Below are 93,768 nucleotides of genomic sequence, written 5' to 3' on the forward strand. Positions count from 1 at the left end.
GAGAATGTCGTTAACAAGCTGGTGGTCACCCCGACCCAATAATATCCTCACCTGCATCCAAGGAGAACATCATGGAAGTGTACAAGGCATATAGAGAAAAAATGAACGCGCAGCTCAAGGAGTGGAGCAGCCAGATCAATCTGCTGGAAGCCAAAATGGAAAACATCACCGCTGATATGAGAGTCAAGCGGGCGGAAGAGATCCAGTCCTTGCGCGTCAAGCAATGCGCCGCCACCGAAAAGATGGAAGAACTCGGCAGGGCGAGCGGTGAATCCTGGGAGCAGATCAAGATCACCGCCGACAAGATGTGGGGCGATCTGAAGGCCGGTTTGGCCGACGCCCAGTCGAAATTCAAGTGAGTACACAAACTTGCGCCTTTGGGCGTCGGGTTCAGAAAGATGTCGCGTTCCAAGGCGCAGGTTCCTGCTAACACGAGAACTTGTGCCTTGCTACTTGGCTACCGCCCCTTGTGGCGGAGATAGGTAACGCTGTCTTGCCTGCGATGTGCTCCACTTTTTATGGGAACAGGGGCCAACCCTGCTCACCTTATTTCAGCTGTATCTGCCCCTTGTGTTGGGCGAGCCACTCATCGACGCTCTGCCGCGCAGAAGTCAGTTCCCGACTGGGGCAAGGTTGCGGCAGCCACAGACAACGTCATCAAGGCAGGCCCGCGTTGACAAACACCGACACACTGGACCACAGAGGCGTTGGCAATAGCAACGATGAGAGGGATGCTCTTTTATGGTTCGGGTGATCCCGTGTCTTTGTTACCCAGCGTCAGTTCCGATCGGGCGGCAGCGGCCAGTGCCTGGTACTTCACCTTGAACGCGTCCAGGTTCTCCTCTTCCAGCTCCTCGAGATCGAGGAGCGCGTTGTGCGCGCCTTGGGTTGCCCGAATGAGTTCATCCAACTTGATCTGGATGGCTTCGGTGTCGCGGTTCTGGGTATTCTGGATGAGGAAGACCATCAGGAAGGTGATGATCGTCGTACCGGTGTTGATCACGAGTTGCCAGGTGTCACTGAAGCCGAACAACGGGCCGGTGACCACCCACACCAGGATGACCCCCACCGCGAGTGAAAACACTCTGGGTCTGCCGCAAAAATGCGCGGCGGCTTTCGCAAAACGGGAGTACCAGACTGCATTGCGCATGGGGGCTTCCTTCTTGGCGGCTAAGGTTTGACATCAGGAGCTGCGCCCGGCTGGGTGACCTCCTCTCGCTGGAGAGGATCGGCGCCTGCTGCGCCCAGCGCCCCTGCTATTTGCTGGTGCTCATAGGACGTTATTTCGAACGGATTTCCGTCGGGATCGCTGAAGTAGAGTGACCAGGCGAGATGGTGATCGACGGCCTTAACGTCATGGCCGAGGATGGCAGACAGATGAGCACGCCAGGCAAGAAACGCCGCGGCCGTGGTGCGAAGGGCGACGACGGAATGGCACTTTTCGACGGGACGCTCGAACAGCGCGAGGTGGACGGTAGCTGTCGCATTGCCCAGGGTCAGCGGGCCCTGCGCCGACAGCCAGGGTTCACACTCTGGCAGACGCTGCAACCCCAGCACCCGTGCGTACCAGGCTTCCGACTGCGCACGATTGGCGACATGAATGTGGACGTGGTCAAGACTGTCGAGCGTGGGTGCCATCACCGCTCCTCAAGAGGTGAATGTGCTCCAAAGCGTTCGCGATGGGGCGCCATGCCAGTGCTCATCCCTGTGCGTCGGGGAATAGGTCATCGCCAGGTGTGACGCGAGCCGCGTGCCGAACCGCCATTCAGAACCTCATCCCTGCACATTGTCCGGATTCCGGATAAAAAGCTCGGATGCCCCTACACGCGTCTGATGATACGCACGATCAGGAGCAGCACGACGGCCCCTATCGTCGCCACCAGGATGCTGCCGAACAGACCACCGCCCATGGCAACACCAAAGGTGCTAAACAGCCAGCCGCCAACAAATGCACCGAGCACACCCACGACGAGATCGCCAATCAGTCCGAAGCCGCCCCCTTTGACCAGTACTCCCGCCAGCCAACCGGCCACCAACCCCACGATGAGAAACCACAGCATGTTTTCACTCATATCATTCTCCTTGTTCTTCGGTGGTCTGATCGCGGCGAGTTGTTTCGCCAGCGCATTCTGTTGTTGGTGGAGATGGGCAAACGACGGGGCCGCGTTGCCCGCAGGAGTGGCTGCGAGCCGTGGTGCGAGCCTGTATCGAGAAGACGGATTATCCCATTCCTGTGAAACTGATGCCGTTAATCCCATCCCGGCGAACAATGACCTACTTTGTTCGGCAGCGTACAGACGGGATAGGCAAGCAAGGGTAGTTTAGGTGTGTTACCAGTATAGATAGGGTCGGGGGTCAATAGTTGACCCAATGTTCCTCATATATCAATCACTGCCTATTGGGAGTGCCACTGCATAGACAGAATGCTGTCCTTGTTATCTTGTTGATTGGCACCCTACCGTCAAGTTGGAGTCATGCTTATCATGAAAAACCTAAACAGTATTGCCAGAAACTTTGCAGCAATAGCATTGCTATCAGCCGCGGCGGTTGGTTGTGCGTCAACGGCCAATAAAGAAGGAACCGGGGAGTATATTGATGACTCCGTAGTCACCACCAAGGTCATGTCTGCTATTTTTGCCGATCCAGACCTCAAGTCAGCTGAAATCAGTGTAGAAACCTTCAAAGGCGTAGTGCAGCTCAGTGGTTTCGTCAGTAAAGAGGCCAATATTTCAAAAGCCGGTGTCGTAGCTAGTGGTGTCGAAGGTGTGACGTCAGTGAAGAACAATCTGCATCTTAAATAATAGAGATGGTTTATGTTATCTACAGCAGTAAAACACAGCGTCCAGTCGATGTGTTTTACTGCTGTGTATTATCTGTGGTGCCATGATTCCTTATTAACAGTCGAAAATAAATTGATATATATGAACATGTTTTAACTTTGTTTTATGCTTTTTCTTGGGTTGTGCCAAAAACGGTTCTTGGAGCGCTATAGGATTAAAAAAATATCCAGGCCACCAGAAATCCGAGCAACACTGCCAACATCACATAACTCATGGGATTGTTCTTGATTTGAGTTCGTACTTTTTTGAAATACGAGTCCTTTGCTTCTTGTAAGTCCTTATTTTTGTCGTTGAAGGTGGTCGTTGCCGAGTTTACCGCATCGGCGAGCTTGTCGACTACCTTATGGGTACTTTGGGTCATCTGCTCGACAGCCGGGTGTGTCCCGTTAGCAGGGGGGGGGATTTCTGGCTGAGGGGCGCCTTTCGTGCCAGCGGTACTTCTACTCTTGTCAGATGTGATCATGATCGTTCTCCATATTCAATATGATATATCTGTGGTATCAGGCTACGTATATTCGGCGTTGGCCAATACCAAACGGATACGGGTGGTTTAAAGGGGTGTGCCTGCTACCCACAATGCGATTAAGTGATATAAGAACAACTTGTCCGGTCCCGCGATGATATTTGGCATCATATTATCTTAGCCTGGGGTCAGGGCTCCTCTTGTCACATCATATAATTCACGGCTCATGCCATTGCATCTGCGGTGAATATCCCTCGAGTCTGATGTATCGACGTTGTGATGTCGGTTCGTTGTAGCACATAGGCACGAGTATTTTTGCCCTGCAAACAGAAGGTCAACGCAGATAACCGATATCAAAGAGACTTCATTGGCACCACTGTGGTTGGTTTTTATCCACCCCGTAGATTTTTGTATATCCTTGTTGGGTGAAAAAATAACATAGGAAAAGGTATGTCAGCACATCACCCACTGCAGAATCACTTACTGGCGGCCTTGCCTGCAGAGGTCTTTCAGCGTTTGTTGCCGCATCTTGAATATAGCGAGTTGCCACTGGGTAAGGTGTTGTACGAATCTGGTGATACCTTGCGTTATGTCTACTTTCCCATTGATTGCATCGTCTCATTACTGTACGTGATGCAAGATGGCGCCTCGGCGGAGATCTCCGTGGTCGGCAATGAAGGACTCATCGGGGTGGCGTTGTTTATGGGGGGTGAGAGCACGACGAGCCGGGCCCTGGTGCAGAGCGCAGGCCATGCCTACCGTCTCAAGGGGAACTTGCTGAAAACCGAGTTCAACCTGCATGGGGACATGTTGCATCTGGTGTTGCGTTACACCCAGGCGCTGCTGACTCAAATGGCCCAGACGGCGGTATGCAATCGTCACCATACCATCGATCAGCAGCTCTGCCGTTGGTTGCTGTTGTCACTGGACAGGCTGTCCGGCGATCAGCTCTCAATGACCCAGGAGCTGATTTCCAACATGTTGGGGGTTCGCCGGGAAGGGGTGACGGATGCGGCAGGCAAGCTGCAGAAGCTGGGTGTCATCGAGTACAGCCGTGGTCATATTACCGTGCTGGACAGACCCAAGCTTGAGCAGCTCTGCTGCGAATGTTATGCCGTGGTGAAGGCGGAGACAGACCGCCTGTTACCCTATCTACCCAAAAAACCCAGGCCTTGACGCCATCCCGATTGCAGCAAGTCGACGCGAGACACGCATATGGCATGCTCCCCCCTGTGATGCGAATTACAACTCCACAGCCTCGCACGCAGGGGCATGGCATCCCATCGTGATGTGAAGCTGATGGTGGCCACCATCCAGTGGTACTCGTAAGGGGCGATCACTTGGGGGGAGCGCGACCCCATCCAGTCGAATGGTGCCGGTTTGTCTCTCCGACGGCTCCCCAATGTCTACCTCTATGCTGTAGCGGGTGGTCTCCATCGTTATCTCGGCGTGAAATCCTGGCCAATGTCTGGGCAAGTGAGGGTCGATGCGTAAAAAATGCCCCTCACGATGTATCCCCAATATGCCCTCAATGCCTGCCTGATACATCCAGCCTGCAGCCCCCGTGTACCAGGTCCAGCCACCGCGACCAATGTGCGGCGCGACAGAGTAGATATCTGCCGCCATGACATAGGGTTCCACCTTGTAGCGCTCAACGTCAGCGGCATTCTTGGCATGATTGATAGGGTTGAGCAGTGCGAACAGGTTATGAGCCTTGTTGCACTCCCCGAGCCTTGAAAAGGCAAGGATGGCCCAGGTCGCGGCATGGGTGTATTGGCCACCATTTTCACGCAATCCAGGCGGGTAGCCGCGAATATAGCCCGGGTTTTGAGTCAGCTTATCGAAGGGAGGGCTAAAGAGCAGCACTAGCGCCTCATCGTAGCGGATCAGGTATTTCTCCAGGGATTGCATCGCCGTCATGGCACGGGTGGGATCGGCAACACCGGACAGGATGGCCCAGGACTGTGCGATAGAGTCTATCTGGCACTCAGAGCTGTCTTTTGAGCCCAGCCAGGTGCCGTCATCGAAGGTCGCACGACGATACCAGGCGCCATCCCAGGCTTTACGTTCCAACGCGACCCCCACCCGCTGGGCGTGGGCCTCCCAGCGCTCGGCGCGCGGGTCCTGACGGGAGCGGGCCAAGGGGGCGAACAGCATGATGGTGCGCAGCAGCAACCAGCCCAGCCAGACGCTCTCTCCCTTGCCTTCGCTGCCGACCAGATTCATGCCATCGTTCCAGTCCCCCGAGCCGATGGGGGGCAGACCATTGCTGCCCGTCAGCTCTATGGCTTGATCCAGTCCGCGAGCGCAATGTTCAAACAGGGAGGCCGATTCGTCGGAAATGGCTGGCAGGAAGAAGGCATCCTGTTCGTTCAGGCCCAGTTGCGGACCTTCAATAAACGGAATGATCTCATCGAGAATGGCGTCATCGGCCGTGTCTAGAATGTAGGTGCCCGTCGCGAAGGCCAACCAAATCCTGTCATCAGAGATCCGGGTGCGCACCCCTTGTCCGGAATGAGGAAGCCACCAGTGCTGGACATCACCTTCAATAAACTGGCGCGCCGCGGCGCGCAGCAAATGTTGTCTGGTGGCCTGGGGCTGGGCAAAGCTGAGTGCCATTCCATCTTGCAGTTGATCGCGAAAACCATAGGCTCCCCCGGCCTGATAAAACGCCGAGCGCGCCCAGACTCGGCAAGCGAGTGTCTGATACAACAGCCAGCCATTGAGCATGATATCCATGGCTCTGTCAGGGGTCTTGACCTGGATGGCCCCAAGCAGTGCCTGCCATTGGCTGGCCACCTCGTCTTGCACAACATCGAGATCCTGACGATAGCGGGTGACAAGGGCACTGGCCTGTTCGGCCGAGCGCCCTTCGCCGAGCAGGATGACAAGCTCCAGGCGCTGACCTGGCGCAAGCAGGATCTCGGTCTGCAAGGCGGCGCAGGGATCCATTCCCGCACCCGTTCGGCAGGATAGCCGGTGGCGCCTTGTCAGCGCGGCGGGTGCAGACAGCTGTCCGTGGTTGCCGAGAAACTCCCTGCGATCGGCGGTCCAGCTGGTTTGCTGGCCGCCGAGATCGAAGAATGCGACCTGGTTGGGGAAAGCGGTACTCCAGGGATTGTGTGCCAGCATGGCACCGGTCTGGGCATCCATCCTAGTGGTGATATAGGGGGCGGTCAGGGGGCGGGATGCGCCTAGAATCCATTCCACATAACCGGTGACCATTAGCCGACGTGGGGTTCGGGTGAGGTTGTGCAACGTCAGGCGAGAAATCTTGACGGGATCCGCGACGGGGACATATTGCAGCAGTTCGCTGTGGATCCCATGGGCCTGATGTTCGAAGCGGCAATAACCAAACCCATGACGGGCGATATAGCTGCCACTATCGCGAATGGGCTGGGCGGTGACGCTCCATAGCTCAAGCGTATCTTCATCGCGCAGGTAAATGACTTCACCGCCGGGATCCGTCACGGGATCATTGGACCAGGCCGTCAGTTGGTTCTCTTTGCTGTTGTCGCTCCAGGTGTAACCACTGCCTTCGGCGGAGGCCTGGAAACCAAAGTGGGGATTGGCCACCACATTGATCCAGGGCGCCGGGGTCATCTGCTCATCGGTGAGCAGGGTGACATACTCGCGACCCTCTTTGGCAAAGCCGCCCAGCCCATTGAAAAACTCCAGCTCTGGATGATGTGGATGCTTGAATGGCGCGGCGTGCCGTGGCCTGACGACAGGCCCGGGGGGCGGGAACGGCGGAGAGTCGGGCAGGCGGGCCAGCTGTTGTTGCAGCGATCCCCGGCGTGCCGTCAGCACGACACGCGCCGCCGCGAACAACAGATCGCGCACCTCGGGACTCATCAGATCGGTTCGCACCGTGTACACAGATCCTTGCGCCAGTTCCGCATGGAAGCGCGGTCGAGACTGGCTGCTGCGCACGGCCGTCTCGATGCTGTTTTGCAGATCCTGCACATAGGTGGAGGCGTGCTCATTGATGATCACCAGATCGACGGCCAGCCGCTTCATGCGCAGATATTCATGGGCGAGCAGCAGCTCGCGTACCTGAGCCAGGTCCTCGATATCGTCGATACGCAGCAGCAGTATGGGCAAATCCCCCGAGATGGACTGTTGCCAGAGCACGGACTGCGGTGCCAGCCCCTGCAGGATGGCGCTGGAGGCGGCGCGAAAACGGGGATCGGCGTAGAGCAAAGGGGCGGCCAGCCGTTGGAAATTGGCGGCATCGGACGCCTGAATATTCAGGTGGTTCAGTTGTACCTGTGCCTGGGTCCAGGCCAGCGTCTTGGCGCGTTCAAAGGCATAGCGATTGTGGTGCTGATCGATGAGGTCGAGCAGCGCCGATCGCGATGAGGCAACCAGGGTCCAGAAGGCCACATGGGTACTGCCGCCCGGCAGGACCTGCACCAGCTGGCGCAGCGAGAAGATGGGGTCGAGCACAGTGCCCGTGGTATCTGACAGCAGGGCCCCCCGCTGCAAGGCTTGCGCCGAGGCAAGGGTCCGGCCGCGACCGATGAATCGGGCGCGATCGGATTCGTATTGGAGAGCCCCCACGGATTGGCCCTCGACGATGATGAAATGTGCCGCCCACACCTCGGTCTCCTCAGGGGATCTGGGGCGCCGGGTAGCGATCAGCGCCCTTGTTTCCGGCAGGTATTCGGTGACCACAAAGAGCTTGGCAAAGGCGGGATGGGCCCGATCGGCTTCCGGTGTGGTCAGCACTATTTCGGCATAGGAGGTGAGCTCGATATCGCGGCGATGGCGGCCACGGTTGGTCAGCGAGACACGCCGTACCTCGCCATCTCCCTCACCCGACACCAGCACCTCCATGGTGGTGGTCAGACGGCCGTTCTGATGAAGGAAATGGGCGCGATCCTCGGCAAACACGACCTCCTCCTCGTTGGTGGTGCGTCCCAGAGGCTGCGAGCAAGGAGACCAGGTCTCGCCACTTTGGGCATCGTGCAGGAACAGGAAGTAGCCCAGGTGGTCACGGGTGCTGTCCGCCTGCCAACGGGTGATGGCGATGTCGCGCCAACGGCTGTAGCCGGATCCCGCACTGGTGAGCATGACAGAGTAACGGCCATTGGAGAGCAGGTGAGTCACCGGGGCGCCATGGACCGAGGACAACAACCGCCGTACCGCGCTGACGTCCTGGCGGCTCTGGGTCTGGGATGCTTTTATCTCTGCGCCACGCGTCCGGATGATGGTCATGTCCTGCGGTATCCGCTCCTGTAACAGCAGCTCACAGGCTTGAATGATGGGTTCTTGATGAAAGCGGGTGCGCATTCGTCCCTCTTGCAGCGCGTTGGCAATGGCCACGACCGTCATCCCCTGATGATGGGCCATGAAGTTCTGCACGATGGCGACCTGCTGGTTGTCGGGCAACCGCGCCCGGGTGAAGTCCAGCGCCTCGTAAAAGCCGTAACGTCCAGCCCCTCCCAGCATGGCCAGCCGCTCGAAATTCTTCAGTGCTGCGCCGGGGTTGACCATGGCCGCCAGCGCGGTGGCGTAGGGGGCGATCACGCGATCTTCCGCCAGCCCACGCTTGAGGGCCAAGCGAGGAATGCCAAAGTTGGAGTATTGATAGGTGAACTCCAGGTCCCTGGCGTTGTAAGCCGACTCGGAAATGCCCCATGGAATGCCAAGCGCACGGCCATAGCGGATCTGCAGCGCGACGATCAGGCGGTTGGTTTGCTCCAGTTGTGAGCCGATGGGGGTCCGCATGACCAGCGAGGGCATCAGGTATTCGAACATGGAACCGGACCAGGAGATCAGCACGGTGGCCTGCCCCACCGGGGTGACAGCTCGGCCCAGACGAAACCAGTGACGGGTGACGACATCGCCCTTGGCGATGGCAAACAGGCTGGCGAGCCTGGCCTCGGAGGCGAGCAGATCGTAGCAACTGGCATCGAGCCGGTTATCGGTCAGGGAGTAACCGATGGAGAGCAGCTTGCGTTGTGAATTGAGCAAGAAGGCGAAGTCCATCCCCATGGCCAGCGCGCGTGCCGCGTTGGCGATGGCCTGCAACCGCAGTCGCAATGATGGCGGAAGTTGGGGGAACGACCGCTGATCCTCCGCATGCTCAGTCACCGCCAGCCTCAACGCATCCAGCCAGAAGGTGAGTTCAGCGCCAGCGTGTTGATCTCCGCTGCGGCAAAAATGGTGCGCCATGCTGGCGGTTTGCGCCGTCAGCTTGGCGAGTATGGGCAGCAGCTGCGCCATCGGCTGCTGGCCGAATAGCTGGTGGTGGATCTCGCTTAGATAGGCGGTGATCGCTTGCTGTGGCATGTTGGACTGTATGGTGTAGGGCTGGGCGAGATAGGCGTGCAGGGCCTGCTCGGCCAGCAGGCAGGTATCCTGCAAGCCGCTTCGGGCGGCGCCGGAGCCGGGTTGTTGTTGCCAGTGTTCGCAGGCGGTTGCGACGACCAGCAGATGGCCTGCCAGGTTGCCACTGTCAACCGAAGAGACATAGGCGGGCTCCAGGGTCAGCAGGCTTCGGGTGTCATACCAGTTGAAAAAGTGGCCCTTGAAGCGAGGCAAGCGCTGCATCACTGCCAGGGTGGTTTCCAGTCGCTTGAGGGTGGCACCGAGCCCGGCCCAGCCGAAGTCGTTGGCCGCCAGGGTGGCGAGCAAATAGAGCCCCATGTTGGTGGGAGAGGTGCGATGGGCAATGACCTGTTCGGGGCTTTCCTGCACGTTGTCCGGTGGCAGCTGGTTGTCAAGGTCAGTGACGAAGGTCTCGAAATAGCGCCAGGTCTGGCGTGCTATCAGCCGCAGTGCCACGGCCTCCTTCGCACTGCAAGTGAGCGTCTTGGCCTGACAGGAGGGCCGACTCGTCCAGTACGCGGCCAGCGGTGCCAGCAGCCAGAGTCCCCCAAAGGGAAGCACCAGGGGCCAGGCGGTGGGGGTACTGAGCAGGGTCATGGCGCTCGCCCCCATCCCCAGCACCACAGCCGCCGCCATCAGCCGATAAAACCCCACGCAGGCGAGGCGTGGTGATCCGGCAGTTTGCGCCGCCGTGGTCCACTCCAACAGGTGACGATGGGAGAAAGACAACCGGAACAGGGTGCGGACTATGGCATCCAGCATGCGCCAGGCCTGATCGACCAGAAAGACCAGGCTGAGCAGCAACTGCATGGCGGCACGTTGCAGGTTGTTGCCTATCTTGGCCAGGTGATGGCGCCATAAAATGTCTCGCCTGCGGGGAAGCAGATCGAAGAGCAGCGGCAAGAAGATCGGCAGCGCCAGCCCGGCAAGGAGCAGCAGCGTCGCCCTGATGCCGGTATCCAGTGGCAGTTGCCAGGCCGCGAGCAGCGCCAAGAAGGTGCTGGGGGGCAACAGCGAACGACAGAGGTTATCAAACAGCTTCCAGCGTCCGACGAGGGGCAGGGCATCCGACCCGCGTCGGATATGGCAGATCCAGCTCAGCAGTTGCCAGTCGCCTCTTGTCCAGCGGTGCTGGCGCTTGATACTGACGTCATAGCGGGAGGGGAACTCCTCGACGACCTCGATATCGGTTGCCAGGCCCGCCCGTGCGAAGATCCCCTCGAACAGATCATGGCTCAGGTGGCTGTTCTCCGGCACGCGCGCCTCCAGGGCGGCACCGAAGGCATCGACGTCGTAGATGCCTTTCCCGGTGAAAGAACCTTCGCCAAACAGGTCTTGATAGATGTCCGAGGAGGCGGCGGCGTAAGGGTCCATGCCACCGGGCCCTGAGTAGATCCACTGGTAATAGGAGCCATCCTGTTCCATTGGCAGCGAGGGGGTGACCCGTGGCTGGAGAATACCGTAGCCCTGGGTGACGCGTTGGTGATCCGCATCCAGGCAAGCCTGGTTGAGTGGGTGAGCCATCTTGGCAATCAGTCGGCTGGCGGTATCCCGAGGCAGGCGGGTGTCCGCATCCAGGGTGATCACATAGCGCACCGAACCCGGGACTGTGGGCGGTTGCCCATCGAGCGCCATGAAGCTGGTATCGGTGGCGCCGCGCAGCAAGCGGTTCAGTTCATGGAGCTTGCCCCGCTTGCGCTCCCACCCCATCCAGCAGCTTTCGCCGGGGTTGAAGCGGCGATGGCGATGGAGCAACAGGAAACGATCGCCAGCAGGCCCGGGGCCATATTTGTGGTTCAACTCGGCAATGACCTGACGGACGTCGGCCAGCAGGGCGTCGTCATCGGGCATGATCTCCTGGCTGGCATCCATGCCATCACTGAGCAGCGCAAAAGTGAGGTCGCCACCGATCCCTGACAGATGATGCACCTCCAGTTGGGCGACCTGAGCCCTCAGGTCGGCATGAGAAGTTAACAGGGTGGGAATGACCACCAGGGTACGCAACGAGGAGGGCACGCCGTGGTGGAGATCCATGGCGGGTAAGGGCTTTGGCACCAGATAACTGCCGAGGAAGCTGTTGATCAAGGCGATGGCCGCTCCCTGTGCGGGCAGGCATGCGAACAGGATGAAGGGGATGAGCCAGAGGGCGTCGCGCTCTGGCCCAGTGAGGAGGCCATAGGTGAGTGCCAGCAAGGCGATCGTCAGCAGGGCGATGATGCCGATATAGCCCACAATGCCGAGTCTGGCGTGGATGCGGTGCAGGCGAAGCCCTGCTGGCGGGCGAAAATCCAGCGCTTTTTCCAGTGCGGGCCGGCCTTCGGCAATCAGGTGATAACCGGGATCCTGTGCTCTTCGCTGGATGTCGTCCGGGGTAGCCTGCGCAGTGGCGGCCAAGACGCTGGCCGTGACGGCCAACTCGTCATGGGGGGAAAACCGGGCCAATTGCTCAATGGCACAGCGATAGAGATTGCGGGTGGCGAAATCCATGCTGGCAAAGTCACTGTTCGCCCGTAGCTGCTGGTCAACCAGGCTCATCTCTTCAAACAGATCGCTCCAGTCGATGTCCGAGATAAGGCGCATGCTGGTGATGATATTGCGGATCGTGACGTTAGAGGCTCCCTGTCGTTGTTGTGCATGTCTCACCACCTTTTCCACCGAGGATCCTTGCGCAGTGAGTCGCTCTTCGAGCCAGCCGAGGGCGGGGGTGGTCAGTGGATCCTGATCCCGCAATTGTTTGGCCAGCTGGGCGGCGAAGAGCTCGGAGAGGGGGCCGTCGGCACGCATGGCAATCTCTTCATTGAGTGCGGACAAGGCAGAGCCAGAGACAAGGAGCCGTGAACAGAGCGCGTCCGCATCGGCCCTGATGCGCCGCGCGAGCGTGATCTGCTCGGCCAGACGGCGCAGGTTCTCGATAAGGACGATTCTGAGGGTGATGGAGACGGCCCACAGCTCGCCGATGGTCAGGGGTTGCACCCGCTGATAAGCCAGGATGAAACGGCTCAGGAGCTCGGGATCGAAATGACTGTCGTTGTGTGCAACGAAAGCCCAGGCAATCCCGAAGACCCTGGGGTAGCCGGCCAGCGGCCCCTCTGCCAGCTTTGGCAGTTGGCGGTAATAAGCGGGGGGAAGACTGCTGCGGATCTCCTGGATCTGGGTTTCGACCAGATGGTAATTATCGAGGAACCACTCAGCCGCATGAGTCAGTTCGCGCCCCTGCTCCAGCTCGGCCGCGCTGGCCTGGTAGGCGGTGAGCAAGACCGCTTCATTCTCTTTCAGACGACGATGTAGTGGTTGCACCGCAATGGGTTGGGTCGTGACAGCTTGCGCAGCTGCCAACGTCATGGCATGGAGCTCCAACCGCTCGATACCGAACAGCTCTTCCCGGATGGGCACGTCATTTTGCCAGGGCGCTTGATGCCCAAACAGCCTGGCATGCCAGCGACTCATCGGGCTGCCTTCGATGATTGGCCATCATCAGGTATCAATTCACGGCGTACCCGGTTTGGCATTCGCATGCTTGCTCCATTGTTGCGGCTGATTGAAGAGGCATGAAGGCTCATGATTGACCTGCCAAGGCATCATGAATTGGTCAGGGACGAGCTCTCTTGCAATCGAGGTTTCTGCAAATACGGAGACTATGAAGGGCAGACAGACGGCTGTCGGTTCGCTAAGGCACACAAGATAAAAAAAGGCCACTTCTTGCGAAGTGGCCTTTTCCAAACGTTTGGGCTGGGGGAGTCTGAATTGGCGATGTAAGTTATTGATTAGTTATAGTTTTATTTGGTGTTTACTCTGGCCGGTGTTGCTGTTGGTGTTACCAGTGGACAAGTCACCCCCCCGAATTCGCGGTATTGAAATAGCAGATCTGTAACCACCGAAGAAGGGAAGGCAGGATGCCGGTTCAAATCCCTTTGCTGTGAATTTCTTGGGCGTCTTATGGGTCGACGGCACCCTTGAAACAAATAGCGGGTGTTTTACTTGGGGTGGCACACTGAGCAAGTAGTCACATTTTCCGCCCGTCAGCCTGAAAACGCGACATATGCAAAACCCCAGTATCGAAGCGATATCACTGGCTCGGTATAGTCAGCTTGGTCATATCAAAGGAGATATTCGATGCGCAACCAATTCGGCTGTTTGCATCGCGCTAGCAACTTCCAAACCGGCGAGTGGGTTGATTGGTGTGGGGAGAATCTCAGTAACATGGGTGCTTCCAACACCACCCTTTGCTGAACTTAGACACGGTAACCACTCAAATATCACAGCAAGAGCACACCACCAGCCTTGCTTGAAGGCAAGTGATGGCTTTTGCAGCAAACGGTCGGTGCATCAGCCTCTGATGTGATATCAGGCATGGTTGCAACGGGGCCAAGTGGGTAAACTCGTCGGCAATTTCTGGCGCCGTAACCGGCAAGGTTGTGAATCTCTGCCTCTTTTCGTTTTCCATGCGCCTTTGGCGCAAACTGACTCTTATCGGAATACCTGACTCATGGCTATCAAGAAGAACGAACTCTACTCCTCCCTCTGGGCTGGCTGCGATGAGCTGCGCGGCGGGATGGATGCCTCCCAGTACAAGGACTATGTGCTGACCCTGCTGTTTGTGAAATACGTCTCCGACAAGGCCAAGGGCAACCCGTACGCCATGATCGAGGTACCAGCTGGGGCGAGTTTTGACGACATGGTGGCGCTCAAGGGCAGCAAGGAGATAGGCGAGAGGATCAACACCATCATCAGTGCGCTGGCGACCGCCAACGATCTGCAAGGGGTGATCACCATTGCCGACTTCAACGACGAAGACAAACTCGGCAAGGGCAAGGAGATGATCGACCGCCTCTCCAAGCTGGTGGCTATCTTCGAGGGGTTGGATCTGTCGGCCAACCGCACCGAAGGGGATGACCTGCTGGGTGATGCTTATGAATACCTGATGCGTCACTTCGCCACCGAGTCGGGCAAGTCCAAGGGACAGTTCTACACCCCGGCCGAGGTGTCGCGCATTCTGGCCAAGGTGATTGGCATCAGCCGTCAGACCCCGCAAGATGCCACCGTCTACGACCCCACCTGTGGTTCTGGCTCCTTGCTGCTCAAGGCGAGCGACGAGGCCGGCCCCAAGGGGCTGACTATTTATGGGCAGGAGATGGACAACGCCACCAGTGCGCTGGCGCGGATGAACATGATCCTGCACGACAATCCCACCGCAGCAATCTGGAAGGGTAACACCCTGGCCGCGCCCCAATGGAAGGAGGGCAACAACCAGCTCAAGACCTTCGACTTCGCAGTGGCCAACCCGCCCTTCTCCAACAAGAACTGGACCAGTGGCCTCGATGCCGAACACGACGAGTTCGGCCGCTTTGTCTGGGGCGTGCCGCCCGAAAAAAATGGCGATTACGCCTTCTTGCTGCACATCATCAAGAGCCTGAAGAGCACCGGAAAGGGTGCCGTGATCCTGCCCCACGGCGTGCTGTTTCGCGGCAATGCCGAGGCGCGTATTCGCGAGAACCTGCTGAAACAAGGCTATATCAAGGGGATCATCGGTCTGCCCGCCAACCTCTTCTACGGCACCGGTATTCCCGCCTGCATCATCGTCATCGACAAAGAGAGCGCCCACACCCGCGCCTTCAATGTATTGGCTGACCATGAGCAAGGGCTGTTTATGATCGATGCCAGCAAAGGCTTTATCAAAGATGGCAACAAGAACCGGCTGCGCGAGCAGGACATCCACAAGATTGTCGACACCTTCACCCGTGGCCTGACCCTGGAGGGTTACAGCCGCTGGGTACCGCTTGGCGAGATCGCCCGCAACGACTACAACCTCAATATCCCGCGCTATATCGATGGCAGCGAAGGGGAAGATCTGCACGATCTGGCCGGTCACCTGCAAGGGGGCATCCCCGAGCGCGATATCGCTGCACTCGGCCCCTACTGGCGGGTATTCCCGACCCTCAAGGCGACCCTGTTTGCACCGCTGCGACCCGGCTACAGTGAGGCGCGGGTAGCCGCCGCCAAGGTCAAAGGCACCATACTGGCCTGTGAGGAGTTTGCCCGCTTCAAACAGGCGGCATTGGCGCCGTTTGCCCAGTGGTTTAGCGAGTGCCAGTTCGGCGAGTTTGCCAAGGGTGACTCGCCCAAGGCGCTGATCGACGAGGTGAGCGACGCGCTGCTTGAGCGCTACCGGGCCGCCGCCGAGACGACCGGCGAGCTGCTCGACCCCTACGCCATCTATCAACTGCTGATGGACTACTGGCAGAGTCAGCTGCAAGACGATCTCTATGTGCTCTCCCAGGATGGCTGGCCAGCGGGTCGAGTGCTGCGCGAGCTGATTGCCGACAAGGGCGAGAAGATCAAAGAGAGCCCGGATCTGGTGATTGGCAAGGCCAAGTACAAGGCCGAGCTTATCCCGCCCGCCTTGCTGGTGGTCCGCTTCTTTGCCAATGAACAAAAAGAGCTCGATACCCTGCAAGCCGCGCTTGATGAGGCCAGCCAGGCATTGGAGAGTTTTATCGAGGAGCAGAGCGGGGAAGAGGGCGGACTGGTCGATGCCATGAACGATAAGGAGAAGGTGACCGCTGCCAGCGTCAAGGCCCGCATCAAGGTCGCCACCGACAAGGAGGAGCTGGCTGTGCTCAAGCAGGTGCAGCAGTTGTTCGACGCCGAGACCCGCGCCAAGAAGGCCCACAAGGAGGCCAGCGACACCCTCGATAAAGCGGTCTTTGCTCACTACCCCAAGCTGCAGGATAACGAGATTCAAACCCTGCTGGTGGAAGATAAGTGGCAGGCAAGCCTGCGTACGGCGCTGGAAGCCGAGATTGAGCGGGTCACCCAGCAACTGGCTACCCGAGTCAAGGAGCTGGAGGAGCGCTATAGCAGTTCCCTGCCACAACTCACCAAAAACCTCAGCGAGCTGGAGGCCAAGGTGGCTGCTCATCTCAAAGCCATGGGGCTGGAGTGGGCATAATGGCGGAGCAGATGATGCAGGGTAAAGCGAGCGAGATAGTGGCCAAGCAGATCATTCCAGCGGGCTATAAGCAGACCGAGGTGGGGGTAATTCCCAAGGATTGGGAAGTTATGCTTGTGGGCGATTCATTTACTGTTTGTAACAATCTAAGATTGCCAATTAGTTCTAAAGTTCGTGATGGCATGAGTGGTTCTTATCCATACTATGGTCCAACGAAGATACAAGGCTATATTAATGAATATCGAGTTGAGGGTGAATTCGCTCTGATTGGTGAGGATGGGGACCATTTCTTAAAGTTTGACTCAGTTAATCAGACCCAACTGGTTAGTGGGAAGTTCAACGTTAACAATCATGCACACCTGATTAAGGGGAATGTTGGTTCTGCAAAGTGGTTTTACTGGTTTTTCAGAAATCTAGATATTTCTATTTATCTAACTCGTCAGGGAGCTGGGCGATTTAAATTAAATAAAGCCTCTCTTGAAAGAATACAATGCGCAATTCCTCCAACGGAAGAGCAATTAGCAATTACGACAGTACTCTCCGATAGTGATGCTCTGATTGTTAGCTTGGAGCAGTTGATCGCCAAGAAGCAGGCCATCAAGACCGCCAGCATGCAGCAACTGCTGACCGGTCGTACCCGCCTGCCGCAGTTCGCCCGGGGCCCCGATGGGGCACCCAAAAGTTATAAATCCAGCGAGCTGGGACAAATTCCGGAGGATTGGGACGTGGTGTGTGCTGGCGATTTGGGCAAATTTCGAGGCGGTAATGGTTTTCCAGTTATAGAACAAGGGAAATTAAACGGGGAGTATCCATTTTATAAAGTTTCTGACATGAATAATGAAGGTAATGATGTTTACATGTCGGCAAGTAACAATTGGATTTCTAAAGAGGATCAATCTAGGATCGGTAGCTTTGTTTTTCCCTCGGGGTGTATTGTTTTTGCCAAGGTGGGGGCTGCTGTTTTTTTAGAACGAAAGAAAATATTATCAATGCCAAGTTGCATTGATAACAACATGGCTGCATTAGAGCTAAATATAGCGAAATGCGATGTGAACTTTGTTTATCATTTTTTACAGAGCATTCGATTTGGTGACTTTGTTAGTACAACTGCTTTGCCATCATTAAATGCCTCTGTTCTATCAAAGATTAAAATCATAATGCCTTTGATAAAAGAACAAACCGCCATCGCCACTATTTTATCCGATATGGATAACGAGCTGCAGGCATTGACCCAGAAGCTGGAGAAGGCCCGCGCCCTGAAACAGGGGATGATGCAGCAGTTGTTGACCGGCCATATCCGCCTGCTGCTACCGAAGGAGGCATGATGGAGTGCATCAATAATCAGGTGCAGTCGGTACGCCAGTTGCTGGCCATTCCCCAACTGGCCATCCCAAGCTATCAGCGACCTTATCGCTGGGGTGCCAAGAATATCTCGGATCTCTTCACCGATCTGGCGAACCATCAGGACAAGAGCGCATACCGGCTGGGTTCGGTGGTGTTTCATCAGCACACCGATAGCAAGCTGGGCGAGATGCTTGATATCGTCGATGGCCAGCAACGTACCCTGACCCTGATGTTGACCGTCAAGGCGCTGATCGAGGTGCTGGATGGCGAAACTCGCAGCGGCAAAGAGAAGAGTATCCGGTTTCAACGTCAGGATCTGCGCAAGCAATTGCAGGACCTGCGGGGGCCTGTCGATGAATTTATGCAGCGCCAGCGTTTCCCCAGCCGGGATTCGGAGTACAACCTCAGACGCAACTCTCTGGAGTTGCGTCGGCTGGTGGCACGCCCTGAGTTTGACGAGCAACAAATCGACTTTCTGCTCAACCGCTGTCAGGTGGTCTGTTTTGTGCTGCAGGATATCTCGGAGGCGTTCCAGTTCTTCGATTCGCAAAATGCCCGGGGGCGCGATCTGGCTCCTCACGATCTGCTCAAGGCATTTCACCTGCGCGAGTTTGCCGGTCATGAGGCCAACCTCAAGGCCGAGGCGGTCGCCCATTGGGAGCGCCTGCCAAGCGACGAGCTGGCCAATCTATTCGCCCTCTATCTCTATCGGGTACGTCAGTGGGCCGAGGGCAAGTCGGCCCGCTACTTTGGCAAGGGGGAGGTGGATCTCTTCAAGGGGGTCAACCTCGACCGGGTGGGGCACTTCCCTTACGTGGAGTCGCTGCGTATCGCCCACCACTTTGTCGATGAGTACAACAGCCAGTACCAGCGCAAGATTGACGGCCAGCGCATGACGTTTCCCTTTCATCTCGACCAGATGATCATCAATGGCCGGCGCTTTTTCGAGATGGCCGAGTACTACCAGACGCGGGTGGCCGCCATCGTGGCCGAGGAGTCTGATTCCGGCAAGACGCAATCTGCCACCCTGCTCGGCGAAACGCTGACACCGATGGCCAGCAAGGTGCTCTCGACTCTGAGCAGCTACGAGCGCCGCCACCGCACCGGGGATCGTTATGTGCGGGCCATGTTCGACTGCGCCCTGATCTTCTATATCGACAAGTTTGGCAGCCAGGGGCTGTCACTGGCCATCGAGAAGTGCTTTATCTGGGCCTATCGTTGCCGTATTCGCCAGCAGGTGGTGCAACTGGCGACCATGGATAACTACGTGCTGGAGCACAATCTGATCCGTGCTATTCGAGATGCCCGTTTGCCGGGAGACCTGCATGGTTTCCCTTTGCCGAGCATGAGCAGTCGAGAGAACAAGAACAATCGCAACGGCGCCGAAGATGAACTGGTCGGGCTGTTTCGGGAGATGAAATATTATGAGTGATGCAGGCGTTTGCCCCTTTTTCATCCGTGCACTGCTCGAAGACAGCGCCCGCTATCTGGTGCCCATGTACCAGCGCAACTATGCCTGGGGCGAGGGAGAGATCACCCAACTGCTGCAGGATGTGCTGGATTATCAGCAAAAATCGGTCGGTGCCAAGGGACAGCAAACCTACTATATCGGCACCCTGGTGGTGTTTGCCCGGGACGATGGCAGTTTCGAGGTAATCGATGGCCAGCAGCGCTTTACTACCCTCTCTCTGCTGGCCAATTGGCTCAAACACCACGCGAAAGATGCAGTGAATATGAGCTGGTATCGTGCTATCAACCTCGCTTTTGAGAGTCGCCCGATATCGAGCCATACCTTCGAGCGCTTATGGCAGGGGGTGGCTCCCCACGATTTGCGGGGGAGTGCCTTCAATGAAGGTCTGGTGAACGGTTTTGAACTGATTGGCAAGGCAATGGCGGATCTTGGTTTGGTGGGGGCTAAACTGACAGCCTTTTGTGACTACCTCTTCACGCATGTGCAGATCTCTCGTATTGAGGTACCCAAGGATACCGATCTTAATCACTTCTTCGAGGCGATGAACAATCGCGGTGAGCAGCTGGAAAAGCATGAAGTGATCAAAGCGCGGCTGATGGAGACGCTGAACCAGATACCCGAGGAAGAGCATCGTCGCCAAAGTATTCATATCCTGACCCGGGTATGGGATGCCTGCGCCAATATGGAGCGCTATATCCAGTACGGCTTTACCCCGCAAGAGCGCCACCGTCTGTTTGGTGAGAGCGACTGGGGCCAGTTTGTGCCCCGTGATTTTGCCCATCTGCTTGATCTGCTAGGGTCCCCTAACACGGCCGACGCTGCCGATAAAAGCCGTGCAGCAGCCGGTAGCCAGGGGCGCACCTTGTTGGCCATTTTGCAGGATGACAAGCTCGATGGTGAGCAGACGGTGGAGGAGGAGAGCGCAGGCTCCGAGCGCTTTAACAGCGTCATCAACTTCTCCAACTTCTTGCTCCATGTGCTGCGACTCGTTAGCCGCGACCCGGGTGATACGGAGGGGGTGCCGCTTGATGATAAACAACTGGTTGATCAGTTTGAGCTGCGAGTGATAAGGCAACCGGATCCAGTCGCGGCAGTTCAGCGTTTTATCTATGGCCTGTTAAAGAGCAAGTATCTTTTTGATCAGTTCATCATCAAGCGTGAGTTTGCCGATGGCAAGGATGGTTGGAGTCTGAAGCGGCTGCACTGGTATTCGGAAAAGAGCGTCAGTTACATCAATACCTTTGATAAGGATGAAAATGAGAATGGTTTCTCTGGTGTTAACCGGCGGATCCTGATGTTGCTGTCTGCGTTTCATGTCTCGACCCCGACCCTGGTTTACAAACATTGGCTGAATGGTGCACTGAGATATCTGTTCGACAATTGTCATCCTGATCAACCAGTGGAGGCCGGGGCTTATCTGTCCTATCTGGAAAGTCAGGCTCGCCGCTTTGTCTTCCAGCGCTTTTTGGCGCCTGGTGAAGGGGCTTCCTATTACCAGATGCTCTACCTTGATAACGCCCTGTTGCCCGCCATCAATGTGGATGAGAGCTGGCACAAGGTGATTACATCCAAACTTCGCTTCGGTCATATCGAGAACAACTTTGTCTTCAACTTCCTCGACTACCTGCTGTGGGTACAAGATCGGAATAGCGACAAAGTTGCTGGCCCCTTTGAGTTCACGTTCCGCAGCTCGGTGGAGCACTTCTCACCCCAGCATCCGATGGATGGCTATAAACCGGTTGAGCAGAGTGCACTTCATTCGTTTGGCAACCTTTGCCTTATCAGCCACAGCAAGAACTCACGCCTGAGTAACTTCCAGCCGCAACAGAAGCAGGAGCACTTTGAAGCGAGCCTTGCCAACAACCAGATTGATAGCCTCAAGTTGCTCGCCATGATCAGGTTGATGAAAACGAAAGGTCGTTGGCAGGAAACAGAGATCGCAGAACACCAAGAGCAGATGCTGGCCGTGCTGGCTGCAGAGGCTGTCAAGATGAGGGAGCATCCATGAGTACGGTTGGCCAACGTGAACGAGCTACCCAGCAGCGAGTCGTCCGTTTTTTTAGCGAGACACTGGGCTATCGCTATCTGGGTGACTGGCAAACCCGACCCAACAATCGTAATGTTGAGCCCACGCTGCTGACGGCCTGGCTGGAGAAACGCGGGGTAGCAGCTGTGCTGCTCCCTCGGGTATTGCGTCAGTTGGAACAGGCGGCAAGCCTGGGAGGTGGGCGTCACCTCTACGATGCCAACAAGGAGCTCTACGGCCTGCTGCGCTACGGTGTGAAGGAGAAAGAGGGGGCGGGCGAGCAAAACCAGACTATCTGGCTGGTGGACTGGCAGGAGCCCGAGGCCAACGATTTCGCCATCGCTGAAGAGGTAACGATTGCTGGGGAAAACAAGAAGCGGCCGGATCTGGTGCTCTATATCAACGGGATCGCGCTCGGGGTCATCGAGCTCAAGCGTTCCACCGTCTCTGTGGCAGAAGGGATCCGCCAGAACCTCGATAATCAACAACAGGACTTTATCCGCAATTTCTTCAGCACGATGCAACTGATAATGGCCGGTAACGACACCCAGGGGGTGCGTTACGGCACCATCGAGACCCCCGAGAAATACTATCTGGAGTGGAAGGAAACAGGCTCGCCATTAGCTGTCGAGCCGACCAACAAGTTGGATCTGCATCTGAGCCAGTTGTGCAGCAAGGCGCGTTTTCTTGAGGTCATCCACGACTTTATCGTGTTCGATGCAGGGGTGAAGAAGACCTGCCGCCATAACCAGTATTTCGGCATCCAGGCCGCCAAGGCATTTATCCAGCGCCGCGAGGGGGGGATCATCTGGCATACCCAGGGCAGCGGCAAAAGCCTGACCATGGTGTGGCTGGCCAAGTGGATCCGCGAGAATGTGCAAGACAGCCGGGTGCTGATCATCACCGACCGCACCGAGCTCGACGAGCAGATCGAGAAGGTGTTCGCCGGGGTAGAGGAGAAGATCCTGCGCACCAAGAGCGGGGCAGACTTGGTGGCTGTCCTGAATCAGACAGCCCCTTGGCTGATCTGCTCCTTGATACACAAATTTGGCCGTCATATCGAAGGGAAAAAGGGGGCGGGTGATGATGACTTTATCGCCGAGATGAAGCAGAGCCTGCCCAACGATTTTTACCCCAAGGGCAAGCTGTTTGTCTTTGTCGATGAGTGCCACCGTACCCAGTCTGACAAGTTGCATGGTGCGATGAAGAGTATTTTGCCCGAGGCGCTATTTATCGGCTTCACCGGCACGCCACTGATGAAACGGGACAAGAAGAAATCGGTGGAGGTGTTTGGCCCCTACATCCACACCTACAAGTTTGATGAGGCCGTCTCGGATGGCGTGGTACTGGATCTGCGATATGAGGCGCGGGACATCGATCAGAAGGTCAAATCCCAGAAAAAGGTGGACGAGTGGTTCGAGACCAAGACCAAGGCGCTGTCGCGCCTCGCTCGCCAGCAGCTCAAGGAGAAGTGGGCCTCGATGCAGAAGCTGCTGTCGAGTCGCTCGCGGCTGGAGCAGATCGTGGGGGATATTCTGCTCGATTTTGATCAAAAACCCCGGCTGGCCGATGGCCGTGGCAATGCCATGCTGGTCTGCGCGAGTGTCTATCAGGCTTGCAAATGCTACGAGATGTTCAGCTCCCATGGATTTGGTGGCAAGTGTGCCATCGTGACCAGCTATCAACCGAATGCCAGCATGATCAAGGGGGAAGAGACCGGCGCGGGGCAGACCGAGGCGCTCGCCAAGTACAAGGTCTATCGCAAGATGCTGGCGGAGTATTTCGATAAAAGCGAAAAGGAAGCGGCCACGCAAGTCGAGAAATTTGAGAAGGAGGTCAAGCAGCGCTTTATCAAGGAGCCTGGCCAGATGCGGCTGCTGATAGTGGTGGATAAACTGCTGACCGGTTTTGATGCGCCTTCTGCCACCTATCTCTACATCGACAAAAAGATGGCCGATCACAACTTGTTCCAGGCTATCTGCCGGGTGAATCGGCTCGATGGCGAGGATAAGGAGTATGGCTATATCGTCGATTACAAGGATCTGTTCCGCTCTCTGGAGAAGACGGTCAAAGACTACACAGCGGAGGCCTTCGACGGTTATGACAAGGAGGATGTCGCCGGGCTGCTCAAGGATCGCCTGACACAGGGCAGGCAGGATCTCGACAACGCGCTGGAGGCGGTGCGGGCGCTGTGTGAACCGGTCAAGGCACCCAGGGCCGAGGCGGATTACCAGCACTATTTCTGCTGCGAGGTGGGGGCCGATGAGGACGAACTGATCGAGAAGGAGGCGCTGCGCCTGACACTTTACCTGTGTGTCGCCAAGTTGATCAGAGCCTTTACCAGTCTGGCAAGTGAGCTGGAAGAGGCGGGGTATAGTGCCAGTCAGACCAATGCCATCCGTACTGAGGTTGAGCACTATGTCAAAGTGCGTGATCTCATCAAGATTGCCAGCGGCGATCTGGTCGAGATGAAGCAGTTTGAACCGGCGATGCGCCAGATGCTGGATCTCTATATCGATGCCGACCCCAGTGAAACCCTGATGGACTTTGAAGAGCTGGGACTGTTGGAGTTGATCATCGAGCGGGGAGCTGAAGGGCTTGAGGGGGCGCCTGAGGGACTGCGTAAAGCCCCCGAGGCCATGGCTGAGGCGATTGAAAACAACGTGCGACGGACCATCGTCGACGAGAATCCGGTTAACCCCAAGTACTACGAAAAGATGTCGGTGCTGCTCGATGAGCTGATTGAGCTGCGTCGCTCTCAGGCTATTTCCTACCAAGAGTATCTGGAAAAGGTGCGCGAGCTGGCCATAAAGGTGAAACGTCCAGCCAGCGGGGGGGCAGAAACCTATCCAGCGAGTGTCGATACTTCAGCCAAGCGTGCGCTCTATGACAATTTGGGCTGCGATGAAGTGCTGGTGACCAAGATCGATACTGCCGTCAGATATACCAAAAAAGCGGACTGGCTCGGTGATCGCTTCAAAGAGCGAGAGGTTGCCTTTGCTATTGCTGAAGAGATCAAAGGGTACGATGTGACCGTCGCGGATGTGATGAACCTGGTAAAAGCCCAGCCGGAGTACCATTGATGGCGTTGGTTACCTTCGGTGAGCTGACGTTCGAGTTGCAGCGCAAGGGCATCAAAAACCTGCATATCAATGTATTGCCTCCTGATGGACGGGTGCGTGTATCCGCGCCTGCATCTTTGTCAGATACCGCAATTCGAGTTGCAGTGGTGCGAAGACTTGCTTGGATTCGACAGCAGCAGGCTGCGTTTGTTGCCCAGCCGCGTCAGAGCGAGCGCAAGATGTGCAGTGGCGAAACCCATTATTTATGGGGACGAGGTTACCGGCTGGATGTGATTCAGACCGATGGCGACCATAGTGTCAAGTTGCAGGGTGGCTGGATCCGCATGCGAGTGCCCGCTCATTATGATGCAGCCCGTCGCGAGGCATTGTTGCTAGAGTGGTATCGTCAACTTCTACGCCAGCGTCTTCCGGTACTTATCGCCAAGTGGCAGGCGACTCTCAAGGTTGCCCCTTCTTTTGTCGGTATCAAACGAATGAAGACCATGTGGGGCAGCTGCAAAACGGATACGGCCCGCATCTGGATTAACCTTGAATTAGTCAAGAAGCCCCCCGAATGCCTGGAGTTTATTGTGGTCCACGAGCTGGTCCATTTGCTTGAGCGCAAGCATAACCAGCGATTTATCTCCCTGATGGATTTGCACTTGCCAAATTGGAGAGAGCACCGAGAGAAGCTGAACAAAATGCCGCTGGCGTTTAACCGGTGGGGGTATTAAATGTTTCTTTATGACCCAGAACAGTATATCGAATGGCTTGGTTATCCTTCAGTAGGGGATTTTTGGCATACCGTATACAGTTCACCATTTTTTAATGGAGAAAAGTTGCATGCACCATGTGCAAAAACACTTAAGAAATATTTCTCATTAAACGCGCCGGTAAAGATTACCCCTCAAGCTAAAAATTTTTTCCATAGATTAGAAAATCATCTTGTTTCTCGTGGAGCTAAACCTGAATATCTGAAAGAACCATCTGAACCCATTCTAAGAGTTCAGCTTTCTGCTCGAGTTAAATGGCCTACTTTGTTTAAAGGATTAGAAATTAACGGATTTTATCCGCAGGCATGTGCACAAGCTAATCATCTGCTTGGTAAGTTACAGGAGTTATTAGATAGCTTAGATGGCCTCGATGGCCAAGAGCGATTGCAGAAAATAATTGAGAATGGTTGGGTCTTTTTTAGTTTGACTGAGCTGGGTGTTGAATCGGTTATCAATAGTGTCGATGTAAACATAGCGCTTGAAGATAATGCGGCTCTTGTTAAGGTGTTGCACTATTTAAATATATATATGTTTATTAAAGTATTTGCAGCCTTTGATGCTGATTTTAACAGCAATATGCCGATGGAAAACAAAAAATCAATATTTATTAAGCTGATGCCCACTTCCCCACTTGATAAGTGGATGCCTCATAGGTTTGGATTGTTTGAACCTCTTCTGGAACGTTTTTCATCAAAATCAATAGGCTATCAGGCTTTTGCCAAGTATGCGGGCTGCAATGAAGATTCTATCGAAACTGGTTTGCGTCAGTTTTATGCAAAAAAAAGAAATCTAAAATTTAAAACGGTTAGAGAATGGCTACGTGGGGCACTTGAAGAGTTATCCAAGACAGAAGATTTTGATGTCGAGGAAGTTCTTCACTATTGTGAGCCGGTGTGGTGGGTGGCAGATATATTATCTGGATGGATTCATGTAACGGGTGATCCAGAACGGGATCATGATGTAGTTACATGTTTTAGCTATTATCATTACTTTTATAATGAGGCTATAAACAACAGGGAACCATAGGCTCCCTGAAAAAATCATTCATTATCTTCGTCATCAGGGCGTTCATCGTAGCCCCGACTTTGCCAGTAAGCATCGTGTTCGGGGTTTAATTGGCATGAACGATTATCGTCATCATCCTTTTTAGACATGTTGTTTCCTTACTTGTTTTTTGCCGGTTTTGCCGGGGGGGCTGCGACTACTTTTTGTGCACGAGCGGTGAAGCTATCTTTACTCACCCCACCTCCGTTACTTGTAGCTTCAGCACTATGGATACGAGATACAGCTTCTTTGGTCATTGGCTTTTTTTTGTTGTTCATCATAGATCTCCTTGTCATCTCCAGTGGATGTACTGGATAGCGGCAATGTATGACAAACGAAGTCATCTGAAAGGGGGCAAAAATTGGAAATTTTTCAGAGTCATGGTTGCTGGCTGGTTTAGGCAACAACGCCGGGCTTGCTACTACCAGCTCTCTTTTACTGGATCTTCGTTGGTCAAGGGGTTGTGCCCTTCATCCATATCGCCGCCGCTCCTGTGGGCGTCCAGTGTGCCCATTTGAGCAATGAAATCGTCCTCGCTTATCTGTATTTCGTCCTGCTTGATAGCTTCCTCTACAAACATCTTTTCCAGCTGTTTTCTACGTGCGGATAGCCAGATTTTTTCTTGATATTCCATCTTCAACCGATAAGTTTGTGATGCTGCTTCCAACTCTTCTTCTGTGATGCCTCCTTCATTGTCGTCGTATACCTGCTCTATCAGGGCAACCTCTCGCTTTACCTCGAGTAATAGCGCCTTGGGAACCTCGAACCCGTTAGCTTCAATCAAGTTAGCCGTCTCGATGGCAGATAGGTTCCCTTCTTTTCGCAATGTAAATGCAGCCTTCTGGAAATCGGCTTGTAGTGTCTTGGTTTGTTCACTGGCCGACTGTACTTCCATTCGGGTAATGACAGATTCTAGCTCTGTCATCCTTTGGCTAGGGCCGAATAGAGCTTGTGACAAAGCCATCTCTTTGGGCATAGGTTCACCGTCCCCCATGTAATGTGTTCCGCCCTCTGCATACAGTGCTTCAATCTTCTCGACCATATCGCCTTGCAGTTTCCACATTAGGTAGTAGCGGCTTTTGGCCAGAACCAGTAAGTTGCCGATGCCATTGGACGGTGCTTCGGCCATCATCTGTATCTCTGGTGGTATGTTGAACATGGACGTATAGCCACCAGCATTATATTTAGCCCAGCTCTTACCCAGTGTGGGTAGAGTAAACTCCTCGACTACCCTTCGCCTCTCGCCAGACCGATCTATTTTGGATCGATCTGTTTTTAGGATTTTCGTTTTTTTCTCCGACCGGAGCTCTTCTACGCTCTCACTACCCTGAAAAAAATTTTTATATCCATCTGATTTTTCATTATTTTTTTGTTTCTCATAGGCAACTGAATGACGTGGGGTATCTGGAGTGATCCGATCCATAGACATGGCAATGGATCGATCCATTTTCTTGCCTTTGGTTTTTCCGGCAAGCCGCTCACCAATTATCGGGTTGTACTCGGTAAGGTTGACGCGTTCATTTGCTGGATCATTCAGTGCTCCCCTTAATCGAGCTTTTGCTGTATTTGGGTTCAGATCGAACTGTCTGGCATAACCTGCAACCGATAGGCTAGGGTAGTTGGCTGCATAATTAGCGCGGTGAAACGTCCAGTCAGTTTTAATCTTGCTAGTCACTTATTTATAACTCCCTTCTGTATCAATGGCAGTTCGATTAGCTGGTGGTTCTATCGCGGTCACTTTCCGCTTGTCGGTATTTGTGTGTCATCTTTCCAGGAAAAATCGGTTACAAGTCAGCATGCATGCCACAGGTGAACGACAAACAGAGTCGCCAGAGAAGACTATTTGCTCAGTAAATGGCGGCAGCAACGTATACTCACAGGTTTTCGCTATTCAAGACTCAGTTTCCCCCGATTTTATCTATTGTGCTTCAAAACAAAGGTGACCGAGGTAAATAGGTAACAGCTACTGCTATAGCCCTTATCATCACAGGGTTGAGTGCTGTTACCTCTCGTTTGATTTGTGCGGATATCAGCGGTAACTAGCCATCAAAGGTAACCAGATACTTAAAATAACCTCTCGAATTACCTTGGTTACCTCTAGCTATATTTTCAGCGGTAACCAAGAAATCCTTGTGCCATAAGGTCTACAGGGCATGGTTACCTTGTTACCCCATTTACCTATGCTTCTTCCGTATACGCGATAGGCTTGAATATGTGAATGACTTTATCTGACAGGCGCTAATACTTTCCTTTCAGGCATGTTCAGGCAATTGAGTGAGGAAAAGGTCGTGTGATGGGGCCAACGACTCCTCTCTTTCTCCGCTGCTGTGCACCTAATTGGCCGTTGTGTCGTCGTCGCTGGTGGCGATTACGCCATAATCAAGGACAAACACCTTTATCGCCTTACGGGAGCCGGGGACCTTGATTGTGGCTTGGGTCTTGTCCTTATCGCTCTTGGTGATCCAACCTTTATCCTTTGCCAGCTTAGCGGCTTTTCTGGGATCGCGCCCCTTGGTGATCTCTTTCCACCCCTCCGGCAGTACATAGAAAACCACCTCTGATTCTTCACCGATACCTTCAGTCTTGCGATAGCCAACCATGTTTTGGGGTAATACGTTGGGCATGTGCCAATCGGCAAAGCGGCTCTGATTCAGGGTAAAGAATTGGCGGATCTGGTACAGAGTTGCTGCGTCCTCTTGATTGCCAAGGTGGCCACGCTCGGCAAGCCATGCTTTGAGGCAGACACGGATTGCCTTGATCGCTTCTCCCTCCGGCCAGCCTGTTACCCCCAGCTTTGTTGCCAGCTCACCGGCAGCGGCCACCAGCGCGAACCGGTTGATAGCTCGGCCAACCTGATTTCCGGCACCCTTCGGGGTCCATTCGTCAGCAAAGCGCTTGATCTCACCCGTGAGCTGTTCGCAGTAAACGTCCATATTGCCGGCCAGCGCCTCGAGAAGAGCGCGAAAGGCTGTACCGTGGTGCTGGTCGGCGTTGGCCTTGAGCGTATCGGCAAAGGTGCGCCCGCTGTCCATGCCATGTAACTGCTCAAACGCGCCGTATTGGCCGGTGTCGCTCGGGATCTGGATGACGCGAACCTCCATACCTGCTTGAGTGCGTTTTCCGCTACTAGCTACATGATCTTCTAGCGACAGCTCACCGGTGCTCAGGAACAGCAAGCGCCACGTCTTACGCTCTCTTAGCTCACCACTCTGTTGTGCCCGACCCTTGCCCTGGCCGTTCGCCAGCATGTAGGCAACTTCACCCGCTTCTTTTCCGTCCAGTTCGCCGATCTCATCCAAACAGAGCAAAGCATCATTGCGCCGACAAGCGATCCCTTCAATGGCGTTCCCCGTGGCTCGCCAAGTGTGACAGAAACTCTTACCACCATAGACGCTGGCTGCAGCCTGCATTATGGTCGTCTTGCCGTCTGTACTCTCACCTTTGAGGTGGAAGCCACCACCCTCCATACCTACCAGTGACAGCAGTGGCGCAGCAAGAGCTAGTGACAGGGCAAAACACAGACGGCTATTGCCAATGGCTCGCGCTGCAACCTTTTGTTGCCATTCAGCCAGAGTGCCACGCTCGGTAAAATCGTTCGACACGTACCCGGTAGATTGAAGGATCACTCCCTCGGCATCCGGCCCAATAGCACAACTCGGCAGCACATAGGTGTGGCCATACCAACCGGTACGCTCCACGCAGATGATTTGTTTGTCGGATTGGCAGGTCATTAGGTAGTCAGCTAATTTGCGCTTGTGTTCCAGCTTTACGAACGGCAAGCCAGCATCCAGAAGGGTAGCAAACACCTCGTCACCGTTGCGTGACACCAGTAAACGGACAGGCATAGCCCAGTGGCGAACCCGCCCGGCACGATCTTTCCACTCCAGCCACCGACCACAACCAAGCCCGTGCTCGTCAGACGTCTCAGCACGCACATGGATCGGGCTTGAGATAGATACCCATTCTTGATGCGCGTTATCACCACGCCCCATAGTTATCAACGTACAGAGATGCTCCCCTCGGATTTCGAACCCTTCTGTTAGCATATGGCCCTCAACTGCCTCGATATTATCCTCCTGGTGAGACGGTACAATTTCAGCAGCTGACTCAGCGGCTATGCTCTGCTCCAGCTTCACAATATCCACCAACTGCCACGGCTCGGCGTTCTGACCTTGGATACCGCGATATATCACTGTATTGGGTGCCTGTCTTATCAGTTCGATCACCAGCCGCTTTGCCTTCTCGGTGGCGAGCGGGCCAATCTGGTGAACGATTATCCGATTAGTTGAGTCTTTATCAGCCATCGTCCAAAGCTTCACTGGTTCATCAAGCTGACGTGGATAGACGCTCAAGGCCTGTTCCGGCTCAAGTTCTGCGTCAATGGGGTTGTCAGCCTCGATTGCCAGATTATGGGCACGCTGCCACACTTTGCGCTGCTCGGCGTCACGGGCCGCCTGTTCGCCGGTATGGATCACGACAACATCATGGCGCGTCAGATCGGAAAACTTGATAAAACTGGTATCAACGTGCGCCGTGTCTGCTATATCAGTGACAAAATGGGGGCGAGTACCCCCCTTGGTTGCGGTTGACATTAGTTGAGGAGCTCCTCAAGCATCACTATGAACGAGTCATACGCGATCTTTACTTCTTCCTGAGTCAGATGAGGGGGCAGGTAGGCTTGATACCTCGTCCAAATGTCTTCCGGTTTGCCGGTCAGGCCGCTTGCAATCAAATCGTTGATGTTCTCCGGTGGGGAAATGTTCACCAGCACGTCACGCATAGGTTGTTTTTGACTTGGTAGCGGCTTGGCCAGTTCGGCTTCTTCAAGCTTCTGCTTGGCGTCTTCTGGCTTGCGATTGGTTTCTTGGGCTACGCTACTGGAAGAATCAATCTTGGCGTACTCCTGCTTTACCAATCTGAAATCCTTAATAAGTGGACCAAGCAATATTGTGAGGTTGCTTACGGAGACGTTTATCTGGTTACCTATGAGCACTTCCACCAGCACAGATAAGTAACGGTTCATGCGATGAGCTATTTTCGACCAACGAGTCCGGGTGCAAAAACATTCCAACTGGTGCAGTTGCTTAGCAAGCGGATGCAGCAACGTGACTAGCTTGGAATAGGGCAAATATTTACTATCGGTGTCACACGCGTAATACAGTGCATGAGTAAGATTTGATGCCTCGATGAACTGGGTGTGGATTGCTTCTGTCCGAACCTTAGATAGAGGTTTCATGCTATTACCCCCTTGCTTGGACGCAGGACAGAAACAGCCGCGTGAATTTTTGGCAAAACTTGCCCGTGAGCGAGCAGCCCATAGTTTAAAAATTGCATGGATTTAACCTGTTATTTGACTGGTTAGTAGCCAGATTTGGGGATCTTTGTAAGTAGGAAAAGAGCACAGATAATGTGCAGCCTGATCGCCGCTCAGCTACTTCAGGTCACGACTGGCAGTAAGTCGTTCAGCCATCCAGGCATTAACCTCAGCCTCAACAAATGCCACAGAGCGGCCACCCAGCTTGATCGTCTTGGGGAACGCTCCAGCATTCATCAGGTCGTAGATACTAGACTTGCTCAGGCCAGTTTTATGGCAAGTCTCTTTCATGCGGATATAGCGTAATTCTGAACTAAAGTGCAGCTCATAGCTGTTGGGAATGTGAGTTTCCATTATGGTTGTACCTCGTCGTTACGGTCGTTATTGACGGGGCTATAGAAACACGGGGACCCACCCTTAGGGCAATACCCTAAGGGCTAAGGGTAACGGTGTTTTTGTACCCTCAGGGTTACTGCAACCCTCGCTGTTACTGGGTTTCATACTCTAAGGGTGTGGGGCTGTTTGAGTTTTTTTCCAAGTAGACCCTAAGGGTATTAAATGGAGCAGTCTGCTGCGGCTATACAGATTTGGCAGGGGCTGAGCCTACGGGACTGGCTACCCGCGAGACCATTTCGGCCTCCTTGACTGAGCTGCAAAGTTTCTCCTTTATTAACCAATCAATGATCTGCTTATGTGTCGAGCGAGAGCTTTTGTCGCTTGGATCCCAGTTGTCGCCCCAATAACGTTCCTGAACCACTGCCACCAGCTCCAGCAGTGGTGTTATGTAGCGAAAGACTCGCACCTGTGTCTTTAGTACAGCGTTCTCTGCTTCGGCTTGTTGTAGTCGCTGGTTTTGCTCTGCGGTATGGGCAGCAGCTTGAGCTTCTACTTGACGTAGCCTCTCGGTGACTTCTGTAGCTTGCTCAGTAAGAGTTGCAGCCTGCTCGTGTGTGTCCTTGTCATATTGGGGGGACTCATCAAAGGCAATATCCCTCGCCAAGAATCTAAAGTCTTCTTGAGAGATCAAATAGGTGGGAAATGGGTTGTCCATCTCATTGACACAGGCAAAGGCGTCAATGGTACTGGATTTGGCCAAGATGTCTGTTCGTGCAAAAAAACGCGGGTTCTCCAGTGGTCGCCCAACATAGCTCTCATAAAGGTCTGGCCAATATACGCACCAAATACCCCCAAGACGGGCCGAAACTACCTTTTCATCGCCTGTCGGTTCTATTTCACCATAGCAGGCACGCCCGTCACTAAGCGTAACTGTCCCATCATCGTCAGGGGGTTGCTTGCTATAGTCCTCGACGCAGCCATAGACTGGCTCGGCCCACTGATCAAAATTCACCATCAGGGTAATATCGCGTTCGACCCCACGCTGAATAATGTCAGTTACTTTACAGCCAAGAGTCTTGGCAGCACGTTTTATAGGGTAGTAGGGAAGGGAAGGAAATTGTTTATTGGCTTTGGCTTTTTTTGCCATAACTCGCGTCACCTTAACGCTTCCTTGAAATTAAGTGCCAGGTCAGGTGGGCAAGGTTTCCCGCTTTTCTCTCCGTCGAGATAGACCCGGCAAGTCGTCAGGCTGGGGCTATTCGCCCACCACCTTCAATGCTCTAAAACCGCTAGCCAGAGAGAGATTTCCTTGGCTGGCCTGTTCTATATGGTTGCTCCACCAGCCCATCATGATCTCCCGCTGCTCGAAGTAATCTGATCGGTTATAGGCACGGCGGATCTCGTTCTCGTCGGCGTGAGATAGCGCTGCCTCGATGGCATCCGGGTTGAACCCCTGTTCGTTCAGGATGGTACTCCCTAGCGAGCGCAAACCATGAGCCACCAGCCGTCCGCCGTAGCCCAGCCGCTTCAGCGCAGCATTCGCGCTCTGATCGTTAATATGGCCAAGTGGGTCACGGTAACCGGGGAACACAAAGGGACGATGACCGCTGATAGGTCTCATCCGCTCCAGCAGGGATATAGCTTGTGGTGTCAAGGGCACTCGGTGGGGGCGATCCATCTTCATCCGTTCTGCGGGGATGTTCCAGACTTTAGCCTCCATGTCGATCTCATCCCAGCGAGTTCCGGCTGATTCGCCCGGGCGAACCAAGGTATGCAGGCTCCATTCAATTTGGCAGCGTGTTGTGGGGTCTAGTCGTCCATTGGCAATGTCAGCCATCAGGTCTGGCAATTCTTCCGGCTTGAGGGTCGGCATATGCTTTTTGGCTGGTTTTTTGAAAACTTTGCGAACGGCAGCGCAGGGGTTGGCGTTGAGCAGGCCGTGGTTGACGCTGTAGTCGAGGATCTCGTTGATTCGCTGACAGAGGCGACGCACTGTCTCAAGTTTTCCATCGGCCTCCAGTGGGCGCAGCATCTCGATTACTCTGGGGGCGCGGATCTGGTCGATGGGCATGGCCCCAATGAAGGGCAGCACATATAGCTCAAGGGAGCGCCACGAATCTGTGGCGTAGGCTTCTGATACGTCGTGACGTTTCAGTTCCAGCCATTTGCTGGCCATGCGTTCGAATGTGTTGGCACTGGCTTCTTGCTCGGCTTGGGCTGTGGCGAGCAGTTCTTCTTTGTGGAGCTTGGGGTCAATGCCTTGGGCCAGCAGGGCGCGGGCTTCTCGCCGCCGTTCTCGGGCCGCCGATAGTGTTACATCAGGATATGCACCGAAACTGATGTTCGAACGCTTCTTGTCACTGGGTCGGTAGTAGTTGAACAGCCACAGTTTAGTGCCATTCAGCTTTACTCTCAGGTAAAGCCCGTCCCCGTCAGCCAAATTGTACTCTTTGACCAGCGGCTCACCCGGCTTGGCCTTCGGTGGTACCCCAGGCTTTGCTGTTCTTACCCTTGAATCACTAAGTTTGTCGTTGCTCATGGTATTACCTGTCAAACGTAACACCAAAGTAGGTGTTACCAGAGTGGTGTTACCACAGATGTTACCTTTAGAGCTGGATTAAATCGACTTTCTCGGATTTCTACGGACAACAAAAAACCCGCAAAGCCTTACGCTATGCGGGTTTCTGTACTTCTTCGTTCCCGGCCGGAACATTATTTGGTGGAGCTGGGGGGATTTGAACCCCCGTCCAAAATTACTACATCCTCGGTACTACATGCTTAGTCACTCTTTACATTCGCCAACAGGCTGCGGAGAGACACGCCACGCATTGACTAGCTCGATTGGTTTTAATGCTTCCGCCCCGAGCAGGACTTCCACACGATCCTGTGAAGGATGACCTTCCGTTTCCCTAGGACACAGGCAAGCTAGGGGAGAAGGGCTCAGCGCAGGTTATTAAGCTGCGAGTGCGTAGTTTTCGTCGTTTGCGACTATTTTTTTGCGGTTTATTAACGAGGCCTACCGCACCTCGGCATGCACCTTGGGTTTCGTGAATCTTGTCGAATCCAGAATCAGCCCCAAGTTGTCAAAAGCGATTGTACGCAAAAATCCTGCCATGGCAAGGCGTTGATGGCAATCGACCGGCTGGTGCCGGTCGATTGCTGGTTTATTGGGCGCCACTCATCGGCAGGTGGCACGGCATCAACCGCGGTTCTTGTTCTTCATGATGCGGGATTTCTCCCGATCCCATTCGCGGGCCTTGGTATCTTCCCGCTTGTCGTGTTCTTTCTTGCCCTTCACCAGGCCGATCTCGACCTTGACCCAGCACTCTTTCCAGTAGAGCGCCAGCGGCACTATGGTGTAGCCCTGACGTGCCACCAGGCTTTCGAGCTTGTCGAGTTCACGGCGGCTCAGCAGCAGTTTGCGGGTGCGGGTCGGGTCGCAGACCACGTGGCTGGAGGCGGCGTTCAGCGGCAGGAAGGTGGCGCCAAACAGGAAGGCTTCACCCTGCATGAAGATGACATAGGCTTCGCTGATATTGGCCTTGCCCGCCCGCAGGGATTTCACTTCCCACCCTTGCAGGGACAGACCGGCTTCCACGCGCTCTTCGATGAAGTACTCGTGGCGGGCGGCTCTGTTGAGTGCAATGGTGCTGGACCCGGCTTTGTTTTTACTGTTCTTTTTGCTCATGACGGGGGCCTTCGGCAATGTTGATGAAGGCGCATTATACGTGGGTGGCGGCGGCTGTAAAACGCGCAACCGCTCGAGTGGTGGCTTTGTGAGCGATCCAGGAGGGATTTTGGCTGGCAAGGAGATGTATGCGTGATTAACGAAGGCGAAAAAATGAGCGATTGGTCGGGTGATGGCTTTCTGGACCGTTTCGGCGGTGATTTTGGCTGACAAGGTGGTAAAATCGGGCCGATTGGAAGAGGAAAGCCCATGCCCCGTATTACTCGCAGTGCCCTGGTGATGTTCAGCGCAGAACAAATGTTCCGGCTGGTCAACGACGTTCACGCTTATCCCGAATTCTTGCCCGGTTGCGTCGGTAGCCGCGTTCACGAGACGGGAGAAGACTACATGATGGCCTCGGTGGACGTGGCCAAGGCAGGCATCGCCAAGACCTTCACCACCCGCAATCAGCTCGACGCCAACCGCACCATCAAGATGGAGCTGGTGGAAGGCCCCTTCAAGACGCTGGCGGGCTGGTGGACCTTCACGCCGCTGGATGTGGATGCCTGCAAGGTGGAGTTCGACCTCGATTTCGAATTTACCTCCAAGCTGATCGAGCTGGCCTTTGGCCAGATCTTCCGCGATCTGGTGGGCTCCATGGTGCTCGCCTTCTCCAACCGCGCCAAGGTGGTGTACGGTGTCTGATCTGCTCGATATCGAAGTCGCCTATGCCCTGCCAGAGCGGCAGACCGTGTTGCGTATCCGGGTTGCTCCCGGCACCAGCGTACTGGCCGCCATCGAGCAGTCCGGCATAGTACAGAAGCACCCGGAGATCGATCTCGCGGTCAACAAGTTCGGCATCTACAGCCGTCCGGTCAAGGGCGCCGAGCCGGTGCAGGAAGGGGATCGCATCGAGATCTACCGGCCGCTGATCGCCGACCCGAAAGAGATGCGCAAGAAGCGGGCCGAGAAGGCCAAGGAAGAGGGGCGTGCCGACGTGGTGACCGGCGGCCGGCCCGATGTGCACCGCAAGCGGGGCGATGCCGAATCGACCTGACACAGGTTGCATCGTTGGTATAAACAAGAGGCGCCACGGCGCCTCTTGTTATTGGATGCTACTTTGCATCCCTGATATGGGATGAACTGCTGTAAGACTAAAGGTTCACAGCACGAGCAGCCGCTCGTTTTCCACCGTCTCGACACCCTCATCCTGCTCGGCGAGGACTCGCATGGCGTGGGCCACCTGGCTCGCCTCGATGGCGCGCCAGCGCCTGAGGGGTCCCTGCAGCAGCGGCCTGATCAGCGGATAGATGGCCTGAATGACTTGCTCTGACGTGCGCGGCGGTTGGCGATGGCCGAGCAGCATGGCGGGGCGCAGGATGGCGAGTCGCTGCCAGTCCTGGGTCAGCAGGGCCTGCTCCACCTCCCCCTTGGTACGCAGATAGAGGGCAGAGGCGCGGGCGTTGGCGCCGAGGCTGGAGATGACGATGAGGCGGCGGCAACCGTGGCGACGGGCGAGGGCGGCGAAGGCCAGCACATAGTCGTGATCCACCCGGCGAAACGCCGCATCGGAGCCGGCGTCCTTGCGGGTGGTACCGAGGCAGCAGAAGGCGACATCGACGGGGGCGGGCAGGGCGACCTCGTCCAGTTGGTCGAAGTCCACCGGCAGCCAGCGCCGGTTTGGGGCGGGCTCCCCCGGCGTGCGGCAGAGCAGGGTCAGCTCATGGTCAGGCCTGAGTTGGCGGACGAGTTCCCGCCCGATCAGGCCGGTGGCGCCGGCTATCAATATCTGGCTCACAGTGATCTCCTCGGGGGATGGGCTCAGTTATCAGCCTATAAAACAAAACCGGCCTTGGCCGGTTTTGTGGGATATCAGAGCGGGGTGGTGAAGGCCGCCGGGAGCGGGAAGTCTCCCGTGGCGGTGGCCAGTCGGTCACCCACGAAGTTCAGGGTCAGCTCCTTGCGCTCCTTGTCACCGCGCCCTGGCTGGAATTCATAGAGATAGTACCAGGTGTTGGGATCGAAGCCGTCCCGCAGCATGGGGGAACCCAGCACGAACTCGACCTGCTCGCGGGTCATGCCCTGGCGCAGCTTGTCGACCTGTTTTTGTTCCACATAGTTGCCCTGGGGAATATCGATGCGATAGACCAGGCTGCAACCGGACAGAGTGAGGGCGGTCAGGGCCGCGGCAATCAGGTGTTTCATCCGCATATCGGGTTCAGATCATCCATACAGTCTTTTTAGCTCGGCAAATCATACCCACTCCCTGTGCGGAAGTAAAAAGCCATTGATCCTTCAGCCAATAAAAAGGGCCGCATGGCGGCCCCTGGCAAATACGCGAAAGGTCACATGGCGGCGCGGAAGATGGCGACTATCTCGGCGTGGCTCGCCTGCTTGGGGTTGGTGAAGCCGCAGGCATCTTTCAGGGCGTTGCTGGCCAGCAGATCGAAGTCATCGCTCCTGACGCCGAGCTGCTCCAGGCCAGCCGGGATCTTCACATCCCGTGCCAGTTGCTGGATAGCATCGATCGCGGCGGCCGCACCCTGCTCGTCGCTCATGGCGCCGACATCCACCCCCATGTGATGGGCCACGTCCTTGAGGCGAGCGGCACTCACCTGAGCGTTGTAGGCCTGCACGTGGGGCAGCAGCACCGCATTGCAGACACCGTGGGGCAGGTCGTAGAAGCCGCCGAGCTGGTGCGCCATGGCGTGCACGTAACCGAGGCTGGCGTTGTTGAACGCCATGCCCGCCAGGAACTGGGCATAGGCCATCTGCTCGCGGGCGTGCAGATCGTCGCCCTGGTTGACCGCGGTGCGCAGGTGTTTGGCTATCAGCTGAATAGCCATGATGGCGCTGGCGTCGGTGACCGGGGTGGCGGCGATGGAAACATAGGCCTCGATGGCGTGGGTCAGGGCATCCATGCCGGTGGCGGCGGTGAGGCCGGCGGGCTTGGCCAGCATCAGCTCGGGATCGTTGACCGACATCAGCGGGGTGACGTGCTTGTCGACGATGGCCATCTTCACGTGGCGGGCCTCGTCGGTGATGATGCAAAAACGCGTCATCTCGGAGGCGGTACCGGCGGTGGTGTTGATGGCGATGAGCGGCAGTTGCGGCTTGGCTGAGCGATCCACCCCTTCGTAATCCGCGATGCTGCCGCCGTTGGTGGCCACCAGGGCGATGCCCTTGGCGCAGTCGTGAGGCGAGCCGCCGCCCAGTGAAATAACGCAATCACAGCCGTGGGCCTTGAGCATGGCCAGCCCCTGCTCGACGTTGGTCATGGTGGGATTGGGTTTGGTCTCGTCGAAGACAGCGCTCGCGATGCCATGCTCCGCCAGCAGGGCGGCGACCCTGGCCACCACGCCGATCTGGCTCAGCACCTTGTCGGTGACGATCAGCGCCTTGCGAAAACCATGGCCCTTGATATCGGCTGCCGCCTCTTGCAGGCAGCCCGCTCCCATCAGGTTGACCGCGGGAATGTAGAATTTGAATGTCGCCATGATGGACTCCGTATGATTAGCCATTAAGTGGTATACGGGCGCCAACATAACAGCAGATGAGGCGATGCGAAGGGGTCAATAGTATCTGATTTACAACTTTGTGGACTCGATCGCGCTCTGGCCGAATCGTGGTAGCGAGGGCTTGACAAGGGGCTGGAGCGAGCGGAGAGAAGAAAAACGTTTTTCAGGAAATTCATCAAGTTAGCAAACGTTTTGCGTAGAATTTGTGACTGTCAATGCGTGGAAGTGTGAGGAGCTTCAAGGAATTGGAAAGCGCTTTCGACCATAGTTGGCGCCTCCCCGAATGAGGGGAGAGCAGGCTTGAAAGTATCATAAAGAATCATCTTAACTTGCCCCCTGACCATGCTGGTGGGGAGCAACCAGGAGTCCACTATGTCTGATGTTTTTCACTTGGGTTTGAAGAAAGCTGATCTGCAAGGCGCCACCCTGGCGATCGTCCCCGGTGACCCCGAGCGCGTGAAGCGCATCGCAGAGCTGTTGGATAACCCGGTGCACCTGGCCAGCCATCGTGAATTCACTACCTGGCGTGGTGAAATGGGCGGCACCGCCGTGATCATCTGCTCTACCGGTATCGGTGGCCCGTCCACCTCCATCGCGGTAGAAGAGCTGGCACAGCTGGGCATCCGCACCTTCCTGCGCATCGGCACCACAGGCGCCATCCAGCCGCACCTGAATGTGGGCGACGTGATCGTCACCACCGGCTCAGTGCGCCTCGACGGTGCCAGCCTGCACTTCGCACCGATGGAATTCCCGGCCGTTGCCGACTTCGAGTGCACCACTGCGCTGGTCGAGACCGCCAAGGAGCTGGGCTCCAAGCTGCACGTGGGCGTCACCGCCTCGTCCGATACTTTCTACCCGGGCCAGGAGCGTTACGACACCTTCTCCGGCCGCGTGGTGAACCGCTTCCAGGGCTCCATGAAGGAGTGGCAATCCATGGGCGTGCTGAACTTCGAGATGGAGTCTGCCACCCTGTTGACCATGTGTGCCAGCCAGGGCCTGCGCGCCGGTATGGTGGCGGGTATCATCGTCAACCGCACCCAGCAAGAGATCCCGAGTGCGGCCACCATGGCAAAAACCGAATCTGATGCGATCAAGATCGTGCTGGGCGCCGCCCGCAAGCTGATCTGACGCACCACACAGTGTGGGGGGTGGGGGCCGTTGCGAAAGCGCGGCCCCTATCTTTATCTGCCGTTTATCAAGATAGCCATCGTTTGTCCCGTCATTCGCTCCCCAGCCATCACTTCCTCTGCTGAATTAAAATGGACTGGCATATCTCGCCGCCACGGGCTCATCGCTCAGCGGATGGATGAAGTCGACTCTCTTTTCCCTGCTTTCATTTTTTTGCCGTAGTTAGAACGGACGGGCAGATCGCGCCGCCATCGGCTCACCGCTCAGCGGGTGGATGAAGTCGAGCTCGCTCGCGTGCAGCATCAGCCTTGGGGTGTGTGCTGTGCCTGGCAGCACCAGGCCGCCATAGAGATCGCAGCCCAGGATGGGATGCCCCAGTTGCTGGCAGTGGATACGCAGCTGGTGGGTGCGGCCGGTCTCGGGCACGAGCCGCACCCGGGTCAGCGCCAGCGGCTCATCCTGCTCTTGTTGGCGGGTGAGCCGCTCTTGCACCCGATAGCGGGAGCGAGCGGGCTTGCCGCTTTGGGGGCAGATCTTCATCAGCGGAAACAGCGCCGGATCCTTGGCGATGGGGGCGTCGATCAGTCCCTCGTCTTCGGCCAGGTGGCCGCAGAGCAGGGCGCTGTACGCCTTGGCCACGGCGCGCTGGCTGAACTGGTGACAGAGCTGGGCGTTGATGGCCTTGTTCCTGGCCACCACCATGAGGCCCGAGGTGCCAAAGTCGAGGCGATGCACCAGGGTGCACCCGGGGAAATCCTGTACCAGCCGATAGTGCACCGAGTCGAGGTTCTGCGGGTTCTTGCCCGAGAGGCTGAGCAGGCCGCTCGGCTTGTCGATGATCAGCAGGTGTTCATCCTCATGGAGGATCCCGATGCTGGCGTGGCAAGGGGGGGCGATAAAGGTGTCGACGATGGCAGACATAGGGCGCACGGGCTGGAAAGGGGGGGGGCGATCATACTCGAACCGGCTGCGCGGGGCGACTCGGCTGTTTGCACCGTTCGATGGGATAAGCGGGGATAATTCGTTCAACAGCTTGATAATTCAGTGGTTTAAAAGTGGGAAGGGCGCCGTTTTGTGACCCCTTCCCGAGTTCATCCGGGGCTTGCTTGTTAAGGTAGGGCTCCCTGTCATGTTGTAAGGAGTCTGTCCATGGCGTTGCCCGTTATGCTTGATTGTGATCCCGGCCACGATGATGCCATCGCCCTCATACTGGCGCTGGCGAGCCCCGAACTCAAGGTGCTGGCGGTCACCACCAGTGCCGGCAACCAGACGCCGGACAAGACCCTCAACAATGCCCTGCGCATCCTGACCCTGCTCGGGCGTGACGATATTCCGGTGGCAGCGGGGGCGCCGAAACCGCTGATGCGCGAGCTCATCATTGCCGACAACGTCCACGGCGAGTCGGGCCTCGATGGCCCCAGGTTGCCGGATCCTGCCTTTGCCCCGCAAGCCATGACGGGCCTCGAATTGATGGCCAAATCCCTGCGCGAGAGCCCGGAGCCGGTCACCCTGGTGCCGACCGGCCCGCTCACCAACATCGCCCTGCTGCTGGCGGCGCATCCCGAGCTGCACCACAAGATAGGCCGCATCGTGCTGATGGGGGGCGCCGCCGGGGCGGGCAACTGGACCCCGGCGGCGGAATTCAATATTTATGTGGACCCGGAAGCGGCCGATATGGTGTTCAAGTCCGGCATCCCCATCACCCTGTGCGGGCTGGATGTGACCCATGAGGCCCAGGTGATGGATGGGGATATCGAGCGGGTACGCGCCATTGCCAATCCGGTGGCCCAGTGCGTGGCTGGCTTGCTCGACTTCTTCATGATCTACCATAGGGATCCCAAGTGGGGATTTGCTGGTGCACCGCTGCATGACCCCTGTACCATTGCCTGGTTGCTGGCTCCCGCCCTGTTTCACGGGGTCGAGTGCCGGGTCGATATCGAAACCAGTGGCGCACATACTACCGGCATGACGGTGGTGGATCGCTACGGCCTGACCGGCAAACCGGCCAATGCCCTGGTGTTGCTGGGACTGGACCGTGCGGGCTTTATCGATCTGCTGGTCGAACGACTGCGGGCTTTTGGCTGACCGCCATTGCATTATTGAGAGAAGGGATGGGAAATGTACAAATCGTCGCTGGCACTGCTGGCCTGCGTACAACTGACGGGGTGCGCCACGCCATTCGAGTCGATGTGGCAGGGGCTGGCAACCTGTGATCTGGATCAGCTCCATCTCGACAGCGAGACGGGTGAGCCGTCCCATCCGCAGCTCAAGACCTTCACCCCCGACAAGGTGACGGACGGCTTCGCCTGGTACAAGACCCATCAGGAGTTGCACGGCCTGCCCATCACCGGGTTTCTCATCCCGGCCTCGACCTTCGAGGTGCACGCCCTCTTCGTCGATACCCCCATCGCCAACGCGCGCCGGCTGACACACAACGCCTATGGCAGCGAGTTCAGCGATGAGCGCAAGCATGATCTCGGGGAGGCCCCTCTGCTGCTGCGGGATCCCAACAACCCCAAGCGCACCATCATCGACTGCACCAAGGGGGAGTCGTCGGAGCCGCTGCCGGAGGAGCCGTTCCCGGAGGAGTAGGCGCCGGGGCGAGCATCGCTACGACCAGAGACGAGAGAGGGGAGCCATGGCTCCCCTCTCTGTTTATGTTCCCCAGTCACCGGTACGGCAGGGGGCTGTTCATCATTCAGGGATAATCCAGCGTCTGTTTGATAACGGGCAAATTGGCGGCGATCCAGTCAGGGTTGAACGATGCTCCCCGGTCGCTGACACGACAATGAGCCGCCCGCGTTCTGTATTCAGGGATAGCCGAGCGTTTCCTTGATAACGGGCAGATTGGCGGCGATCCAGTCAGGATTGATGGGCCCCCAGTCGCTGATGCGATAGTGGCCCTGCAGGTGGCGCGCCCCCTCGGTCTGCTCGAAGGCGCAGAGGATGTCGAGCTCGGCCAGGGCGGCCAGGGTGTCCTGAGCGGTGCGCCGCGGCATGCCGGTCGCCGCCATGATGGTCGGGATGGTGTCGGTGCCTTGGCTTATCAGGTGGGCGACATAGAGCCGACGGTAGAAGCTGGTGCGAGTCTTGCTCGGCTCTGTCATTGTCTATCCCCGAGATTTGCCTGGCTGACCGGACAAGCCGCCATATGCCATCGCTGCAGGCCGCTGGCGCCGTTTTTGCCTGAGTCGATCATATCTCGTCCTCGAGACGGTCGAAGTAACGCCAGGTGGCGATGGCGGCCTTGCCCATCACCAGGGCCCAGATGCCGAACCAGAACCAGCGGAAGAAGCTCCAGGTGGAGGCGTCGGGCTGGGTGCTCTCGATCTTGGTGACGTTCGGGAACAGGGAGAACATGTTCACGCGCCAGCCGTAGGAGGTGATGATGGCGAGGCGTTTCTCGAACTCCATGGACTTGGCCTTGGCCTGGACGTCGGCGGCATTGAACTTGAAGTAGAAGGGCCAGCCCCAGAGGGTATCCTCGTTGCGGAACACCCGGATCTTCTCGCCGGGGCGCTCGGTGTAGATGTAATAGACATCGACTGTAGGGCCATCGGCCGGGTTCTTCTGGCTGATGGGGCCGTCCTTGTCGGTGCGCTTCACCTCGACCCCGGTGATGGTGGCGATGGTGTGCTCCGGCAGATAGAAATCGAGCCAGAGCGCGGAGAGCAGGGCGACGAGGCCCAGGGCGATAAAAGCGGGTTTCTTGAACTTCAGGCTCATGGGATTCTCTAGGTGAGGGGGAATGACGTGCCTCTACCATACCCATATTTAAGCATGGCGCCCAGTCCCTAATGGCACCTTAAAATCAAAAGAGTCATTTAAAACGAAGAGAAGTCGGGGGCCACAGAGACCCGGGCCCAGGGTACGGGGCCCGAGCGTCACCCCAAGGGGCGATTACAGCTGGAATTGGGACAGTTGCTTGCGTTGCTGCTCGGCGAGCTGTGACAGTTCGTGACTGGCGGCGGCGCTCTGGCTGATGCCCGCCACGTTCTGGTTCACTATCTCGTGGATGTTGGTGATGTTGCGGCTGATGTCGGCGGTGACGCAGGATTGCTCCTCGGCGGCGGTGGCCACCTGGGCATTGGCGCCGTTGATCTGGTTGACCGCCTGGGTGATGCCGCCGAGCAGCGCCTGCACCTCGGCGGAGAGTTGCTGGTTGTGGCTCAGGATCTCGAGGGTCTCCTGCACCCCGCTGTTGGCCGACAGGGACTGGCTCTGCAACTGCTCTATGATGACCTGGATCTCCTTGGTGGAGTCCTTGGTGCGGGCCGCCAGCAGGCGTACCTCGTCGGCCACCACCGCGAAGCCACGGCCGGTTTCACCGGCGCGCGCGGCCTCGATGGCGGCGTTCAGGGCCAGCAGATTGGTCTGCTCCGAGATGCCCTGAATGACTTCGATCACCTTGCCAATCTGCTCGGACTGGGACTTGAGCCGCGCCACCACGGCGGCGGCGCTCTCCAGGCTCCCCGCCATCCGGCTGTTGGCCTGGATGCTCTTGGCGAACAGCGCCAGACCCTGTTCGACTCGGTTGTTGGCGTCCCGCGCCAGCTCGTCGGCCAGGGCGGCGTTGTGGTTGACGTTGTCGGCGGTGCTGGCCAGCTCGGTGACGGCGGAGGCGACCTGCTCGGTCTCGCTGCGCTGCTGCTGGGCATTGGCCTCGGACTGGGTCATGACGGCGGCGAGCTCGGTGGCGGCGGACGCCACGTTGCCGCTGATGCCGGTCAGGGTGTGGATGGTGCTACCGAGCTGCGTCAGGGTCTGGTTGATGTCCCTGGCCAGCTGGCTCAGCTCGTTGTTGCCCTCGGCTTTGGCCCGCACGTTGAAGCGGCCCTGGGCGACGGCGCGCATCACCTCCTGCAACTGGCCGATGGGACGCACTATCTGGCCGGACAACCACCAGCCACCGAGCAGCGCCGCGAGCAGGGTGCCTCCCATCAGCAGCAGAGTCCGCAGCAGGGTGGCGTGGTAGTGCGCCTCTTCCTCGGCAATGTCGGCCAGGATCAGCTGATTGACGTGGGCCGACATGCTGTCGATCTCCTTGATCAGCTGCTCCCCCAGATCGCGAAAGCGCAGCCGGGACTGTTCGTAGGCGGCGCTATCGCCGTTCCCCTGATATTGCCGGGCCAGCAGCGGCAGCATGTTGTTGCGGGTGTGGCTGAGGTAGGCCTGCAGGGCCATGGCCACCTGGCGATTGTCCTGCTCGGCGCCGGTTATCACCAGCCGGGCCAGGATGGCGTCTATCTCCTGCTCGGCGGCATCGAGCGCGCTCGGCAACTGGGCAAAGCGCTGCTGATCGTAGAGGCCATAGATGGCATTGGTGCGCAGCCGGTAGGTCGCGTGGATCAGGGCGGCGATGTCGTCCTTGTGACGGGTGACGCTGGCGGTGGTCTGATTCATGTCTCCGATGGCGCTGTCTATCTCCTGCTTGCTGATCCCGACCATGAGGATCATCAGCAGGCTGGCAAGCAGTAGGGGGATGAGAACTTGAAGACGGATAGACAGGGTATTCAACGACATGAAAAATCCTAACCCAAAAGAGGAGTGAAACGGCATCTTACACAGGCGCGACAAGGGCTGTCACAGGGTTTTTATGGTTGAAACCGGACCGGGGGAAAAGGTTTTTTCTTGTGTTAAAAGAGTGTGATAGGCAAGATCACCGGGTTATTGGCATGGAGGTGTAGTGTGTCTGACTGGATTGATCCCGCCATTCTGGCGTTATTTGTTCCCACGTTCTTTTTTGTCTCTGTCACGCCGGGCATGTGCATGACCCTGGCGATGACCCTCGGCATGAGCCTGGGGGTGCGCCGCACCCTGCACATGATGTGGGGGGAGCTGATCGGGGTCGGACTGGTCTCGGTGCTGTCGGTGGTCGGGGTGGCCGCCGTCATGCTCAACTACCCGGCGCTGTTCTCGGCGTTCAAGTACGTGGGGGGCGCCTACCTGGTCTGGCTCGGCATCCAGATGTGGCAGGCCAAGGGCAAGATGGCCATTCCGGCAGACTTGTCGGCCGGGCAGGAGACCAAGCCGCTCGGGCTGGCGCTGCAGGGCTTCGTCACCGCCATCGCCAACCCCAAGGGCTGGGCCTTCATGGTCTCCCTGTTGCCGCCCTTTATCAACGCGGCCAAGCCGATGGCGCCGCAGATAAGTGCCCTGGTGACGCTCATTCTCGTCATCGAGTTCTCCTGCCTGCTGCTCTACGCCAGCGGTGGCCGCACCCTGCGCCACTTCCTCGCCAAAAGTGGCAACGTCACCCTGATGAACCGCATCGCCGGCTCCCTGATGCTGTTTGTGGGTGTCTGGCTGGCCTTCGGCTGAGAACCTGTTCACGATCTTGCTGCAAGGCCGTGATCAAGGCTCATGTGCTGCTCGCCTATGTGAAAAAAATGGCTCACGTATCTGTATACGCTCCGGTTCCTGCGCTGCTCTTCACCTTGCTGACAGCCTCTCGTGACAGGTCGTGAACAGGTTCTGATGGCGCGAGCCATGCAAAAAGGCCACCTCTTGGGAGGTGGCCTTTTTTGTGGGCGGCTGGCGCCTCTGACTAGTCGGTCAGGCAGTCCGGATCGAATACGTATTCCCCCGCCAGCCAGCGCAGGATCTCGTTCACACAGCTCTGATCCTGGAACGGCAGGTAGCGAGCCTTGAGGTGGATCACCTGCTCCGGGGTGAGCTGGGCCAGGCCGATGTCCTGGAACAGCGTCAAGTCGGCCTGGATCATGGCGGAGATCTGCGGGCCGCAGGTGGCATTGAGGGAGGCGTGCAGCGCCTTGTCCGGATCGTACTGCCTGCCGAGCTTGTAGCACACCGGCAGGGTGGCGAGCGGCAGCACGGAGAGCGCGGCCTGCTTCATGGGGTTGACCGCGTGGCCGGCCACCAGATCGGCCAGCTCGGTGCGGTTCTCGAAGGCGCGCAGGTGCAGGAAGCTGCTGGCCTTGCTGCCGTCGTTGACCGGGTAGTTGTCCCACAGGAAGGGCTTGCGGTGCAGCCAGTCGGCGGCCTGCTTGAGGTGCGTCGCCGGGTATTCGCTGGAGCAGACCTTGGGGCCGGTCCAGAAGATGTCGAAGCGGCGATCCAGCCCCTGGCCGAGATCCGTCAGATAGTGGGGGGGCATGGCGCCGAACACCTTCTCCAGCACGGGATCCGTGGAGTAGTAGCTGGGGCAGAACAGCAGCCGGCTGGCCTGGGTGTGGGCCGCGATGTCGTGGGCCATGGTGAGCTGCCAGTGGGCGAGATCCGGGGTGTCCCCCTTCATGTCGTCAAACAGCACCGCCAGGATATCGGGCTTGAGCTCCTGCTCGATGACTCGCAGCTTCTCCAGCAGGGCCGGGCGCTTGTGCGCGTAGTCGTGATGGGCGCCCATGGGGCTCAGGCCCACCCCGAAGGCGAGGCCGTTGTCACGGCACTGCTGGGCGAGGCGACGCAGATCGTCGAGCTGCTGTGCGGGCCAGGGCTGGGCCCAGTGCTTGCGCAGATAACCATCTTCTTTTGGCGCGTAGATATAGAAGCCGTAGCCGTGGCGGGGCAGCCACTGGGCGTAGCGGGCGCGGGCGTCCCAGCTCCAGCCCTTGCCGAAGAAGCCCTCGATCAGGCCCAGTTTGGGCGAGGGAGGGGTGAGATCTGACAACAGGGTTTGGTAAGGCATAATCGACTCCCTTCTCGCTGAAAACCTGTTCACCGTCTTGCAAGAGGCCATGAATCAGGAATATGTGCTGCTCTGAACCTTATTATCACTACAACGCGCGGTTGCTGCGCTGCGTTCACCCCATGCTGGCCAGCTGGCGCTGGGTGGCTTTTATTCAAGATGACCTAACGCCGATGCTAGACAGGGTCCTCTTCCAGGAAGCGAACCCCTATCTTGCGTGGCTCACCCTCTTCCATCTCCGCCACCGTCCAGAGCAGGCCCTGCCAGGCGAAATGGTCACCGACCACCAGATTATCGCCCAACTGCCCGGCGATAAAGTTGCCGAGCGTCTGATCCGCTACCTCGCTCACATCCAGCCCGTACAGCGGGGCGAGATCCGCCAGTCTGGCGGCCGCCTCCAGCAGGAAGTCACCGAAGAAGCGCGGGCCCAGATCCTGCTCGGGAGCCTGGCTGAACAGCTGGCCGAGGGCGGGGAGATCCCGCTCGTGGCCGATGACGCAGAGGATGTCGTCCGATTGCAGGCGGGTACTGCCCGAGGGGTGCAACAGCTCCTGCCCCCGGAACAGGGCGCAGATACGGGTGCCCTCCGGCATGCGCAGCTCCCGCAGGGGGGAGCCGATGCACCACTTCTCGGCGCTCAGGCGATAGACGAAGGTCTCCCACTGGCTGTCGAGATCGATCTCGAGCCCGGATCTGTTGATGGGGGAGGGGGGGGCCGGCACCTCGACACGGGCCAGCCTCGAGGCCAGCGGCAGCGAGCTGCCCTGCAGGATGAGGGAGACCAGCACCACGAAGAAGGCGACGTTGAAGTAGAGCTGGGCGCTGGGCAGCCCCGCCATCATGGGGAAGACCGCCAATATGATGGGCACGGCGCCGCGCAGGCCCACCCAGGAGATGAACCAGCGCTCGCGGGGGGCGAAGTTCTTGAACGGCAGCAGGCCGACCCAGACCGAGATCGGGCGGGCGAACAGTATCATCCACATCGCCAGAGCCAGGGCTGGCAGGGCGATGGGCAGCAGCTCGCTCGGATTGACGAGCAGGCCGAGCACCAGAAACATGCCGATCTGGCTGAGCCAGGTCAGGCCATCCAGCACCGACAGCGTGGTGCTGCGGCTGCGCAGGGAGAGGTTGCCAAGCAGCAGACCGGTGAGGTAGATGGCGAGGATGCCACTGCCCCCCACCGCCGTGGTGAGGGCGAAGATCAGCAGGCCACCGCTGACGGTGAGCAGGGGATAGAGGCCGGGGGCCAGCTTGGCGCTGTTGATGAGGCGCCACAGCAGCCAGCCACCGCCGAGGCCAATACCGGCCCCCATGCCAAATTGCTGCAGCAGGTGCAGCAGCAGGAAGCCGGTATCCAGACTCTGCTGGGCGGTGGCCAGCACCTCGATCAGGGTGACGGTGAGGAACACCGCCATGGGATCGTTGCTGCCGGACTCTATCTCCAGGGTGGCGCTGACCCGCTCGTTGAGGCTGCGGCCGCCGAGCAGGGAGAACACCGCCGCCGCATCGGTGGAGCCGACGATGGCGCCGATCAGCATGCCCTGCATCAGGTTGAGGTCAAACAGCCAGGCGGCGGCGAAACCGGTCAGGGCCGTGGTGATGGCGACTCCGACGGTGGCGAGCGACAGGGCGGGCCAGAGCGCGACCCGAAACGAGGAGACCCGGGTCTTCATGCCGCCATCGAGCAGAATGACAGCGAGCGCCAGGTTGCCCACCAGATAGGCGATGGAGTAGTTGGCGAAGTGAATGCCGCCGGGGCCATCCTCACCGGCCAGCATGCCGACGGCGAGGAAGATGACCAGAATGGGAATGCCGACGCGAGAGGAGAGCGTGCTTAACAGGACACTGCATCCCACCAACAAGGCACCGATAAAGAAGAAATTGTTGATGGTGGTGGCATCCAATGGCGAACTCCTCGTAGCGATCCGCAAAAACAGGCACATTATATGCAGTTTGGACCCCTTTGTGTGGCTTAATTGTGCATCAATTTGCAGTTTTTTACGTTTACCGTGCTGTTTTTACGCAGGGAAGGCGATCGGTGCCAAGGCGGTAAAACACCAACAGTGAGTGGCAATTGGCCCTAGGTTTAGGGCCCAAAAGCGGCGGGTTCCCCCTGGTGGGGAGTTGGCTGGCAAGGGGGTGAGCAGAAGGGGTAAAAAAGAAGCAGGGGCGCCGGCAGGGCCCCTGCGGGGTAGATCAGTCGTCCTCGTCGTCTTTGACTTCCCGGATCTTGTCCTTGTATTTCGGCAACTGCTTCTCGAGCCGCTTCATGTCCTTGATGGCATTCAGAAACAGGCCAAGCAGGAACAACAGCGGCAGGCCTATCCATAACCACACACTCATCGGATTCTCCTTTCGGTGTGACTGGCAGTGACATAGCGGGCCAGGATCTCGTCGAGATGAGCCAATACGCACGCCTTGCCTTCAATATCCGCCTGTTGCAGGCAAAGCGCCAGCGCCTCGGGGTCCAGCTGCTGATCGGCCGACTCCAGGGCGAAGCTGATGTGCCAGGGTTCAACGGCGACGCCGCTGCCGCCGAGGGGCTTGGCAAAGGGCAGGAAGAAGCCGAAGTCGTTCATGTGATCCCCGAGCCAGGCGCTCAGATCCCTGAACCAGCCGCCCTCCTCATACTCCCAGGGCTCCAGCGCGAGCCTGGTGCCGGTGGGCAGGCAGTCGGGATCGTAGATGTCCAGATCCGTGCCCCAGTGGTGACGGCTGGTGCCGGGCAGGGCGCTCCAGCGCAGGATGGCGTGCAGCCGCTCGGTCTCCGTCAGTTGCAGCGCATCCAGCGGTTGGTTGTGGGCGTCCAGCAGGGGCCGTTCGCCGCGCCATTTGCCATTCCAGATGGCGAGCTGGCGTTCGAACCCGCGCCAGCTGGAAGCCGCCTGCAGGTTGTGACCCTGATGGGCGGCGGCCACCTGCATGTCGTTGAAGGCCGCCGCGGTGGCGGCGGTCAGGCGGTGGGGGCCGCGCCCCACCAGGATGAGGTGGCTCTCGTCCAGCCCCAGCAGCTGATCCTGGGTCATGCTAACAACCGCTCCAGCACCCCTTGGTACATGTCCGCCAGCAGATCCAGATCGCTCGCTTTTACGCACTCATTCACCTTGTGAATGGTGGCGTTGACCGGACCAAGCTCGATCACCTCGGCACCGGTGGGAGCGATGAAGCGCCCGTCGGAGGTGCCACCCGTGGTGAGCAGGGCCGGCTGTTGGCCGTTGACGCTCTCGATGGCCCCCACGGCCGCCGCCAGCAGCTCGCCGGTGTCGGTCAGGAAGGGCTGACCGGAGAGGGTCCACTTCAGCTCAAAATCCAGCCCGTGACGGGTCAGCAGGGCCTCGACCTGTTCGCGGATCGCCATATCGGTGAGCTCGGTGCTGAAGCGGAAGTTGAACTGCACCTGCAACTCGCCGGGGATGACGTTGGAGGCGCCGGTGCCGGCCTGGATGTTGGCTATCTGGAAGCTGGTGGGGGGGAAGTAGGCGTTGCCCTGATCCCAGACGGTGCTGGCCAGCTCATCCAGGGCGGGGGCCGCACGGTGGATGGGGTTGTCCGCCAGATGGGGATAGGCCACGTGGCCCTGCACCCCGCGCACCACCAGATCCCCGGTGATGGAGCCGCGCCGGCCGTTCTTCACCACGTCCCCCACCAGGGCGGTGGAGGAGGGCTCGCCGACGATGCACCAGCGGATCTTCTCGTTGCGCGCCTCCAGGGTGTCGATGACGCGCACCGTGCCGTTGATAAAGGGACCCTCTTCATCCGAGGTGATGAGGAAGGCGATGGAACCTGAGTGATCCGGGTTGGCAGCCACGAAGCGTTCGGTGGCTACCACCATGGCGGCGAGCGACCCCTTCATGTCGGCGGCGCCGCGGCCGTACAGCATGCCGTTCAGGATAGTCGGCTCGAACGGTGGGGTGTGCCATTTGTCGAGCGGCCCGGCGGGCACCACATCGGTGTGGCCGGCGAAGCAGAACAGGGGGCCTTCGCTGCCACGGCGGGCCCAGAGGTTGGTGGTGTCTTCAAACACCATGGGTTCGATGACGAAGCCCAGACGCTCGAGGCGCTCCGCCATCAGGGTCTGGCACCCTTCATCCAGGGGGGTAACTGAGGGGCGGCGGATCAGATCCTTGGCCAGTGCGATGACATCCGACATCGGCGTTCCTTAACAGAAAAGTTTAACGAGAGAAGAGGGATTGGTAGTGGTCTGCCTTGAACCCCAGGGTGAGCTCGCCATCGCGATCCAGCAGCGGGCGCTTGATCATGGCGGGCTGGGCCAGCAGCAGGGCACGGGCCTTGCTGTTGTCGAGCCCCTGCTTGTCTTCATCCGGCAGGGCGCGAAAGGTGGTGCCGCGGGTGTTGAGCAGGGCTTCCCAGCCAAGCTGGTTCAGCCAGCCGTCCAGCTGGGCTGGCTCCAGGCCATCGGCCCTGTGGTCGTGAAAACGGTAGTCGACACCGGCCTCGTCCAGCCACTTGCGGGCCTTCTTGATGGTGTCGCAGTTCTTGATGCCATAGAGGGTGGTGGCCATGGGAGGTCCTTTAGCTGCGGGCAGGGGCCCTGAATCAACGAAGGCCCGATTCTGGCATCCCGATCCCGCGATGGCAACGGCGACGCCCCGTTGCCGGGCTTTTTCTGCCGCCAGTCCGACTGCCCATGGGCCGCCAGGAAACAGAAAACGCGCCGGGTGGCGCGTTTTTTAGGGTTTGTCTCTGAGGCCAGGGCTTATGGCGAGAGAGGCCACTGGTAATCGAATACCCGGGCACGCTCCCAGGGGGCGTCCGGCAGGCTGGAGGAGAGGCCGGCGTACTTGCCCACGTCGTCCACCACGATGGCGGAGAGGGTGGGCAGCTCGTGTTCGGTGCAATACATGCGGATGCGTTGCAGCAGGGTGCGCAGCTCGTCCTGGCTGCCCTCCAGCCCGGCCTGCCTGGCCAGCTTGGAGTAACGAATGGTGGTGCGCTCCTTTGCAGACTCGATGAGGATGTCCCACAGCTTGTAGTCGCAGTGGATGCTCTCTGCGGTGGCCTGGTTTGTCATAACTCTCTCCGGTGCGAAATGGTCGCCTTGTGTCGACGGGCATCTTGGCCAGTTCACCCCCAACGGACGTTGATCCAGAGCAAAAAAAGTGGAGGTTGCGGGGCTTGGCGCTATGCAACTGGATCTTAATGCGCAGGGGTCAAATTTAACGACTGGTTTTTGTGATTTAGTTGGTGTTTTATTCTTTAAATGTGCATTCAAGCCATCTTTATTGATGGGGATCAAGGGAGAAGACGGGATCGACCACTAGATTCCGCCCCTCGATATCTTAACAGGAGCGCATTTTGGAACTCTTATTCGTCTCGTTCGTGCTGATGGCCGTGATCTACGGCATCGTCAAGGACTACAACCCGCAGGCCGTGCTGGCGCTGGCGGGGATGAGCCTCTTCACCCTGGCCTACTGGCTGGGGCTGCACCCCATACTGCCCGCCGACAAGAGCACCGGCTTCGCCCTGTTCGACCTGTTCGAGGTGTTCAAGGGGATCTTCTCCTACCGGGCGGCCGGGCTCGGCCTCACCATCATGGCGGTGGCGGGCTTTGCTACCTACATGTCTCACATCGGTGCCTCCCAGGCCCTGGTGCGGGTGGCGGTCAAGCCGGTGGCGGGCATCCAGTCCAGCTACCTGATGCTGGCGATCTGCTACCTGGTGGCGGTGTTCGTCTCCCTGTTCGTCACCTCGGCCACCGGCCTCGGCCTGCTGCTGATGGTCACCATGTACCCGGTGATGCGCAACCTCGGCATCAGCCCGGCCTCCGCCTGCGGCGTCATCGCCACCTCCCAGGCGTTCGAGATTGGCCCGACCCAGACCAACGCCATCTTCTCCGCCGGCCAGTCCGGCCTGGATCCGACCAGCTACTTCGTGGATTACCAGATCTGGCTGGTGGCCCCCATGCTGCTGGTGACCATGGTGCTGCACTTCTTCTGGCAGCGGCACTGTGACCGCCAGGATGGCTGGGATCCGGCCCTGCACCGCGGCGATCACGCCGAGCTCGACGAGCAGGGGACGGCCGAGGTGAAGGCGCCGACCTGGTATGCCTTGCTGCCCATCATCCCCTTCGTGCTGATGATGACCTTCTCCAAGCTCCTGGTGGACGACATCAAGATGAGCGTGGAGGTGGCCATGTTGCTGTCGGTGTTCATCGGCATGCTGTGCGAGCTCTTGCGTAGCCGCTCGGTGCGTACCGCCTTCGCGGGTCTGTCGAGTTTCCTCGACGGCATGGGCAAGGTATTCGGCCCCGTCGTGGCGCTCATCGTCTGCGCCGAACTGTTCGCCGAGTCCCTCAAGGCCATCGGCGCCATCGACACCCTGCTCCATTCCGCCAGCAACGCCGGCATCGGCAGCGGCCTGATGACCCTGGTGATGGTGGGCCTCATCATGGTGGCGGCGGTCATCATGGGCTCCGGCAACGCCGCCTTCCTCAGCTTCTCCACCCTGGCCCCCGCGGTGGCGGCCAAGTTCGGGGTCCCCGCGGTGACCATGCTGCTGCCGATGCAGCTCGCCTCCAGCATAGGGCGCAGCATCTCCCCCATCGCCGCCGTGCTCATCGCCTGTGCCGGCATCGCCAAGGTCTCCCCCTTCGTGGTGGTGAAACGCACCAGTGTGCCCATGGCCGGCGCCCTGGTGACGGCGCTGGCGCTTAACTACCTGCTGTTTATGTAATCCGTGGGCGGACGATCCGTCCGCTCTTTTCACGCGACCGATGGCTGGGAGGCCCGCCTTCCCAGCCCATGGAGACGATGATGACAGACTCACGCAACGGTTTTTCCCTGGACGCCTATCTGGCGGATCTCGCGCCGCTGATCAATCTCGATTGCGGCACCCGCACCCCGGCCGGGGTGGCTAGGGTCGCCGACATCATGACCGAAAAATATGAGGCCATCGGCTGGCAGGTGGTGCGCCACCAGTTTGCCGATGAGTGCGGCCCCTGCCTCGAAATCACCAATGCCCCCGGCGCCAGCCACTATGACGTCATGCTGGTGGGTCACATGGACACCGTCTTCCCGGAGGGGACCGCCGCCAAACGGCCGCTCAGGATCGAGGGCGATCAGGCCTTCGGCCCCGGCGTCTCCGATATGAAGAGCGGCCTGCTCTCCACCTGGTATGCGCTCAAGGCCCTGGATCCGGCGGTGCTTGCCGGGTTGAAGGTGCTGGTCTGCTGCAACTGCGACGAGGAGATTGGGTCCCCTTGGTCCAAGGAGTGGCTGGTAGAGAAAGCCAAGCAAAGCGCCTGCGTGCTGGTGGCCGAGGCGGCTCGCCCGAGCGGGGATCTCATCAGCGCCCGCAAGGGCAACGCCAAGTACCGCATCCGCTTCCACGGCAAGGCCTCCCACGCGGGCTCCGCCCTGGCCGAGGGGATCTCCGCCATCACAGAGCTCGCTAATTGGGTGCTGGCCATCAACGAGCAGGTCAACCTGGAGACCGGCACCACCATGAACGTGGGGGTGGTGCAGGGGGGGACCGGGGTCAACGTGGTGCCGGACTTTGCCGAGGCCATCGTCGACTTGCGCTTCTGGAGCAACGACGAGGCGGCCGCCGTGCACGAGCGGCTCGGCTTCATGGCCAACAACCCCTTCCTCACGGGTTGTCGGGTCGAGGTGGAGCGCCAGAGCTTCAAGCCGGCGATGCGCCCCAATGGCGACACCGAGGCCCTGATGGCGCTGGTGGAGGCTGCGGCGGCTGAGGAGGGGATCCCCTTCAACTGGCTGGAGGCGGGGGGCGGATCTGATGCCAACTTCACCGCCGCGGCCGGGGTGCCGTCGCTGGACGGCTTCGGCCCCATGGGGGGTGGCTTCCACTCGGAGAGCGAGTTCCTGCTGCTGGAGAGCATAGGGCCACGCATTCGTCTGCTTAATCGGGTGCTGACCAAGCTGGCGCGCTGAAAAATCGCATCAAGGCAGTGCAAACGGGAGGCCCAGGCCCCCCGTTTTTTATGGAAATTGGATGGTCTGGAGCTGCCCTAATTGACCAGATGACTCGCGCCTAACTGACCAGATGGCTAGCGCCTAACTGACTAATGCCTAACTGACTAGATGGTTCGCGCCATCTTCCGCCAGATAGGCGAGATGATCCTGCCTCTGTACCCGCCAGCCGTTGAGGGGGATTGGCGCCGCAAACCCTGGCCCGTCGGTCACCATGCTGTGGTACTCCCCCTGCTCGCCGCAGGCATCGAAGCCCTGCCGCGCCGCCAGCGCCTGCAACTCGGCGAGGCTGGCGGCATCCAGCGCCCTCCCCACCCAGTCGGGGGTCAGCACCCGGCTATCGACGCAGGAGAGATGAGCCCGGATGCCGCGGGCCAGCAAGTCCGCCAGCAGTACGTCCCTTGGCTGTTGCCAAAGGGGTGTATGCACGGTGAGGCCGAGTGGCTGACAGCGGGCACGGATCCAGTTATCGGCACCGCCCACGCTGTCGATGTCGCCGGTGACCACCCCCTCTATCGCCCACTCCCGCTGCAAGCTGGCCAGCGCAGTCTCGTAACTCTGCTCGAAGGGCGCTGCTATGGCCACCAGTTGATGGGGCAGGCCGAGGGCCTCGGCCTGGCGCCGTACCAGCGGCAGCGGATGGGCGAGGAAGCTGGGGTTGGGCGGGGCGAAGGTGACCAGGGCCACCACTTGGTGGCCCTGGTCACGGGCATGGCAGAGCGCCAGCATGGCATCCTTGCCGCCGCTCCAGAGCGCGATGACGCGAGACATGGTGTGATTCCAAAGGGGAAAGAGGAGGCATGCTACCCGCCCAAGGGGGCCTTGGCAAAATCCGTAGGGCGGGCGCAGAGGGCAGAAAAACAACAGGCCTCGCAAATGGAGGCCTGTTGAGTGGCATCAGGAATGCCGATGGGTTTGAAAGAGCGTCACAGCAGTATGCTGGTCAGCACATAACCCAGGCTGCAGGAGGTGGCGACCCCGATCAGGCCCGGAATGATGAAGCTGTGGTTGATGATGTACTTGCCGATGCGGGTGGTGCCGGTGCGGTCGAAACCGATACAGGCCAGATCGCTCGGGTAGGTCGGCAGCACGAAGTAGCCGTAGCTCGCCGGCAGGAAGGCGATCAGCAGCTTGGGCTCGACCCCCAGCGCCAGCCCCATGGGAGCGATGGCGGTGAGCGCGGCGGCCTGGCTGTTCACCAGCTTGGAGATGAGGAAGAGCACCAGGGCATAGGTCCAGGGCTGGGCCTGCACCACGTGGGCCAGGGTTTCTTTGAGCAGCGGCATGTGGGCCTGGAAGAAGGTCTCGCTCATCCAGGCGACCCCGAACACCGAGAAGATGGCGACCATGCCCGCCTTGAACACGGCGCCGTTGGAGATGTCACCCGGCTTGACCTTGCAGCGCATCAGGATCACGGCGCCAGCGATCAGCATCATCATCTGGATCACCAGGTTCATGGAGAGCGGGCCGGTCTTGTCCTTGATGGTGAACACCGGACGCAGACCTTCGTTGGCACCGAGCAAGACCACGGCGGCGATGGCGGCGAAGAAGATCCAGGTCGACCAGTAGGCCTCTTTCGGGAACTTGGTGTTGAGCAGGGTTTCACCGCCGCCGTAGATGAAGGCGCGTTGCTCGGGATCCTTGATCTTGGCCTGGAACTCCTCGTCCTTGTCCAGATCCTTGCCGCGGCGCAGGCTCCACAGGGCCGCGACTATGACGCCGGACAGGGAGGAGGGGATGGCGATCATCAGGATGTCCAGCAGGCTGTAGGCCTGACCTATGCCATGGCCGGCCGCCAGGATGGAGACCATGGAGACCACGGCCACCGACACCGGCGAGGCGCAGATCGCCATCTGGGAGGCAACGGACGCCACCGCCATGGGGCGTTCCGGGCGGATATTCTTCTGCAGCGCTATGTCGGAAATGATGGGGAACATGGTGTAGACCACGTGGCCGGTGCCGCACAGGAAGGTGAGGGTCCAGGTGGTGAGGGGGGCCAGAATGGTGATGTACTGCGGGTGGCGGCGCAGCAGGCGCTCGGCAATCTGCATCATCAGGTTGAGGCCGCCTGCGGTCTGCAGGGTGGCGGCGCAACCGATCACCGCCAGTATGGTGAGCATCACCTGCACCGGTGGCTCACCCGGGGTGAGGCCGAACACGAAGGTCAGCAGGAACAGGCCTATGCCGCTGATGAGACCCAGTCCCATGCCCCCGAAACGGGTACCCAGCAGCAAACAGCCGAGTACCACCATAAATTCCATGAAGATCATTCCATTACCTCGTGTGATTCGGTCCATGAAGGCGCAGCGCCCAGGACGACATTGTTTGTTGTTATTTGCCCCTAAAGGGTTAGTTGTTATTCTGCCTACCCTAAAGGGGTAAAAATTTGAGGTACTTCAACAACCCATGTTTTTTCGATTTAAGTGCATAAAAACTACGGTTCTGATGGCTGGTTCGGGGGAGAAAAGGCGGGCGGAGGCGAGAAAAGAGGGGAACTGTGCGGATGGGCATGCCGGCGGCGGCGTCCGGGAAGCAATAAAAAAGCCGACCCTGAGGTCGGCTTTTTACGATTTTCGCGTGATACTCGCGGCTTAGAACTCGGCGGTGCGAGGGGTACGCGGGAAGGGGATGACGTCGCGCACGTTGCCCATGCCGGTCACATAGACCACCAGGCGCTCGAAGCCGAGACCAAAGCCGGAGTGCGGCACTGTGCCGTAGCGACGCAGGTCGCGATACCACCAGTAGTCTTCCTTGTTCAGACCCATCTCGGCCATGCGTTGATCGAGCACCTCGAGGCGCTCCTCACGCTGGGCACCACCGATGATCTCGCCGATCCCCGGGGCCAGCACGTCCATGGCGGCGACGGTCTTGCCGTCGTCGTTGAGGCGCATGTAGAAGGCCTTGATGTCTTTGGGGTAGTTCTTCACCACCACAGGGGACTTGAAGTGCTCCTCGGCCAGATAGCGCTCGTGCTCGGAGGAGAGATCGATGCCCCAGGAGACCGGGAACTCGAAGGTCTTGCCGCAGTTTTTCAGCACTTCGATGGCGTCGGTGTAGTCGATCTGGGCGAAGTCGGAGGCAACGAAGCGCTCCAGACGGCCGATGGCGTCCTTGTCGACGTGCTGGGCGAAGAACTCCAGATCGTCGCGGCGCTCGGCCAGGACGGCGTTGAAGACGTATTTCAGCATGGCTTCGGCCAGGGCGGCGTTGTCTTCCAGATCCGCGAAGGCAATCTCCGGCTCCACCATCCAGAACTCGGCCAGGTGGCGGCTGGTGTTGGAGTTTTCGGCGCGGAAGGTCGGGCCGAAGGTGTAGACCTTGGACAGGGCGCAGGCATAGGTCTCGACGTTGAGCTGACCGGACACGGTCAGGAAGGTCTCCTTGCCGAAGAAGTCCTTGTCGTAGTCGACCTTGCCTTCGGGCGTGCGCGGCAGGTTTTCCAGATCCAGAGTGGAGACCCGGAACATCTCGCCGGCGCCTTCGGTGTCGGAGGCGGTGATGAGCGGGGCGGCGATCCACAGGTAGCCTTCTTCGTGGAAGAAGCGGTGAATGGCCTGGGCCAGGCAGTTGCGCACCCGGGTCACGGCGCCGACCACGTTGGTACGGGCGCGCAGGTGAGCCTGTTCACGCAGGAACTCGATGCTGTGACGCTTGGCAGACATGGGGTAGGTATCCGGATCTTCGACCCAGCCCACTACCTTGACCTCGGTGGCTTGCAGCTCGAAGGCCTGACCGCTGCCCTGGGATTCGGCAACCACACCGGTCACCTCCACGGAGCAAGCGGTGGTCAGACGCAGCACTTCATTCTCGTAATTGGCCAGGGTATTGGGGACGACGGCCTGTACCGGATGGAAACAGGAGCCATCGGATATGGCCAAAAATGAGATCCCCGCCTTGGAATCACGGCGGGTCCGGATCCACCCTTTGACTGTCTGGGTGGTGCCAACCGCATACTTACCGGTCAGCACATCTACTACGGATGCGTGCGTCATCGAAATATTGTCTCCAGCTTGTTCTTGCAGCGCTATTTGCAACACTAGGGGTCTGGCCGGGGCATGAAGAGCCCTGGCTGGCAGACTAAGCCGTCAATCTTACCCGTGGGGGTTTGATAAAACCAAGCAAAAATATCGGTCGTTTGCGGGGTTGTCGGCCCGGATCGCTCGCGAGGCGAGCCGTAAAAACAGGGGGCGAGCAGGGCGGCGCACAGGCAGGCGCCTTACGGGGCCTGGCGAGAGCCCGCAGGCGGTGACGTTCTCCCGCTCAGCCTTGGTTTTTCTTGTCTCGCTCCGGGGAGATGGGGCGCTTGCCGAGCTGGCGCTCCACGCTGTCGAGCATCTGGTTGTAGGCCAGTGCGACCCGGCCTATCTCGTCCCCCTCGTCCCCCTCGAGCCGATGACCGAAGTCGTGGCGATCGGTGGCCTCCTCCATGGAGCGGGTCAGCTGGTTGAGGGGGCGGACTATCCAGGTGCGGATGACCCAGAGCGTCAGCAACAGGCCCAGCCCGAAGATGACGGTGAGGCTCAAGGCCGAGGTGAGGATATTCTGCTCGACCCGGGTAAAGAGAGTGTCGAGGGAGTAGTCAAAGCGCACCGCCCCCAGCACGCTATTCTCCGGCACCTGATGGCAGCTGGTGCAGTCGGTGCCGCGAAAATCTTTCTGGGCCAGCAGCGGGCGGGTCACCACCAGCTTGCTGTGCATGCCGTCGTTGACCACTTCCACACTGGCCTTGCCCGCCAGCGCCAGGGCATCGAATCTGTCCTTGGGTGCCTCGGTCTCGCGACCCGGTCCGTACTGCTTGTTGACGGCCGCGCCGCGCACTATGCGGGCGTCTTCCACGTGGGCGTGCTCGAGGAACTTGCTGCGCAGGGTATCGCGGGCCGCCATCTTGTCGGTCAGCATCAGCATGTTGAGGCCGTCGAAATAGGCCTCGATCTGTTCGTGGCTCTGCTCCTTGATGAGGGTCAGGATGAGGTCACGCTCGCGTACCGCCTGATAGGCTGCGGAGAACACCAATACCATGGAGAAGATGAACAGCAGGAAGAAATGGATCTTGGCAGTGATGGAGAGGCGCATGGGGCTGGTACATCTGTTGGGTCAAACCCACGCAGTCTACTCTTCTGCCCTGTCGGGTTTTGATGGATCGCTCACATTCTGATGAAAAAGAGCCAAAAGGCCCTGCACTCCCATGCAGGGCCTGTTCATGCTGGCTCAGTAGTCGCCGCTGGCGATGGCCTGGGTGATGGCGGTGGTCAGCACGGTTAATTCCGACGGGGAGATGACGAAGGGGGGCATCAGATAGATGAGCTTGCCGAAGGGCCGGATCCAGGCCCCCAGTTCGACAAACTTGCGCTGGATGCGCGCCACATCGACCCGCTCCTTCATCTCCACCACCCCGATGGCGCCCAGCACCCGCACATCTGCAACCAAAGGGTTCAGGGTCAGCGCCACCAGCTCGGTTCTGAGCTGATGCTCGATGGCGCGCACCCGCTCCTGCCACGGCGAGGCCAGCAGCAGCTCGATGGAGGCGTTGGCCACGGCGCAGGCCAGCGGATTGCCCATGAAGGTCGGCCCGTGCATGAAGACGCCCGCCTTGCCGTCACAGATGGTGCGGGCGACCCGCTCCGTGGTGAGGGTGGCGGAGAGCGTCAGGTAGCCGCCGGTGAGTGCCTTGCCCAGACACATGATATCGGGGCTGATGCCCGCCCAGTCGCAGGCGAACAGCTGGCCGGTACGGCCGAAGCCGGTGGCGATCTCGTCGGCGATGAGTAGCACCCCGAACTCGTCGCACAGGGCGCGCACCCACTGCAGGTAGCGGGGGTGGTAGAAGCGCATGCCGCCGGCCCCCTGGACGATGGGTTCGAGCACGATGGCGGCGATTTCCTCGTGATGATCCGCCATCAGGCTGGCGAGCTCCACCACGCACTCCTCGTTCCAGTCGGCGTGGAAACGGCAGCTCGGCGCCTCCACAAACAGCTGCTCGGGCAAGAATCCCTGGTAGAGCTCGTGCATGCCGCCATCGGGGTCGGTGACGCTCATGGCGCCGAAGGTATCGCCGTGATAGCCGCCGCGCAGGGAGAGGAACCGGGATCTGGGGGTGCCTTTGGCATGCCAGTACTGCTGGGCCATCTTGAGCGCCACCTCCACCGCCACCGAGCCGGAATCGGCCAGAAACACCCGATCCAGGCCGGCCGGGGTGATCTCCACCAGCTTGCGGCACAGCTCGATGGCGGGGGCATGGGTCAGGCCGCCAAACATCACGTGGGACATCTTGCCGAGCTGAGCGCTCGCCGCCGCATCCAGCTCCGGCACCTGATAGCCGTGAATACAGGCCCACCAGGAGCTCATGCCATCCACCAGCTCGCGGCCGTCGCTCAGGGTGAGGGTCACGCCTTTGGCGCTGGCGACCTCGTAGCAGGGCAGGGGCTGGGTGAGGGAGGTATAGGGGTGCCAGACGTGGTGCAGGTCGAATTCTTGGTTGGTCATTTTGTGTTCTGTTGTCAATGTTCTTGATCTGGTCGGTGTTGACAGTCTACGCGCGCTCTCTACACTAGCCAACAATTTCAGCCACTTGGCTTCGCACACTCAGGATTGCGTGCGAGGCATGGCGGCGGGTTCTGTGGTCGCTCATCCGGGATGGGCGGCGCAGGATCCCACTTATAACAATCGGAAGCCATGTATGAATGCTCTCACTCTGGGGGGTCACGCCCTTCGTCACGACTGGACCCTCGCCGAGGTGCAGTCGCTGTTTGCCCTGCCGTTCAACGATCTGCTGTTCCAGGCCCAGACGGTGCACCGCGCCCATTTCGACCCGAACGAGGTGCAAGTGAGCACCCTGCTCTCCATCAAGACGGGCGCCTGCCCGGAGGATTGCAAGTACTGTCCCCAGAGCGCCCGCTATCACACCGGCCTCGAGACCGAGCGGCTGATGGAGGTGGAGAAGGTGCTGGAGCGGGCCCGGGAGGCCAGGGCCAACGGCTCGTCGCGCTTCTGCATGGGGGCCGCCTGGCGCAATCCCAAGGAAAAAGACATGCCCTACATACTGCGGATGGTCGAGGAGGTGCGGGGGCTCGGCATGGAGACCTGCATGACGCTCGGCATGCTGACCGCGGATCAGGCCGCCCGCCTCGGCGCCGCCGGGCTCGACTACTACAACCACAACCTCGACACCTCGCCGGAGTTCTACGGTGACATCATCACCACCCGTACCTATCAGGACAGACTCGATACCCTGGAACACGTGCGCGGCGCCGGCATGAAGGTCTGTTCCGGCGGCATCGTCGGCATGGGGGAGCAGGCCAAGGACCGCGCTGGTCTGCTGATGGCGCTGGCGAACCTGCCGCGCCACCCGGAGAGCGTGCCCATCAACATGCTGGTCAAGGTGAAGGGGACGCCCCTGGAAAACGAAGAGAACCTGGACTCCTTCGAATTTATCCGCACCATCGCCGTGGCCCGCATCATGATGCCGGGCTCCCACGTGCGCCTCTCCGCCGGGCGGGAGAAGATGAACGAGCAGATGCAGGCCCTGTGCTTTATGGCGGGGGCCAACTCCATCTTCTACGGCTGCAAATTGCTGACCACTCCTAACCCGGACGAGAATAGCGATATGCAGCTGTTCAAGCGGCTCGGTATTCGCCCCGCCCAGCGCGCCCAGAAGCCGGATGAGGTGCAGAGATTGGAACTGGAAGCGGAGCTGCTGGCTCAGGTGACACGGGAGCCCGCCGGTGACGAGCTGTTCTATGATGCCACCCGTCAACGCGCGGCAGTGCAATCTGCTGTGAAATCCGCATGAATATCGTCACTTCCTCTGATAAATCGGGGCCTTTCGCCCTGAGTGACGCCCTGGCCGAGCGTGAGCGTAATGACCTGCTGCGCCGACGCACCCCGACCGAGGGCGCCACCGGGCTCCGGCTGCGGGTCGGGGGGCGCGAGTACCTCAACTTCTCCGCCAACGACTACCTGGGGCTGGGGGGCCATGAGGCCATCAAGGCTGCGTTCAAGGCCGGGGTCGATCGATATGGCGCGGGATCCGGTGCCTCCCCCCTGGTGACCGGCTACAGCCGCGCCCACCAGCAGCTCGAAGAAGACCTCGCTCATTGGCTGGGACTGGAGGCGGTGCTGCTGTTCAACTGCGGCTTCTCCGCCAATCAGGCGGTGCTGAAAGCCTTGCTCGGCAAGGATCACCTGCTGTGGCAGGACAGGCTCAACCACGCCTCCTTGCAGGAGATGGGCAGCCAGCTGCCCTGCAAGATGAGGCGCTTTCCCCACAACGACATGGACGCGCTCGAGCGGCAGCTTGAACCGGGCCGTGGCCTCATCGTCTCCGAGGGGGTGTTCAGCATGGACGGGGATCAGGGGCCTTGGGCAGCACTCAGCCGCCTCGCCGCCCAGAGCGGCAACTGGCTGATGATCGACGACGCCCACGGTATCGGGGTGCTCGGGCCAGAGGGGCGCGGCACCCTGGCGGCGCAGGGGGTGAGCCCGGCTTGCGTCCACATCCAGATGGGTACCTTTGGCAAGGCGCTCGGGGTGGCCGGGGCCTTCGTCGGCGGTAGCCGTGAGCTGGTGGACTATCTGGTCAACTTCGCCCGTCCCTATGTCTACAGCACCCATATGCCCGCCGCCCAGGCCTGCGCGGTCAGCCAGAGCCTGGCGCTGGTACGGGTTGCCGATGAGGCGCGTGATCAGTTGCGGCAGCTGATTAGCCGCTTCCGGCAGGGGGCCAGCCAGCTCGGCTGGCGGCTTGGGGCGAGCGAGACCCCGATCCAGCCGTTGCTGGTGGGGGAGAGCGCGCCTGCGCTGGCTTTGAGCGAGCGGTTGCGTGAGCGCGGCCTCTGGGTCGGTGCCATCCGTCCGCCCACTGTGCCGGCGGGCACGGCGCGGCTGCGCATCACTCTCAGCGCCGCCCACAGCGAGCAGGATGTCGATCGCCTGCTCGATGGCTTGGGCCCTTGCCAAGGAGCAGCCCTCTGCCCGGCCCCTGCCGGGGAGTCTTCCCATGCATGATCCTCAATCTCGGGACGCCTTTCAGCGGGTCGACAAGGTGCAGCTGGCGCGCCGCTTCGGCGCCGCCGCCCACCGGTACGACGCCCATGCCCAGTTTCAGCAGGAGGTGGGGCAGGCCTTGCTGGCCATGATGCCGGCCGGCTCATCTCTGACCGGTGCCTTACCCGAGGCCGGGCTGGATCTTGGCTGTGGCACCGGCTTCTTCCTGCCTGCGCTGGCCGATCGCTGCCAGCGGCTGCACGGGCTGGATCTCGCCCCCGGCATGCTGGCGCAGGCGGCCCAACGGGGCAGCGGCGCCCTGCTGCTGTGCGGTGATGCGGAGCAGTTGCCCTTCGCCGACCAGAGTCTGGACTGGGTCTTCTCCAGCCTGGCCCTGCAGTGGTGCGAGCGCCCGGCCCAGGCGTTCGCCGAGCTCTGTCGGGTGCTCAAGCCTGGCGGTCAACTGCTGTTCTCGACCCTGCTCTCGGACTCCCTCTGGCAGCTGCGTGAGGCCTGGCGCACAGTTGACGAGCGTCCTCATGTCAATCGCTTCCTCAGCCTGCCACAATTGCGCCGCGCCCTCAGCGACGGGGGTTTCCCCGCCCCGGAACTGGCGTGCCAGACCTGGTCCCTCGCCTACCCGGAGCTCAACGGCCTGCTGCGGGATCTCAAGGGGATAGGCGCCAGCCAGATCAACGACGGACGCCAGCCCGGTCTTGGCAATCGTCAGCGCCTGCTGCGTCTGGGGGAGGCCTACGAGCAATATCGTCAGCCGAATGGCCTGCTGGCCGCCAGCTATCAGGTCTGCCTTGGACGACTCGTTCGTCAATAGAAGGCCGGCTTGTTCGTCAGAAGGCCGGCTGGTCCGTCCATCAGCGATTCCGCCCACCCATGAGGGAGCGGACTCGCCACCGAGCATCATTGAAACGCGGGTGAGCCGCTCTGGCCGTCACCCTGTATTGCGTTGAGGAGTCATCATGGTCAAATCCTTCTTCATCACCGGCACCGACACCGACGTGGGCAAGACGCTGGTCGCCCGCACCTTGCTGCGGGAACTCGCCGCCCAGGGCCTCTCATGCGCCGGTTACAAGCCCATCTCGGCGGGCTGTGCCCGCACCGCCGAGGGGCTGCGCAACCAGGATGCCCTGCTGCTGCAGGCCGCCGCCAGCCTGCCGCTGCCCTACGAGCTGGTCAATCCCTTTGCCTTTGAACCCCCGATCGCGCCCCATATCGCCGCCCGCGAGGTGGGGGAGTCCATCCCCCTGAGCGGCTTGTCGGCAGGTCTGCGCAACATAGAGCAGGCGGGGGCCGAGCTGGTGATCGTCGAGGGGGCGGGGGGGTGGTTCCTGCCGCTGGACAGAACCTATCTGCTGTCGGACTGGGTCAGGCAGGAGAATCTGCCGGTGATCGTGGTGGTGGGGGCCAAGCTCGGTTGCCTCAACCATGCGTTGCTCACCTTCGCCGCCATTCGCAACATGGATCTGCCCATCGCGGGCTGGGTGATCAATCGGCTGGATGATCGCATGAGCCACTATCAGGAGAATCTGGATACTCTGAGGGGCTTGCTACCGGCGCCATTTTTGGGTGAAATACCCTTTGTAAACAATCCACTCGAAGCTGACTTGCGCGGGTGTCTCGATATTTCTCCTCTGCTCTGAACCCGACATTCAGCAAACATTCATCGGATCTATCTATTATCTGGAGCTGGTGTGGTATCGGGCTGGCAGCGAATTGGCCCGGACCACGCATCTATATCTCACAAGGAGTCAATATGAAGCGAATTATGCTATTCCTGGTGACCAACCTGGCCGTCATGCTGGTGCTGGGGGTGGTACTCAATATCCTGTTCTCGGTTCTGGGGATCAACAAGTCCAGCATTTCCGGTCTGTTGGTGTTCTGCGCCGTGTTCGGTTTTGGGGGTTCCTTTATCTCCTTGCTGATGTCCAAGTGGATGGCCAAGCGCAGCTATGGTGTCCAAGTCATCGAGCAACCCCGTAACGAGACCGAGCACTGGCTGGTCAGCACAGTCGCCCGTCAGGCTCGCGAGGCAGGCATCAAGATGCCGGAAGTGGGGATCTACGACTCCCCCGAGATGAACGCCTTCGCCACCGGTGCCCGCCGCGACGATTCGCTGGTGGCCGTCTCCTCCGGCCTGCTCTACAGCATGAGCCGCGACGAGGCGGAAGCCGTGCTGGCCCACGAGGTGAGCCACGTGGCCAACGGCGACATGGTGACCCTGACCCTGATCCAGGGGGTGGTGAACACCTTCGTGATGTTCTTCGCCCGTATAGTGGCCGGCGTCATCAGCAACTTCTTCAGCTCAAGCAACAGCGAAGAGAGCAGCAGCTCCGGTGGCTTCGCCTACATGATCACCGTCTTCGTGCTGGAGATGCTGTTCGGGGTACTGGCCTCCATGATCGTCATGTGGTTCAGCCGTCAGCGCGAGTTCCGCGCCGACGCCGGCGCCGCCAAGCTGGCCGGTCGCGACAAGATGATTGCCGCGCTGCAGCGCCTCTCCCGCGGTGCCGAGCCGCAGATGGAAGGGGCCATGATGGCCTTCGGCATCAACGGCAAGCGCTCCATGAGCGAGCTGTTCATGAGCCACCCGCCCATAGAGCAGCGCATCGCCGCCCTGCGCGGTTAAGCGTATCGCCATCAAAAACGGCTGCCCTTGGGCAGCCGTTTTGCTTTCTGGGGCACATAGCCCTCGCATCCCCCCCTTATCGGGGTCCGATCACCAGATCGGTCAGCGGCACGGCGCAGCAGGTGAGGATCTTGCCCTCGGCCCGCTCGGCGGCGGTGATGGCTGGCGCCTCCGGGTGATCCACTTCCCCTTCGATCAGGGTCTGCTTGCAGCTGCCGCAGATGCCGGCGCGGCAGCTCCAGGGCAGCTCCACCCCCTGCTTGTGGGCCTGATCCAGCACTGTGCCCTGATTGTTGCCCGTAAAACTCTGCTCGCCGATGCGCAGCTTCACCGCCTGGTGGGGACGGGTCACCGAGAGGATGGCGCCGCCGAAGCTCTCCTGCCGGATGCGCTCGGCGGCCACCCCCAATTCACGTAACTGCTCGACTGCCTCGCTCATAAAGCCGTGGGGGCCGCACAGGAAGACGTCCCGCGCCAGCAGCTCCGGGATCCTGGCGAGATGGGCCTGGCTCAGGCGTCCGCTTAACCCCTGCCAATGGCCATCGGGCTGACTCAGGATCAGGGTCAGCTGCATGCCGGCTTGGCTAAGGGCGTGCAGTTCGGCGGCGGCCGGGATGTCGGCCTCGCTGCGGCACAGGTGCATAAAGTGCATATCGTCGAGTTCGTGTCTGAGATGCAGGGTGCGGGCGATGGCCAGCATGGGGGTGACGCCTGAGCCCGCCGAGAGCAGCAGCAACTTGCGCTCGGTCCCGAGGTGGAAGTCACCGGCGGGAGGGGCGGCCAACAGGCGGTTACCGACCTTGAGCTGGCTGTGCAGCCAGGGGGAGAGGCGGCCATCGCCGAGGCGCTTGACGCTGATGCCGTAACGCTCCGGTTGCTCCGGGCTGGAGCTCAGGGTGTAGCGCCGTTGCAGCCGCTCCCCCTTGATGTCGAGGCTGATGGGCAGGTGCTGGCCGGGCAGATAGTCGGGCAAGGGCTCGCCGTCGGCGGCCTCGAACCAGAAGGTCTCCAGATCCCGGGCCAGGGGCTCGCGGGCGACGCAGACCAGCGCCCGCTTCTTCGGCGCCGCATTGGGGTAGACGGGGGGGCGGGTGCTTTCCAGCACCTCGATCTCGCTGCCTGCCTCAATCCAGCCCTCGTTCAGCGCCACCAGGTTCTGGCCGAAGTAGACCTCCCCATCCTCGCCACGCCGATAGCGGGTGAGGGTGGCGAGCGGCTCTTTGAGGGCGTTGAATCTGTCGCTGCCGGGTTCCACCGTGGTCATGATGCAGCGGCTGCAGGGCTTGGCGACCCGAAACTCTACCTCGCCGATGCGGATCCGCTTCCAGCCATCCTCCTCGAAGGGGCGGGTGCCGCTCGCCACCAGGTTGGTCCTGAACTGGCTCATCTGGTGCAGGGCATCGGATCTCAGGTTGAGGTCATCCAGCGAGGCCTGGCTGATGAGCAGCAGGGGATAGCCGTCGGCGAAGCTGACCCGGGTGCCAGTTTTTTCCCGAAAGCGGTCAGAGGTTTCGCCGAGCCAGAGCAGGCGAACCGGCTCCCCCGCCACCCGGCTCAGCCAGGCATCGGCCTGAGCGTGGGTGTGCAGAGCACTGAAGCTGTCGCCCCAGACGCCGGTGGCCTGCGGAGCCCGGCTGAATGCCTGCTCCTGCAGGCTGAGGGGATCCAGGCCCGGGTAGCGCAACTGCAAGCCGCCGTCGACGGGGGCGGCCACCACCAGCTGTAGCTGGGGATGGGTGCGGGCGGTGATGAAGCTGCCATCCGGTTTGACCACCATGTAACGGCGATCGCCTTTCAGGCCCTCTTCGGTCACCAGGGCGCGGTCCAGTGGCATGCCTGCGGTCGATTTGATGGGATAGAGATGAATGCTGTCGAGCCTTGGCATGTCCGGGTCCTTGTTGGTCGAGAGAGAGCACAGTGGCGACTCAGGTCCGGCCAGGATCGCGCGACGATACCCGAGCGGAGCAGGGAGTGCAGAGAGGAAAGATGTTAACCGGCTTGAGGGCTGTCACCAAGCCCCGCGATGACCGCTGGCGCCAGGTGAGGGGGATGGTGGCGACCGGCAATAAAAAGCCCGGCTTGCGGGCCGGGCTGGGGGATAAGTTGCTTATCCGGGTATTCGTCGAGGCGTCTAATGTGGATGTTGTTTGAGGATGTCGTATATCTCCTCTTTCAGTTTAAGTTTCTGTTTTTTCAGATCCTTCACCTCGGAGCTGTAATCGCTGGCGTGATGCTTTTCCAGTTTTCTAATCTCCTCATCCAGGTCGTTGTGCAAGTCAAACTTCTTCTGGAAATGGACATCACTGCTCTTCAGTTTAGAGATGAGATCTCTGTACTCTGGGAACATGTAATGGAGCCTCCTTTGTTTCGTTTGATTGTGCCTTGACCTTCAAACTACCCCTAACCCCGACGAAGAAATGTGATCCGCTTCAAATTCGGCGCCAATGGATCTCAGCCCGCCGCTGCAGTTTTTTAACTAATTGAATCACAAGCAGATAAGGGGTTTATGAGTAAGGGGGAGTGCGTTAAATCGGGATTGGCGTCACGTTTGTGACCAAGGGATGACAGCCACGGACAGCAAAAAGGGGCCAAAGGCCCCTCGTTGCAACGCAGATGGGTTTTACTCTTTTTTCTTTTTCTTCTCGGGCAACGGCTGGCCGTCGCGGGCGATCACCTTGCCCACCTCGAAGCCAATCTGCGCCGCCAGCTCTTCCAGATCCGGCGCCTTGGCCTCGTCGCCGATGGCGTACTGGTAGTTGGCGATGGTGATCTTCTCGGCCACCGGGGTGCCGGGGACGATGGGCTCACGCCAGCCCTGACCCACATGGGCGACCAGGGTGCCGTTCATGATGAGCTCGCCGACGATCTCTTGGGTGGGGGTGCCCTTGCCGTAGGTGAGTGCCTGGGGATGTTTCTTACCGACCAGGGGCTCTGTGCTGGCATGCATCAGCTTGGTGCGGATCAGCCACTTGGGATCCTTGGTCTTGCCGACCGCCTTGCCGGTCTGGTACTCGTTGATCTTGATGGTCTTGATCATCTGAGCCATGAATTCCTTGGTCAGCGCCTTCTGCGCCTCGTTGGTCTCATCGATGGCGATGGGAGCCACGTACCAGGTTTGGGGGGCGGGTGCCTTGGGGGCTTTGGGCGCGGTCTGCGCCATGGCCAGTGGGCTGAGCAGGAGGGCTGCCAACAAGAGTCCGATTTTCTTCATCATGATTCCGCTTATGATTCCACAGGTGTTTCGACAAGGATTTTGTTTTGCCAGCGGCGACTGCGCCAGCGCCAGAACATGGCCAGACCGCGCACCCACTCATCGCAGGCGATCGCCAACCAGATGCCGACCAGTCCATAACCCTGCATGATACCAAGGAAATAGGCGAGAGGAACGGCAATGCCCCACATGGAGGCGAGCGCCATGTAGAGCGGGAAACGGGCATCCCCGGTGGCGCGCAGGGCGTTGATCACCACCAGGTTGAAGGTGCGGCCGGGTTCGAGGATGAGGCTGATGAGGAACAGCTGCGCCACCTGGGTGATGATGTCTGCATCGTCGGTGAACAGGCCGATGAGGGCACGCCCGTTCAGGGCGGCGGCGATGGCGATCAGGGTGGTGACGATGAGGCCGAGTTTCAGGCTCTTCAGCAGCTGGTGATAGGCCTGCTCGAAGCGGCGGGCCCCCGCCAGATGGCCGATGATGATCTCGTTGCCAAGGCCGATGGAGAGGCCGAACAGCAGGATGAACAGGCAGATCTGGAAGAAGTAGGACTGGGTCGCCAGCGCCTTGTCGCCGAGCAGGCCGACGAAGGCGGTCAGCACCATGAACTGCAGCATCCAGGAGAGGTTCTCCCCCGCCGCTGGCAGGCCGATGTGCAGCACCTTGTCCAGCATGGCCTTGCTGGGACGCAGGATCTCCGGCAGGCGCAGCCTGATGCCGGTCTTGCGCGCCACCAGCCACACCAGCAGCACCACGCCGACGATGCGCCCCACTACTGTGCTGATGGCGACCCCGGCCACCCCGAGCTGGGGCAGGCCGAACCAGCCGTAGAGCAGCAGCAGGTTGCCGACGAAGGTGATGAGGTTGACGATCAGGGTCACGTACATGGCCTGACGGGTATGGCCATGGGCGCGCAGGGTGGCGGCCAGACAGAGCGCTGCCGCCTCCGGCAGAAGACAGAGGCCGATGATCTGTAAGTAAAGAGTGGCGTCGCCCATCAGGTTGGCGGGCAGGTTCATCAGCGCCAGCATGGTGCTGGCCCCGGCGATGACCCCCACCGCCGCCACCAGTCCCACCAGCAGGTTGAAGCCGATGGCGGTGTGGATCACCACCCGGGCTTTTTCCTTGTCACCGGCTCCCAGATACTGGGTGATCACCACGCTGGTCCCTATGCTGACGAAGCTGAACAGGGTGATGGCGAGATCGAACACCTGGTTGCCGACCGCGAGCGCCGCCACCCCCTGATAGGAGACGTGTCCCACCATGAAGGTATTGAGGGCCCCGGTCAGGAAGTGCAGGGCGAGATCGATGAACAGTGGCCAGGTCAGGGAAAAGAGGGAGCCCGGGCCTGTGTGGGGTTGAGTCTGCATGGGATGTCCAAATAGGGAGGATGGCGTTCGTCAGCACCATCTGGACGGGCATTTAACACCAAGAGCCTGAGCTGTGCAATGGATGATCCGGTCATCCCGATCCGGTGTGGAGCAGGATGGCCGGACCACGGCTCAGGCTGGGGGCGAGCCCGCCTCCTGTCCGCTCGACAGAGTGAATCGACGGTGCCGAGTTCGGCTGCATCTCATCCCTATTCAGGCAGGAGTGGCACCCGCCTCCTGCTCGCTCGGCAGGGTGAGCCGCGCCGAGTCCGGCAGCGTCTCATCCTGGGGCCAGCGGGAGAGCAGGGTATCAGTGGTGCTCTCCACTACCTCGTCATCCTTGAACACAGGCTCCCGGTAGCAGCGGGTCATGCGCAGCGCCTGATACATGTCGGGACAGAGGGTGATCCCCTCGTCGCCGACCCGGATCCCCGCCTGCTTGAGCCACTGGCTCATCTGGCCGTGGCGACCGGCCATCACCATGTGGATGCCACGCCGCTTGAGCTCCTTGTGCAACTCACCCACCATGCTCATCACGCTGATGTCCTGATGGGTGAAGCAGGCGACGGCGTCGATCACCAGGCACTGAGGGCTATGGGGATCCTGCACCAGCAGCGCCAGTACTCGCCGCTTGAAGTAGGGGGCGTTGAAGTAGGTAAGCGGCGAGTTGAAGCGATAGACCAGGGTGCCGGGGATGGCCTTGGCCTGCTCGTTGTCTCCCAGAGTGCGCACCACCCCCTCGTCATCCATGCCGAGCAGTTGATCCGTCGGTCGCATCACGTTGCGCAGGAACTGGAACAGGCCCAGCAGGACGGCGAGGGTGATCCCCGGGATCACCCCCATGGTCAGCACGCTGACGAAGGTGATGAGGGCGAGCCAGAAGGCGGCTCTGTCCGAGTGACGCAGCCCCCAGAGGCCGCGAAAATCGGTCAGCGACAGGGAAGCCATCACCAGCACTACCCCGAGGGCGGCGGTGGGGATGTATTGCAGCGGTGCCGTCAGGTAGAAGGTGACCAGGGCGATGACGAGGGCGGCGATGATGGAGACCAGCTGGCTCTTGCCGCCGTTGGCGTCGTTGACTGCGGTGCGCGAATCGGCGCCGCTGATGGCAAAACCCTGGGAGAGGGCCGAGGCCAGGTTCGCCATCCCGAGCGCCCGGAACTCCTTGTCCGCATCGATCTCGTAACCGTTCTTGGCGGCGAAGCTGCGGGCGGTGAGCATCATGGAGACGAAACTCACCATGGCGAGGTTCAGGGCCGGCAGCACCAGCTCACGCATCAGGCCGGGGGGAAACTCCGGCATCTGGAAGTCGGGCAGGCCGGAGCCGATGGCCCCCAGGGTGGCGATGTCGAAGCGGGCGAGATCCAGCGCCCATACCAGCGCCGCCGTCACCACCATGGCCACCATGGAGGAGGGCCAGGATGGCTTGAAACGCTTGGCGAGCAGCAGGGTGAGCAGGGCCGTCAAACTCATGGCCAGGGTCGGCAGGTGGGTCTGGGTAATGTAGTCGGTGCCATTCAAGATCCGCTCTATCAGGTAACGTTCGCTGAAAGTGAAGCCGAAGATCTTGGAGAGCTGGCCCACCATGATGGTGATGGCCACCCCGTTGAGCAGTCCCATCAGGATGGGGCGGGAGAGAAAGTCCGCCAGCACCCCCAGCTTGAAGCGGCTGGCGATCAGGCACCAGAAGCCGGTCATGGCGGTCATGGTCATCACCAGTTGCCACTGGCGGGTGGCGTCCCCTGCGGCGAGCGGCGTCACCACGGCGGCGATCACCGCGCAGGTGGCGGCGTCCGGGCCGACGATGAGCTGGCGGGAGGTACCAAACAGGGCGTAGACCAGCATGGGTAGGATGCAGGAGTAGAGGCCGACGATGGCGCCGACCCCGGCGAGCTCCGCATAGGCGATGGCCACGGGCAGTGCCACGGCGGCCACCGACAGGCCTGCGCGAAGGTCCGGCACCAGCCAGGCCCGCTGATATTGCAGCAGGGCGGCGAGGCCCGGCAGCCAGCGTTCGAGAGAGAAGAAGTCGCGCATTATTTAACCCATTGAGTTATAAACAGCTTTTGGCTCTAGTGTGCCCAAGGTTGTCGAAGCATTGCAACGCCGTTATGGCCAGGTCACCGCAAGGTCGGGCCAGATGGCCTGCCAGCCCTTGTCGAGGACGCGCCGCACGAACACCTGGCTTTCCTTGCGGCATCTGGGGTTGGCGTCCACTCGCAGTGACCAGTTATGACCAAAGCCATAAGGTGCCAGCCATTCGAACTCGTCGCTGGGCAGTAACCTGACCCCGATACAGGTGGGGATCTGAGGGCCGACAGCGAGCTGACGAAGGGGGGCACCTGCTGCCGCACATGCATGCGGGCCTGGTTGCGCACCTCCCAGCACTGAGCCGGCAATCGGGCCGCAAGCCAAGCCTCGTGATCGGCCTCCGCCAGCCCTTGGGGATCACTGGCATCCAGATAGATGAGGTCGATGTCGTTGAGGGGGGTTGGCTCGGACTTGTGGTGCAGATGATCCCAGACGAGATTTCGCACGAAGCCGGCACCCAGCGCCCAGTCGGGCAGGGCCAGCTCCCGTGCCGCCCGCAGGCAGGCCATGCGTGTTGAGTCGGCCCGCAGCAAGGCTTCGGTCTGTGTCTGCAGCAGTTGCTCCGTCACCGCCTCCGGCCCGGTTTGCGTCGGGATCCGCAGTTGCGCCTCAGTTTCCATTGCGGCGCAACCAGACATCTATGTAGCTGCAGGTGGGGATGATGGTCAGCCCCTGTGCCTGGCTCCAGTCGTAGAAGCTGCGCGCCAGCCGATCGGCGATCCCTTTCCCCCTCAGTTCCGAGGGGACTTGGGTGCTGTAGGCCTCGACGGTGCTGGCATCCAATCGGCGATAGGCGAGGCGGGAGAGCTGGCCGTCCACCACGCAGACGAACTGCTGCTGGTCGGGCTGATGAAGGATGTCACTCATGTTGGCTCCTCGAACGATGAGAAAAATGATCAGAGCACGCTGGCGACACTTTGCCAACCGGGCTTTTTGCCCGCCCCCGCTTCGTCGGCGAAGGGCGCTCCCTTACACTGGCTCCGCCTGCAAATGGCCGATAGCCCAAGGTATAGAACAGTTAACAGAGGATGGATCCCGTTATGGCCTTCGCCACCCTGGACAGCCTGATTGGCAATACACCGCTGCTGCGGCTGCAGCGCATCAATCCCCATCCCGGGGTGACCCTGCTGGTGAAACTGGAGGGCAACAACCCCGCCGGTTCGGTCAAGGACAGGCCGGCCCTCAACCTCATCCGGGCGGCGGAGGCGAGTGGTCACTTATCGCCAGGCGACAGGCTGATTGAGGCCACCTCCGGCAACACCGGCATCGCCCTGGCCATGGTGGCGGCGGTGCGGGGCTACCGGATGCGGCTCATCATGCCGAGCACCATGAGCCAGGAGCGGCGCGATGCCATGCTGGCCTATGGCGCCGAGCTGGTGCTGGTGGACGATGGCATGGAAGGGGCGCGAGACCTCGCCCTGGCCATGCAGGCGCGGGGCGAGGGGCTGGTGCTGGATCAGTTCAACAACCCGGCCAACCCGGATGCCCACTATCTGTCGACCGGCCCCGAGATCTGGCACCAGAGCGAGGGGGCAATCACTCACTTCGTCTCCGCCATGGGCACCACAGGCACCATCATGGGGGTCTCCCGCTACCTCAAGGAACAGAACCCGGCCATCGAGGTGATCGGCCTGCAACCGGCAGAGGGGAGCCAGATCCCGGGGATCCGTCGTTGGCCCGCCGCCTACCTGCCCACCATCTTCGAGCCCGCGCGGGTGGATCGGGTGCTGGACGTGACGCTCGACGAGTCGCTGGCCATGATGCGCCGGTTGGCGCGGGAAGAGGGGATCTGTTGCGGGGTCAGCTCGGGGGGCGCCGTCGCCGGTGCCCTGCGGGTGGCGGTAGAGCTCACCCAGGGGGTGGTGGTGGCCATCATATGCGATCGGGGGGATCGCTACCTCTCCACCGGGGTCTTCACGCCGACCGCGTGATCCTTCAGGCCATGCTCGAAGGCCGTGGCGGGTGCGGCGCCGGCATGGTCCGGGATCTTGCCTTGTGTCGATGAGCCGATCGGCGCCTCATTCCCACAGTTGCTCCAGCAGCGCCAGCAGCTGCTCCCTGTCGGCATCCTTGCGGTTGTAGAGCAGGGCGCCGTCGTTGATGGCGAGATCCCGGATCTCGGTGAGCACGGATCTGTCTGTCACCCCCGCCTCCGCCAGGGTGCGCGGCAGCCGCACCGCCTGCCACAGGCTGTCGCGCAGGGCACAGATCGCATCGAGGCTGGCCTGCGGTCGCAGGGCGGCCGGGGTGACGGCGAAGCGCTCGGCCCCCACCAGTGGCAGCAGCAGGCGGGCCAGCTCCGGGTCTATCTCGGGCCTGTTGTAGTCGAGCACAGTGGGCAGGAAGAGGTTCATGCACAGGCCGTGGGGCAGGTGGCAGCGGGCCCCCAGGCTGTGACCGAGGGCGTGCACCAGCCCCACCATGGAGTTGGAGAAGGCCATGCCCGCCAGGGTGGAGCCCTCCGCCAGTTGCAGCCGCAACGCCGGATCCTGCGGGCGCACCAGCACCTGCGGCAGGGCGCTGGCTATCTTCTCCACCGCTCCCAGGGCCAGGGCGTCGCTGACCGGATTTTTGGCGTTGCCGATGAGGGCCTCGATGGCGTGGGTCATGGCATCCATGGCGGTGGCGGCGGTGATGGGCAGCGGCAAGCTCTGGGTGAGGCGCGGGTCCAGCACCGCCAGTCGGGGCAGCAGGAAGGGGGAGGTGAAGGGCACCTTGCGCCCGCTCCCCTCGTCCCTGATCACCGCGACCTGGGTGACCTCGGAGCCCGTACCCGCCGTGGTCGGCACCACCGCCAGTGGCTTGAGCGGCCGGGTCAGGCTGTCAGCCCCGGCATGATCCAATAACCGCTCCCCCCCCAAGGTGGCGAGGATGTTGACCGCCTTGGCGGTGTCGATGACGGAGCCGCCGCCGAGCGCCACCAGACTGTCACACCCCAGCTCTCTGTAACGGGCGGCGATCTGCTCTACCACGGCGGTGGAGGAATCCGCCGGGATCTCGTCCCAGCAGGCCACCACGGGCAGGCCGCCTTCGGCCAGCAACCGGGTCACCAGGCCGGCCAGCCCGCTGCCGCCGACCCCCTTGTCGGTGAGCAGCAGCGGACGCGCCGCCCCCAGCGCCCGCAACTCGCCGGCCAGCTGCTCCAGCGCCTGCTCCCCCGCCATCAGCTTGACCGGGCAGAAGAAATCGTAATAGCGACTCATCTTGTTCATCCTCGTGTTCAACCGGTCAACAGACCCAGGTAGATGCGACCCGCGCGGCTCAGCTTGTGAGACGGATTGGGGTAGTGGCGCAGCAAGGGCCGCACCATGAAGGCGGGCAGGATCAGGGCCTGCAGCTGTTCCAGCGCGCGCACCAGGTGCATGGCGACCACCAGATCTCCCTCCACCAGCAGCCGGTTCTCGCAGAAGGCCTGATTGATGCCGAGGCGAAAGCTGAGCACCCGGAAGGCGATGGCGGGGTGCTTGAAGCAGACGCGCAGCGAGTGAGGCGCCGGCGTGGCGGGGGGGCCGCAGCGCCAGCGTCCGGCCGCCTTGTGGAGGGTAAGCCGATGGCGCAGCCCATGTACTTCCAGCCGGATGCAGAGCCCCTCCGGCAGGGGGGCCAGCTCGCGGCGCACCGCCTCGTCGATCCGGGCGGCGCGGCACAGGGTTCGGCCGATGATCCAGAGCAGGGCGATGATCCAGCCGCGGCGTCCGGCGGCGAGCAGGGTATCAAGCATCATCTAGGGTCCCCGAAATGGCAGACCAGAACAGGGCGAAGGCGCTGGCTTGCCAGTGAGAGTCTTGCCCGAGCTCAGGACTGTCGACAAACAGCGAGGCGCAGGCCAGAAACTGGCTCTGACACACCTCCAGCATCAGGGCCTCGGGGGCCGGCATCAGCTCGCCGCTGGCCTGGCCCTGGCTCAGCAGGCGCGGCAGGAAGCGCAGTGTCTCCCCCAGGATCTGGCTGCGCAGGGGTCTGGCCAGCAAGGGGGAGTGGAAGAAACCCAGCACGAACTTGAGCTCGTGGGGGTGGGCCTGCATCCAGCCCATCGCCTGGCGCCAGTAGTGGCGTGCCTGCTCCTTGAGGGGCAGGGCGGGATCCGCCTCGCTGATGGCGGCGCCTAGGCGCTGTTTGACGTCCTGATAGAGCTGCTGGATCAGCAGCTCCTTGCTCGGAAAGTGATGAAACAGGGTACCGTTTGCCACCCCGGCGGCCCGGGCGATGCGGGCGGTGGCGGCGCCCTGCAGGCCATCCTCGGCGCACAGGGTGAGGGCGGCATCCAGGATCTGGCGGCGCTTGTCGGTCATGGGGCTCTCCTAGCGCAGCAGCAGGGTCATCATCAGCCGCTGATACCAGCGCCGATAGGGGGGATGGACCAGGGAGCCGGTGCTGAACTTGCCACGGCGCAGCACCGTCTTGGCCTTGGAGAAGGTGAGGAAGCCCTCGTGCCCATGGTAATGGCCCATGCCGGAGGCGCCGATGCCGCCGAAGGGGGCATCGTCCGCCGCCACCTGGAACAGGCTCTCGTTGATGGCCATGCCGCCGGCGTGGGTCTCCCGGATGAGCCGCGTCTGCAGCGCCGGGTCCAGGCTCATCAGATAGAGCGCGAGGGGGCGGGGCCGCGCCGCTATGTAGGCGAGCGCCTCGTCGAGGCTGTCGTAGGGCACCAGCGGCAACAGCGGGCCGAAGATCTCCTGCTGCATCAGCTGGCAATGGCCGGGCACCTCGGTCAGCAGGTGGGGCACCAGCCGCCGGGTGGCGTCATCCCGGGCGGGGTAGGCGCAGGCATGTAGCTGTGCCCCCGCCTGCTCCGCCTCCGCCAGCCAGGTGGTGAGGCGCTCATACTGGCGGGCATTGATGATAGCGCCGTAATCCGGGCTGCCGAGTCCCTTGGGATAGAGTCGGCTGAAGTGGCGCTGGTAGGCCTTGATGAAGGCCTGCTCCTGCCCCCGTGGCAGCAGCACATAGTCGGGGGCCACGCAGATCTGGCCGGCGTTCAGGCTCTTGCCGAAGATCATCCGCTCCACCGCCAGGGTCATGGGCATGTCGGGGGCGATGAGGCAGGGGCTCTTGCCACCGAGCTCCAGGGTGAGCGGGGTGAGCTGGGGGGCGGCGGCAGCCATCACCAGCTTGCCCACGGCGGTCGAGCCGGTGAACAGCAGATGATCGAAGGAGAGGGCGCTGAAGGCGGCCGCCAGCCTGGCATCCCCCTCGATGACGAGCACCTCGTCGTCGGTGAAGGCCTGAGCCAGCAGGCTGCGCAGCACGGCATTGGTATGGGGGGTGAACTCGGAGAGCTTGAGCATGGCGCGGTTACCGGCGGCGATGGCGCCGATGAGGGGGCCGAGGCTCAGCATCACCGGGAAGTTCCAGGGCACCATGATGCCGACCACCCCGAGCGGCTGGTAATGCACCTCGACCCTGGCGGGGGCCAGCAGCAGTCCGGCGTGGCGGCGTTGGGGTTTCATCCAGCCCTTAAGCCGCTTGAGGCTGTAGTTGATCTGCATGACGCAGGGCAGGATGTCGGCGATCAAGGAGTCATAGTCGCTGCGCTGACCATAGTCCTTTGCCAGGGCCTCGCACAGGGGCTGTTGATGGGCGAGCAGGGCGCGCTTGAGTTGCAGCAGTCGAGTGCGACGCTCATCCAGGCTCGGCATGGGATGGGCCTGGTAGGCCTGCTTGAGGCGGAGCAACTGCCCGGGCAGGGAGAACTTGTCGGTTGAGGACTGCATTCGTATCGCTTCCATGGCATGCTCCGCTCGAAAAATGGCCGACTGATTAGTCGGTCTGACTCTAACGCCTTGTTGCCACATTGTAAATATCCTCTCCGGGGCCAGGGTGTGGGTCGGGTCAGGGGCCTTGGAAACTGTGCTCGGCGCCACAGTTCCAGGGGATCTCGATTGGTGGTTTATCCAACAAGGGTAGTTTTTAGTTATCAACTACATGGAGAGCAGCATATGACCAGGGAACTGCACAGCCTGTTGGCCCGGCTGGACGATGTGATCGAGCGGATGCCGGAGTGCTTCAACACCTATGAGTTAGCCCAGAAGCTGGCGTCGCGGCATCAGCGCGAATATTTCGCCGCGGGCCACTCCCTGGCCGAGCAGGAGAAGAACCTGTTGCGGCTGCTCCATGAGAAGATTGCCGAGGCGCTGGCCACCAGCGGCGGGGTGATCGAAGGGGCCCTGTTGCCCTGCGTGACTCCCTGGGGCGAGCGGGCTGTCTCACCGCGCTGGCACCGCAAGCACTGAGTCGGTGAACATCCAATGGAAAAAGGCCCGTCGGGGCCTTTTTCGTTATCACGCTTTCGTCTTCAAGCAATGGCTATTGCGTCAGGCGCCTGGCCTGCCAGTAGCGGCTGTTCCAGTAGACGTTGTCGAGCCGGGAGCGGATCACCCCCTTGCTGGTGGAGGTATGGATAAACTCCCCCGCCCCGGTGTAGATACCGACGTGATACTGTTGCCAGCCGGTCTTGAAGAACACCAGATCGCCATATTGCAGGCGGTAGCGATCCACCGGCTTGCCGAGGTTGGCCTGGGATTCGGTGGTCCTGGGCAGCTCGAATCCCAGCACATGCTGGTAGGCGAGCTGGGTGAAGGCGGAGCAGTCGAGGCCGGCTCTGTCCGTGCCGCCCATGCGATAAGGGACGCCGCGCCACTGCTGGTAGAAGCCATCGAAGGCGCCACTCTGGCGCGGGGGCGGCGGCTCGGGCGTGCTGGAGCAGGCGGTGATCAGCAGGGCCAGCAGGGGCGGCAACAAGGTGCGAAACATCGGAACTCCTTGATAGGACACGCGACTTATCATAGCCAGTGTTGCTGCCTGGAACCTGAATGCCGATAACATAATTGCCCGCCTCGCGCAGAAAAGGGGCTGCTGACAGCCGGCTATTCAGCCGGCCGCCTTGGGTTCTATCAGTGGTGTGAGCAGCTCGGCGAGCTTGTAGAAGGTCTGCACCCTGGTCGTGCTGGGGCGCCACACCAGGCCAATCTCGCGGTAGGGTTTCTCTCCCGGCAGGGGAATGGCCACCAGATCCGAGTTGTCGAGAATGCCCGCATCGATGGCCATCTGCGGCAAGAAGGTGGTGCCAAGGCCGGCACCCACCATCTGCACCAGGGTGTGGAGGCTGGTGGCGGCGAAGGGGTTGATCTTGCTCTTGTCTCGCAGCCGGCAGGCGCTCACCGCATGCTCGGTCAGGCAGTGCTCCCGCTCCAGCAGGAAGATGCTCTGATTGGGCAGCTCCTTGTAGTCGAACGGCATGTGCAGGCCCGCCGCCATGTGGGACGGCATCACCATGTGGAAGGGATCTATGCCCACCATCTTGCTGTGAAAACCGCCGATCTCCACCGGCAGCGCCAGGATCAGCAAGTCGAGCTGACCCTGCTCCAGCTGCTTGAGCAGGTTGGTGGTGGTGTCTTCCCGCAGCAGCAGCTCCAGCTCGGGATACTCTTTGCCGCACACCTGCAGCAGCTTGCTGAGCAGGAAGGGGGCTATGGTGGGGATGCAGCCGAGCCTGACCGTGCCGTGCATGACGCCGCCCTGCTGCTGGCCGAGTTCCATCAGATCCCGGGCGTCGGACAGCAGGTTGCGTGCCCGCGCCACTATCTCCATGCCGACCGGCGTCATGATGAAGCTCTTGTGATCCCGCTCCACCAGTTGCAGGTTCATCATGTCTTCCAGAGTCTGGATCCCGGTACTCAGGGTGGACTGGCTGACATGGCAGGCCTTGGCGGCGCGGTTGAAGTTCTTGTGCTCATCGAGAGCGACCAGATATTGCAGCTGTTTCAGGCTGGGCCAACGTTGCATAAGGGGAACCCGATCGTTGCTATCTATTTGATTTCATTAATCTACCATTGGGAGCGCAATTTGTCGCCGTGATTAGGCGCGCGCCTCGCGCATGGCAGTGTGTGTGAGTCATCCCGCAAGCGGCTGAAATGATGAGAATTACCTGCCCGCAGGCAGAGCCGCTCTGGCAGCTTATCTCCTTCTCCTGCGCCGTTGAAGCGCCCCGGTGAGGGGATGTGATGGGGATCTGCATAGTGCTTATGGCGCCGCATTCAGCCCAGGCTATCAGGCCGCTACCGGCATAAAAAAACGCGCCGGCGGGCGCGTTTTTGCTGGGTACAGACAAGGGTTGCCTAGTCGTCAAAGATACCGAAGTGATCCTTGGCAAAGTTGACCCGCTGCTCCACGTTCATCTTGACCTGGCCGAGCTTCTCGATGGTCTTGAGGTTAGGCACCAGGCCACGGCCGTTGGCGATCTGGATGGCGAGACCGGGACGGGCGTTGAGCTCCAGCAGCATGGGGCCACGGAACTTGTCGAGCACCATGTCGGTGCCGATGTAGCCGAGGCCCGACATCTCGTAGCAGGAGGCCGCCAGCGTCAGCAGGGTATCCCAGTGGGGCACCTTGAGATCGTAGAGATCGAGGCCGGTATCCGGGTGGTGGCGCAGCGGGTTGCCAAATTGCACCGCCCGCAGCGCGCGGCCGGTACGCAGGCACAGACCCACTCCCACGGCGCCCTGGTGCAGGTTCGCCTTGCCGTCGGAAGCGGCGGTGGAGAGGCGCATCATGGCCATCACCGGGAAGCCCTTGAAGATGATCACCCGGGCATCGGGTACCCCTTCGAACGAGTAGCCGTCGAACACGTCATCGAAGTTGATGAGGCCTTCCACCAGCGCCACGTCGGGCTTGCCGCCGAGGGAATAGAGACCCGCCAGGATGTTGGAGACATGACGCTCCAGATCCTGACCATTGCTGGCGCTGCCGTTGGGTTTGTAGAACAGGCCGTCTTCCTGGCGCAGGATCACCAGGATCCCCTTGCCGCCGGAGCCGCGGGCCGGCTTGATGCAGAAGCCAGGCCAATCCTTGACCAGCGTCGTGATCCGGGTCACGTCGTGTTGCTCGCGGATGGTGCCGATGAGTTCCGGCACCGTGACCCCTGCATCCAGCGCGATGCGCTTGGTCTGCAGCTTGTCATCCACCAGCGGGTAGAGGCTGCGCGGGTTGTAACGGCTGATGTAGGAGTGGTTGCGCTTGTTCATGCCGAGGATGCCTGCCTGGGACAGGCTCCACGGACTGGTGTATTTCTGCCAGAACCACATCTGTTACTTGTCCTTACCCGGGGTACTGCCGGACTTCATCTCGTCCACCAGCGGCTTGAAGCGCTTGAGTTCGCTCAGCTTGTAGCCGGTGTAGTTACCCATCAACAGCACGGTCGCCATCAGCACCAGTTGTAGGCCGAGGAAATTGAAGGTCAGGTGACGAATGAGCTCGTTATCCATGGCCAGGTAGGCGATCACCGCCACCAGCAGGGAGCCTCCGCCCTGGCGTACCACCTCTTTGGGACCCTCTTCTTCCCACAAGATGGACATCCGCTCTATGGTCCAGGAGAGGATGATCATCGGGAAGAAGGTGATCTTCATGCCGTCGGTCAGACCCAGCTTGAAGGCCAGGGCGGAGAAGACGCCGATCATCGAGATCACCATGATGATGATCGCCGATATTCGGGCCACCAGTAGCAAGTTGAGCCGCGACAGGTAGGATCGGATGATAAGGCCGGTGCCGACGATCAGCAGGAAGCCCACCAGACCTGTGATGAGCGAGGTCTGGATGAAGGCGACCGCGATCAGCACCGGCATGAAGGTACCCGAGGTCTTGATACCGACCAGCACCCGCAGGAACACCACCATCAGGACGCCGATGGGGATCAGCAGCAGGCCCTTGAACAGTGCCTGCTCTTCCAGCGGCAGGCTGTGGATGGAGAAGTTCATGATCTCGGACTTCTCGAACTTCTGCGCCAGCGCCACGTTCACTGGTTGCTCCTGCTCGATCATCGAGAAGGTCACGCGGGAGTTGTGGCCGCCGGTCACGTCAAGCAGGGCGCCCGAGTTGTATTCCCACAGCAGCAGGTTGGCCGGTTGGCCCTGTTCGCCGGTCTGGGGGTTGAACAGCTTGTAATCGGTCGGGCTGTTGAACACTTGCAGATAGTCGATCAGCTCCTGGCGACGGCGACCGTCTTCCAGGTTAAGGGCATGCACCACCCGGGCAGGGACTTCGGCGTTGTTGAGCAGCTCGGCAATCAGGTTGGCACGGCTCTTGTGCGATTTCAGCAGCTCGGCGTTCTGCTCCTGCTTCTCGATCTCCTTGATGATCTCGCGCGTCAGGGTGTAGCCGTCGGCGGAGCGCTCCTGGGCCCGCTCCAGGATCTGCTTCATCGCGGTGGCGTAGGGCTCACTCTCGATCTGCTTCTCGATGGCCGGAGGCTGGGGATTGGCGGCCGGTTTGGCATTGGCGTCGGCCATCATGTCAACCCGGTAGTAGAGCTCCTGGCGGCCGGAGGCGGTACGAATGGACCACTCGGCGCGGGCGTCACCGTCCTTCTCGACAAACGACAGGCCGTAGCCGGGGCTGGCGGCGTTCTCGTTCATCAGGGTGAAGTTGGGCTGGGTACCCGGGATGGCGAGGGAGGCGATGACAGGCTCACCGGTCGCCTCGAATTCGAGCTTGGCTTCGATGGACCAGATCTGACGTTTCTCGCCCGGCGTGAGCGGCACGTCCAGCGCGACATGGTGATAAAACGTCATTCCCAGGCCGACAATGTACAGCAGGGCGACCAGCAAATAGAACGGCTTACGGGAAACCATGGATTATTTTACATCCTTGAGCTTGGGTTTTGGTTGGATATATTCACGGGCCACGTCGACCACGGCGATGTCCTTCAGGAATTCACGGCCCAGCAGCACGGGGAAGGTCATGTCGCTGCGATCTTTCAAGGTAAATTCGGCCTTCTCGGTCATGTCGCCGATGCGGACCGTGAGGCGTACCACCGGACGGCGGTCGAGATCGTCGGCGGAAGCCTGACGCACCCGCACATGGCGCACCAGCGGCGCTTCGATCTGGATCTTGTCGTCCATCTCTTGATGGCTCAGGAAGAAGCGCACCCAGTTCTTGCCGTTGCGCTCGAAGATGGTGATCTCCTGGGCGCTGATGGAGGAGGTGGTGGCACCGGTATCGACCCGCGCCTGGAAGGCGTCGTTGGCGGCATCGACCCAGATCCACTCGGCTTCACCCACCAGCAGCTTGCCATCGACGGTGTGACCCTGGCTCGGGGCCGCGCACTTCTCTGTCGGGATCACCATGGGCTTGGGTGGCTCGGGTGGCAGGGTAGCCAGCTTGCTGTCGACTTTATTCACGGACTCTTTCATGTTGGTGACATCGGTGTTGAGCTGAACCAGCAGGTGCTGTTGCTGCACATACTGCTTCTGTTGCTGTTCCATGGATGTTTGCAGGCGTTGTTCGCTCAGGGCAATCTCGTTGCGAATCTCGGCCAGCGTCAGGGTCGGAACCGGAGGCGCTTTCTCCATACTGACACACCCGCCGAGACTGAGCAGGGAGAGCAGGGTCATTCCTTTTAATTTGCTTTTCATGTCATTCATTTAACTGTGCTTCCTGGAATTGGGTCAGTGTAACTTCCGCAGGCGCCATCGGCTAGTCTTTGGCCTTCCTGGCGATCAGTACGGCACGTTTGGGTGCCGGATATCCTTCCACCGTGAGTGCCGGATCTGCGGGGTCCAGGTAGTCACTCAGGGACTCATTAATCATCCAGTCTGTACGACGCTGTTCGTCGGTACTGGTCATATTCTCATCCACTATGCGCACGTCCTTGAAGCCACAGCGCTCGACCCACAACTTGAGCGCCGCGCTGGAGGGAATGAACCAGACGTTGCGCATCTTGCCGTAACGGTCGGTGGGCACCAGCACCTCGTTCACGCCGCCGTCGACCACCAGGGTCTCCAGCACCAGCTCGCCATCGTCCTTGAGCTGGTTGCGCAGCTGCTCGATGTGCTCGATGGGGGACTTGCGGTGATAGAGCACCCCCATGGAGAAGACGGTGTCAAAGGCCCGCAGCTCGGGCAGCTCCTGAATGCCGAGCGGCAACAGGTGGGCGCGCTGATCGCCTCCGGCGAAATGACGGATGGCCTCGAACTGGCACAGGAACAATGGGCTGGGATCGATGCCGACCGCGAGTTTGGCGCCGGCGCCAACCATGCGCCACAGGTGGTAGCCACTGCCACAGCCGACGTCCAGCACATAGCGCCCCGCGAGCGGGCTGATGTGGGGCAGTACCCGATCCCACTTCCAGTCGGAGCGCCACTCTGTGTCGATGTGGATGCCGTGGACATGGAAAGGTCCCTTGCGCCAGGGCATGAACTGGCGCAGCAGGCTCTCGGTCTTCTTGCGCTCGCCCTCGCTGAGGCTGTCATCGCTGCCGATCTCGACCCGGCTGTGCAGTTCGATATGGCCGGGGGCGACGGTGGGCAGCTTGTTGAGCGCCCGGTTCCAGCGCGGCAGATCCCCGTGCAGGTTGTCGTGCTGCCAGGCGTGCAGCTGGGCGGGCAGGCTATGCAGCCAGTGGCTCAGCCGGTTCTTGGCGATCAGTTGATAGAAGTTGGCAAAGTCGATCATGGCTTAGTTGGCGTCGCTGGCTTTGATGGCAATCATGGATCCGAAGTTGAAGCACTGGAACCAGAGATCCTGATGGACGAAACCGGCCGCGCGCAGGCGAGCCTGATGCACCGCCAGCGTGTCGGTGCGCATCACGTTCTCCAGGGCGTTGCGCTTCTGGCTTATCTCCAGTTCGCTGTAGCCGTTGGCCCGCTTGAAATCCAGATGCAGATCGATGAGCAGCTCGTTGACCTGGGCATCCTCGAAGCGGAACTTCTCGCTCAGGATCAGGATGCCGCCCGGGCGCAGGCCGTCGTGGATGCGTTTGATGAGGGCGGCCCGCTGCTCGGGCTCGACGAACTGCAGGGTGAAGTTGAGCACCACCACGGAGGCGTTCTCGATCTCGATGTCGCAGATGTCCGCTTCGACCAGCTCCACCGGCACCTCGGACTTGAAGCCGGAGAGGTGGGCGCGAGCGCGTTCGATCATGGGGTGGGAGAGGTCGACCGCGGTGATGGCGCAACCCGACTGGGTCAAGTTGCGGCGCATGGCCTGGGTGGCAGCACCGAGGGAGCAGCCAAGGTCATAGAGACGGCTGTCTGGCTGGGCGTAGCGGGCGGCCATCATGCCGATGGCGGAGATGATGTTGCTGTAGCCCGGTACGGATCGCTGGATCATGTCGGGGAAGACATCGACGACCTGTTCATCAAAACAGAAATCCCCAAGGCGAGCGATGGGGGCGGCAAAAATCTGGTCTTTGGTCTGCATGCTGGCGCAACCTGACAGCCGGTACAAGGGCCGGCTGTTTTGTTCAATGGAATCTTGGCTGGACGCTCATCGACAGGGCGTCGTCACCGGTTTGCAAACGGATGGCGGCCTTGAGATCCTTCGAGCCTGCCCCGTTCGAAACGGGCCATCGTCCTGGCCCTTTCTGTTGGACCGCATTGCCTGTTGCAACTTATTGCAACGGACTAATGCCCTGGCCCTTGTTGGGGACCGCCCCCTTTGTTGCAAACTGTTGCAACGGACGAGTGTCCGGGCCCTTATGTATGGGGCGCTAGTGTAGTGGATTGACTGGCGTTTGTCTTGACGCCAGGCCTGCCCTAGCCACAAAAAATCGGCTTTTTTTATGGCAAGCTGATGGTGGGCTAAAAGTTCAGCAGGCCCTGGCGCGCGCGATCGTTTTCCCCCGGCCAGGGGGCCATTTGGTGGCCGAGCAGACGGCTCACCTGGCGGGCCAGTTCCGGTGCCTGCACGTTGTCGGCGCTATGAATGAAGAGGTAGAGATCCTTGCCCTCGGCCAGCCACTGTTGCCAGTGAGGCAGCCAAGGGGGAAGGAAGGGGTGATTGTCCTCGGGGTGTGGAAGCCCGATAAGGCGCACCACGGGGGCATTGGCTGTGGCGAGCAGGTGCACCGGCAGCCTGGGTTTCTTGCCCTGGGCGTCAATCATGGCGGCCGTGGTGGCCTGCACCGAGAACAGCGGCCGGCTGTCGAGCATGATGCGGTTGACACCCCGCTCCATCAGCAGCCGATTGAGGGCACGCTCCGCCTCGCCCTTGGCGAAGAAATCGGGGTGACGCACCTCGAGGGCATAGGTGAACTCCCTGGGCAGGCGCTCGAAAAAGGCGGCAAGGCGCGGCAAGCCGGCGGGGCCGAAGCGGGCGGGCAACTGCAACTTGAGCAGCCCCAGCTTGTCGTGCAGCGGGCCGAGCAGGCGGATGAAGTTCGTCACCTGCTTGTCGGCACTCACCAGGTCGCTCTGGTGGCTGATGGTCTGCGGGAACTTGAAGCTGAAGCGAAAGTGGGCGGGCACCGCATCGGCCCAGCGCTGCACCGTTTCCGGGGTGGGGGAGGCGTAGAAGGTGGTATTGCCTTCCACCGTGTTGAACACCTGGGCATAGTGGGCGAGGTGGTCGGCGGGCTTGGCATTGACTCCCAACAGCTGACCGGGCCAGGCCGAATGTGACCACTGCGGCAGACCCAAATAGAGGCTCATTACGACTCCTGTCGGCGGATTTATCTTGTTTTGCTCTGCTTTTTGCGCCAGGACAAGAAAAAACAGGGCAAAGGAGGCTGCGGGCTATTTTACCCAAATAGGGGTTTTCCTCTATAATGCCAACCCTTTTGTTTGCCAATTTGTTGTGCCTCATGGGGTCGTGCGCCTATGGTGGCGACGATGGCGGCCATGAACTGGCTAAACAACGATGCTTGCCGATGTCCTCGCTCCGGCTCTTTGGCCCCTTACCGGTCACGCAGGGCGAGCCAACATGGGTGGCAAATCGTGGCGGCAAGCCTCCGGCTCAGAGGAGCCAGAGGGTACGAGATTGATTTCAAACCGGGTAAGAAGCAGGATCTGGCCAGCTGTGAGACAGGCGGTGCTTGCCAGTCGTGCCCGGCGACCCAAAACCGTCTCTCTACCATTTCGAAGGAAGAAGTCCATGCGCTCTATCTATTGCGGACAGGTCAATGAGGCCCATGCCGGGCAGACCATTACATTGTGCGGTTGGGTCCATCGTCGTCGTGACCTGGGCGGTCTCATCTTTATCGACATGCGCGACCGTGAAGGGATCGTGCAGGTGTTCTTCGATCCGGACAAGCCGGACGCCTTCGCCCTGGCCTCCGAGCTGCGTGGCGAGTTCTGCATTCAGGTGACCGGCGTGGTCCGCTCGCGCCCCGAGTCCCAGCGCAACAACGACATGGCCACCGGTGCCATCGAGGTGTTCGCCCACGAGTTGACCATCATCAACCGCTCAGAGCCCTTGCCGCTCGACTTCAACCAGACCAACAGTGAAGAGATCAGCCTCAAGTACCGCTATCTGGATCTGCGTCGCCCCGAGATGGCCAAGTACCTGAAGACCCGTGCCAAGGCCAGTGCCTTCGTGCGCCGCTTCATGGACGAGCAGGGCTTCCTCGACATCGAGACCCCGATGCTGACCAAGGCCACCCCGGAAGGGGCCCGGGATTATCTGGTGCCGAGCCGTGTCCACAAGGGCAAGTTCTACGCGCTGCCGCAGTCCCCGCAGCTGTTCAAGCAGTTGCTGATGATGTCCGGCTTCGATCGCTACTACCAGATCGTCAAGTGTTTCCGCGACGAAGACTTGCGCGCCGACCGTCAGCCTGAATTCACCCAGATCGACGTGGAGACCTCCTTCATGACCGCACCCCAGGTGCGCGAGCTGATGGAAGAGATGATCCGCCAGCTGTGGCAACACGTGCTGGCCGTGGATCTGGGCAACTTCCCGGTGATGACCTTCGACGAAGCCATGCGTCGCTTCGGCTCTGACAAGCCGGATCTGCGCCTGCCGATGGAGTTGGTGGACGTGGCCGATCTGCTGACCGAGGTGGAGTTCGCGGTGTTCGCCGGTCCGGCCAAGGATCCAAAAGGCCGCGTGGCGGCTCTGAAGGTACCGGGCGGCGCCGAACTGTCCCGCAAGCAGATCGACGAGTACACCAAGTTCGTCGGCATCTATGGCGCCAAGGGGCTGGCCTGGATGAAGGTCAACGCCGCGGCCAATGGCCTCGAGGGCGTTCAGTCTCCGGTCGCCAAGTTCCTGTCTGACGAGATCGTGCGCGAGATCCTGGCCCGCACCGGCGCGGCCGACGGCGACATCCTCTTCTTCGGCGCCGACAGCAAGAAGGTGGTGTGCGATGCCATCGGCGCCCTGCGCCTGAAGGTGGGTCGCGATCTGGGTCTGGTGGAGCAGTGCTGGAAACCGCTGTGGGTCATCGACTTCCCCATGTTCGAGGAAGACAGCGAAGGCGGCCTGGCGGCCATGCACCACCCCTTCACCGCCCCGAGCAACCTGGGCCCGGACGAGCTGAAGGTCAACCCGCTGGGTGCCTACGCCAACGCCTACGACATGGTGATCAACGGCTACGAAGTGGGTGGCGGTTCTGTCCGTATCCACAACAGCGAGATGCAGTCCACCGTGTTCGACATCCTGGGGATCACCCCGGACGAGCAGCGCCTGAAGTTCGGCTTCCTGCTGGATGCGCTGAAATACGGTACCCCGCCGCACGCCGGTCTGGCCTTCGGTCTGGATCGTCTGAGCATGCTGCTGACCGGTACCGACAACATCCGTGACGTGATTGCCTTCCCGAAAACCACAGCCGCCGCCTGTCTGATGACAGACGCCCCGAGCTTCGCCAACCAGGCCCAGCTGACCGAGCTGGCCATCGCCACCGTTGCCAAGGCCGAGGCTGAGGCGAAAGCCTGAGAACATGCTTAAGACCGGGTCGCTGCGCGGCCCGTATCCCATTGATTTAAAATTATAACGGAGAGTTTTTATGGCAGGTCACAGCAAATGGGCCAACATCAAGCACCGCAAGGCGGCACAAGACGCCAAGCGCGGTAAAATCTTCACCAAGCTGATCCGCGAGATCACCACCTCGGCCCGTATCGGCGATCCGGATCCGGCGAACAACCCGCGCCTGCGCGCGGCGGTGACCGCCGCCCTGACCAGCAACATGACCCGCGACACCATCAACCGCGCCATCCAGCGTGGCGCCGGTGGTGGCGATGGCGAGCAGCTCGAGACCATCGTCTATGAAGGCTATGGCCCGGCGGGCTCCGCCGTGATGGTGGAGTGCCTGACCGACAACCGTAACCGTACCGTGGCCGAGGTGCGTCATGCCTTCAGCAAGAGCGGCGGCAACCTGGGCACCGACGGTTCCGTGGCCTACCTGTTCAGCAAGAAAGGGCTGCTGACCTTCGTCGGCGTGGATGAAGATGCCCTGATGGATGCGGCGCTGGAAGCCGGTGCCGATGACGTGGTCACCGAAGAGGATGGCTCCATCGAGGTCTACACCACCCCGAACGATTTCGGTACCGTGCTGGACGCGCTGGAAGCCGCTGGCTTCAAGCCCGAGAACGCCGAAGTGACCATGATCCCGTCCACCGAAGCCGAGCTGGATGCCGAGACTGCCCCCAAGCTGATGCGTCTCATCGACATGCTCGAAGACCTGGACGACGTGCAGGAGGTGTATCACAACGGCTCCATCTCCGACGAAGTTGCCGCAACTCTCTAACTATCAGTCAGGGGGACGCGGGAGGGGGTATCACAACGAGACCACCTTCGACAAAGTTGCCGCAACTCTCTAACTATCAGTCAGGGGGACGCGGGAGGGGGTATCACAACGAGACCACCTTCGACGAAGTTGCCGCAACTCTCTAACTATCAGTCAGGGGGACGTACGCAGACGGTGATCCCTGTGATGCACTGAGTCCGTAACACGAATGCAAACGGCAGCCTTGGGCTGCCGTTTTTTTATATTTTATTTTTGTCTTGAAAGTGTCATTGGGATTCAATCTATTCCTTTTTTGGTCATCTCTTAATTCCCGCTTAAGTTTGCCTTCCTATGCTCACTCTGTATCCGGGCCGCTGTGCCCATCACCTTTCGTTTGCTCGGGATGAGAGACAGGTGACTGGGATGCCCAAAACTGAGCCCCCATGCAGGGCCTCAAGATCTACTGGCTTGTCGGAGTATTGTTATGCGTCTCACTCTGGGAGTGATGAAGGTCAATCTGTTGCTGGTGCTGTTGTTTGCACTGGTCTTCAACTGGCCCATCTTCCTGCACTTTTACCGTATTCTCACGGCCCTTGAGCACGTCAAGGCGGGCTTTGCCCTCTCGATCCCATTCGTGCTGATGGCGGCGCTCAATGCGGTCTTCCTGCCATTCACCTTCAAGTATCTGCTCAAGCCGTTCTTCATCCTCTTGATCATGACCGGCTCCATCGCCAGCTACGCCATGCTGAAATACGGCATCATCTTCGACGTGGGTATGGTGCAGAACATCATCGAGACCAACAGCGGGGAGGCGACCTCCTACCTCAATGGCTCTGTCATGCTCTGGTTCCTGCTGACCGCGGTGCTGCCGGTGCTGTGCCTGTTGGCGATCAAGATTGAATACCCGAGTTCCTGGCTCAAGGGGCTTGGCCTGCGCCTCGGGGGCATCGCCCTCTCCTTGCTGTTCCTGGTGGGGGTCGCCGCTCTCTATTATCAGGATTACGCCTCGGTCGGTCGCAACAACCACAGCATCGTCAAAGAGATAGTGCCTGCCAACTATGTGCGCGGCGTCTATCGCTACGCCCGGGACATCGTCTTCGCGACGCCCATCCCTTACGAGCCGATCGGTACCGATGCCAAGGTGGTGAGCAAGAGCGACAAACCGACCCTGATGTTTCTGGTGGTCGGCGAGACGGCGCGCAGCAAGAACTACTCTCTCAACGGCTACAAGAAAGAGACCAACGGCTTTACCAGCAAGGAGCAGGAGCTGGTCTCCTTCAAGGATGTGCGCTCCTGTGGCACCGCCACGGCGGTCTCGGTGCCCTGCATGTTCTCCAACCTGACTCGCCATGAATACGATGAGACCCTGGCCAAGTCACGGGACGGTCTGCTGGACGTGCTCCAGCACGCCGGTGTCTCCGTGCTGTGGAAGGAGAACGACGGCGGCTGCAAGGGGGTGTGCAACAACGTGCCCACCATCGAGATCGAGCCCAAGCAGTTCCCTCAATATTGCGAGGGGGACTCCTGCTATGACGAGGTGCTGTTGCAGGGGCTGGATCAGCAAATTACCGACATGAAGAGCGGTAACAAGGTGGTGGCCTTCCACCTGATGGGCAGCCACGGTCCGACCTATTACCGCCGCTACCCGACAGAGGATCGCTTCTTTACCCCCGACTGCCCGCGCAGCGACATCGAGAACTGCAGCAACGAGGAGCTGGTCAACACCTATGACAACACTATCCGCTACACCGACAAGGTGCTGTCCCAGCTCATCGAGAAGCTCAAGACCCTGGAGAGCCAGTACAACGTGGGGCTGGTCTATCTGTCGGATCACGGCGAATCCTTAGGGGCCATGGGGCTCTATCTGCACGGCACCCCCTACAAGTTCGCGCCGGATGATCAGACCCGGGTGCCGTTGCTGACCTGGTTCTCCCCCCAGTTGCAAAGCGACCGTCAACTGAACCAGGATTGCCTGCGTCAGGAGGCGGGCAGCAAGCGCTTCTCTCACGACAACCTGTTCCACTCCATGCTCGGTATCATGGATGTGCAGACCAAGGTGTACGACGGAGCGCTGGATATGTTCAAACCCTGCCGCGGGGGTTGAGTCTGAGCTGCTCCCACGACAACCTGTTCCACCCTGTGTCTGGGGATCATGGATGTGC

79 protein-coding genes, 1 other RNA gene and 2 pseudogenes (1 of these 82 cut by a window edge) are annotated in these 93,768 nt (G+C 59.9%); 30 read left to right on the forward strand and 52 right to left on the reverse strand.

Annotated elements, in window-relative coordinates; genetic code table 11:
* Both MM194_RS09020 and MM194_RS09025 read left to right on the forward strand, forming a co-directional pair.
* Positions 1 to 42: the end of a BON domain-containing protein gene (locus tag MM194_RS09020; RefSeq protein ID WP_033130412.1), read on the forward strand. Its footprint begins 375 nt before the window's first position; the window shows 42 of its 417 coding nt (coding positions 376-417); the start codon falls outside the window, past its left edge; it ends in the stop codon at positions 40 to 42.
* Between the two features lie 59 nt (positions 43 to 101).
* The gene (locus MM194_RS09025) at positions 102 to 359 is read left to right on the forward strand and encodes a hypothetical protein (protein ID WP_241343378.1); all 258 of its coding nucleotides are present in this window, start codon (positions 102 to 104) and stop codon (positions 357 to 359) included.
* Between the two features lie 380 nt (positions 360 to 739).
* Here MM194_RS09025 and MM194_RS09030 read toward each other — a convergent pair whose 3' ends face one another.
* From MM194_RS09030 to MM194_RS09040, 3 genes are all read right to left on the reverse strand, one after another.
* Complete coding sequence (locus tag MM194_RS09030) at positions 740 to 1,150, reverse strand: low affinity iron permease family protein (RefSeq protein WP_033130410.1); 411 nt, start codon at positions 1,148 to 1,150, stop codon at positions 740 to 742.
* Positions 1,151 to 1,170: 20 nt separating this feature from the next.
* A complete protein-coding gene (locus MM194_RS09035; protein ID WP_241343379.1) occupies positions 1,171 to 1,638 on the reverse strand; it encodes a VOC family protein in 468 nt (155 codons plus the stop codon).
* 182 nt (positions 1,639 to 1,820) lie between these two features.
* A complete protein-coding gene (locus MM194_RS09040) occupies positions 1,821 to 2,072 on the reverse strand; it encodes a GlsB/YeaQ/YmgE family stress response membrane protein (RefSeq protein WP_241343380.1) in 252 nt (83 codons plus the stop codon).
* A gap of 21 nt (positions 2,073 to 2,093) precedes the next feature.
* Between MM194_RS09040 and MM194_RS09045 the strand changes: the two are divergent.
* Together MM194_RS09045 and MM194_RS09050 are read left to right on the forward strand one after the other, a co-directional pair.
* Positions 2,094 to 2,320 (forward strand): annotated as a pseudogene (locus MM194_RS09045) (hypothetical protein); the annotation flags it as partial.
* A gap of 163 nt (positions 2,321 to 2,483) precedes the next feature.
* Positions 2,484 to 2,801 carry a BON domain-containing protein gene (locus tag MM194_RS09050; protein ID WP_241343381.1) on the forward strand — a complete coding sequence of 106 codons (318 nt, stop codon included), beginning with the start codon at positions 2,484 to 2,486 and terminating at the stop codon, positions 2,799 to 2,801.
* A 193-nt stretch (positions 2,802 to 2,994) separates the two neighbouring features.
* Here MM194_RS09050 and MM194_RS09055 read toward each other — a convergent pair whose 3' ends face one another.
* Entirely contained in the window at positions 2,995 to 3,303 is a 309-nt protein-coding gene (locus MM194_RS09055) for a hypothetical protein (RefSeq protein ID WP_241343382.1), read from the reverse strand.
* A 450-nt stretch (positions 3,304 to 3,753) separates the two neighbouring features.
* On the opposite strand from MM194_RS09055, the gene MM194_RS09060 reads away from it, so the two are divergent.
* Positions 3,754 to 4,479 carry a Crp/Fnr family transcriptional regulator gene (locus tag MM194_RS09060; RefSeq protein ID WP_241343383.1) on the forward strand — a complete coding sequence of 242 codons (726 nt, stop codon included), beginning with the start codon at positions 3,754 to 3,756 and terminating at the stop codon, positions 4,477 to 4,479.
* Positions 4,480 to 4,545: 66 nt separating this feature from the next.
* On the opposite strand, the gene MM194_RS09065 is transcribed toward MM194_RS09060, so the two are convergent.
* On the reverse strand, positions 4,546 to 13,086 hold the full coding sequence (locus MM194_RS09065) for a glucoamylase family protein (RefSeq protein WP_241343384.1): 8,541 nt from the start codon (positions 13,084 to 13,086) through the stop codon (positions 4,546 to 4,548).
* Positions 13,087 to 14,125: 1,039 nt separating this feature from the next.
* Between MM194_RS09065 and MM194_RS09070 the strand changes: the two genes are divergently transcribed.
* Genes MM194_RS09070 through MM194_RS09100 form a run of 7 tightly spaced genes read left to right on the forward strand, consistent with a single transcriptional unit; the run spans position 14,126 to position 26,290 of the window.
* Entirely contained in the window at positions 14,126 to 16,588 is a 2,463-nt protein-coding gene (locus tag MM194_RS09070; RefSeq protein ID WP_241343385.1) for an N-6 DNA methylase, read from the forward strand.
* Positions 16,588 to 17,913 carry a restriction endonuclease subunit S gene (locus MM194_RS09075; RefSeq protein WP_241343386.1) on the forward strand — a complete coding sequence of 442 codons (1,326 nt, stop codon included), beginning with the start codon at positions 16,588 to 16,590 and terminating at the stop codon, positions 17,911 to 17,913. The genes MM194_RS09070 and MM194_RS09075 overlap by 1 nt, the downstream gene beginning before the upstream one ends.
* Entirely contained in the window at positions 17,913 to 19,364 is a 1,452-nt protein-coding gene (locus MM194_RS09080; RefSeq protein ID WP_241343387.1) for a DUF262 domain-containing protein, read from the forward strand. Before MM194_RS09075 ends, MM194_RS09080 begins: the two co-directional genes overlap by 1 nt.
* Positions 19,357 to 21,411 carry a DUF262 domain-containing protein gene (locus MM194_RS09085; RefSeq protein WP_241343388.1) on the forward strand — a complete coding sequence of 685 codons (2,055 nt, stop codon included), beginning with the start codon at positions 19,357 to 19,359 and terminating at the stop codon, positions 21,409 to 21,411. The genes MM194_RS09080 and MM194_RS09085 overlap by 8 nt, the downstream gene beginning before the upstream one ends.
* Positions 21,408 to 24,512: an HsdR family type I site-specific deoxyribonuclease gene (locus MM194_RS09090; protein ID WP_241343389.1), complete on the forward strand. Its 3,105-nt coding sequence runs from the start codon at positions 21,408 to 21,410 to the stop codon at positions 24,510 to 24,512. Before MM194_RS09085 ends, MM194_RS09090 begins: the two co-directional genes overlap by 4 nt.
* A complete protein-coding gene (locus MM194_RS09095; protein ID WP_241343390.1) occupies positions 24,512 to 25,225 on the forward strand; it encodes a SprT family zinc-dependent metalloprotease in 714 nt (237 codons plus the stop codon). The genes MM194_RS09090 and MM194_RS09095 overlap by 1 nt, the downstream gene beginning before the upstream one ends.
* The gene (locus MM194_RS09100; protein ID WP_241343391.1) at positions 25,226 to 26,290 is read left to right on the forward strand and encodes a hypothetical protein; all 1,065 of its coding nucleotides are present in this window, start codon (positions 25,226 to 25,228) and stop codon (positions 26,288 to 26,290) included. It abuts the gene before it with no gap.
* 137 nt (positions 26,291 to 26,427) lie between these two features.
* Here the strand turns inward: MM194_RS09100 and MM194_RS09105 are convergent, their stop codons facing one another.
* The 9 genes from MM194_RS09105 to smpB form a co-directional block, all read right to left on the reverse strand.
* Positions 26,428 to 26,586: a hypothetical protein gene (locus tag MM194_RS09105; RefSeq protein ID WP_241343392.1), complete on the reverse strand. Its 159-nt coding sequence runs from the start codon at positions 26,584 to 26,586 to the stop codon at positions 26,428 to 26,430.
* Between the two features lie 143 nt (positions 26,587 to 26,729).
* Positions 26,730 to 27,983 carry a hypothetical protein gene (locus MM194_RS09110; RefSeq protein ID WP_241343393.1) on the reverse strand — a complete coding sequence of 418 codons (1,254 nt, stop codon included), beginning with the start codon at positions 27,981 to 27,983 and terminating at the stop codon, positions 26,730 to 26,732.
* Between the two features lie 658 nt (positions 27,984 to 28,641).
* Complete coding sequence (locus MM194_RS09115) at positions 28,642 to 30,900, reverse strand: DUF927 domain-containing protein (protein WP_241343394.1); 2,259 nt, start codon at positions 30,898 to 30,900, stop codon at positions 28,642 to 28,644.
* Positions 30,900 to 31,544 carry a hypothetical protein gene (locus MM194_RS09120; RefSeq protein WP_241343395.1) on the reverse strand — a complete coding sequence of 215 codons (645 nt, stop codon included), beginning with the start codon at positions 31,542 to 31,544 and terminating at the stop codon, positions 30,900 to 30,902. Before MM194_RS09120 ends, MM194_RS09115 begins: the two co-directional genes overlap by 1 nt.
* 195 nt (positions 31,545 to 31,739) lie before the next feature.
* Entirely contained in the window at positions 31,740 to 31,976 is a 237-nt protein-coding gene (locus MM194_RS09125) for an AlpA family transcriptional regulator (protein ID WP_241343396.1), read from the reverse strand.
* A gap of 223 nt (positions 31,977 to 32,199) precedes the next feature.
* Positions 32,200 to 33,105: a hypothetical protein gene (locus MM194_RS09130; RefSeq protein ID WP_241343397.1), complete on the reverse strand. Its 906-nt coding sequence runs from the start codon at positions 33,103 to 33,105 to the stop codon at positions 32,200 to 32,202.
* 108 nt (positions 33,106 to 33,213) lie between these two features.
* Positions 33,214 to 34,497, reverse strand: coding sequence for an integrase domain-containing protein (locus MM194_RS09135; protein ID WP_241343398.1), 1,284 nt, complete (start codon positions 34,495 to 34,497; stop codon positions 33,214 to 33,216).
* A 178-nt stretch (positions 34,498 to 34,675) separates the two neighbouring features.
* Positions 34,676 to 35,035: a transfer-messenger RNA gene (gene ssrA / locus MM194_RS09140) on the reverse strand.
* A 122-nt stretch (positions 35,036 to 35,157) separates the two neighbouring features.
* Positions 35,158 to 35,646 (reverse strand): SsrA-binding protein SmpB, encoded by a 489-nt coding sequence (gene smpB, locus MM194_RS09145; RefSeq protein WP_033129249.1) that lies wholly within the window; start codon positions 35,644 to 35,646, stop codon positions 35,158 to 35,160.
* Positions 35,647 to 35,895: 249 nt separating this feature from the next.
* On the opposite strand from smpB, the gene MM194_RS09150 reads away from it, so the two are divergent.
* Together MM194_RS09150 and MM194_RS09155 are read left to right on the forward strand one after the other, a co-directional pair.
* Positions 35,896 to 36,330, forward strand: a complete 435-nt coding sequence (locus MM194_RS09150) for an SRPBCC family protein (protein WP_033129250.1) — start codon at positions 35,896 to 35,898, stop codon at positions 36,328 to 36,330.
* A complete protein-coding gene (locus MM194_RS09155; protein WP_241343399.1) occupies positions 36,323 to 36,682 on the forward strand; it encodes an RnfH family protein in 360 nt (119 codons plus the stop codon). Before MM194_RS09150 ends, MM194_RS09155 begins: the two co-directional genes overlap by 8 nt.
* 105 nt (positions 36,683 to 36,787) lie before the next feature.
* Here MM194_RS09155 and MM194_RS09160 read toward each other — a convergent pair whose 3' ends face one another.
* From MM194_RS09160 to yiaY, 3 genes are all read right to left on the reverse strand, one after another.
* Positions 36,788 to 37,423: an NAD(P)H-binding protein gene (locus tag MM194_RS09160; protein WP_241343400.1), complete on the reverse strand. Its 636-nt coding sequence runs from the start codon at positions 37,421 to 37,423 to the stop codon at positions 36,788 to 36,790.
* A 74-nt stretch (positions 37,424 to 37,497) separates the two neighbouring features.
* Positions 37,498 to 37,836, reverse strand: coding sequence for an outer membrane protein assembly factor BamE (locus MM194_RS09165; RefSeq protein ID WP_005325779.1), 339 nt, complete (start codon positions 37,834 to 37,836; stop codon positions 37,498 to 37,500).
* A gap of 134 nt (positions 37,837 to 37,970) precedes the next feature.
* A complete protein-coding gene (yiaY, locus tag MM194_RS09170; RefSeq protein ID WP_241343401.1) occupies positions 37,971 to 39,122 on the reverse strand; it encodes an L-threonine dehydrogenase in 1,152 nt (383 codons plus the stop codon).
* Positions 39,123 to 39,515: 393 nt separating this feature from the next.
* Here yiaY and udp point away from each other — a divergent pair, with 393 nt between their 5' ends.
* Positions 39,516 to 40,271: a uridine phosphorylase gene (gene udp, locus MM194_RS09175; RefSeq protein WP_033129254.1), complete on the forward strand. Its 756-nt coding sequence runs from the start codon at positions 39,516 to 39,518 to the stop codon at positions 40,269 to 40,271.
* 222 nt (positions 40,272 to 40,493) lie between these two features.
* On the opposite strand, the gene MM194_RS09180 is transcribed toward udp, so the two are convergent.
* Complete coding sequence (locus tag MM194_RS09180; protein ID WP_241343402.1) at positions 40,494 to 41,192, reverse strand: RluA family pseudouridine synthase; 699 nt, start codon at positions 41,190 to 41,192, stop codon at positions 40,494 to 40,496.
* A gap of 228 nt (positions 41,193 to 41,420) precedes the next feature.
* Here MM194_RS09180 and rihA point away from each other — a divergent pair, with 228 nt between their 5' ends.
* Both rihA and MM194_RS09190 read left to right on the forward strand, forming a co-directional pair.
* Positions 41,421 to 42,356, forward strand: a complete 936-nt coding sequence (gene rihA / locus MM194_RS09185) for a pyrimidine-specific ribonucleoside hydrolase RihA (protein ID WP_241343403.1) — start codon at positions 41,421 to 41,423, stop codon at positions 42,354 to 42,356.
* Positions 42,357 to 42,389: 33 nt separating this feature from the next.
* The gene (locus tag MM194_RS09190; protein ID WP_033129257.1) at positions 42,390 to 42,863 is read left to right on the forward strand and encodes a hypothetical protein; all 474 of its coding nucleotides are present in this window, start codon (positions 42,390 to 42,392) and stop codon (positions 42,861 to 42,863) included.
* Between the two features lie 218 nt (positions 42,864 to 43,081).
* Here MM194_RS09190 and MM194_RS09195 read toward each other — a convergent pair whose 3' ends face one another.
* The 3 genes from MM194_RS09195 to MM194_RS09205 form a co-directional block, all read right to left on the reverse strand.
* On the reverse strand, positions 43,082 to 43,378 hold the full coding sequence (locus MM194_RS09195; protein ID WP_241343404.1) for a winged helix-turn-helix domain-containing protein: 297 nt from the start codon (positions 43,376 to 43,378) through the stop codon (positions 43,082 to 43,084).
* An 88-nt stretch (positions 43,379 to 43,466) separates the two neighbouring features.
* Positions 43,467 to 43,997, reverse strand: a complete 531-nt coding sequence (locus MM194_RS09200) for a DUF1523 family protein (RefSeq protein WP_033129259.1) — start codon at positions 43,995 to 43,997, stop codon at positions 43,467 to 43,469.
* Between the two features lie 174 nt (positions 43,998 to 44,171).
* Entirely contained in the window at positions 44,172 to 45,794 is a 1,623-nt protein-coding gene (locus tag MM194_RS09205; RefSeq protein ID WP_241343405.1) for a methyl-accepting chemotaxis protein, read from the reverse strand.
* A 165-nt stretch (positions 45,795 to 45,959) separates the two neighbouring features.
* Here MM194_RS09205 and MM194_RS09210 point away from each other — a divergent pair, with 165 nt between their 5' ends.
* Complete coding sequence (locus MM194_RS09210; protein WP_033129261.1) at positions 45,960 to 46,592, forward strand: LysE family translocator; 633 nt, start codon at positions 45,960 to 45,962, stop codon at positions 46,590 to 46,592.
* 226 nt (positions 46,593 to 46,818) lie between these two features.
* Here the strand turns inward: MM194_RS09210 and MM194_RS09215 are convergent, their stop codons facing one another.
* From MM194_RS09215 to MM194_RS09245, 7 genes are all read right to left on the reverse strand, one after another.
* A complete protein-coding gene (locus MM194_RS09215; RefSeq protein WP_033129262.1) occupies positions 46,819 to 47,919 on the reverse strand; it encodes a beta-N-acetylglucosaminidase domain-containing protein in 1,101 nt (366 codons plus the stop codon).
* Between the two features lie 176 nt (positions 47,920 to 48,095).
* Positions 48,096 to 49,823, reverse strand: a complete 1,728-nt coding sequence (locus MM194_RS09220; RefSeq protein WP_241343406.1) for a potassium/proton antiporter — start codon at positions 49,821 to 49,823, stop codon at positions 48,096 to 48,098.
* Between the two features lie 292 nt (positions 49,824 to 50,115).
* Entirely contained in the window at positions 50,116 to 50,262 is a 147-nt protein-coding gene (locus MM194_RS09225; protein ID WP_152598999.1) for a hypothetical protein, read from the reverse strand.
* Entirely contained in the window at positions 50,259 to 50,945 is a 687-nt protein-coding gene (locus tag MM194_RS09230) for a M15 family metallopeptidase (protein ID WP_241343407.1), read from the reverse strand. Before MM194_RS09230 ends, MM194_RS09225 begins: the two co-directional genes overlap by 4 nt.
* Complete coding sequence (dapE, locus tag MM194_RS09235; protein WP_241343408.1) at positions 50,942 to 52,069, reverse strand: succinyl-diaminopimelate desuccinylase; 1,128 nt, start codon at positions 52,067 to 52,069, stop codon at positions 50,942 to 50,944. The genes MM194_RS09230 and dapE overlap by 4 nt, the downstream gene beginning before the upstream one ends.
* Positions 52,070 to 52,091: 22 nt before the next feature.
* Positions 52,092 to 52,442, reverse strand: a complete 351-nt coding sequence (locus MM194_RS09240; RefSeq protein WP_033129266.1) for an ArsC family reductase — start codon at positions 52,440 to 52,442, stop codon at positions 52,092 to 52,094.
* A 194-nt stretch (positions 52,443 to 52,636) separates the two neighbouring features.
* The gene (locus MM194_RS09245) at positions 52,637 to 52,951 is read right to left on the reverse strand and encodes a hypothetical protein (RefSeq protein ID WP_052100822.1); all 315 of its coding nucleotides are present in this window, start codon (positions 52,949 to 52,951) and stop codon (positions 52,637 to 52,639) included.
* Positions 52,952 to 53,235: 284 nt separating this feature from the next.
* Between MM194_RS09245 and dcuC the strand changes: the two genes are divergently transcribed.
* Complete coding sequence (gene dcuC / locus MM194_RS09250; protein ID WP_241343409.1) at positions 53,236 to 54,612, forward strand: C4-dicarboxylate transporter DcuC; 1,377 nt, start codon at positions 53,236 to 53,238, stop codon at positions 54,610 to 54,612.
* A gap of 80 nt (positions 54,613 to 54,692) precedes the next feature.
* A complete protein-coding gene (locus MM194_RS09255) occupies positions 54,693 to 55,832 on the forward strand; it encodes a M20 family metallopeptidase (RefSeq protein ID WP_241343410.1) in 1,140 nt (379 codons plus the stop codon).
* Between the two features lie 138 nt (positions 55,833 to 55,970).
* Here MM194_RS09255 and MM194_RS09260 read toward each other — a convergent pair whose 3' ends face one another.
* The 5 genes from MM194_RS09260 to bioA form a co-directional block, all read right to left on the reverse strand.
* A complete protein-coding gene (locus MM194_RS09260) occupies positions 55,971 to 56,642 on the reverse strand; it encodes an adenine nucleotide alpha hydrolase (RefSeq protein WP_241343411.1) in 672 nt (223 codons plus the stop codon).
* 155 nt (positions 56,643 to 56,797) lie between these two features.
* Positions 56,798 to 58,141, reverse strand: coding sequence for an anaerobic C4-dicarboxylate transporter (locus tag MM194_RS09265; protein WP_033129270.1), 1,344 nt, complete (start codon positions 58,139 to 58,141; stop codon positions 56,798 to 56,800).
* Positions 58,142 to 58,462: 321 nt separating this feature from the next.
* On the reverse strand, positions 58,463 to 59,863 hold the full coding sequence (asnS, locus tag MM194_RS09270) for an asparagine--tRNA ligase (RefSeq protein ID WP_033129272.1): 1,401 nt from the start codon (positions 59,861 to 59,863) through the stop codon (positions 58,463 to 58,465).
* A 268-nt stretch (positions 59,864 to 60,131) separates the two neighbouring features.
* Positions 60,132 to 60,944 (reverse strand): HAMP domain-containing protein, encoded by an 813-nt coding sequence (locus MM194_RS09275; RefSeq protein WP_033129273.1) that lies wholly within the window; start codon positions 60,942 to 60,944, stop codon positions 60,132 to 60,134.
* A gap of 135 nt (positions 60,945 to 61,079) precedes the next feature.
* Positions 61,080 to 62,354 carry an adenosylmethionine--8-amino-7-oxononanoate transaminase gene (bioA, locus tag MM194_RS09280; RefSeq protein ID WP_033129274.1) on the reverse strand — a complete coding sequence of 425 codons (1,275 nt, stop codon included), beginning with the start codon at positions 62,352 to 62,354 and terminating at the stop codon, positions 61,080 to 61,082.
* 193 nt (positions 62,355 to 62,547) lie between these two features.
* On the opposite strand from bioA, the gene bioB reads away from it, so the two are divergent.
* The 5 genes from bioB (at position 62,548) to htpX (ending at position 67,497) form a co-directional block, all read left to right on the forward strand.
* Entirely contained in the window at positions 62,548 to 63,660 is a 1,113-nt protein-coding gene (gene bioB / locus MM194_RS09285; protein WP_241343412.1) for a biotin synthase BioB, read from the forward strand.
* The gene (gene bioF, locus MM194_RS09290) at positions 63,657 to 64,874 is read left to right on the forward strand and encodes an 8-amino-7-oxononanoate synthase (RefSeq protein ID WP_033129276.1); all 1,218 of its coding nucleotides are present in this window, start codon (positions 63,657 to 63,659) and stop codon (positions 64,872 to 64,874) included. The genes bioB and bioF overlap by 4 nt, the downstream gene beginning before the upstream one ends.
* Positions 64,867 to 65,685, forward strand: a complete 819-nt coding sequence (gene bioC / locus MM194_RS09295; RefSeq protein ID WP_241343413.1) for a malonyl-ACP O-methyltransferase BioC — start codon at positions 64,867 to 64,869, stop codon at positions 65,683 to 65,685. Before bioF ends, bioC begins: the two co-directional genes overlap by 8 nt.
* A 145-nt stretch (positions 65,686 to 65,830) precedes the next feature.
* On the forward strand, positions 65,831 to 66,511 hold the full coding sequence (gene bioD / locus MM194_RS09300; protein WP_033129278.1) for a dethiobiotin synthase: 681 nt from the start codon (positions 65,831 to 65,833) through the stop codon (positions 66,509 to 66,511).
* Positions 66,512 to 66,624: 113 nt separating this feature from the next.
* Positions 66,625 to 67,497 (forward strand): protease HtpX, encoded by an 873-nt coding sequence (gene htpX, locus MM194_RS09305; protein WP_241343414.1) that lies wholly within the window; start codon positions 66,625 to 66,627, stop codon positions 67,495 to 67,497.
* A 76-nt stretch (positions 67,498 to 67,573) separates the two neighbouring features.
* Here the strand turns inward: htpX and MM194_RS09310 are convergent, their stop codons facing one another.
* The 7 genes and pseudogenes from MM194_RS09310 to MM194_RS09340 form a co-directional block, all read right to left on the reverse strand.
* A complete protein-coding gene (locus MM194_RS09310) occupies positions 67,574 to 69,382 on the reverse strand; it encodes an MOSC N-terminal beta barrel domain-containing protein (RefSeq protein WP_241343415.1) in 1,809 nt (602 codons plus the stop codon).
* A 246-nt stretch (positions 69,383 to 69,628) separates the two neighbouring features.
* Positions 69,629 to 69,844 carry a DUF465 domain-containing protein gene (locus MM194_RS09315; RefSeq protein WP_033129281.1) on the reverse strand — a complete coding sequence of 72 codons (216 nt, stop codon included), beginning with the start codon at positions 69,842 to 69,844 and terminating at the stop codon, positions 69,629 to 69,631.
* Between the two features lie 273 nt (positions 69,845 to 70,117).
* A complete protein-coding gene (locus tag MM194_RS09320) occupies positions 70,118 to 70,708 on the reverse strand; it encodes a hypothetical protein (RefSeq protein WP_033129282.1) in 591 nt (196 codons plus the stop codon).
* Positions 70,709 to 70,719: 11 nt separating this feature from the next.
* Entirely contained in the window at positions 70,720 to 72,078 is a 1,359-nt protein-coding gene (locus tag MM194_RS09325; protein ID WP_241343416.1) for an MATE family efflux transporter, read from the reverse strand.
* 213 nt (positions 72,079 to 72,291) lie between these two features.
* Positions 72,292 to 74,115 (reverse strand): SulP family inorganic anion transporter, encoded by a 1,824-nt coding sequence (locus MM194_RS09330; RefSeq protein ID WP_033129284.1) that lies wholly within the window; start codon positions 74,113 to 74,115, stop codon positions 72,292 to 72,294.
* A gap of 72 nt (positions 74,116 to 74,187) precedes the next feature.
* Positions 74,188 to 74,678 (reverse strand): annotated as a pseudogene (locus MM194_RS09335) (nucleotidyltransferase family protein).
* A gap of 100 nt (positions 74,679 to 74,778) precedes the next feature.
* Positions 74,779 to 75,036 carry a GNAT family N-acetyltransferase gene (locus tag MM194_RS09340; RefSeq protein ID WP_241343417.1) on the reverse strand — a complete coding sequence of 86 codons (258 nt, stop codon included), beginning with the start codon at positions 75,034 to 75,036 and terminating at the stop codon, positions 74,779 to 74,781.
* A 161-nt stretch (positions 75,037 to 75,197) separates the two neighbouring features.
* Between MM194_RS09340 and cysM the strand changes: the two genes are divergently transcribed.
* A complete protein-coding gene (cysM, locus tag MM194_RS09345; RefSeq protein ID WP_241343418.1) occupies positions 75,198 to 76,100 on the forward strand; it encodes a cysteine synthase CysM in 903 nt (300 codons plus the stop codon).
* An 87-nt stretch (positions 76,101 to 76,187) separates the two neighbouring features.
* Here cysM and MM194_RS09350 read toward each other — a convergent pair whose 3' ends face one another.
* Genes MM194_RS09350 through MM194_RS09365 form a run of 4 tightly spaced genes read right to left on the reverse strand, consistent with a single transcriptional unit; the run spans position 76,188 to position 79,901 of the window.
* Positions 76,188 to 77,372 (reverse strand): iron-containing alcohol dehydrogenase, encoded by a 1,185-nt coding sequence (locus MM194_RS09350; RefSeq protein ID WP_241343419.1) that lies wholly within the window; start codon positions 77,370 to 77,372, stop codon positions 76,188 to 76,190.
* Between the two features lie 17 nt (positions 77,373 to 77,389).
* On the reverse strand, positions 77,390 to 77,893 hold the full coding sequence (locus MM194_RS09355) for an SCP2 sterol-binding domain-containing protein (protein ID WP_241343420.1): 504 nt from the start codon (positions 77,891 to 77,893) through the stop codon (positions 77,390 to 77,392).
* On the reverse strand, positions 77,883 to 78,461 hold the full coding sequence (locus MM194_RS09360; protein ID WP_033129289.1) for a TetR/AcrR family transcriptional regulator: 579 nt from the start codon (positions 78,459 to 78,461) through the stop codon (positions 77,883 to 77,885). The genes MM194_RS09355 and MM194_RS09360 overlap by 11 nt, the downstream gene beginning before the upstream one ends.
* A 9-nt stretch (positions 78,462 to 78,470) precedes the next feature.
* On the reverse strand, positions 78,471 to 79,901 hold the full coding sequence (locus MM194_RS09365; RefSeq protein ID WP_241343421.1) for a coniferyl aldehyde dehydrogenase: 1,431 nt from the start codon (positions 79,899 to 79,901) through the stop codon (positions 78,471 to 78,473).
* A gap of 210 nt (positions 79,902 to 80,111) precedes the next feature.
* On the opposite strand from MM194_RS09365, the gene MM194_RS09370 reads away from it, so the two are divergent.
* On the forward strand, positions 80,112 to 80,405 hold the full coding sequence (locus MM194_RS09370; RefSeq protein ID WP_241343422.1) for a hypothetical protein: 294 nt from the start codon (positions 80,112 to 80,114) through the stop codon (positions 80,403 to 80,405).
* Between the two features lie 73 nt (positions 80,406 to 80,478).
* Here the strand turns inward: MM194_RS09370 and MM194_RS09375 are convergent, their stop codons facing one another.
* The 8 genes from MM194_RS09375 to MM194_RS09410 form a co-directional block, all read right to left on the reverse strand.
* Entirely contained in the window at positions 80,479 to 80,925 is a 447-nt protein-coding gene (locus MM194_RS09375; protein WP_033129292.1) for an NlpC/P60 family protein, read from the reverse strand.
* Between the two features lie 117 nt (positions 80,926 to 81,042).
* The gene (locus MM194_RS09380) at positions 81,043 to 81,957 is read right to left on the reverse strand and encodes a hydrogen peroxide-inducible genes activator (RefSeq protein WP_241343423.1); all 915 of its coding nucleotides are present in this window, start codon (positions 81,955 to 81,957) and stop codon (positions 81,043 to 81,045) included.
* 332 nt (positions 81,958 to 82,289) lie between these two features.
* Complete coding sequence (locus MM194_RS09385) at positions 82,290 to 83,255, reverse strand: alpha-L-glutamate ligase-like protein (protein ID WP_033129294.1); 966 nt, start codon at positions 83,253 to 83,255, stop codon at positions 82,290 to 82,292.
* 3 nt (positions 83,256 to 83,258) lie between these two features.
* Positions 83,259 to 84,797 (reverse strand): inactive transglutaminase family protein, encoded by a 1,539-nt coding sequence (locus tag MM194_RS09390; RefSeq protein ID WP_033129295.1) that lies wholly within the window; start codon positions 84,795 to 84,797, stop codon positions 83,259 to 83,261.
* Between the two features lie 3 nt (positions 84,798 to 84,800).
* Entirely contained in the window at positions 84,801 to 85,559 is a 759-nt protein-coding gene (locus MM194_RS09395; RefSeq protein WP_241343431.1) for an ATP-dependent zinc protease, read from the reverse strand.
* 82 nt (positions 85,560 to 85,641) lie between these two features.
* Positions 85,642 to 86,619 (reverse strand): tRNA 5-methoxyuridine(34)/uridine 5-oxyacetic acid(34) synthase CmoB, encoded by a 978-nt coding sequence (gene cmoB / locus MM194_RS09400; RefSeq protein WP_241343424.1) that lies wholly within the window; start codon positions 86,617 to 86,619, stop codon positions 85,642 to 85,644.
* 3 nt (positions 86,620 to 86,622) lie between these two features.
* Positions 86,623 to 87,366, reverse strand: a complete 744-nt coding sequence (gene cmoA, locus MM194_RS09405) for a carboxy-S-adenosyl-L-methionine synthase CmoA (RefSeq protein ID WP_241343425.1) — start codon at positions 87,364 to 87,366, stop codon at positions 86,623 to 86,625.
* A 380-nt stretch (positions 87,367 to 87,746) separates the two neighbouring features.
* Complete coding sequence (locus tag MM194_RS09410; RefSeq protein WP_241343426.1) at positions 87,747 to 88,595, reverse strand: DUF72 domain-containing protein; 849 nt, start codon at positions 88,593 to 88,595, stop codon at positions 87,747 to 87,749.
* A 442-nt stretch (positions 88,596 to 89,037) separates the two neighbouring features.
* On the opposite strand from MM194_RS09410, the gene aspS reads away from it, so the two are divergent.
* The 3 genes from aspS (at position 89,038) to MM194_RS09425 (ending at position 93,710) form a co-directional block, all read left to right on the forward strand.
* The gene (gene aspS, locus MM194_RS09415; RefSeq protein ID WP_033129300.1) at positions 89,038 to 90,816 is read left to right on the forward strand and encodes an aspartate--tRNA ligase; all 1,779 of its coding nucleotides are present in this window, start codon (positions 89,038 to 89,040) and stop codon (positions 90,814 to 90,816) included.
* A 70-nt stretch (positions 90,817 to 90,886) separates the two neighbouring features.
* On the forward strand, positions 90,887 to 91,627 hold the full coding sequence (locus tag MM194_RS09420) for a YebC/PmpR family DNA-binding transcriptional regulator (RefSeq protein ID WP_241343427.1): 741 nt from the start codon (positions 90,887 to 90,889) through the stop codon (positions 91,625 to 91,627).
* 463 nt (positions 91,628 to 92,090) lie between these two features.
* A complete protein-coding gene (locus tag MM194_RS09425) occupies positions 92,091 to 93,710 on the forward strand; it encodes a phosphoethanolamine--lipid A transferase (RefSeq protein WP_241343428.1) in 1,620 nt (539 codons plus the stop codon).
* Positions 93,711 to 93,768 lie beyond the last annotated feature (58 nt).

The organism is Aeromonas sp. MR16 (assembly GCF_022549315.1).
Classification (GTDB): domain Bacteria; phylum Pseudomonadota; class Gammaproteobacteria; order Enterobacterales; family Aeromonadaceae; genus Aeromonas; species Aeromonas aquatica.

Excerpts from the sequence above, each read along its gene's own strand:
- MM194_RS09025 (WP_241343378.1), top strand. The coding sequence starts at position 102 with ATGAACGCGCAGCTCAAGGAGTGGAGCAGCCAGATCAATCTGCTGGAA.
- MM194_RS09030 (WP_033130410.1), bottom strand. The coding sequence starts at position 1,150 with ATGCGCAATGCAGTCTGGTACTCCCGTTTTGCGAAAGCCGCCGCGCAT.
- MM194_RS09035 (WP_241343379.1), bottom strand. The coding sequence starts at position 1,638 with ATGGCACCCACGCTCGACAGTCTTGACCACGTCCACATTCATGTCGCC.
- MM194_RS09040 (WP_241343380.1), bottom strand. The coding sequence starts at position 2,072 with ATGAGTGAAAACATGCTGTGGTTTCTCATCGTGGGGTTGGTGGCCGGT.
- MM194_RS09050 (WP_241343381.1), top strand. The coding sequence starts at position 2,484 with ATGAAAAACCTAAACAGTATTGCCAGAAACTTTGCAGCAATAGCATTG.
- MM194_RS09055 (WP_241343382.1), bottom strand. The coding sequence starts at position 3,303 with ATGATCACATCTGACAAGAGTAGAAGTACCGCTGGCACGAAAGGCGCC.
- MM194_RS09060 (WP_241343383.1), top strand. The coding sequence starts at position 3,754 with ATGTCAGCACATCACCCACTGCAGAATCACTTACTGGCGGCCTTGCCT.
- MM194_RS09065 (WP_241343384.1), bottom strand. The coding sequence starts at position 13,086 with ATGAGTCGCTGGCATGCCAGGCTGTTTGGGCATCAAGCGCCCTGGCAA.
- MM194_RS09070 (WP_241343385.1), top strand. The coding sequence starts at position 14,126 with ATGGCTATCAAGAAGAACGAACTCTACTCCTCCCTCTGGGCTGGCTGC.
- MM194_RS09075 (WP_241343386.1), top strand. The coding sequence starts at position 16,588 with ATGGCGGAGCAGATGATGCAGGGTAAAGCGAGCGAGATAGTGGCCAAG.
- MM194_RS09080 (WP_241343387.1), top strand. The coding sequence starts at position 17,913 with ATGGAGTGCATCAATAATCAGGTGCAGTCGGTACGCCAGTTGCTGGCC.
- MM194_RS09085 (WP_241343388.1), top strand. The coding sequence starts at position 19,357 with ATGAGTGATGCAGGCGTTTGCCCCTTTTTCATCCGTGCACTGCTCGAA.
- MM194_RS09090 (WP_241343389.1), top strand. The coding sequence starts at position 21,408 with ATGAGTACGGTTGGCCAACGTGAACGAGCTACCCAGCAGCGAGTCGTC.
- MM194_RS09095 (WP_241343390.1), top strand. The coding sequence starts at position 24,512 with ATGGCGTTGGTTACCTTCGGTGAGCTGACGTTCGAGTTGCAGCGCAAG.
- MM194_RS09100 (WP_241343391.1), top strand. The coding sequence starts at position 25,226 with ATGTTTCTTTATGACCCAGAACAGTATATCGAATGGCTTGGTTATCCT.
- MM194_RS09105 (WP_241343392.1), bottom strand. The coding sequence starts at position 26,586 with ATGAACAACAAAAAAAAGCCAATGACCAAAGAAGCTGTATCTCGTATC.
- MM194_RS09115 (WP_241343394.1), bottom strand. The coding sequence starts at position 30,900 with ATGTCAACCGCAACCAAGGGGGGTACTCGCCCCCATTTTGTCACTGAT.
- MM194_RS09120 (WP_241343395.1), bottom strand. The coding sequence starts at position 31,544 with ATGAAACCTCTATCTAAGGTTCGGACAGAAGCAATCCACACCCAGTTC.
- MM194_RS09125 (WP_241343396.1), bottom strand. The coding sequence starts at position 31,976 with ATGGAAACTCACATTCCCAACAGCTATGAGCTGCACTTTAGTTCAGAA.
- MM194_RS09130 (WP_241343397.1), bottom strand. The coding sequence starts at position 33,105 with ATGGCAAAAAAAGCCAAAGCCAATAAACAATTTCCTTCCCTTCCCTAC.
- MM194_RS09135 (WP_241343398.1), bottom strand. The coding sequence starts at position 34,497 with ATGAGCAACGACAAACTTAGTGATTCAAGGGTAAGAACAGCAAAGCCT.
- smpB (WP_033129249.1), bottom strand. The coding sequence starts at position 35,646 with ATGAGCAAAAAGAACAGTAAAAACAAAGCCGGGTCCAGCACCATTGCA.
- MM194_RS09150 (WP_033129250.1), top strand. The coding sequence starts at position 35,896 with ATGCCCCGTATTACTCGCAGTGCCCTGGTGATGTTCAGCGCAGAACAA.
- MM194_RS09165 (WP_005325779.1), bottom strand. The coding sequence starts at position 37,836 with ATGCGGATGAAACACCTGATTGCCGCGGCCCTGACCGCCCTCACTCTG.
- yiaY (WP_241343401.1), bottom strand. The coding sequence starts at position 39,122 with ATGGCGACATTCAAATTCTACATTCCCGCGGTCAACCTGATGGGAGCG.
- udp (WP_033129254.1), top strand. The coding sequence starts at position 39,516 with ATGTCTGATGTTTTTCACTTGGGTTTGAAGAAAGCTGATCTGCAAGGC.
- MM194_RS09180 (WP_241343402.1), bottom strand. The coding sequence starts at position 41,192 with ATGTCTGCCATCGTCGACACCTTTATCGCCCCCCCTTGCCACGCCAGC.
- rihA (WP_241343403.1), top strand. The coding sequence starts at position 41,421 with ATGGCGTTGCCCGTTATGCTTGATTGTGATCCCGGCCACGATGATGCC.
- MM194_RS09190 (WP_033129257.1), top strand. The coding sequence starts at position 42,390 with ATGTACAAATCGTCGCTGGCACTGCTGGCCTGCGTACAACTGACGGGG.
- MM194_RS09195 (WP_241343404.1), bottom strand. The coding sequence starts at position 43,378 with ATGACAGAGCCGAGCAAGACTCGCACCAGCTTCTACCGTCGGCTCTAT.
- MM194_RS09200 (WP_033129259.1), bottom strand. The coding sequence starts at position 43,997 with ATGAGCCTGAAGTTCAAGAAACCCGCTTTTATCGCCCTGGGCCTCGTC.
- MM194_RS09205 (WP_241343405.1), bottom strand. The coding sequence starts at position 45,794 with ATGTCGTTGAATACCCTGTCTATCCGTCTTCAAGTTCTCATCCCCCTA.
- MM194_RS09215 (WP_033129262.1), bottom strand. The coding sequence starts at position 47,919 with ATGCCTTACCAAACCCTGTTGTCAGATCTCACCCCTCCCTCGCCCAAA.
- MM194_RS09225 (WP_152598999.1), bottom strand. The coding sequence starts at position 50,262 with ATGAGTGTGTGGTTATGGATAGGCCTGCCGCTGTTGTTCCTGCTTGGC.
- MM194_RS09230 (WP_241343407.1), bottom strand. The coding sequence starts at position 50,945 with ATGACCCAGGATCAGCTGCTGGGGCTGGACGAGAGCCACCTCATCCTG.
- dapE (WP_241343408.1), bottom strand. The coding sequence starts at position 52,069 with ATGTCGGATGTCATCGCACTGGCCAAGGATCTGATCCGCCGCCCCTCA.
- MM194_RS09240 (WP_033129266.1), bottom strand. The coding sequence starts at position 52,442 with ATGGCCACCACCCTCTATGGCATCAAGAACTGCGACACCATCAAGAAG.
- MM194_RS09245 (WP_052100822.1), bottom strand. The coding sequence starts at position 52,951 with ATGACAAACCAGGCCACCGCAGAGAGCATCCACTGCGACTACAAGCTG.
- MM194_RS09255 (WP_241343410.1), top strand. The coding sequence starts at position 54,693 with ATGACAGACTCACGCAACGGTTTTTCCCTGGACGCCTATCTGGCGGAT.
- MM194_RS09260 (WP_241343411.1), bottom strand. The coding sequence starts at position 56,642 with ATGTCTCGCGTCATCGCGCTCTGGAGCGGCGGCAAGGATGCCATGCTG.
- MM194_RS09265 (WP_033129270.1), bottom strand. The coding sequence starts at position 58,141 with ATGATCTTCATGGAATTTATGGTGGTACTCGGCTGTTTGCTGCTGGGT.
- asnS (WP_033129272.1), bottom strand. The coding sequence starts at position 59,863 with ATGACGCACGCATCCGTAGTAGATGTGCTGACCGGTAAGTATGCGGTT.
- MM194_RS09275 (WP_033129273.1), bottom strand. The coding sequence starts at position 60,944 with ATGCGCCTCTCCATCACTGCCAAGATCCATTTCTTCCTGCTGTTCATC.
- bioA (WP_033129274.1), bottom strand. The coding sequence starts at position 62,354 with ATGACCAACCAAGAATTCGACCTGCACCACGTCTGGCACCCCTATACC.
- bioB (WP_241343412.1), top strand. The coding sequence starts at position 62,548 with ATGAATGCTCTCACTCTGGGGGGTCACGCCCTTCGTCACGACTGGACC.
- bioF (WP_033129276.1), top strand. The coding sequence starts at position 63,657 with ATGAATATCGTCACTTCCTCTGATAAATCGGGGCCTTTCGCCCTGAGT.
- bioC (WP_241343413.1), top strand. The coding sequence starts at position 64,867 with ATGCATGATCCTCAATCTCGGGACGCCTTTCAGCGGGTCGACAAGGTG.
- bioD (WP_033129278.1), top strand. The coding sequence starts at position 65,831 with ATGGTCAAATCCTTCTTCATCACCGGCACCGACACCGACGTGGGCAAG.
- htpX (WP_241343414.1), top strand. The coding sequence starts at position 66,625 with ATGAAGCGAATTATGCTATTCCTGGTGACCAACCTGGCCGTCATGCTG.
- MM194_RS09310 (WP_241343415.1), bottom strand. The coding sequence starts at position 69,382 with ATGCCAAGGCTCGACAGCATTCATCTCTATCCCATCAAATCGACCGCA.
- MM194_RS09315 (WP_033129281.1), bottom strand. The coding sequence starts at position 69,844 with ATGTTCCCAGAGTACAGAGATCTCATCTCTAAACTGAAGAGCAGTGAT.
- MM194_RS09320 (WP_033129282.1), bottom strand. The coding sequence starts at position 70,708 with ATGAAGAAAATCGGACTCTTGTTGGCAGCCCTCCTGCTCAGCCCACTG.
- MM194_RS09325 (WP_241343416.1), bottom strand. The coding sequence starts at position 72,078 with ATGCAGACTCAACCCCACACAGGCCCGGGCTCCCTCTTTTCCCTGACC.
- MM194_RS09330 (WP_033129284.1), bottom strand. The coding sequence starts at position 74,115 with ATGCGCGACTTCTTCTCTCTCGAACGCTGGCTGCCGGGCCTCGCCGCC.
- MM194_RS09340 (WP_241343417.1), bottom strand. The coding sequence starts at position 75,036 with ATGAGTGACATCCTTCATCAGCCCGACCAGCAGCAGTTCGTCTGCGTG.
- cysM (WP_241343418.1), top strand. The coding sequence starts at position 75,198 with ATGGATCCCGTTATGGCCTTCGCCACCCTGGACAGCCTGATTGGCAAT.
- MM194_RS09350 (WP_241343419.1), bottom strand. The coding sequence starts at position 77,372 with ATGAGTCGCTATTACGATTTCTTCTGCCCGGTCAAGCTGATGGCGGGG.
- MM194_RS09355 (WP_241343420.1), bottom strand. The coding sequence starts at position 77,893 with ATGATGCTTGATACCCTGCTCGCCGCCGGACGCCGCGGCTGGATCATC.
- MM194_RS09360 (WP_033129289.1), bottom strand. The coding sequence starts at position 78,461 with ATGACCGACAAGCGCCGCCAGATCCTGGATGCCGCCCTCACCCTGTGC.
- MM194_RS09365 (WP_241343421.1), bottom strand. The coding sequence starts at position 79,901 with ATGGAAGCGATACGAATGCAGTCCTCAACCGACAAGTTCTCCCTGCCC.
- MM194_RS09370 (WP_241343422.1), top strand. The coding sequence starts at position 80,112 with ATGACCAGGGAACTGCACAGCCTGTTGGCCCGGCTGGACGATGTGATC.
- MM194_RS09375 (WP_033129292.1), bottom strand. The coding sequence starts at position 80,925 with ATGTTTCGCACCTTGTTGCCGCCCCTGCTGGCCCTGCTGATCACCGCC.
- MM194_RS09380 (WP_241343423.1), bottom strand. The coding sequence starts at position 81,957 with ATGCAACGTTGGCCCAGCCTGAAACAGCTGCAATATCTGGTCGCTCTC.
- MM194_RS09385 (WP_033129294.1), bottom strand. The coding sequence starts at position 83,255 with ATGTGGTTCTGGCAGAAATACACCAGTCCGTGGAGCCTGTCCCAGGCA.
- MM194_RS09390 (WP_033129295.1), bottom strand. The coding sequence starts at position 84,797 with ATGGTTTCCCGTAAGCCGTTCTATTTGCTGGTCGCCCTGCTGTACATT.
- MM194_RS09395 (WP_241343431.1), bottom strand. The coding sequence starts at position 85,559 with ATGACCCTGCTCTCCCTGCTCAGTCTCGGCGGGTGTGTCAGTATGGAG.
- cmoB (WP_241343424.1), bottom strand. The coding sequence starts at position 86,619 with ATGATCGACTTTGCCAACTTCTATCAACTGATCGCCAAGAACCGGCTG.
- cmoA (WP_241343425.1), bottom strand. The coding sequence starts at position 87,366 with ATGCAGACCAAAGACCAGATTTTTGCCGCCCCCATCGCTCGCCTTGGG.
- MM194_RS09410 (WP_241343426.1), bottom strand. The coding sequence starts at position 88,595 with ATGAGCCTCTATTTGGGTCTGCCGCAGTGGTCACATTCGGCCTGGCCC.
- aspS (WP_033129300.1), top strand. The coding sequence starts at position 89,038 with ATGCGCTCTATCTATTGCGGACAGGTCAATGAGGCCCATGCCGGGCAG.
- MM194_RS09420 (WP_241343427.1), top strand. The coding sequence starts at position 90,887 with ATGGCAGGTCACAGCAAATGGGCCAACATCAAGCACCGCAAGGCGGCA.
- MM194_RS09425 (WP_241343428.1), top strand. The coding sequence starts at position 92,091 with ATGCGTCTCACTCTGGGAGTGATGAAGGTCAATCTGTTGCTGGTGCTG.